The following is an 89440-nucleotide window of genomic DNA, read 5'->3' on the forward strand; positions in this document are numbered from 1 at the left end:
GGACCTGGTGGCGTTCAGCGAACGTTTCCCGCTGCGCTATTTCGACGTGGCGATTGCCGAACAGCACGCCGTGACGTTCGCCGCCGGCATGGCCTGCGAAGGCGCCAAACCGGTGGTGGCGATCTACTCGACGTTCTTGCAACGCGGTTACGACCAGTTGGTGCATGACGTCGCGGTGCAGAACCTCGACGTACTGTTCGCCATCGACCGCGCCGGTCTGGTGGGTGAAGACGGCCCGACTCACGCCGGCAGCTTCGATCTGTCTTACCTGCGCTGCATTCCGGGCATGGTCATCATGACCCCGAGCGATGAAAACGAATTGCGCAAAATGCTCACCACCGGCCACCTGTATAACGGCCCGGCGGCGGTGCGCTACCCGCGCGGCACCGGCCCGAACGCGACCATCGACAAGGATCTCGAGCCGATCGAAATCGGCAAGGGCATCGTCCGCCGCCAGGGCAGCAAAGTCGCTCTGCTGGTGTTCGGCGTGCAACTGACCGAAGCACTGAAAGTCGCCGAGAAGCTCGATGCGACTGTGGTTGACATGCGTTTCGTCAAGCCGCTGGATGAAGCGCTGGTACGCGAGATCGCCGGCAGCCACGAGTTGCTGGTGACCATCGAAGAGAACGCGATCATGGGCGGCGCCGGTGGCGCGGTCAGCGAGTTCCTGGCGCGCGAGAACATTCTCAAGTCGATGCTGCACCTGGGCTTGCCGGACATCTACGTCGAGCACGCCAAACCGGCGCAGATGCTGGCCGAGTGCGGGCTGGATGAAGCGGGAATCGAAGCGTCGATTCGCGAGCGTCTGGAACTGCTCAACAAGTAACACGCAATACCCATGTGGGAGCGGGCTTGCTCGCGAAGGCGCCGGTTCAGTCGATGATGAGTTGACTGATACACCGTCTTCGCGAGCAAGCCCGCTCCCACATTTGATTTGTGTACATCAGAAATACCCACGGGAACACCGATGAACCTCTCGCGCCTCGCCCTGCCCCTCCTCCTGCTGCCAGCCGCCAGCGCTCTCGCCGACACCTTCGAACGCGACGAAGCGCTGAAGCTGCCGGATACGCTGATCTCCGCCAACCGCCAAGTCCAAGCGCGCAACGACAGCAGCGCCGCCAACACCGTGTTCACCCGCGAAGACATCGACCGCCTGCAACCGGGCAGCGTTACCGACCTGCTGCAACGGGTACCGGGCGTGCAGGTGGCGCAGGCCGGTGGGCGCGGCAGTCTGCCGGGGATCTACATTCGCGGCACGCAATCGGCGCAGAGTCTGGTGCTGGTCGACGGTCAGCGCATCGGCAGTTCGACCTCCGGCGACAGCAACCTGCAGCACCTGAACATCGACCAGATCGAACGCGTGGAAGTGTTGCGCGGTTCGCGTTCGGTGATTTACGGCAGCGATGCGATTGGCGGGGTGATCCAGATCTTCACCCGGCGCGGCACCGAGCAAGGCCTGCAGCCGCGCTTGCACGTCGGCTTCGGCAGCAACCAGACCTGGGAACGCAGCCTCGGCCTGTCCGGTGGCGATGACAAGACCCGCTTCAACCTGGGCGCCAGCCTCGATGACACCGCCGGCCTCGACCGGACTCACGAGTCGTACCCCAGCGACAGCGATCACGATGCCTACCGCAATAAATCCGTCAGCCTGAGCCTCAGCCATGCGCTGACCGATGACATCGAAGTCGGCGCCAACCTGCTGGATAACCGCGGCAAAAGCGAGTTCGACAACCCGTTTGGCCGCTTTGATACGACCACTTTCGAGTCGGTGCAACAGCAGCCTTACAGCGACTTCAACGTCAGCAGTGTCAGCAGCTACGTCGATGCCCGGGTCAACGAAATCTGGAAAACCCGCGTCGAATTCGGTCACAGCGAGAATCGCGAAAAAACCTTCGACAAGCTCAGCGACGAGCGCACGGTGTTCAACACTTATCGCGATTCGGTGAACTGGCAGAACGACCTGACTCTGGATGCGCGCAACAGCCTGATCCTCGGCGGCGACTGGTACCAAGACCGGGTCAACAGCAGCACCGCATTCAACGAGGACAGCCGCTGGAACCGTGCCGCGTTCATCCAGCATCGCTATCAGGCCGACAGCTTCTCCACGGAACTGGGTCTGCGCCACGACGACAACCAGCAATTCGGTAGCCAGAACACCTGGAGCGGCACCTTCACCCTGCCGCTGAACCCGGACAACGACCTGTTGCTGAGCTACAGCGAAGGTTTCCGCGCGCCGACCTTCAACGACCTGTACTACCCGGACTTCAGCAACCCGGATCTGAAGCCGGAAACCTCGAAAAGCTACGAGCTGCAATGGCGCAGTCAGTTGAGCGATAGCAGCCGACTGGAGACGTCGATTTACCGTACGGATCTGCAAGACGCGATCATCTTCGGCAGCAACTCACGCCCGGAGAACGTGGCCTCGGCGCGGATCAATGGCTTTGAAGCGGCGCTGAAACAGGAGCTGTTCGGCTGGCAGAGCAGCCTCGGTGTGGCGTTTATCGATCCGCGTGATCGTGATAGTGGGCAAACCCTGGCGCGTCGTGCGCGGCGCACAGCCAGTTGGGATCTGGATCGCCAGTTCGACCGGTTGGGGCTGGGCGCCAGTTGGCAATTGGTCAGCAGCAGTTACGACGACAAGGACAACACCCACTCACTGGGCGGCTACGGCTTGATCGGATTGCGCAGCAGTTGGGCGCTGAATCGCGAGATCAAACTGGATTTGAAGGTCGATAACCTGCTGGACAAAGGCTACAGCCGTGCGCTGTACAGCTATGACGGCAGCCAGTATGGCTATCGCGAGGAAGGTCGGGCGTGGGTGTTTGGGGTGACCTGGACACCGGAGCTCTGATCCAGAATTTTCGCTGCTTCGACTGGCATCTTCGCGAGCAAGCCCGCTCCCACAGGGGGAACGCACTCCAACTGTGGGAGCGGGCTTGCTCGCGAAGAATTCACCTCGGTCTCAGCGCTCAGGCGCAATCAAATGGCAGAGTTTGGCGGTCGCTTCGATCATCTGGCCGCTTGGGCGCTCCAGGCCTTTGTCGCTGATCAGCAGCAACTGACCATGTGCCACCGCACTCACCTGCGGCCAGGCCTTCCACGCATCGAGCTGGCCCTGATCACCGGCCAGAATCACCTGCGGATTACGCTGCAGCACCGCCTCGATACTCACCTGTGGCGCCGGCACACTCAGATCGGCGAACACATTGCGTGCGCCGCAGACTTCAAGAGCATCGCTGATGATCTGCCCGCCACCGACGGTGTACAGGGGCTTGTCCCAGACTTGATAGAACACGTTCAGCGGCGTGTCCCGACGATAGCGCTGGCGCAGGTCATCGAGCTTCCTGCGTAAATCCGCCGCCAGTTTCGTCCCACGCTCAGGTCGCCCCAGTTGCGCGGCAATCGCTTCGATCTGTGCAGACAATTGTTCGAGATTGTGCGGTTCGGCGACGTAGGTCGGGATGTTCAGGCGTTTAAGCTGATCGCGTTGCGCCGGGCCGACACTGCCGGGCCACAGCAGCAGTAAATCCGGCTTGAGGCTGAGCAAGCGCTCCATGTCGAGTTGGCCATAACGCCCCACCGAGGGAACATCGGTAATGGCAGCCGGACGCTCGCCGGCATCGAGCACGCCAACCAGCAGATCGGCCGAGCCCAGCTCAACAACGATTTCAGACAGAGAAGGCGCGAGACTGACCACTCGCAGGTTCGCCAGCACCGGGCCGGCGCAGGCCAGCAGCAGAACCGCCAGCCACAGATGACGCATCAGCCGAGTTGACGCGGGATGCGATAGAGGTAGAACAGCACCGCCGTGGACAACGCCAGCAGCATCAGCGGTACGGCTTCAAGGCCGACAAACACCGCCAGCGCGCCGATCCATGCCGGCAATGCGGCCGCGAGAAATGCACTGCGACGCCGGGCCGCCAAGGCAATCCAGGCCGCCGGTTCGTCGGGGGTATCAAGGGCTTTTTGCGTGGCGATCAGCGCGTGCTTGTAGCGGCCGAAAAACTTCAGACTGACAAACATCGAGGCCACGCCGGCAATGAACAACGGCATGGCCAGCACCGGCAGAATGCCTTCGCCCTGGCCGAACAGGCCATTGAGGACAAACAGCGGTACCAGCGCCAGCGCCAGGTATTTCCACCAGTCGACCGCCAGGCGGCGTCGCACCTGACCGCGGGTCACGCGCGGTCGACCTCGCCCTGATGCTCGTTGCCCATCATGTGGTCGAGCTTGCTGGCCTTGGTCGCCAGGTACAGTTTGTTGTGCGGGTTGTGCCCGGTGTGCAGCGGCACGCGTTCGGCGACGACGATGCCCATGTCGGTCAGGGCTTTGACCTTGCGCGGGTTGTTGGTCATCAGGCGCAGCGACTTCACACCCAGATGATCGAGCATCGGCAGGCACATGGCGTAGTCGCGCTGATCGGCGGCGAAGCCCAGGCGCTCGTTGGCTTCAACGGTGTCGGCGCCGCCGTCCTGCAACTCGTAGGCGCGGATCTTGTTCAACAGACCGATGCCGCGACCTTCCTGACGCAGATACAGCAGCACGCCACGGCCTTCACGGGCAATGGCTTTAAGGGCGCCTTCCAGTTGCGAACCGCAGTCGCAGCGCTGGCTGAACAGGGCGTCACCGGTCAGGCACTCGGAGTGCAACCGGCCGAGAACCGGGGCACCGTCGGCGAAATCACCCAGGCTCAGCACAACGTGCTCGCGGCCGGTGGCCTCATCGAGAAAACCGTGCATGGTGAATTGCGCAAAAGGCGTTGGCAGCTTGGAAGCGGCGACAAAAACGACAGGCACCGGTGTGCTCCTGATCTAAAAAGTCTGAAGATTCGCAGGCCGGCATTGTAACAGCAGGTTCCTGCAGACGCTTAGGCTGAATTATCGGGCATAACGATCAAAAAGTTTGATGACACCCGGTTTGCGTGGATCCCCTGTGGGAGCGGGCTTGCTCGCGAAAGCGTCGTGTCAGTCGATCAATAGGCCGGCTGAAATACAGCATTCGCGAGCAAGCCCGCTCCCACAGGGGGGACGGTGCTGTCAGTTCGGCTCGAATGGATACGGTTGCTTCCACCGCTCGAAAATCGGCTTAAGCTCGCCACTTTTTACCAACTGCTCCATACGCCTGTCGAACAGCGCCATCAGGGTTCGGGCCTGCGGTGTGTTGGCGAAGCACAGGTACAGTGGCAATTCGGCGATATGCGTCTTGCGAAACTGCGTCGGATCCCTGGCCCGGCCAAGCACGTAATCGATTTCGGTCAAGGCATCGATGTAATAGTCGGCGCGGTTGTGGGTGAGCATCGACAGGATCCCGGTACGCCGGATGACTTCATTGTAGTTACGTACATTGGGCAGGTATTTTTGATAGTCGTAACCGCGAACCCAGGCCAGTCGATAGTTGCCAAGGGTGTCCAGGCTCGCCGGCGGATTGCTCGCAAGGCCCAGGGCGTAGATGTGGTCGGTGTCGAAATTCCAGCGCGGATACAGTAGCTCACTGTCCTCGTCATGATAGGAGCCGACACAGGCGTCGACTTCGCCGCGCTCCGCCAACCCGACCGAGCGGGTGTACGGTTCGCTGCGAATGTCGAGTTTCACCCCGGCCGGTTCGAACACCTTGCGCAGCACGTCCCAGCCCAGGCCATGACCGTCGGCGGCGGTGTAATCTTCCCAGTCCTCGCTGGCCAGGTGGATGACCGACGGCGCGTGCGCGACTTCCTGCGCACTGGCGACAGTGCCCAGCAAAGTCAGAAACACCAGCGCCAGCCAGCATCGAGCCATCCCTGGTCTCCTCACTGAACCCGGCCGCTGCGGATCAGGCGAAAATCCACACCAGCCCCTGCATCGCCAGCCAGGCGAACACGCCGGCCAGCACGTCGTCGAGCATGATGCCGACGCCACCGTGAACATGCCGGTCGATCCAGCGGATCGGCCATGGCTTGAGAATGTCGAAGAAGCGGAACACCAGAAAACCCGCCAGCAACCAGTACCAGCCTTCCGGCACCAGCCACAGGGTGATCCACATCCCGACCATTTCGTCCCAGACGATGCCTTCGTGGTCGTGTACCCGCAGATCATCGGCGACCTTGCCGCACAGCCAGAAGCCGAACAGCATGGTGATCCCGAGCATCAGCCAGTAACCCCAGTCGGGCAGCATCTGCCACAACGGGATAAAGGGTAGCGCAACTAACGAACCCCACGTGCCCGGCGCTTTCGGCAGGGTGCCGGAGCCGAAGCCGAACGCGAGAAAATGCCAGGGATTGCGCCAGACCGACGGCGGAACGAATTCGGCCGGAACCTGTTTCGGGTGATCTGTCACGGTGTCTCCTGAAAATGTTGATAACCCCGGATTTGCGGGGTGATGTCGTGTCCTTCGCGATCCAGCAGCGCCACGCCCTGACCCTGCACCACACGCCCGATCACATGGATCGGCCAGCCATCGGCCAGCAGCGCCGGCAACTCGACGGACGGTAGCGTGAAGGCCAGCACATAGTCATCGCCGCCGCTCAACGCCGCCCGTTCCGCGCCGCGCTGGCCGAGAAACGCCACTAAAGCATCGGACAACGGTACGCGCTCACGTTCAACTTCGAGTCGAACCTGCGAAGCCAGAGCGATATGCCCGCAGTCGGCGAGCAGGCCGTCGGAGATATCGAGAGCCGCAGTGGCCTTGCCACGCAGCGCCTGACCAAGAGCCAGTTGCGGCTGGGGCGACCAGTAATGATCGAGCAACGGTTGGGCGATCTGCGGATCGGCTTCACGCTGACCAAGCACCAGCGGCAACGCCCCGGCGGCGTTGCCCAGCTCGCCGCCAACGCAGAGCAGATCGCCCGGTTGCGCGCCGCTACGGGTCAACGCCTGCCCGGCCGGAACCCGACCGAACACCGTGACCGTCAGGCTCAACGGCCCGTGCGTGGTATCGCCGCCGACCAGCGCGACGCTGCAGCTCTGCGCCATGCGGTTCAAACCGTGGGCATAGGCTTGCAGCCAATCGGCAGTCACCGTCGGCACAGTCAGGGCAAGGGTAAAGGCAACGGGCGTCGCGCCCATGGCGGCCAGATCGCTGACCGCGACGGCCAGCGAGCGCTGACCGAGCAGAAACGGATCGCAGGGATCGGCGAAATGCACGCCGGCCACCAGCGTATCGGTGGAGATCGCCAGCTGTTCCCCGTAGGGAACCGCGAGCAAGGCGCAGTCGTCGCCGATCCCCAGGGCAACGCCCTCGCCGCCCTGCGCACAAGGCGCGGCGGCGAAGAAATTGCGGATCAGCTCAAACTCGCCCATGAGGTCTCAAGCGCGTATCAGCGCTTGAACGCCTTCACTTCAGCTTCACGCAGGCGCGGAGCCAACTTGTCGAGTACGCCGTTGACGAACTTGTGGCCGTCGGTCGAACCGAAGACTTTCGCCAGCTCGATACCTTCGTTGATCACCACGCGGTATGGCACGTCGACGCGCTTGAGCAGCTCCCAGGTGGACAGGCGCAGAACGGCCAGTTCAACCGGGTCCAGCTCTTCGATTTCGATGTCCAGGCACGGCTTGAGCGCGGTGTCGATTTCGGTGCGGCTCGCCGGAACCCCGTGGAGGATTTCGCGGAAATACGCGCCATCGACATCGGTGAAATCGTTATCAACGCGGAACTGCGCTTCGATCTCGTTCAGCGAAGCCTTGGCCATGTGCCATTGATACAGAGCCTGAGTGGCGAGCTGACGGGCTTCGCGACGCTTGGCGCTTTTCGATGGCTTGCCGGCATCCGCAGGTTTCGGATCGCGCGGGTTGAAACGATCGCTATCGTCGCTAATCACTTGGCCTCCAACTGCGCCAGCAGGCTGACCATTTCCAGAGCGGACAGGGCAGCTTCAGCACCTTTGTTGCCGGCCTTGGTGCCGGAACGTTCGATGGCTTGCTCGATGGAATCAACGGTCAGGACGCCGAACGCGACCGGTACGCCGAACTCCATGGACACCTGGGCCAGACCCTTGGTGCACTCGCCTGCCACGTATTCGAAGTGCGGAGTGCCGCCACGAATGACCGCGCCGAGGGCGATAATGGCTGCGAACTCGCCTTTCTGGGCGACTTTCTGCGCAACCAGCGGGATTTCGAAGGCGCCAGGCGCGCGGATGATGGTGATGTCGCTTTCGCTCACGCCGTGGCGAACCAGGGCATCAACTGCACCGCTGACCAGGCTTTCAACCACGAAGCTGTTGAAACGGCCCACTACCAGAGCGTAGCGGCCTTTAGGGGCGATGAAGGTACCTTCGATGGTCTTCAGGGTCATTCGTCAGATCTCTTAAAGAGCCGGGACGCGTTTCGTACGCATCCCTCAGTGATATTAGCTGTGGCGAGGGGATTTATCCCCGATGGACTGCGTAACAGTCCCAAAACAGGGGCCGCTGCGCAGCCCATCGGGGATGAATCCCCTCACCACAAGAATCCATGTCAACAATGCCGGAAACAACCGGGTCATTATTCGGAGGGCACGTATTCTACAACTTCCAGATCGAAACCGGATATCGCATTAAATTTCATCGGTGCCGACATCAGGCGCATTTTGCGTACGCCGAGGTCACGCAGGATCTGCGAACCGGCGCCGACAATGCTGTAGGTGGTCGGTTTTTTCACCGCCGCCTGCTCACCGGTTTCGCGGATGTGCGCCAGCAGTACATCGCCGTCCAGAGGGTGGCCGAGCAACAGCACCACACCGCTGCCGGCCTCGGCCACCGCAGCCATCGCGGCGCGCAGGCTCCAGCGGCCCGGTTGCTTGACCATCAGCAGGTCGCGCAGCGGATCCATGTTGTGCACACGAACCAGAGTCGGTTCCTCGGCGCAAACGGTGCCCAGCGTCAGGGCCATGTGCACGTCGCCTTCCACCGAATCACGATAGGTCACCAGATTGAATTGGCCCAGTTCGCTGTCCAGCGGCTGTTCGGCAATCCGCTGAACGGTACGTTCGTGGATCATCCGGTAGTGAATCAGGTCGGCGATGGTGCCGATCTTGATGTTGTGTTCGGCGGCGAACGCTTCCAGCTCGGCGCGACGGGACATGGTGCCGTCGTCGTTCATCACTTCGCAGATCACGCCGCTCGGCTCGAAACCGGCCATGCGCGCCAGGTCGCAGGCGGCTTCAGTGTGACCGGCGCGCGCCAGGGTGCCGCCGGCCTGAGCCATCAGCGGGAAGATGTGGCCCGGGCTGACGATGTCTTCAGCCTTGGCGTCTTTGGCCGCCGCCGCTTGCACGGTGCGCGCACGGTCGGCGGCGGAGATACCGGTGGTGACGCCTTCGGCGGCTTCGATCGATACGGTGAACTTGGTGCCGAAACCGGAACCGTTGCGTGGCGCCATCAACGGCAGCTTCAACAGCTCGCAGCGCTCGCGGCTCATCGGCATGCAGATCAGGCCACGGGCGTGCTTGGCCATGAAGTTGATGTGCTCGGCCTTGCAGCATTCGGCGGCCATGATCAGGTCGCCTTCGTTCTCGCGGTCTTCGTCATCCATGAGGATGACCATCTTGCCTTGGCGGATGTCTTCAACCAGTTCTTCGATGCTATTGAGCGCCACAAGGCACCCCCTTCAGTCAGGATTTGAGATAGCCGTTGGCGGCCAGAAAGCTTTCGGTAATGCCGCCAGCGCTTGGCTCAGCAGCCTTGTCGCCGAGGAGCAGACGCTCCAGGTAGCGCGCCAGCAAGTCGACTTCCAGATTTACCCGGCGGCCCGGCTTGTAGGACGCCATAATGGTTTCGCTCAGGGTGTGCGGAATGATCGTCAGCAGGAATTCGGCGCCATCGACCGCGTTCACGGTCAGGCTGGTGCCGTCAACGGTGATCGAACCTTTATGGGCTATGTACTTGGCCAGTTCTTTCGGCGCGCGAATGCGAAATTCCACGGCGCGGGCATTGTCGCTGCGCGACACCACTTCGCCGACACCGTCGACGTGACCGCTGACCAGATGCCCACCGAGACGGGTGGTCGGGGTCAGGGCTTTTTCCAGATTGACCGGGCTGCCGCTTTTCAGGTCATTCATGGCGGTGCAGTCGAGGGTTTCGCGGCTGACGTCGGCGGCAAAACCGTTGCCCGGCAGTTCAACCGCCGTCAGGCACACGCCGTTGACCGCGATGCTGTCGCCGAGTTTGACGTCGCTCAGGTCGAGCTTGCCGGTTTCGACATGCACCCGCACATCACCGCCCTTGGGGGTCAGTGCGCGGATACTGCCGATGGATTCGATGATGCCGGTAAACATGGGGTTCTCCTTGAGAACGAAGCCAGCGCTAAGGCGATGGCCGGGAATTATACGCTCGCTGAAACGACTGGCGCCGCAGTGACTCGCCAGTCATCGCCAACCGCGCGGATTTCAGTGATTTTGAGTTCGGGGGCGTCCTTCATATGGGCCAGCGGCCAGTCCAGCAGCGGCCGCGCCGTGGAGCCGAGGAACTTGCCGGCGATGAAGATCACGAACTCGTCGACCAGACCGAGTTGGGCAAACGCGCCAGCCAGACGCGGGCCGGCCTCGACCAGAACTTCGTTGACGCCACGGTTGGCCAGTTCGATCAGCAGTTGATGCAGATCGACCTGACCGTCGTCACCCGGCACGATCAAACATTCAGGGCCATTGGCATATTGCTCTTCGACCGCCATGCAGGTGGCGACCAGCGCCGGGCCGGCCTTGAAGAACGGCGCATCCAACGGCACCCGCAAGCGCCCGTCGATCAGCACCCGCAGCGGCGGACGGCTGATGGCCAGTGCGGTTTGCTCGGCATCCAGACCCAGTTCGTCGGCGCGCACGGTCAAACGTGCGCCGTCGGCCAGTACGGTATCGGCGCCGGTCAGCACCACGGCAGCCTGCGCGCGCAAACGCTGCACAGCGGAACGCGCGGCCGGGCCGGTGATCCACTGGCTCTCGCCGCTTTCCATCGCCGTGCGACCGTCCAGACTCATCGCCAGCTTGACCCGGACGAACGGCAAGCCGTGTTCCATGCGCTTGAGGAAACCTTGATTGAGCTGGCGCGCCTCGGTTTCCAGCACGCCGCTTTCGGTGGCGATGCCGGCATCAGCCAGACGCTGCAAGCCACGCCCGGCGACCTGTGGGTTCGGATCGCGCATCGCGGCGACCACCCGAGCAACCCCGGCAGTCACCAACGCATCGGCGCAAGGCGGCGTGCGGCCATGGTGGCTGCACGGCTCAAGGGTCACGTAAGCCGTGGCGCCCCGGGCCAGTTCACCGGCAGCGCGCAGGGCGTGGACCTCGGCGTGGGGTTCGCCGGCGCGCTCGTGAAAGCCTTCGCCGACAATCTGCCCGTCACGCACGATCACGCAGCCAACCCGTGGATTGGGATGGGTGGTGTAGTGGCCCTTGCGCGCCAGTTCCAGCGCGCGCGCCATGAAGTGGGCGTCGAGGATCGCCTGCTCGGCGGCGCGGGTCATTCTTTCACCGGTTCGCGGGCGAGGCGGTCGATCTCTTCGCGGAACTCGTTGAGGTCCTGGAAACGCCGGTAGACCGAAGCGAAACGGATGTAGGCCACTTCATCGAGCTTTTGCAGCTCGGCCATCACCAGTTCGCCGACCACGAGGGATTTGACCTCGCGCTCGCCGGTGGCGCGCAGCTTGTGTTTGATGTGGACCAGAGAGGATTCAAGGCGCTCGACGCTCACCGGACGTTTCTCCAGCGCGCGTTGCATGCCGGCGCGGAGTTTTTCTTCGTCGAACGGTTGGCGGCTGCCGTCGGTTTTGATCAGGCGCGGCAACACCAGTTCGGCCGTCTCGAATGTCGTGAAACGTTCGCCGCAGGCCAGGCATTCACGCCGGCGGCGCACCTGTTCGCCCTCGGCGACCAGACGCGAGTCGATGACCTTGGTGTCGTTGGCACCGCAGAAGGGACAGTGCATGGTGGCTGGCAACAAAAAAAGGGAGGGCCATGGTAGCGCATCCCCGTGGCAAGACAAGCCATAGGGTTTGCGGTATACAGACTGGCATGATCGTTTGATCCATGGATTTCATTTTGCTGGAGCTGCCAATGCCGCTACGACCGCTCGTTTTGCTCAGTCTTTTCGCCCTGCTGGTGGCCTGCGGCAGTGATAAACCCAAGCCGCAGCCGCCGACACCGGGCCCTGCGCCGCAACAGGCGCAGAAAAAAGCCAAAGAGGCCGCCGACCTCGGCCCGCTGCCGGCCCATCAACGGGAACTGAGCGGCACCCTGCAAGGCGTGCCGGCCGGGGCTGAAGTCGAGCTGGCGCTGCTGGTGATCGATGAAAAATCGCGCCCGCAACAACTGCTCGCCAGTTCCAGCCTGATCGGCAACAACCAGATCCTGCCGTTTCGCCTGCGTTTCAATCCGGAGTCCTTTCCGGCCGGCGCACGGGTTGAGCTGCGCGGTCGTGCCACGCAGTCGGGCCAGTTGATCCTGCACCTGCCGTCGCAAACCATCACCCAGCCGACCACTCAGGCAATGGGCCAGCTGCAATTTGTCAAAGCACCATGACGGCACCGCTCGACCTGCAACAGGCACTGGGGGAATTGCTCGGTGATGCGCGGCTCAAGGCCTGCGCATTACCGGATACCGATCTGCAGCTGTGGCTGATCGACGGTGACAACATGCACCGCGAGTTCAGCCCGGATGAAACCCGGCGCATCCTCCACGAACCGCCCTACTGGAGCTTCTGCTGGGCCAGCGGTCTGGCGGTGGCGCGCTATCTGGCCGAGTTCCCGGAATGGGTGCGCGGCAAGCGCGTGCTGGATTTCGGCGCCGGCTCGGGCATTGCCGGGATCGCCGCCGTGAAGGCCGGGGCGCTGGAAGTGGTGGCCTGCGACCTCGATCCGCTGGCGATTGCCGCGTGCCGGGCCAATGCTGAACTCAATGACGTGCAGATGAGCTATTCGACGGACTTCTTCGCCGAGGCTGATCGCTTCGATCTGATTCTGGTGGCGGACGTGCTCTACGACCGCGAGAACCTGCCGCTGCTCGACGCATTTCTCAGCCGTGGCCGCGAGGCGCTGGTAGCAGATTCGCGGGTTCGGGATTTTCGCCATCCGCTGTATGAGCGTATTGAAATGCTTGAGGCGATGACCTTGCCCGATCTGGCGGAGCCGGAAGAATTTCGGCATGTGAGCCTGTACCACGCGCGTCGCTAGTTAAAAGCTTCGTCGGATCGCCGCCCGGAGCAAGCCCGCTCCCACAGGGGTAACGCATTCCAAATGTGGGAGCGGGCTTGCTCGCGAAAGCGTCCTGCCGGGCGACACAACTCTAAAACCTGTCCCGCTTCCGGCCACACCCCACCAAGCCGTATAGTTGCCCCATCCACGCTTTTACGAGATCCCCCATGAGTCAGCAAACGCCGTACATCTTCGACGCCACGACTGCCGATTTCGACCAGTCGGTAATCGAAGCCTCCTTCAACAAACCGGTGCTGGTGGATTTCTGGGCCGAGTGGTGTGCGCCGTGCAAGGCGTTGATGCCGATGCTGCAAGGCATTGCCGAGAGCTATCAGGGTGAACTGCTGCTGGCCAAGGTCAACTGCGACATCGAACAGGACATCGTCGCCCGCTTCGGTATCCGCAGCCTGCCGACCGTGGTGCTGTTCAAGGACGGTCAGCCAGTGGACGGCTTTGCCGGTGCGCAGCCGGAATCCGCGGTGCGCGCCCTGCTCGAACCGCATGTGCAGATGCCGCCGCCGGCCGCTGCCGACCCGTTCGAACAGGCGCAAGCGCTGTTTGACGATGGCCGTTACGCCGATGCCGAAGCGGCGCTGGTGGTGATGCTCAACGAAGACAACAGCAACGCCAAGGCGCTGATCCTCTATGCCCGCTGCCTGACCGAGCGCGGCGAACTGGGCGAAGCGCAAACCGTGCTCGACGCGGTCAAGAGCGATGAACACAAGGCCGCGCTGGCCGGGGCCAAGGCGCAGATCAAGTTCCTCGGCCTGGCCCGCGATCTGCCGGATGCCGCCGACCTCAAGGCGCGCCTTGCACAAAATCCGCAGGACGACGAGGCGGTGTATCAACTGGCGATCCAGCAACTGGCGCGTCAGCAATACGAAGCGGCGCTGGAGGCCTTGCTCAAGCTGTTCATCCGCAACCGCAGCTACGGCGAAGGGTTGCCGCACAAGACCTTGCTGCAGGTGTTCGAACTGCTGGGCAATGATCACCCGCTGGTGACCGCTTACCGGCGCAAGGTGTTCGCTGCGCTTTATTAAGATCAAAAGATCGCAGCCTGCGGCAGCTCCTACATTTGATCGTGTTCACCCGTGTTTGCGGACGAACGCTGAAACTGCAGGAGCTGCCGCAGGCAGCGATCTTTTGCGTTTCACTCGATCCAGCTGTAAAGCGGCGTATCCCCGCCGCTCGCCACTTTCACCTGTGAACTGTGGCGCAGGCGCACCAGCAGGCGCTTGCCCGCCGCCGCGCTACCGGTCAACCCCTCAAGCTGCTCCAGCAAATCCGGCCCGCTGAGCTGCCCGGCCTTGCGCAACAGATCTTTCGCCACCTGCCACAACGCATCATCCTGGTTCAGTGGTTTCGCTGCCGGCGTGCTCAATGCCGTTTCAGGCTGATCGCCCTGCGGCTGCGCGCCAAGGGCTGCGCCGAGCTTCGCCCAATCGCTGTCATCCAGTTCCACCGTCAAATCCACCGGCATCGCGCCGACGGTTCCGCGTATCCGCAACATCTGCTTCGCTCCTGCACATTTCTGACCTGCATGCTCCCACGGGACTTGTGCATCGCCAAGCGCACGGGCAAACTCTGCGGGCTTTCGTTATAAGATTACATAACAAACTCTTCACTTTACTTCCCGGAGACCGCCATGCGTCGTCTGCTGCTCGCTTTGCCGTTTGCCCTGTTGCCGCTGGCCATCGCCCACGCCGCCGATGAGCACGATCATGACCACGAGCACGGCAGCCTCGGCGCCCACGAACATGGCGTCGGACGCTTGAACGCCGCACTCGACGGCCAGACCCTGGAGCTGGAACTGGAAAGCCCGGCGATGAACCTGGTGGGCTTCGAACATGCCGCCACCTCCGACGCCGACAAGGCCAAGGTCGCCGCCGCCCGCGCCAAACTGGAAAACCCGCTGGCGCTGTTCAGCCTGCCAGCCGCCGCTGGTTGCAAAGTCACCAGCCAGGAACTGGAAAGCCCGCTGTTCGGCGACAAACCGGCTGCCGACGAGCATGACGAAGATGCCAAGGGCGGTGAAGCGCATCACCACGATCACAGCGAAATCCACGCACACTACCAATTCAGTTGCGCTGCACCAGGTGCCTTGAAGACGCTGGATCTGGCGAACCTCTTCAATACCTTCCCGGCCACTCAGAAAATTCAGGTACAACTGATCGGCCCGAGCGGCCAGCAAGGTACCGAAGTGACGGCCAAGGCGGCTGCCTTGAATTTCTGATCACACCGATAATCCCCTGTGGGAGCGGGCTTGCTCGCGAATGCGGTGTGTCAGTCAACATAGATTTGGCTGATCCACCGCGTTCGCGAGCAAGCCCGCTCCCACAGGGTTATGTGTTCACTCCATGAAATTGGTGCCATGACCCAAGCACTCATCGAACTGTCCGACCTTGGCTTCAACTGGCCCGGTCACCCGCCTCTGCTGGACATCCCGGCGTTTCGCCTGGAGCCGGGCGAAACCCTGTTCCTCAAAGGTCCCAGCGGCAGTGGCAAGACCACCCTGCTCGGCCTGCTCGGTGGCGTGCAGAAACCCGGGCGCGGCAGCATTCGTCTGCTCGGCCAGGAGCTGACCGAACTCGGTGCCGGCGCCCGCGACCGCTTTCGTGTCGACCACACCGGCTACATCTTCCAGCAGTTCAACCTGCTGCCTTTTCTCTCGGTGCGTGAGAACGTCGAGTTGCCCTGCCACTTCTCCAAACTGCGTGCCGAGCGGGCGAAACAGCGTCACGGCAGCGTCGATCAAGCCGCCGCTACCCTGCTCGCTCACCTGGGTCTGAAGGATGAAAGCATCCTCGGTCGTCGCGCCGATTCGCTGTCGATCGGTCAGCAGCAACGGGTCGCCGCCGCCCGCGCGTTGATCGGCCAACCGGAACTGGTGATCGCCGACGAACCGACCTCGGCGCTGGATTACGACGCCCGGGAAAACTTCATTCGCCTGCTGTTCGCCGAATGCCGCGAAGCCGGATCGAGCCTGTTGTTCGTCAGCCACGACCAGAGCCTGGCGCCGCTGTTCGACCGTCACCTGTCCCTGGCCGAGCTCAATCGCGCCGCCACGTCTGCCGAGGTCTGAGATGTATCTGTTTCGTCTGGCCATGGCCAGCCTGGCCAACCGCCGCTTTACCGCCCTGCTCACCGCGTTCGCCATTGCTCTGTCGGTGTGCCTGTTACTTGCCGTCGAGCGCGTGCGCACCGAGGCCAAGGCCAGTTTCGCCAGCACCATCAGCGGCACCGACCTGATCGTCGGCGCCCGCTCCGGTTCGGTGAACCTGCTGCTGTACTCGGTGTTCCGCATCGGTAACGCGACCAACAACATCCGTTGGGACAGCTTCGAACACTTCGCCAGCAACCCGAAAGTGAAATGGGCGATCCCGATGTCCCTCGGCGACTCCCATCGCGGCTACCGGGTGATGGGCACCACTGAAGCGTATTTTGAGCATTACCAGTACGGGCGCCAGCAGCATCTGCAACTGGCTGACGGCCGGGCGTTTGCCACCGATCCGTTCGAAGTGGTGCTCGGCGCCGAAGTCGCCGAAGCGCTGCATTACAAGCTCGGCGACCAACTGGTGCTGGCCCACGGCGTGGCGGCGATCAGTCTGGTCAAGCACGATGACAAACCGTTCACCGTGGTCGGCATTCTCAAGCGTACCGGCACGCCGGTGGATCGCACGTTGCACATCAGCCTCGGCGGCATGGAGGCGATTCACATCGATTGGCACAACGGTGTGCCGGCCCGGGGCAACGGGCGGATCACGGCGGATCAGGCACGCAACATGGACCTGACGCCACAGGCGATCACCGCGTTCATGCTCGGCCTCAACAGCAAGATTTCCACCTTCGCCCTGCAACGCGAGATCAACGAATTCCGTGGCGAGCCGATGCTGGCGATCCTGCCGGGCGTGGCCTTGCAGGAGTTGTGGAGCCTTATGAGCACGGCGGAAAAAGCCTTGTTCGTGGTCTCGCTGTTCGTGGTGCTGACCGGGTTGATCGGCATGCTCACGGCGATTCTCACCAGCCTCAACGAGCGTCGCCGCGAGATGGCAATTCTGCGTTCGGTCGGCGCGAGGCCGTGGCACATCGCGAGTCTTCTGGTGCTGGAGGCCTTCGCCTTGGCACTGACCGGAGTGATCGCAGGACTGGCCTTGCTGTACATCGGCATCGCTGCCGCGCAGGGCTATGTACAGGCCAATTACGGTTTGTATCTGCCACTGGCGTGGCCGAGCGAGTATGAATGGACGCTGCTCGGTGGCATTCTGGCGGCCGCGCTGCTGATGGGCAGCGTGCCGGCCTGGCGCGCGTATCGCCAATCCCTGGCCGATGGCCTGTCGATCCGTTTATGAGGATATTCACCATGCCCCGCGCCGTGCTCGCGCTGCTGTTGCTGGTTGCCCTGCCTGTGTGGGCAGCGGCGCCGAAAGACCTGACCTGGTCGGAGATGATCCCACCGGACGCCGCGCCGGAAGTGCCGAACATGACGCCGTTGCACGACCTGTCGAAGATGAGTGATGCGCTGTCCGCCGAGTCGGCGCCAGCCGCCAAGCAGGACATGCCCAACGCGCCGGTGGTGCAGAGTCTCGACGGGCAGAACATCCGCCTGCCGGGCTACATCGTGCCGCTGGAAGTCAATGAAGAAGGACGCACCACCGACTTCCTGCTGGTGCCGTACTTCGGCGCTTGCATCCATGTACCGCCACCGCCGTCGAACCAGATCGTGCATGTGAAAAGCGAGCTGGGCGTGAAGCTCGACGAGCTGTATCAGCCGTACTGGGTCGAGGGACCGTTGCAGGTCAAGGCGTCCACCAGCGAACTGGCCGATGCCGGGTATCAGATGGCGGCGGACAAGATTTATGTGTATGAGCTGCCGGAGTGAATCCCGGTAGTTTTTGTATTGTTTGATCCGGCCTCTTCGCGAGCAAGCCCGCTCCCACAGGTGACCGCGTTCCAAAGTGGGAGCGGACTTGCTCGCGAAGGGGCCGGCCAAGGTTCCACAAAAAACCGCGGCATCACTGTTTCATTGAGCTGAGTCAAAAGACCGTATCAGTTGGCTTCATACCATAGGACATCAGAAACTTTTAACGTCCTTTTGGAGCCCCCATGAACAAGTCCTTGCTCAGCGCCTCGCTGTTTGCCCTCGCGCTCGCAGCCCCGCTCGCCCACGCCCACGAAGCCGGCGACATCATCGTTCGCGCCGGTGCGATCACCGTCAACCCGAAGGCCGACAGCTCCAATGTCAAGGTCGATCAGGGCCCGTTGAGCGGCACCAACCTGGGCGGCAAGGCGACCATGAGCAGCGACACCCAACTGGGTCTGAACTTCGCCTACATGCTGACCAACAACATCGGGATCGAGTTGCTGGCGGCCTCGCCGTTCGAGCATGACGTGAAAATCAAAGGCACCGCGCTGCCAGCCGCCAACGGCAAACTCGGCACCCTGAAACACCTGCCGCCCACCCTCAGCGTCGTGTACTACCCGCTGGATGCGAAATCGCCGTTCCAGCCCTACATCGGCGGCGGCATCAACTACACCTGGATCTACGACGAGCATGTCGGCAGCGAAGCCCAGTCCAACGGCTTCAGCAACTTCAAGGCGAAAAACTCCTGGGGGCTGGCCTGGCAGGTCGGCGCCGACTACATGCTGACCGACAACATCATGCTCAACGCCCAGGTGCGCTACATCGACATCGATACTCGAGCCACCGTCGAGAACAACGCCGTGGCGCCGGGCACCCGTGCCAAGGTCAATGTTGATGTCGATCCGTTTGTGTACATGGTGGGTCTGGGCTACAAGTTCTAAGCAACATTCGAACATTCGCGTGGTGGTGAATGCGGGCTAATGTGGCGAGGGAGCTTGCTCCCGCTGGGCTGCGAAGCAGCCCTGAACAAGACAAAAGCGGTGCTTCAGAAAAACCGCGTTGACTGAATTTGCGACTGCTTCGCAGTCGAGCGGGAGCAAGCTCCCTCGCCACAGGGATTGCACCGAGCGACAAATCGATACCCCGCCCACAAAAAAGGCGCCTGCAAAGGCGCCTTTTTTGTTTTTTCGATTTAGCGTCCCAGCAACCGCGCCAGCCCCACGCGCATCGGCGTCGGCTCTGGCAGCTTGAAGCGTTGCAGCAAACGCGTGTTGTTCGCCCGCGAATGACGGATGTCGCCGGAGCGCGCCGGGCCGTAGCTGACCGGGGGCAGCTCGCCAACCACTTCCTGCAGTGCTTGCAACATCTGCTTGAGGTTCATCGCCTGATTCCAGCCGACGTTCATCGCGCCCACTTCCACTTCAGGCTTGTCGATTGCCTGCACCAGCACATCGACCAGATCCTCGACATAGAGGAAATCGCGGGTTTGCTCGCCATCGCCGAACACGGTGATCGGCAGGCCTTTCTGCGCCCGCTCGCTGAAGATGCTGATGACCCCGGAGTACGGCGAGGACGGATCCTGGCGTGGGCCGAAGATGTTGAAGAAGCGGAAGATCACCGGCTCCAGGCCATGCTGGCGACGGTAGAAATCGAAGTAGTGCTCGCCGGCCAGTTTGTCCGAGGCATACGGGGTCAGCGGGGCTTTTGGTGTGTCTTCGTCGATCGACTCGCCTTCACCGTTGTTGCCATACACCGCTGCGCTCGACGCGTAGAGCACACGCTTGACCCCGGCCTGGCGCATGGCTTCGCAGACATTCAGGGTGCCAATGAAATTGCTCTGGTGGGTTTTCACCGGGTCGTCCACCGACGCCTGCACCGAAGCCACCGCGGCCAGGTGGGCGACGGCGCTGCAGCCGTGCATGGCCTGCGCGACCAGCGCGGCATCGGCGACGTCACCGACGATCAGTTCGACCTGCGGGTTGTCCAGCGGCAGGTTGGCACGTTTGCCGGTCGACAGATCATCGAGAATCCGCACTGAATGGCCGGTGGCGAGCAACGCATCCGTCAGGTGCGAGCCGATGAAACCGGCGCCGCCGGTGATTAAAACAGGGCCTTCAGCCATGACGATAAAACCTATCCAGTAAAGCCGGGAGTGCGGCGCGCCAGGCGCGGGGCTTGATCCCGAAAGTGTGCAGAATTTTCTTGCAGGCGAGTACCGCGTGCTGCGGTTCCTCGGCGGCGTCCGGCCGCGCGGCGTGGGCCTGAGCGGTCGGTGCTTCGATTGCCAACTGATGCAGGCTGCGCGCTTCGGTCAGAATCGCCTGCCCGAGTGCCAGCGGCGTGGTCGCTTCGTGGCCGGCGTAATGGTAAGTGCCCCACAGCGGCGCCGCGCAATCGAGTTGCTTGAGCACCGAAATGATCACCCGTGCGGCGTCATCGACCGGAGTCGGATTGCCCCGACGGTCATCGGCCATGAGCAATTCTTCCGGTTGTTCGGCGCGGGCGAGGAAGCGCCCGAGGGTGCCTTCAGGGCTGTCATCGAGCAGCCAGCCGAAGCGCAGCAACACGTGTTGTGGGCAAGTGGCGCGGACACTTTGCTCGATGCGCCACAGTGCCTGACCGCGCAGGCCCAGCGGCACCGGCTCGTCTTTTTCGCTGTAGGCGGTCGCCCGCGAACCGTCGAACACCCGATAGCTGGAAGGCTGCACGAGGATGATGTTGTGGTGCTGGCAAAGCTCGGCCAGCCGCTCGATGGCGCGTTCCTGCCCGGCCAGTCGGATTTCGCTGACGGTCTCGGCCTGGAACCAGTCGAAATAGTAGGCGAGGTTGATCAACGCATCCGGACGGGTATCGTCGAGCAGTTGCGTCAGGCTCGCGGCATCCCAGCCGTCTTCTGGCGGGCGGGGGGCGAGGAAACCGATGTCTTCCTCCGCACCGAGGCGAATCAGCGCCTGCCCAAGGGCATTTCCGCCGCCCAGTAACATAAGGCGCATTCGCATAGAGTCAGCAGGCCCAGTCTGATTGGAACGATGGCTTTAGCGACGGTGCTTGTGACACCCGTCGTCGATAATTGCCGGAATCGTTGCATTTTGCGGGTTTAGTGCGCAACCGTCACCCGTAAAGTATAGATCGCCGGGAATTGTGCTGAATCAACGGGCCCCATCGCGAGCAGGCTCACTCCTACAGTTGACCGCATTCCCCTGTGGGAGCGGGCTTGCTCGCGAAGAGGCCCGGCTAAACGCTGAAGATCCCAGCGGTACTTGCATCTTGCCGCCCCCACCCGCATAACTTGAGCCATGAATCTGCCCATCCCCAAGGACGCCGCCCTGGCAGGCTTTCACCCCGCCGTCAGCGCCTGGTTCAGCAGCACCTTCCCGACGGTCACCGCCGCTCAGGCCCGCGCATGGCCGTTGATCCGCCAGCGCCGCTCGACGCTGATTGCTGCGCCCACCGGCTCCGGTAAAACCCTTACCGCGTTTCTCGCCGTGCTCGACGACCTCGTCCACCGTGGCCTGGAAAATCCCGAAGGCCTGCCCGACGAAACCCTGGTGGTTTACGTTTCGCCGCTCAAGGCGCTGTCCAACGACATCCGCATCAACCTGCAAACTCCGCTGGCCGGAATCACCGAGCAGCTGCGCCAGATGGGCCTGCCCGAATTGCAGATCACCACGGCAGTGCGCACCGGCGACACCCCGCAAAAAGACCGCGCCGCCATGCGCAAAAGTGCGCCGCACATCTTGGTGACCACCCCGGAATCGCTGTACGTGCTGCTCGGCTCCGAGTCCGGACGCAAAATGCTCGGCAGCACACGCACGGTGATCATCGACGAGATTCACGCCATCGCGGCCGGCAAACGCGGCAGCCACCTGGCGCTGAGCCTCGAACGCCTGCAGGCGCTGTGTGCCGACCCCTTGACCCGCATCGGCTTGTCCGCTACGCAAAAGCCGATCGATGCCGTGGCACGGTTTCTGGTCGGCACCGATCGCCCCTGCGAGATCATCGACATCGGCCACGCCCGGCCACGGGATCTGGGCATCGAAGTGCCGCCGGTGCCGTTGTCGGCAGTGATGGCCAACGATGTCTGGGAACTGGTCTACGACCGCCTCGCCGAACTGGCCCGCGAGCACCGCACCACGCTGATTTTCGTCAATACCCGACGCCTGGCCGAACGCCTTAGCCGCCACCTCAGCGAGCGCCTCGGCAAGCACGCGGTGGCCGCGCACCACGGCAGCCTGGCCAAGGAATTTCGCCTCGACGCCGAACAGCGGCTCAAGCGCGGCGAACTGCAAGTGCTGATCGCCACGGCCTCACTGGAATTGGGCATCGATATCGGTGAAGTCGATCTGGTCTGTCAGATCGCCTCGCCGCGTTCGATTGCCGGGTTTCTGCAAAGAGTCGGGCGCTCCGGGCACCAGGTCGGCGGTACACCCAAGGGCCGCTTGTTCGCCACTACTCGCGACGACCTGATCGAATGCACCGCCCTGCTCGACTGCGTGCGCCGTGGCGAACTCGACACCCTGCACATTCCCCAAGCGCCACTGGATGTACTGGCGCAGCAGATCATCGCCGAAGTCAGTTGCCGGGAATGGGCGGAAGATGCGCTGCTGGCACTGTTCCGCAAAGCCTCGCCCTACCGCGATCTCGACGAAAAACACTATCAGGCGCTGCTGGCGATGCTCGCTGAAGGCTATAACGGTCGTCAGGGCATCCGCAGCGCTTACCTGCACCGCGACGCCGTCAGCCGCACTCTGCGCGGCCGTCGCGGCGCGCAACTGACCGCCGTGACCAGCGGCGGCACTATCCCCGACAACGCCGACTACAGCGTGCTGCTGGAACCGCAGGGCCTGAGCATCGGCAGCGTCAACGAAGACTTTGCCGTGGAGAGCATCGCGGGTGATGTGTTCCAGCTCGGCAACACCTCCTACCGAATCCTGCGGGTGGAAACCGGCAAGGTGCGGGTCGAAGATGCCCAAGGCCAGCCGCCGACCATTCCGTTCTGGCTCGGCGAAGCCCCGGGGCGCAGCGATGAATTGTCTGCGGCGGTGGCGCGGCTGCAAGCGACTCTCGACCTGTTGCTCGGCGCCAGCCCCGGCGATCTGCAACCGGCACTCGACTGGCTGACCGCAACCCTCGGCCTGAACCGCGCCAGCGCCGAACAACTGGTGGACTATCTCGCCCGCGCTCGCCTGACCCTCGGCGCCCTGCCCTCGCAGGACACGCTGTTGATGGAACGGTTTTTCGACGAGTCCGGCGGCACCCAGTTGATCATCCATTCACCCTTCGGCAGCCGCATCAACCGCGCCTGGGGCCTGGCCCTGCGCAAGCGTTTCTGCCGCACCTTCAACTTCGAACTGCAGGCTGCCGCCAGTGAGGATGCGATCGTGTTGTCGCTGTCCACCAGTCACAGTTTCGAACTGGATGATGTCTGGCGCTACCTGCACAGCAACAGCGCCGAGCACATCCTGATTCAGGCAATTCTCGACGCGCCGTTGTTCGGCGTGCGCTGGCGCTGGAATGCCGGGGTCGCGCTGGCGTTGCCGCGTTTTACCGGGGGGCGCAAAGTCGCGCCGCAGTTGCAGCGGATGAAAAGCGAAGACCTGATTGCCAGCGTGTTCCCCGATCAGATTGCCTGCCTGGAAAACCTCGCCGGCGAGCGGGAAGTCCCTGAACATCCGCTGGTGGAACAAACCCTCGACGACTGCCTGCACGAGGCCATGGACAGCGACGGCTGGCTCAACCTGCTGCGGCGCATGGAGCGCGGCGAGGTGCGATTGATCAGCCGCGATCTGCCGGCGCCGTCACCGCTGGCGGCAGAAATTCTCAGCGCGCGGCCGTACAGCTTTCTCGACGATGCGCCGCTGGAAGAACGCCGCACCCAAGCGGTGATCAACCGGCGCTGGAGCGATCCGCAGTCCACCGACGATCTCGGTGCGCTGGACGCCGACGCCATCAACGCGGTGCGCGAGGAAGCGTGGCCGACGCCGGCCAACGTCGATGAAATGCACGAGGCGCTGATGAGCCTGGCGTGCGTCGACGAGGCTGAAGTTGAGGCCAACGAGGATTGGCGTGGATGGCTGGATAGATTGACTGCCAGTGGTCGAGCCTGCCGCCTGATGATCAATCCTCAACATTCGTTGTGGTTGGCGCGTGAACGCCTGACGTGCCTGTTGGCGCTTTATCCACATGCCACGCTGCAACCGCAGCAGCAAGCCTTGCCCGGTTTCAACGAGCCGTGGACGTTCGAGCAAGCGTTGGTCGAAGTGATCCGAGCACGGCTCGGTGCGTTCGGCCCGCTGCCGCTACCGGCGATTGTCGAACCGCTGGCCTTGCCCACTGCACAAGTCGCACAAGCCATCGCGCAACTGGAGCGCGAAGGCTATGTGTTGCGCGGGCATTTCACCCCGGGCATAGCGGTTGAAGAGTGGTGCGAGCGGCATCTGCTGGCGCGCATTCATCGCTACACCGTCAAGCGTTTGCGTAGGGAAATCGAGCCGGTGGCGTTGCAGGATTTCATGCGTTTTCTGTTCGACTGGCAGCACCTGTCCCCCCCTACGCGCGGTCAGGGCAGCGCGGTGTTGCCGGCGATTGTCGGCCAGTTCGAAGGTTACCCGGCAGCGGCTTCGGCGTGGGACAGCGACATTCTCCCGGCACGCCTGAAGGACTATTCGCCTAGCTGGCTGGATGACCTGTGCCGCAACGGCAAACTGGTGTGGACGCGGCTCAGTGCCCGGCAGAAAGTCAGCGGCACGGCGTTGCGCAGTACGCCGATTGTGCTGTTGCCGCGCAGTCAGGTCGGGTTGTGGAGTGCGCTGGCCGAACAGACGCCGGTCAGTGAACTGTCGCCAAAAACGCAAAAGGTCCATGAGGCGCTGAGTCAGCACGGCGCACTGTTTTTCGATGAATTGATTCACGAGGCGCATCTGCTGCGCACCGAGCTGGAAATCGCCTTGCAGGAACTGGTTGGCGCCGGCCTGGTGAATGCCGACAGCTTCGCCGGTTTGCGCGCGTTGATTACCCCGGCGAGCAAGCGCCAGCAACGCAGCAGTCGTCGCGGACGTGGAGCGTTTATCGGCGGCATGGACGATGCCGGGCGCTGGGCGTTGTTGCGGCGCGGGGCAGCTGTGGACAACAGCGAGACGCTGGAACACGTTGCGATGACGTTGCTGCGCCGCTACGGCGTGGTGTTCTGGCGTCTGCTGGAGCGCGAGGCGGATTGGCTGCCGAGCTGGCGCGAATTGCTGCGCACATTTCATCGGCTGGAGGCCCGTGGCGAGATTCGCGGCGGGCGGTTTGTCAGTGGGCTGGCGGGGGAACAGTTTGCCTTGCCGGAGGCGATTCCGTTGCTGCGGGAGGTTCGGCGGCGGGCGCATGACGGCAATTTGATCGCGGTGTGCGGGGTGGATCCGTTGAACCTGGCGGGGACGTTGTTACCGGGGGCGAAAGTGCCGGCGTTGGTGAGTAATCGGTTGGTGTATCGGGATGGGGTGCCGGTTGCTGCCGAGATTGCTGGCAAGCAGGTTTTCTGGACTGAGCTGGATCAGGTGGCCATGGAGCAGGTGCGCGGCAAGCTGATCCGGCATTGATGTGAACTGGACTGACGCCTTCGCGAGCAAGCCCGCTCCCACACTGGATGTGTGAACACCGTAGATACCCTGTGGGAGCGGGCTTGCTCGCGAAGAGGCCGGCAATCCCGCTGCGAAATCGGCAATCAAGTACTCGACTTCTGCGGCACCTCGCTCGCCACAAGCGCCCCCTCACCCTGCCGTTTGGGCAACAAAACCTGCTGTGGATAAGTCTGCGCGAAATGCACCTCAGGGCTGTTATCCACAAGCTTTTTCAAACGCTGGTTGAACGCCCGGCTCACTGCATATTGCCCGCCCGACACGGTACGGAATTGTGCGGTCAGCACCACACCGTTCAAGTCCATCCGGTCCACCCCGAACACATCCAGCGGCCCTTGCAGGTTGTACTTGAGGAACGGGTCTTCGCGGATCGAATCGCCAGTCTCGCGGATCAGCTCGATGGCCTTGTCGACATCGGTGTCGTAGGTGAACTGCACCGAGAAAAACGCGTAGGCAAACTGGCGTGATTGATTGGTCACTGCCTTGATCTGGCCGAACGGCACCGAATGCACAAACCCCTTGCCGTCACGCAGGCGCAGCGTGCGAATGGTCAGGCCTTCTACGGTGCCGGCGTGCCCGGAGTCGAGCACCACCCAATCGCCGATCGACAGGGTGTCCTCGATGATGATGAACAGCCCGGTGATCACGTCCTGCACCAGTTGCTGCGAACCGAAACCGATCGCCAGACCGACCACCCCGGCACCGGCCAACAGTGGCGCAACGTTGATGCCGAGGTTGGCCATGGTGGTGATCGCGCAGATCACCACCAGGATGATTTTGATCGCGTTACGCAGCAGCGGCAGGATGGTTTTCACCCGAGTGCTGGGCTGGCGCGATGAGCGTTTGCTGACCGGTGGTTTCAGTGCTTCCTGAATCGCCGTGTCGAGCACCACCCACAACAGCCACGTGACCAGGAAGATAAGGCCGATGCTGCTCAACGCGTTGCTGATCGCCCGGCCGATCGTGCTGCTCTGGGCGAAATCGAGCAGTGAAACGCCCCAGATCCGCCCGAGAATATCGATGAAGGCAATCGCAATGACAATCCGCAGCAACGCGTGCAACAGGCTGAGAAAGCGTTCCTTGTAGGCGCTGCTGCGCTGGATCGCTTCGGCCTTTCGCGACTTGAACAGGTGCTGGAGGATGGTGCTGAGGAACACCGTGCCGATCAGCAGCACCGTGGTGAACAGCGCACAGCGCAGGGCCTTCTGATTGTCCTCACCGATGCCGATCAGATTGACTGCCGAGACCAGCACCATCAGCACGATCGGCCAGTACCAGAGCCCGGAAAAAATCCGCAGCGACTCCTGCAGCGACGGCTGTTTCAGACGTTGCGCCAGCGGTCGATTACGAATCAGATGCGCCACTGGCCGACGCAGGCGAATCACCAGCAGACCAAAGATGATCGAGGCGATCAGCCCGGTGAACACCGCAACGCTACTGGTGATGTTGCCACCCAACTGACGGGCGATCTGTGGACTGGTCAACGCATCACTGAGGGCGGCGAGAAAGCCGATCAGGAACAGCGGTTTCGGACAGTAGTCGCGGATGATCCGTGCGGCCGGTCGTTTGTGCCCGACGTTGAACATCACCACCACGCACAACAGCATCGAGGTGGAGAAAATCCCGCTGCTGGTGGCATACGCCAGACACAACGCCAGCGCCCGACCCACCGAGGCTTGCAGAAAGTGGCTGACGTACAGCGTCAGCGGCAGGCAGATCAGCGCCGGCACGGTGTACGGCAGCAGGTAACCCGCCAGATCCTGACTGCGTTGGCGGGTACGCAGCCAACGGCCCTGACTCAGCCGCTTGGCCAGCAGGCTGCCGAGTACCGTGAGCAACGCAAAGGCGCCAAGCCACACGCCGGACAGCATCAGGAAATCTCCGGCGACGCTCCAGCCGGATCGGTTCGACGGTTGGTTGACCAGTTTGTCGACTTCGTCCGCCGCCCGATCGGCACGCAGACGCCAGGCGTCGACCAGATGCTCGTTGAGATCGAGTTTGTCTTGTACATCGTCGATGCTCGAACTGATTGCACCGAGCAGACCGCCCTGCACGATGGGCTCGGGTTTGGCCGCCTCTTCAGCAGCGGCCGGAACGCCCGGCAGCGTGGCGGCTTCGAGTTCGCTGGTGCCGAGAAACAGCAGCGCACCCAGCACAATGGCGATCCTGAACTTGATCAAAACTCCGTTCTCCGTTGGCTGAACCTGTAAGGAACTGATCGGTAATTGTCTGGCAAGTTCAAGAGCACCCTCACCCCAGCCCTCTCCCCGAGGGAGAGGGAGCCGACCGAATTGTGCTCTCGAGCTAAATCGACTTGAAATATCCAGCCGAACTCAATATTGAGTGCAACCGAGATCAGCTCCCTTTCCCCTCGCCCCTTTGGGGGAGAGGGTTGGGGTGAGGGGGAGCGCTTTTGACCTTTGCGTCCAAGGCAAATATCAAATGCCCAACCCCGTATTTTTCCGCACAACCCAAACCCCGACACTGCGCTCCATTCAACCTCTACCGGAGTGCAGTCATGCCCATCGCCTTGCTCGCGCTGACCCTCAGCGCATTCGCCATCGGGACGACCGAGTTCGTCATCGTCGGCCTGTTACCCACCATCGGCGCCGATCTCGGCGTCAGCCTGCCGTCCGCCGGGCTGCTGGTCAGTCTGTATGCACTGGGCGTTGCCATTGGCGCCCCGGTGCTGACCGCCCTCACCGGCAAAGTCCCGCGCAAACTGTTGCTGCTATCGCTGATGGTGCTCTTCACCCTCGGCAACCTGCTGGCGTGGCTGGCGCCGAGTTATGAATCGCTGGTGCTGGCGCGGATCGTCACGGGTCTGGCACATGGGGTGTTCTTCTCTATCGGCTCGACCATCGCCACCAGTCTGGTGCCCAAGGAAAAAGCCGCCAGCGCGATCGCGATCATGTTCACCGGCCTCACCGTGGCCTTGGTCACAGGCGTGCCGCTGGGCACGTTCATCGGTCAGCATTTCGGCTGGCGCGAAACCTTCCTCGCCGTCTCGGCGCTGGGTGTGATCGCCTTCATCGGCAGCCTGCTGTATGTGCCGAACAACATCGCCCACAGCAAACCGGCGTCCTTGCTGCAGCAACTGCAAGTGCTGAAACAACCGCGTCTGCTGCTGGTGTACGCGATGACCGCGATCGGTTACGGCGGCTCGTTCATCGCCTTCACTTTCCTCGCGCCGATCCTGCAGGACCTCTCCGGTTTCAGCGCCGGCACCGTCAGCCTGGTGTTGCTGGTGTACGGCGTGTCGGTGGCGGTCGGCAACATCTGGGGCGGCAAACTGGCGGACAAACGCGGGCCGATCAGCGCCCTGAAAATCATCTTCGCCCTGCTCGCCGCCGTGTTGTTCGTGCTGACCTTCACCGCCGGAAATCCATGGCTGGCGTTGGCGACGGTTCTAGTGTGGGGCGCGGTGGCGTTCGGCAACGTGCCGGGGCTGCAGGTGTATGTGGTGCGTCAGGCTGAACACCACACGCCACAGGCGGTGGATGTGGCATCGGGGCTGAACATTGCTGCGTTCAACCTGGGGATTGCCGGTGGTGCGTGGGGCGGCGGGTTGATTGTCGAGCATTTGGGCCTGATTCACACAGCATGGATCGGTGGCCTGGTGGTGTTGCTGGCGTTGGCGCTGACCGCGTGGAGCGGGCGACTGGATCGCCTCGGCCCGGTCTATGCCGAACCGGCTCAAGACCGAGTATTCACGGGTCATTGAGTAACCCTGTGGGAGGGGGCTTGCTCCCGAAGGCGGAGGGTCAGTCAGCATCAATGGCGACTGATACACCGCTTTCGGGAGCAAGCCCCCTCCCACATTGGTTGCATGGTGTTCTTGAGAATGTACCGTCCGTAAAGCCACCGAAACTTTCCCGAACCGCCCGCAGTCATCAGCAGACACAGGCTGTACGAGGACTGACAACGGGAGGGCGGCATGGCAACGATTCACATCGGTATTTCCGGCTGGCGCTACGTTCCGTGGCGCGGGGATTTCTATCCGAAAGGACTGGCGCAGAAGCGCGAACTGCAATTCGCTTCGCGGGCGGTCAACAGCATCGAAATCAATGGATCGTTCTACGCGCTGCAACGACCCGAACGTTACGCGCAGTGGTACAACGAAACACCGGACGACTTCGTATTCAGCGTCAAGGCGCCACGCTTCATCACCCACGTCCGGCGCTTGCGCGAGATCGAAAAGCCGCTGGCGAATTTCTTCGCCTCCGGGGTGTTGGAGCTCAAGGAAAAGCTCGGGCCGATCCTCTGGCAGTTTCCGCCGAACTTCAAATTCGACCCCGAGCGCTTCGAACACTTCCTCTCATTGTTGCCCCACGATACCGAGGCCGCTGCCGCCCTCGCCCGCCAGCACGACTCGCATCTGCACGGCCACGCCAGCCTCAAAGCCTGGCGCAAAAAACCGCTGCGCCATGCGGTGGAGATCCGCAACGACACCTTCATCGATCCCGACTTTGTGCGGCTGTTGAAACGCTACAACACCGCTCTGGTGATCGCCGACACCGCCGGCAAATGGCCGTACCGTGAAGACCTCACCAGTGATTTTGTCTACCTGCGTCTGCACGGTGCCGAGGAGCTTTATGCCAGCGGTTACACCGACGCCGCGTTGAACAACTGGGCCAAACGCATCGACGCCTGGCATCACGGCCGGCAACCCGGCGATGCGCACCTGATCGCGCCGCGCCTCAAGCCTCGGGCACGTAAATCCCGCGAAGTGTTCTGCTACTTCGACAACGACATCAAAGTCCGCGCGCCCTACGACGCGCGCAGTTTGCTTCACCGATTCGAGCTGGATAAAACGCTCGCCACCAACCCCGGCGAACCGGCTGCCGAAGGGGTGCTGGCATGAGTATTCCAGAGCCGGTCGGGGTCACCGACGAGCAGACCAGCGTTGAAGTGTCGGTGCGTCGTTTCACCGTGCTGACGGTCAACACACACAAAGGCTTCACCGCCCTCAATCGACGTTTCATCCTCCCGGAGTTGCGCGAAGCGGTGCGCAGCGTGGCCGCCGACGTGGTGTTCCTGCAGGAAGTTCACGGCACCCACGAACATCATCCCAAGCGCTACAGCAACTGGCCGACGATGCCGCAGTACGAGTTCCTCGCCGACAGCCTCTGGCCGCAGTTCGCCTACGGGCGCAACGCGGTGTACCCGGAGGGCGATCACGGCAACGCATTGCTGTCGAAATTCCAGATCATCCGCCACGACAACCTCGACGTGTCGATCAGCGGCCACGAGAACCGTGGCCTGCTGCATTGCGTGCTGCGCATGCCGGGCGATGGCGTCGAAGTGCATGCGATCTGCGTACATCTGGGCCTGCGCGAAAGCCATCGCAATGCGCAATTGAAACTGCTCGGCGAGCGTTTGGCGGAGCTGCCGGATAACGCGCCGGTGATCGTCGCCGGTGACTTCAACGACTGGCGCCAGCGCGCCGACGCGTTGCTTGAACCCTGCGGCCTGCGCGAGGTGTTCGCCGAGCATCACGGCAAACCGGCGCGCAGCTTTCCGGCGCGTCTGCCGACGCTGCGGCTCGATCGTATTTATGTACGCAACCTCAAGGCCAGCCAACCGAAAGTCCTGGCCAACCGACCCTGGTCACACCTTTCCGACCACGTCCCGTTATCGGTGGAGATCGAACTATGAGCAGCGCACCGCTGGAGAAATCCGCCGTGGAACCGATCAGCATCAACCCGCCGGTACGCGAGCCCGGACATGTCGATGTCGAGTACGGCTGGCAGGGCAACAACCGCGTCGAGTTGCTGGAGAACGGCGAGGAATATTTCCCCCGGGTATTCGACGCCATGCGCGCGGCGAAGAGTGAAATTCTGCTGGAGACCTTCATCGTTTTCGAAGACAAGGTCGGCGCAGAGTTGCAGCAGATTTTGATCGACGCCGCGCGGCGTGGCGTGCGCACCACCGTCAGCCTTGACGGTTTTGGTTGTGGTGAATTGACCACCGCTTATCTCGCGGCACTGAGCGACGCCGGCGTGCACCTGCAGATATTTGACCCGGCGCCCAAACACTTGGGTTTTCGCACCAACTGGTTCCGCCGTCTGCACCGCAAGATCGTGGTGGTCGACGGACTGATCGCGTTCATTGGCGGGATCAACTTCTCCGGCGATCACCTGGCCGATTTCGGCCCCGAAGCAAAGCAGGATTACGCGGTGCAGGTTCAAGGGCCGGCGGTCGCTGACATCCATCATTTCGCCCTGCTGCAAAGTGGTCGTCCGGGACGCGCACGGTTCTGGTGGCAGCGCCGGCGTCAGCGCCGGGCGGACATGGCTTTCAACGATCACGACGGTCAGGTACGCCTGGTGTTTCGTGATAACGATCAGCACCACACCGACATCGAAGATGTGTACTTGCACGCATTGCGCCGGGCCAAACGCCGGGTGGTGATCGCCAACGCCTACTTCTTCCCCGGCTACCGCCTGCTGCGCGAGATCCGCAATGCCGCGCGCCGTGGCGTGGAGGTGCGACTGATCCTGCAAGGCCAGCCGGACATGCTGGTGGCGAAACTGGCCGCGCGCATGACCTACGACTACCTGCTCAAGGCCGGCGTGCAGATCCACGAATATTGCCAGCGCCCGCTACACGGTAAAGTCGCATTGGTGGATGAGGAATGGAGCACCGTCGGCTCGAGCAATCTCGACCCGTTGAGCCTGTCACTGAATCTGGAAGCCAACGTGCTGATCCGTGATCGCGCGTTCAATCAGCATCTGTTCCAGCGCCTCGAAGACCTGAGCCAGAACCACTGCAAGGCGATGGATGCCAGCATGTCCCCGCGCGGGCGGATCTGGCACATGACCGTGGGATTTCTGGTGTTCCACTTCCTGCGGCATTTTCCGGCGATGGCCGGTTGGCTGCCGGCGCATAAACCGCGGCTCAAGCCGTTTCGAGGGCGCACGTCATGAGCCACTCCCACGCACACTCGGCGCCAGCGACTCACTCTCGATGGAGTCGCTGGAAACGTCCGCTGACGCTGCTGTTTTTCCTTGCGTTGATCGTGTTGCTGACGATGTTCGCCACGCGTATCGAATGGGCGGAAGTCCTGCAAACCCTGGCCGACTTCAAGGTGCGCACGCTGATCATCGCCGCCAGCCTGACCTTGTTGAGCTTTCTCACGTACGCCAGTTTCGACCTGATCGGCCGCACCTACATTCGCCAGGACCTGACCTGGAAACAGATCCTTCCGGTGGGGATCATCAGCTATGCGTTCAACCTCAATCTCAGCGCCTGGGTCGGCGGGATTGCCATGCGCTATCGGCTGTATTCGCGCCTGGGGGTGAGCAAAAGCAACATCGCCAAGATTCTCGGCCTGAGCCTGGCCACCAACTGGTTCGGCTACATGACGATTGCCGGCGTGGTGTTCAGCAGCGGCCTGGTGAGCATGCCGCCGGGCTGGAAAATCAGCAGTGGCGCATTGCAGGGCATCGGTGTGTTGCTGTTGCTGGTGAGTGCCGGTTACCTCGCCGCTTGCCAGTTTTCCAAGCGCCGCGAGTGGTCGATCCGCGGGGTGGAAATCAACCTGCCATCCCTACGCATGGCCGCCCTGCAATTGCTGCTCGGTGCGCTGAACTGGTCGTTGATGGCGGCGGTGATTTTCACTCTGCTGCCGAGCAAACTGGATTACCCGTTGGTGCTCGGCGTGCTGCTGATCAGCGCGATTGCCGGGGTCATCACCCACATTCCGGCGGGGCTCGGGGTGCTGGAAGCGGTGTTCGTCGCGCTGCTGCAGCACGAGGCTTCGCGGGGCAGTCTGGTGGCGGGGTTACTGGCGTATCGGGCGATTTATTTTCTGCTGCCGTTGTTGATTACGGTGGTGATGTATCTGCTGGTCGAGGCCAAGGCCAAGGCGTTGCGAATCGAGAAGACGCCCTCCTGAGTTTTTGGTTATGGCTGATGGCCCCTTCGCGAGCAAGCCCGCTTGTGTCTGAGTAAGGGGATAAACTCTGGGGTGAGAGGGTGGATGGCAAGCTGTGAGTCCGCGGTGCTTAAAGCACGAGTGGGAGCAAAGCTGCCATCCACCTTTCTACTCTGGCCCCTAAGCCCGAACAGTTGGACGAGCGCCACTCGAATCACAAGCGTGGGCAAAGCCAGAGCACTCTCACTTCTGAGTGTAAGAGGGTTTTGCCATGATTTCCTGGGTCGGCATCGATATCTCCAAATCCAATCTCGTCGTCTGGGTTCAACCACAGAAAGACGGCTTTGAAGTTCCCAATACGGTTGAAGGCTTTGATGTGCTGATCGCACGTTTAGCTCAGTACACGGTTGGCCGTGTATTGCTGGAAGCCACAGGCGGCTATGAACGCAAGGTCATGGCGGCATTGCAGCAGGCAAGTTTCAGCGTGTTGAGGATCAATCCTCGCCGGGCCAGAGCCTTTGCCGTAGCAATGGGCAAGAACGCCAAAACCGATCCCATCGACGCGGCGGTTCTCGCCGACTTTGCCGAAGCGTTGCATGCGTCTCGCGAAAAGCCCATCTCGCCTGAGCGTGAAGCCCTGCGCGAGTTGATTCAATTACGCGAGCACTTCGTCCAGCAGCGTGATGACAACAAGCGCCGGCTGCAACAGGCCCAGTTGCCCGCGGCCATAGAGGCGATCAAGGATCATATTCGCTACCTGCAGACTCAGATCAAACAGTTTGGCAAAGCCATTGATCGAAGCATGCGTGAGCTGGATGCGGAAAAAGCCGATCGGCTTATCTCCGTCAAAGGCATCGGCACTGTGGCGACCGCCAGCTTGATGGTTTATCTACCCGAACTCGGCGAGCTGGATCGCAGGGAGATCGCCGCCTTGGCGGGAATCGCCCCCTATAACGACGACAGCGGTAATCACAGCGGGAAACGTCAGATTTACGGAGGGAGAGCACGCGTCAGACGTGCGCTTTACATGTCGTGCTGGGTCGTTATCCGCCATCAAGCCGATTTCAAGGCCCGCTATGAATCACTAAGAGAACGAGGCAAGAGCGCGAAAGTCGCGCTCATCGCCTGCATGCGAATACTGCTGATCAGATTGAATGCCATGCTGCGAGACGGCACAGAGTGGCGGTGACGAACGGTCGCAGTAAGACAGTTGCTCCCACAGGTAGAAAGCATTCCAAATGTGGGAGCGGGCTTGCTCGCGAAGGCGTCCGAAGAGACACCACAAATCATGTGGACTGAATAATGCTCAACCGCTCCCCGACCACCATCTCGGTAATCCAGTCCACCAGAATCGAGGTGTAAGCCTGCTGCGAAACCGGCTCGCTCAAGGCATGGTCGGCGCCGTCGATGATCCGGTGCGTCAGCGAATGCGTCTGCTGACAGGCGGCGCGGTAACTCATGATCGTCGCGTGGGGCACGTAGTCATCGGTTTCCGATTCCACCAGCAACACATCCCCGGTGAACTGCGAACAGGCGTGCAGCGCACGGTTGCTGTCTGCACGGACCAACGTCGCCCGATAGTCGCGCAGATCGGCCTTGTCCAGTTCACGCTTGGGCGTGTGCCATTGCTCGTCGCGATACAGCGCCGGTACCCGCAGCGCCAGCCAGCGCACCGGACGCAACGAGGTGAGGATCGAAGCGAGGTAACCGCCGTAGCTTGTGCCAACCACCGCAATCGCCGAGGTATCGAGCGCCGGATGCGCCAGCAGACGGTCGTAGGCTGCGAGCAGGTCACGAAGGTTGTCTTCGCGCGTCACCCGGGTCAGCGGAATGCCGGTGCCGCCGGTGTGGCCGCGCAGGTCGAAGGTCAGGCATACACAACCGAGACCGGCGATGCCCTTGGCGCGCTCAAGGTCACGTTCCTGGCTACCGCCCCAACCGTGCACAAACAACACGCCGGGGACTTTCGATTTTGGACTGAGAAACGTCCCGCTCATCTGTTCGTCATCAATGTCGATCTGAATGCTTTCGCTTCTAGCCGTCATAAGATTTGACCGTTACGTATTTGAGAAGGAAGTCGCTGTTCTCCGCTGGCCCGCGATAGATTTCGATGGCGTCCGCCGGCAGGCTTACATCGCTATAGGTTTCTACGGTCGACACGCGGATCGCGGGCATCTGCGGATCATTGACGAAGCTTTGCAACGCGGCCAATTCAGCGCTGCTGGCACCGCCCATGCGCCAGGATTGTTCGAGCACCCCGCTGCGGGGTTTGCCATTGCTGTCCAGCCCTTGGGCAATGTCGTAGTTGCGACGTGAGGCGTAGAAACCCGGGTATGCCTCGTCTGCCGCCCGATCGAAAACCTGTGCCTGCTGGATGGCCAGTCGCACATCGTCCGGCAAGTCCAGCGCCAGCAGATTTTCGTAGCCGCCCTGCACTACCAGCAGATTCGAACCACCATAGACATCTTCGCCATGGGCATCCTTGGTCAAGTATTGATCACCGCAGTAGCTCAGCACTTTGTCGCCGATGAATGACTGGCCGACGCTGTGGGTGAAGACCTTGCTCAAGTCCTGTTCGAGCACCACGCCATCGCGAAACAGCTCGGCAGCCTCCGCACGGGCGAGCACTTCATCGAACGCGTCGAGGCTGTTGATTACTTCTTGGCCACGACCGGCGCATGCGTGAATCGGCTTCAGGCGGATCGGCCCGCCGTACAGCAGATGCTCGGCGGCGGGCCGCGCATCTTCCACGGCAAACACCGTCAAGCCGTCGAGCACCACGTCGCGCACGCGCTCGGAGAATTGCGGCGCCCAGCCCTGTGGCGCGTGAGCCAGATGACTGCGCAAGCCGTGACTGATGGCTTTGGTGCAAATGAAATCGTGTTCGACGTACCCGCCCCACAAATCGCCGGGGCCCTTGATCCCCAGATTGCGCGCGCTGGCCGCGCCGACAATGGTCTGGGTCGGCAGCCAATACAAATCGCGACCGCGATGCTTCTGCGGGTCAAAACTTCCGCCGAAGCTGAGCCCCAGAATCTGCGCCAGCCAGCGGGCCAGAGCCTTGTTGGTCTGCACTTCATGTTGCGGCGCCCCGGCACGAACCGAATGGGCAACGACCACTTTCCTGCTCGACATCGGGGTCATGCTTCCCCCTTCAAGCCACTTGATGAATGTAATGAGAGAAGTGCAGAGATCAGGCCAATCGCCTGGCGCCGGGAATGCCCAATGATTCAATCGCTTGGAACAAGCATGGTGGCATCAGGCCTGTTTCAATCTGCACGACTGCCAGCGAATCCGCGGCAATTTGCACGAAACGGGTCGCCAGCTACTGCTGACTGACTTCCTTCCAGATGGCATCGAACATGACACAACGTTTTAGCATAGCCTGACGCCCGGTTTGAATCGCAAGCCGCTTGGCCTCAGGAGTCTGGTGAGTCAGTCGCTGCAGAATTCCCAACATGGTAATCGCATGATCCTCATCCTCTTCGATGTGCAAGCGAAAGAACTCCAGGCCTTCCTCACTGATGTTCAGTCCCTCCAGCGCCAGCAGAATCGGTCGGTAAATCAGCGGCACAATGGCTTCGGCTCCCAAGCAGAGCGCCGCGAGGCCCTCGACAGGATTTTCACTGCGGCAAAGCTGCATGATGCATTGGGTGAAATCCACGGTCTGAGGTAAAGGCAATTCAGCCAAGGGATGGGTGCCCAGGATCCGTAGCGACCTTTGAAACAGCTCGGCATGTGTAAGCTTGTTGTCACCATCAATGCCCATTTCCTCCTGCATGTTTTCCATCAGCAATTTGATGTCGTCAAGGGATTCGAGGCGATTGATGATCGCACACAGAAAGCGGGTAAAGTTTCGCGAGTAGTAATGATGCTGGATCAGAAAGTAACGCATCCCCTGCAGAGAAACATGACCGTCTTGCATTGCCAGCAACAGTTCATGATTAACCAATCCATCTAACGCATCAGCGTCCAGCCATTCGTCCCATAATGTGCCTCCGGTTATGAATTTAATGACCTTCGCCCTACCGCCGCCATTCAACTCTTTGTCTTTATCCAACTTTAAATTCCTTTTAATTCTTTATCAGCCATCCAACTGATCGAAACTTTCCAGTTATTCCGAAACCCCGAAAAACTTACAAAACCGTATTCATTGTGCGTCGCTGTAAATGACCGGGCGCTCAAACCTGGCCAGAAAGTAAGCACATAGAGAGGCGAAAATGATGCACAGACCGCCTGACGCAAGAATCACAGCGCTGCTCGAAAAATGCAGTAACAGCCATCCACTCAGAAGGCTCGCCGGCGGAATCGCGAGGTAGGAAATGAGCCGTGTAACTCCTACCGTTCGCCCAAGAATGGTTTGCGGAACCACTTGCTGGCGATAGGTGAAAAAAGCGATGACCACCACGGATTGGCAACCGGTAGAAAGCGCCCACAGTGCCGAAAGTGACCACGGATCGTTGGCCATCGCCCCCATCAGCGTGAACACTCCGGCCAGCAAACAGCTTCGACGGATAAGAATGCCGGCCGGATATCTCTTCACCAGAAACGCACCCATAGCCGATCCGGCGACGGCACCCGCACCAATGAGCCCGTAGTAATAGCCGACATCACTCAATGGCACGGCCAGTAGCGTTGTGTAGACATAGACAAGGCTGGCACCGATCAAGGCAAAACCGAAATTGCAGAAAAAGAACAGCATGACAAAAGAACACAGTTCTCGCTGCTGGATGACATACAGCAGTCCGGCTTTGATTTCCGTGAATACCCGCGTGGTGGCAGGCGCAGGCTTACCCTGCTCTTTCAGCAAGAAGCAAAGCGGCAGGGATAGCGCAAATCCGACAATGCTGCCAATCAGCAACTGCTCCTTGCTACTGAAGGCCAGCAAGGCTGCAACGCCGATTGGTGCAACGATGCGAATGATGTTGTCACTGGCATTGACGATTGCATTGAACCGGTGGAGCTTGGGCCCTTCGATCAGTGCGGGCGCAATACTCTGGAAGACCGGGTGGTGGGTGGCGCCGACGCTTGCCAACAGAAAGCTCAGCAGTAACAGGGTGGTACTCAAGCTGTTCCCGGACAGCGTATTCACGGCAGCATATATAAGGCAGCCGGTGACGATGTTGATCAGATCACCACCGATCAGAAAACGCCGTTTGCTGTAGCGATCACTCCATACACCGGCGAAGGGCGTGACCAGTATGTAGGGCGCCATCGCGGCGAAAAAAGCCAGCGACGTCCAGACTGGGGAGCCTGTCTGCTCATAAACATAAAGCGGGATCAGAAACGCGATGGCCCATGAACAGATGGACGTGATGGCATAGGACGCCAGGAGTTTGAACATTTAGACGGTCTCCGCCTGCCGCGACCGTTGCGCGTTCGCGAGATGTCCACACACCGTGCAGTCCGGATTCTGTTGCCAGACTTCAGCAACGCTGACGTCCAGGTCGTCGAATGTGAATTCCTTGAGCTTGTTGGTCAATTGTGGCGGTTGGCAGCCGGTGATGATCTTGACCGTTTCGCTAACCATCATCCCAGCGGTGACGGCCACCAAAGTCACAAGAGCCGGGCCGGGATGCTCATAAGAGATGTCGTACTGTTTGGCCATGGTCGAAACGCTGTTCACCAGGCTGCTCTTGTTACGCGCCGACGTCAGCCAGCAAGCACCGCAGCCCGAGGAGCCAGGCACCACCGAATAAAACACCGAGCGGCGTACATCAAGTCCGCCTGAAATGAAGGGTACGCCCTGTTCAACACAGGCCTCATTCAGCCAGTCGGCCATGTAGTTCGCGGGTTTATCAGCGACACAAATCACAATATCGTGACCGCGTACGATGCCGGCGACGTCTTGCGCCGACTGAAGGCGGGTTTCGTGAGCAGTAATGTCGAGGTGACTGTTGAATTCAAGCAACCTGCGCCTGGCCGTTGCAACCTTCGGCATGCCAACGTCGGTTTCCTTGTAAAGGATCTGCCGGTTCAAATTGCTCATCTCGATCGTGTCAAAATCGAGGATCGTCAAGTGGTGGACGCCCAGCGCCACCAGGTCGAACAGGATATGGGTGCCCAGACCACCGCAGCCCAGTACGCAGACCCTGGCCGCGCGCAGTTTTTCCTGCGGGGTGAACTTGTTCTCGCCCACAGCCGCCATCGACCCGAAAAAGTCGATGTTGCGGGAAAATCTGATGCGATCATGATCCGAAAGTGAAGTCGTTTCAAAGGCATCCGGACTTTCGACCAGCCGGTATTTGATCAGATCTTGCGCAACGCTATGGATTTCGTCCTGACCCACCCCGGGATAACGGTCTGCCACCTGGGTAATCAACTCCTCATAGGGTGTACGGCCATCAAGTGCCTTGATGAACTCCCAGACAGCACCGTGTAGGTCGGGGATTTTTGCGTATTGACCGTTAAAACGCAGAACTACCTGACCATCAAGTTTGAACGGAATAATCGTCGGTTTAAGACAAAGCTTCATATTCGAGCCTCGATCGCTATTAAAACAAGTTAGTAAAAGAACCAGGGCCGCGAAGGCCCCGGTTCTTACTGATCAGATCAGCCGATCTGAGAATCGCCAGCGGAAGATGCTTTTTCGAAAGTCATAATGATTTCCTCAAAAGTTGAAGGGCCGGTGGTCCAAGCTGTTTTTCCACCGGGGTGAAGGTGTGCACACCCCAAAACTAGAACAAGTTTTTAGTGGTTGCGAACCGAGCTTGTTTCTTAATATTACTCACACCAAACACACTTCCTACACTCTTGCCAAGTGTCGCAATTACCTCTTACGGAAACATACAAAAACAATGTAGGAATTATCTTCAATATTTAAACAATGAAGATTCACAGCGGGAGAATTGAAAATAAATTCGCCTTCCAGACAATAAACATCAGTGATTAATCAGAAACACACTCTCCACCCGGGACAACGCTTGCGACCACACCTCATCAGCGATTTCCACAGACCGAAAAAATCTCACGCGTGAGCCATTGATGGCATTTTGAATTGGTTGTAGTGTGGCTCACGCGTGAGATGTTCATAACGGAGTCATTGCCATGAAAAGTCGCTCCCCCACCGTTGCATCAGAGAGCCCACAGGGAGAGCGCTCGAAACCGTCCGCGAAAAAGCCGTCGAGCTTCTACATGAAGCAGATGCGCGCGGGCCTGGCTGCCGCCGGTTATGTAAAACACGAAACTTGGGTGCTTCCGGAAAACCGAAGCTTGCTCAAGCAGATGGAGCAACAGCTACGCCAACCGATTCTGGCTGGCTCATTCATGTCGGAGAATTACATGAGCGCAGGCAACAACTGGAACATCGATAGCCTCTTCAACGCCCTCAAGGCACTGGACGAGGTGGCTTCGCAGGAGATCACGCTGTCTCTGATCCAGAGCTCCGAACCCAGCATCAGGCTGGAAATGAACGAATTCGGCGGTCTGCCGATTCACATCGCCTTGGCTGGTCAGCAGATCATCGTCGACACCGTGCTGGTGGATATCGATTCGATCACTGACGTGCACGCCTTCAACGACGCCGTGCTGCGCAGCCGGGAAATGTTCCCGCTGTCGTCGATCGGCATCGAGTCGATGCCCAACGGGCAGACCGTTTACAACATGTTTGGCGCCCTCAGCGCCGACTCGAGCCTGACCAACGTCGTCACCGAGGTGAAAACCCTGGTCGACAACGTGCAGCGCGCGAGCGAAGCCTTCGAACACTTCTTCAAGTAATCAACAGGGAATATCCAATGACTCAGTCCATCTGGAGCAAGTTGTTCACCGCTCTGCGCGGCGGCGCCAATGAAGTCGGCGAAGCGATCGTCGACCAACAGGCCCTGCGCATCCTCGATCAGGAAATCCGCGACGCCGACACCGCGCTGTCGAACGCCCGCCGTGAGCTGGTCACCATCATGGCCAAGCACAAGCTGGCCGCTGATCGCGTGAGCGAGTACGACGCCAAGATCAAGGATCTGGAAGCCAAGGCGGTTTCCGCACTGAACGCCGGCCGCGAAGACCTGGCCATGGAAGTGGCCGAAGCGATTTCGACCCTGACCAACGACCTGACCGCCGAGAAAGCCCAGAGCGACGAGTTCGGCACCTACGCCGAAAACATGCGCAAGGACATCAGCAAGGCCGAGTCGCGGATCAAGAGCCTGCGCCAGCAAGTGGACATGGCCAAGGCCCGTGAAAGCGTGCAAAAGGCGCAGGTCAGCGCGTCCATCGCCAGCGGCGGTGCCAACGGCAAGCTGGAAACCGCTGTCGGCACGCTGAACCGTCTGCAGGCCAAGCAGCAGCAACGCGCTGCCGAGCTGAGTGCCGCCGATGAACTGGCTGACGCTTCTACCGGCAATGACCTGGAACGCAAACTGCGCGACGCCGGCATCACGCCGAACGAAGGCAGCGCCAATGCGATCCTTGAGCGTCTGAAGCAAAAGTCAGCTCAGTAAAACCGCCCTCCTGTAGGAGCTGCCGCAGGCTGCGATCTTTTGATCTGGATTCAAGATCAAAAGATCGCAGCCTGCGGCAGCTCCTACAGTTTTTCGCACCCACAACATTTGCATTTTGCCTGCTCGTTCGTCGCCCGGCCCGGTACACTGGCGGCGCTTTTTACGACGAACACCTCCACCCGCCTCAAGGAATGTACCCATGGGATGGTTCAAAGACTTGCTGGGCACCAGCAACTGGCAGACCGCTGCGCCAACGCCAACCGTTGCCAGTGGCCCACTCGGGATGGCACAAGGCAAAGGCGTGCGATTCGATTCGACCCTGGCCTTGCTGCTTGATGGCAGCACCTCGGTACAGGTTCCGGCTGCAGAGGCAATCTGGAGCGCCGGCTGGATCGACCTCGGCCAATCCAACAAGCTGCATCGCTACTACCTCAATAACGAAGACTTCTGGCTGCAGATCCACGTCACCGGTGACGACCAGATCGAGTCGGTCACCCTGTTCAACTACCTCAGCTACGTGACCGTCAACAGTGACGCCGAGCTGCAGCGCCTGGCCGGCCCCGCAAGCCCGATCGGCCTGCCGATCTACATCCACGACGGCGTCCAGTACAGCCGCGAATGGGGCACCGAGCAGGGCCAGACCGAACTCGTACCGATGACCGAACACGTGGTCAACCCGGACGAGAGCTACACCATCGAACACCACTCCATGCTTTACGCGCGCGAGACCGGCCTGACCGATCGCCGCGAATTGCTGCTGTTCTCCGTCGAACAGGACGAGGAAGGCACCGTCAGCCTGAGCACCTCGCTGGGCATTTCGCTGTACACGACTGATTTGAGCACCATTTAAATAAGGAAGTTTTCCATGCTGGAAGTGCTGGCCGTTTCCCTGAACAAGACCGCACTGGTCGGTTTCGTCGTCTACCTGATCGGCGCCGTGTTGCTGTTCATGCTGTTCCAGTTCGTCTACACCCGTATCACGCCACACAAAGAGTTCGAGCTGATTCGCTCCGGCAACATCGCTGCCGCCATCGCTCTGGCGGGCGCGATCATCGGCTTCGCGATTCCGGCCAGCAATGTCATCGCGTTTTCGGTCAACGTCCTCGATTTTGTGCTGTGGGCGGTGATTGCTGCCGTGGTGCAATTGCTGGCATTCCTCGCCACGGGGCTGGTGCTCAAGGGCACGTCGCAGCGTATCGCCAACGGTGAAATCGCCTCGGGAATCTACGTGGCCGCGGTGGCTATCAGCGTCGGCATGCTCAACGCCGCGTGCATGACCCCGTCCAACTGATCGGCAGGAAGCCTTCGATGAAACGCAGCAAGTACGTTCAACTGTCCCTCGCCGCTTCGGTGGCGCTGGCGATTTCCGGCGAGGTTACCGCGCAGGAGCAGCAACGCTTCCAATCTGTCGAGGAGTGCGTCGGCGCCGAAGTGGCCGCCGACGTCTGCTCCAACGCCTACGTCGCGGCATTGACCGAACATCGACGTATTGCGCCGGCCTACGATGACAAGGCCAAGTGCGACGCCGACTTCGCCGCCGACTGGTGCCAGAAAAACTCCGATGGCCGCTTCGTGCCGAAGCTCGGCGGCTTCAAGGTGCCGCAGAACGGCGAGGCGCCACAGGACCTGAATGCGCTTGCCAATGCGCAGATGCCTGCCGGTGAAGCCGCCGCCGCGCAGAACTCACAAAGTACATCTCACTCGTCCGGCGGCGGCAACGGTTGGCTGACGGGCTGGCTGATCGGCAATGCGATGAGCAACAACGCCAATCGCACGGTCTATCGCGATCGCGATACGCGCCAGACCTACAACACCTCGACGCAGTACCGCAAAATCGAATCGGCACCGGCTATCCGCACCGACACCCGCTACGACAGCACCCGGAGCAAACCGGTCAACGTCGCTTCGTCGACGTCCCGCGGCGGCTTCGGCAGCCAGTCTTCCGCGCGCAGCGGTTGGGGCGGCTGGGGCAGTTCGAGCAGCTGACCATGAAGAAGATCCACTGCGCCGAGCGCCCCGACTGGAAACAGACTGCCGAAAGCCTCGGCTTTCTGTTCCACACCATCGACGACGAGCCGTACTGGGACGAAAGCGCCTACTACCAGTTCACGCTCGCGCAGATTGAAAACGATCTGGAGGATCCGACTACCGAACTGCACGAGATGTGCATGGACCTGGTCGACCGCGTGGTGCACAGCGAAGAACTGCTGGATCGCCTGAGCATCCCGGCGCCGTACTACGACATGATCCGCACGTCCTGGCTGGAAGGTCATCCGCATCTGTATGGGCGTATGGACTTTTCCTACAACGGCAACGGCCCGGCCAAGCTGCTGGAGCTCAACTACGACACGCCGACCAGCCTCTATGAGGCGGCGGCGTTTCAGTGGGGCTGGCTGGAGCAGTGCATCGAGCGCGGGATGCTGCCGCGCCATGCCGACCAGTTCAACAGCATCGATACCAAGCTGCACCAGGCGTTTGCCGAGTTGCAGCTCAAGCGGCCGTTCTACTTTGCTTCGATGAAAGACTCGGTCGAAGACAAGGGCACCACCGACTACCTGCGCCTGATCGCGGAAAAGGTCGGGATCGAATCCAGGCACATCGACATCGAAGACATCGGCCTGACCGCCGAAGGTCGCTTCGTCGATCTGCAGGATCGCTGGATTCCGCACCTGTTCAAGCTGCATGCCTGGGAATTCATTTTCCACGAGCCATTCGGTGCAGCCATTGCCGAAAGCGATACGCAGTTTTTCGAACCGGCGTGGAAGTCGATCCTGTCGAACAAAGGCGCGCTGCCGCTGCTGTGGGAATTGCACAAGGGCCATCCGAATCTGCTGGCAGCGCATCTTGATCCGAACCCGGCCAGTGCGGTGCCCAAGGGCTGGGTACGCAAACCGTACTTTTCCCGCGAAGGCGCGAATATCGAGCTGCAAACGGCAGAAGGTCTGATCGTCAAAGAAGACGGGCCCTACACCGATGCGCCATTCATCTTGCAGGAATTTGCGCCATTGCCGAAGTTCGACGACAGCTACACGCTGATCGGCTCGTGGGTGATTGGTGATCAGGCGGCGGGGATCGGCGTGCGGGAAGACAACAGTCTGATCACCAAGGATTCCAGCCGGTTTCTACCACACCTGATCCTCGACTGAAACACACACCCGCATTTGTGGGAGCGGGCTTGCTCGCGAATGCGGACTGCCATTCAACAAATGCTTTGACTGACCCGACGCCTTCGCGAGCAAGCCCGCACCCACAGGAGATCAATGGTAATCGCGGACCTTGCGCCACAAAAAAGGCCCGTCGTTTTGAACGACGGGCCTTTTTATTCAGCGCGGATGCAGCAACGAATCAGAACGGAATGTCGTCATCGAAGCTGTCGAAATCCGGAGCCGGTTGCGGTGCCGCCTGCTGTGGAGCCGGGGCTGGACGCTGTTGCGGAGCCGACTGCTGCGGGCGTGGAGCCTGTTGACGTGGCGCCTGCTGCTGGTAGTTGTTGCCACCGCCTTGTTGATCGCCCTGTTGAGGACGGCCGCCGAGCAGTTGCATGGTGCCTTGCATGTCGACCACGATTTCGGTGGTGTAACGCTTGATACCGTCTTTTTCCCACTCGCGGGTCTGCAGCTTGCCTTCGATGTACACCTGCGAACCCTTACGCAGGTATTCGCCGGCGATTTCGGCAACCTTGCCGAACATCGAAACACGGTGCCATTCGGTCTTCTCGACCTTTTGACCGGTTTGCTTGTCGGTCCACTGTTCGCTGGTTGCCAGACTCAGGTTGGTCACGGCGTTACCGTTAGGCAGGTAGCGAACTTCGGGATCCTGGCCGCAAGTGCCGACCAATATGACTTTGTTAACCCCACGGGCCATAACGTTCTCCTAGGCTTCGCAAGCAGCCCCGGCCGGGTTGTTCACCAGGCGTTCGAGGGTGTCGCGATCCACTAATTCTTTGTCCAGTTTGATGTAAACAGCCGCTTCATCAGCAACTATCACTGCATCTGTTACCCCTACGAGGGCCTTGAGGCGCTCGACCAGACCCGCTTCGCGGATCGCCTCGGGCGACAACGGCAAGCGCAGGCTCGTCACGTAGGGTGGTTCGCGCATGGTAACAGCAAAGGCTAGCCAGATGGCAGCCAGACCCGCACATCCAAGGAACACAACCGACAGACCGCCATGCTGAAACAGCCAGCCGCCGAGTATCCCGCCAAGTGCCGAACCGAGGAACTGGCTGGTGGAATACACGCCCATCGCCGTGCCCTTCCCGCCCGCCGGTGAAACCTTGCTGATCAGCGACGGCAACGAAGCTTCCAGCAGATTGAACGCGGTGAAGAACACCACCGTACCGATCACCAGAGCCCGCAAGCTGTCACCGAACTGCCAGAAGAATAGCTCAGTGAGCATCAGCGTCAGGACGGCGCCGAGCAAAATTCGTTTCATTTTGCGTTTCTTCTCGCCGTAGATGATGAACGGGATCATGGCGAAGAACGAAATCAGCAGTGCGGTCAGGTAAACCCACCAGTGCTGCTCCTTGGGCAAACCGGCCTTTTCCACAAGGGCCAACGGCAGGGCGACGAAGCTCGACATCAGCATCGCGTGCAGCACGAAAATGCCCAGATCCAGGCGCAGCAGATCCGGGTGTTTGAGTGTCGGCATCAGGGCCTGACGCGCCACGCCGGATTCTCGATGGCTCAACGGCCCGGTGGATTTCGGCACCATGAACATCACGATGACGATCCCGAACAGGGCCATACCGCCAGTGGCGAGGAACAGCCCGGACAGGCCAAACGCGCGGGTCAGCAACGGCCCGACCACCATGGCCACGGCGAACGACAGACCGATGGTCATGCCGATCATGGCCATGGCTTTGGTACGGTGTTGTTCACGGGTCAGGTCGGAAAGCAGTGCCATGACCGCAGCGGAAATCGCCCCGGCGCCTTGCAGGATGCGTCCGGCAATCACGCCCCAGATCGAATCGGCCTGAGCCGCCAGCACACTGCCGAGAGCGAAGACCACCAGCCCGAGGAAAATCACCGGACGCCGGCCGATGCGGTCGGAAATGATCCCGAACGGAATCTGGAAAATCGCCTGGGTCAGGCCGTAAGCGCCAATCGCCAGCCCGATCAGGGCCGGGGTCGCTCCCGCCAGGTCCATGCCGTAGGTCGCCAGTACCGGCAACACCATGAACATGCCAAGCATACGGAAGGCGAACACCAGGGCCAGACCGGTCGCTGCGCGGGTCTCGCTGCCACTCATGCGTTCGCTGTGGGGATCGTGCATGGAAAAACCTCGTGTGAACCGGCGGCGATTCTACCAGTCCCATCGAAAGACGGGGTATATCGCGACGCTATGACGCGTATAGATGAAACTCTCTTCATGCAAGGTAAAAAACCCTTCGTTTGATAGTGTGCATCCATCCAGTATTTGCCCGTATACTCCTACGTTTTCGACGCCCGCCGAGCGAGGCCACTTTGGACAAGATCCTGATACGTGGGGCCCGTACCCACAACCTGAAGAACATCGACCTGACCCTGCCACGGGACAAACTGATCGTCATCACCGGCCTGTCCGGATCCGGCAAGTCGTCCCTGGCCTTCGACACGTTGTACGCCGAAGGTCAGCGCCGCTATGTAGAATCCCTGTCGGCCTACGCCCGACAGTTCCTGTCGATGATGGAAAAGCCCGACGTCGACACCATTGAAGGCTTGTCGCCGGCCATCTCCATCGAACAGAAGTCGACCTCGCACAACCCGCGCTCCACTGTCGGCACCATCACCGAAATCTATGACTACCTGCGCCTGCTGTATGCACGCGTCGGTACGCCGCGTTGCCCGGATCACGATATTCCACTTGAGGCGCAGACCGTCAGCCAGATGGTCGATCTGGTGCTGGCACAACCGGAAGGCAGCAAGCTGATGTTGCTGGCGCCGGTTATTCGCGAACGCAAAGGCGAGCACTTGTCAGTGTTCGAAGAGCTGCGCGCCCAAGGCTTCGTCCGCGCCCGGGTCAACGGGCGGATCTGCGAACTCGATGAACTGCCGAAACTGGATAAACAGAAGAAGCATTCGATCGATGTCATCGTCGACCGCTTCAAGGTTCGCGCCGATCTGCAGCAACGTCTGGCCGAATCTTTCGAGACCGCGTTGAAACTGGCGGACGGCATTGCCATGGTCGCGCCGATGGATGATGAGCCGGGTGAAGAGATGATCTTCTCCGCGCGCTTCGCCTGCCCGATCTGCGGCCATGCCATCAGCGAGCTTGAGCCGAAGCTGTTCTCCTTCAACAACCCGGCCGGCGCCTGCCCGACCTGCGATGGCCTGGGCGTGAAGCAGTTCTTCGACATCAAGCGCCTGGTCAATGGTGAACTGACTCTTGCCGAGGGCGCGATTCGCGGCTGGGACAGGCGTAACGTCTATTACTTCCAGATGCTCGGCTCACTTGCCTCGCACTACAAGTTCAGTCTTGAGAAGCCGTTCAACGAGCTGACCGCCGAACAGCAGAAGCAGATCCTGCATGGCAGCGGCTCACAGAATGTCGACTTCAAGTACCTCAATGACCGCGGCGACATCGTCAAACGTTCGCACCCGTTCGAAGGTATCGTGCCGAACCTTGAGCGTCGCTACCGCGAAACCGAATCGGCCAGCGTGCGCGAAGAGCTGGCCAAGTTCCTCAGCACCCAGGCTTGCCCGGATTGCCGCGGCACTCGTCTGCGTCGCGAGGCGCGGCACGTGTGGGTTGGCGAGAAAACCCTGCCGGCAGTGACCAACCTGCCGATCGGCGATGCCTGCGTGTACTTCGGCGAACTGAAGATGACCGGGCGGCGTGGCGAAATCGCCGACAAGATCCTCAAGGAAATCCGCGAGCGTCTGCAATTCCTGGTCAACGTCGGCCTCGACTATCTGTCGCTGGATCGCAGCGCCGACACCCTGTCCGGTGGCGAAGCGCAGCGCATTCGTCTGGCGAGCCAGATCGGCGCCGGCCTGGTCGGGGTGCTTTACATCCTCGACGAGCCGTCCATTGGCCTGCATCAGCGCGATAACGACCGTTTGCTCGGCACCCTCAAGCACCTGCGCGATATCGGCAACACTGTGATCGTGGTCGAGCACGACGAAGACGCGATCCGTCTGGCCGACTATGTGGTGGATATCGGGCCGGGCGCCGGCGTGCACGGCGGGCAGATCGTGGCTGAAGGTACGCCGGCCGAAGTCATGGCGCACCCGGACTCACTGACCGGTAAATACCTGTCGGGGCGGGTGAAGATCGAAGTGCCGGCCAAACGCACACCACGCAACAAGAAGCTGACGCTGTCGCTCAAAGGTGCGCGCGGCAACAACCTGCGCAACGTCGATCTGGAAATCCCGATCGGCCTGCTGACCTGCGTGACCGGTGTTTCCGGCTCCGGCAAGTCGACGCTGATCAACAACACGCTGTTCCCGTTGAGCGCTACTGCACTCAATGGTGCGACCACGCTGGAAGCGGCCGCACATGACAGCATCAAGGGACTGGAGCATCTCGACAAGGTCGTCGATATCGATCAGAGCCCGATCGGCCGTACGCCGCGCTCCAACCCGGCGACCTACACAGGGCTGTTCACACCGATCCGCGAACTGTTTGCCGGCGTACCCGAGTCACGTTCCCGTGGTTACGGCCCGGGCCGTTTCTCGTTCAACGTCAAGGGCGGTCGTTGCGAGGCGTGCCAGGGCGACGGCCTTATCAAGGTCGAAATGCACTTCCTGCCGGACATCTACGTGCCGTGCGATGTGTGCAAGAGCAAGCGCTACAACCGCGAAACCCTTGAGATCAAATACAAGGGCAAGAGCATCCATGAAACCCTTGAGATGACCATTGAGGAAGCCCGGGAGTTCTTCGACGCGGTTCCGGCGCTGGCGCGCAAGCTGCAGACGTTGATGGATGTGGGCCTGTCGTATATCAAGCTCGGGCAATCGGCAACCACGCTGTCCGGTGGTGAAGCGCAGCGGGTCAAACTGTCACGCGAGCTGTCCAAGCGCGACACCGGCAAAACTCTGTATATCCTCGATGAGCCGACCACCGGCCTGCACTTCGCGGATATTCAGCAACTGCTCGACGTGCTGCATCGCCTGCGCGACCACGGCAACACGGTGGTGGTGATCGAGCACAATCTGGACGTGATCAAGACTGCCGACTGGCTGGTGGATCTGGGGCCGGAGGGCGGCTCCAAGGGTGGGCAGATCATCGCCACCGGCACTCCGGAGGAAGTAGCCGAGATGAAGCAGTCTCACACCGGTCACTACCTCAAACCGTTGCTGATTCGCGATCGTGCTTAATCGCCGGGCATGAAAAAGCCCCTGTCACTTCATCAGTGACAGGGGCTTTTTTATATCTTCTGCAATCAGGACGTGTGGGACTGCAGGTAGTTTTCGAGACCGATCAGCTTGATCAGGCCTAACTGCTTCTCTAGCCAGTAGGTGTGATCTTCTTCGGTATCGTTGAGCTGAACCCGCAGGATCTCGCGGCTGACGTAATCCTTGTGCTGCTCGCACAGCTCAATGCCTTTGCACAGTGCGGCGCGGACTTTGTACTCGAGACGCAGATCGGCTTCGAGCATCTCCGGCACGGTGGTGCCGACATCCAGATCATCCGGACGCATGCGCGGAGTGCCTTCAAGCATCAGGATCCGACGCATCAGCGCATCGGCGTGGCCGGCTTCTTCTTCCATCTCGTGGTTGATTCGTTCGTAGAGCTTGGTGAAACCCCAGTCCTCATACATCCGCGAGTGAACAAAATATTGGTCACGCGCGGCCAGTTCGCCGGTCAGCAACGTGTTGAGGTAATCGATTACGTCTGGGTGGCCTTGCATCGCCCTACATCTCCCTGCTTGAAAGTCTGTAGTTTGAACCAAGCTGACCAGAAGGTCACCCCGTTTCGCGCAATAAAAGCGAAGATATTCTGAGAAAAGCGGCCTAAATAACGCAAAAACCGCCCTAATGAGGGCGGTTCTGCTTCTCGTTTAGACTTCGTTAAGCTGTACGTCGAGCAGCTTTGCGATTGCTTCTCCATACGCCGGATCGGCCTTGTAGAAATGCTGCAACTGACGATCAACCACATCAGGTGAAACACCGCTCATGGCGCCAGCGATATTGCTGACCAGCAAAGCTTTCTGCTCGTCGCTCATCAGACGGAACAGCGCACCGGCGTGGCTGTAGTAATCGGTGTCTTCGCGATGATCGTAACGGTCAGCAGCACCGCTCAAAGCCAGTGCAGGCTCGGCGTAGCGCGGCGCTTGCTTCGGCGATTCGATGTAGCTGTTCGGTTCGTAGTTAGGTGCTGCACCACCATTGCTGCCGAAAGCCATCGAACCGTCGCGCTGGTAAGTGTTCACCGGGCTGCGTGGAGCGTTCACCGGCAATTGCTGGTGGTTGGTGCCAACACGGTAGCGGTGCGCATCCGCATAGGCGAAAACCCGGCCTTGCAGCATGCGATCCGGCGACAGACCAACACCCGGCACCATGTTGCTCGGACCGAATGCAGCTTGCTCAACCTCAGCAAAGTAGTTCAGCGGGTTGCGGTTCAGCTCCAGCTCACCGACTTCGATCAGCGGGAACTCCTTCTGCGACCAGGTCTTGGTCACATCGAACGGATTTTCGTAATGCGCTGCGGCTTGCGCCTCGGTCATGATCTGAATGCACACACGCCATTTCGGGAAGTCGCCACGCTCAATCGCCTCGAACAGATCACGCTGAGCGTAATCCGGATCGGTACCCGCCAGGCGCGCAGCATCGGCCGGTGCCAGGTTCTTGATGCCTTGCTTGGTTTTGTAGTGCCACTTCACCCAGTGACGCTCACCTTTGGCATTGATCAGACTGTAGGTGTGGCTGCCGAAGCCGTGCATGTGACGGTAGCCATCGGGAATACCGCGATCCGAAAACAGAATGGTCACCTGGTGCAGTGCTTCCGGCGAATGCGACCAGAAGTCCCACATCATCTGCGCGCTTTTCAGGTTGCTCTGCGGGAGGCGTTTCTGGGTGTGGATAAAGTCGGGAAACTTCAGCGGATCACGGATGAAGAACACAGGAGTGTTGTTACCAACGATGTCCCAGTTGCCTTCCTCGGTGTAGAACTTCAGAGCGAAACCACGTGGATCACGTTCGGTGTCAGCCGAGCCACGTTCGCCGCCAACGGTGGAGAAGCGCAGGAACGTCGGGGTTTGCTTGCCGACGGCCTCAAACAGTTTGGCGCTGGTGTACTCGGTGATATCGCGGGTCACGGTGAACGTACCGTAAGCACCCGAGCCTTTGGCGTGCACACGGCGCTCAGGAATGTTTTCACGGTTGAAATGGGCAAGCTTCTCGATCAGATGAAAATCGTCGAGCAACAGCGGCCCACGAGGGCCGGCGGAGCGAGAATTCTGGTTATCGGCGACAGGTGCGCCACTGGCGGTCGTAAGCGTTTTGATCTGGCTCATACGGTCTTCTTCCTCTGTCAGTCTTGAAACTGTCGGCTAATCGGCTTGCTGGGAAGTATTGATCATCGATGTTACATCTACAAATTCATTAACTTGTAGTCACCGATAGATAATTACTAATTATGCTTCCCGGCACATAGTGACAACAGAACAATGTCAGAAGCTTGTACGAACAGCGCATTTCTTGCGGGCACAAAAAACCGGGCACTAGGCCCGGTTTTTCGTTTCAGACTGACGTCTTACTCGGCGGATACAGCTTCGCCAGCAGTAGCACGATCAACCAACTCGACGTACGCCATAGGCGCGTTGTCGCCAGCGCGGAAACCGCACTTGAGGATGCGCAGGTAGCCACCCTCACGGGTAGCGTAACGCTTGCCCAGGTCGTTGAAGAGCTTACCAACGATAGCTTTCGAACGAGTACGGTCGAAAGCCAGACGGCGGTTAGCCAGGCTGTCTGTCTTGGCCAGAGTGATCAGCGGCTCGGCAACGCGGCGCAGTTCTTTGGCTTTTGGCAGAGTAGTCTTGATCAGCTCGTGCTCGAACAACGACACCGCCATGTTCTGGAACATGGCCTTGCGGTGCGAGCTGGTGCGGCTCAGGTGACGCCCACTTTTACGATGACGCATGGTTCATTCCTTACCAAACACTACGTTCGGTGATTACGACGATCAGGCAGTCGCCTTGTCGTCCTTCTTAAGACTTGCAGGCGGCCAGTTGTCGAGGCGCATGCCGAGGGACAGACCGCGGGAGGCCAGAACGTCCTTGATTTCAGTCAAGGATTTCTTGCCCAGGTTCGGAGTCTTCAACAGCTCTACTTCGGTACGCTGAATCAGGTCGCCGATGTAGTAGATGTTTTCCGCCTTAAGGCAGTTAGCCGAACGTACAGTCAGTTCCAGATCGTCAACCGGGCGAAGCAGGATCGGATCGATCTCGTCTTCCTGCTCGACAACCACTGGCTCACTGTCACCTTTGAGGTCGACGAACGCAGCCAACTGCTGTTGCAGGATGGTTGCAGCGCGGCGGATAGCCTCTTCAGGATCCAGAGTACCGTTGGTTTCCAGATCAATAACCAGCTTGTCCAGGTTGGTACGCTGCTCGACACGGGCGTTTTCCACCACGTATGCGATACGGCGAACCGGGCTGAACGAAGAGTCGAGCTGCAAGCGACCAATGCTGCGGCTTTCGTCTTCATCGCTCTGACGCGAGTCGGCTGGCTCATAACCACGACCACGAGCTACGGTGAGCTTCATGTTCAGGGCGCCGTTAGACGCCAGGTTAGCGATTACGTGATCGGGGTTAACGATCTCGACATCATGATCCAGCTGAATATCGGCAGCGGTAACCACCCCCGAACCCTTCTTCGACAAGGTCAGCGTAACTTCGTCACGACCGTGCAGCTTGATGGCCAGACCTTTAAGGTTCAACAGGATTTCAATTACGTCTTCCTGTACACCTTCGATGGCGCTGTACTCGTGGAGCACACCGTCAATCTCGGCCTCGACTACTGCGCAGCCGGGCATTGAGGACAACAGGATGCGGCGCAGCGCGTTGCCCAGGGTGTGGCCAAAACCACGCTCGAGAGGCTCGAGAGTGATCTTGGCGCGGGTTGGACTGACAACCTGCACATCAATGTGGCGGGGTGTCAGGAACTCATTTACCGAAATCTGCATGGATGCACCTATTTTCTAGCCCTTACTTGGAGTAGAGCTCGACAATCAGGCTTTCGTTGATGTCGGCGGACAGATCACTGCGAGCAGGAACGTTCTTGAAAACGCCCGACTTCTTCTCAGTGTCTACTTCTACCCATTCTACGCGGCCACGTTGGGCACACAGATCGAGAGCTTGGACAATGCGAAGTTGGTTTTTTGCTTTCTCGCGAACTGCGACCACGTCACCAGCACGAACCTGATACGACGGAACGTTTACGGTCTGACCGTTAACGCTGATCGACTTGTGCGATACCAGCTGACGGGATTCGGCACGAGTCGAACCAAAGCCCATACGGTATACAACGTTGTCCAGACGGCATTCGAGCAGTTGCAGCAGGTTTTCACCGGTTGCACCTTTCTTGCCAGCAGCTTCTTTGTAGTAGCCGCTGAACTGACGCTCGAGAACGCCGTAGATACGACGGACCTTCTGCTTTTCACGCAGTTGGGTGCCGTAGTCGGACTGGCGACCGCGGCGTTGGCCGTGGATACCAGGTGCTGCTTCAATGTTGCACTTCGATTCGATCGCGCGCACGCCGCTCTTCAGGAAGAGATCGGTGCCTTCGCGACGAGCGAGTTTGCATTTTGGACCAATGTAACGAGCCATTCTTTACAATCTCCTGGATTACACGCGGCGCTTCTTCGGCGGACGGCACCCGTTGTGCGGGATTGGCGTCACGTCGGTGATGCTGGCGATCTTGTAGCCACAGCCGTTCAAAGCGCGGACTGCGGATTCACGACCTGGACCTGGACCCTTGACGTTAACGTCGAGGTTTTTCAGGCCGTATTCCAGCGCAGCTTGACCAGCACGCTCAGCAGCTACTTGAGCAGCGAACGGGGTGGACTTGCGGGAACCGCGGAAACCCGAACCACCGGAGGTAGCCCAGGAAAGAGCGTTACCTTGACGGTCGGTAATGGTCACGATGGTGTTGTTAAAAGAAGCATGGATGTGGGCGATGCCATCAACCACTGTCTTTTTAACTTTTTTACGAGGACGAGCAGCAGGTTTTGCCATGATTAAATTCCTGTCGATTCGCTGGGGCGATTACTTGCGGATCGGCTTACGCGGACCTTTACGGGTACGCGCGTTGGTCTTGGTACGCTGACCGCGTACTGGAAGACCGCGACGATGACGCAGACCGCGATAGCAACCGAGGTCCATCAAGCGCTTGATTTTCATGTTGATTTCGCGACGCAGGTCACCTTCAGTGGTGAACTTCGCCACTTCGCCACGCAGCTGTTCAATTTGCTCGTCGCTCAGATCTTTGATCTTTGCTGCTGGGTTTACCCCAGTGTCTGCACAGATTTTCTGCGCAGTAGTGCGACCGACACCATAGATGTAGGTCAGCGAGATAACAGTATGCTTGTTATCTGGAATGTTAACGCCTGCAATACGGGCCATTCAGTGGGACTCCAATTGACAGCTACCTACGCCCCGGAAGCCAAGAAATAGGGCGCGAGATAATATCGCTGTAATAACAAATAATCAACCCGGCAGCGCACTAGCTGCCGGGCTTGAAGCACAATCACACTCAGCCTTGGCGCTGTTTGTGACGCGGTTCCGCGCTGCAAATTACTCGAACAACACCTTCGCGGCGAATAATCTTGCAGTTACGGCACAGCTTTTTCACCGATGCACGAACTTTCATCACCAACTCCTCGAACCTTATGGGTACTCAGCGCAACATGCCGCTGCCGTAACCCTTCAGGTTGGCTTTCTTCATCAGGGATTCGTACTGGTGCGAAACGAGGTGCGATTGTACTTGGGACATGAAGTCCATCACAACCACGACCACGATCAGCAACGAGGTCCCGCCAAGGTAGAACGGAACGTTGGCTGCAACCACCAGGAACTGGGGCAACAGGCACACGGCCGTCATGTAAAGAGCACCGAACATGGTCAAGCGAGTCAAAACGCCATCAATATAGCGTGCAGACTGCTCACCTGGACGGATGCCCGGAATAAAGGCACCGGACTTCTTCAGGTTTTCCGCTACGTCTTTCGGATTGAACATCAACGCCGTATAGAAGAAGCAGAAGAAAATAATCCCTGCACTAAACAGCAGAATATTCAACGGCTGACCAGGAGCGATCGACTGCGAGATGTCCTGCAACCAGCCCATACCTTCAGACTGACCAAACCAGGCACCCAACGAAGCCGGGAACAGCAAAATGCTGCTCGCGAAAATAGCCGGAATAACACCGGCCATGTTCACCTTCAGCGGCAAGTGGCTTGTCTGCGCAGCAAAAACCTTGCGGCCCTGCTGACGCTTGGCGTAGTGAACAGCGATACGACGCTGGCCACGCTCAATGAACACCACGAAACCGATAATCGCTACTGCCAGCAAACCGATGGCAACCAAGGCGAAAATATTGATATCACCCTGACGCGCAGACTCGAAAGACTGCCCGATTGCTCTCGGAAGACCGGCGACGATACCCGAAAAAATCAACATCGAGATACCGTTGCCTACACCACGCTCAGTAATCTGCTCACCCAGCCACATCATGAACATCGCGCCAGCCACAAAAGTGGATACCGCGACGAAATGGAAGCCAAAGTCACCAGTGAACGCAACGCCCTGCCCCGCCAAACCAATGGACATGCCAATAGCCTGAACGAGAGCGAGGACGACGGTGCCGTAGCGGGTGTACTGGCTGATCTTGCGACGGCCAGCTTCACCTTCCTTCTTCAACTGCTCCAGCTGCGGGCTGACGGCGGTCATCAGTTGCATGATGATCGATGCCGAAATGTACGGCATGATCCCCAATGCAAAGATGCTCATCCGTTCCAGCGCGCCGCCGGAGAACATGTTGAACAAGCTAAGAATGGTCCCCTCATTCTGTCGAAACAGGTCTGCGAGTCGGTCCGGGTTGATACCTGGAACCGGGATGTGTGCGCCTATTCGGTAGACGATAATCGCCAGGAACAGAAAACGCAGACGAGCCCAGAGTTCAGACATACCGCCTTTGCCGAGCGCAGAGAGAGCACCTTGCTTAGCCATTTATTCCTCGAACTTGCCGCCAGCTGCTTCGATAGCCGCACGCGCACCTTTGGTGGCGCCGATTCCCTTGCCGATAGTGACAGCGCGAGTCACTTCACCGGACAGCATGATTTTCACACGCTGTACGTTGACGTTGATCACGTTGGCATCTTTCAGGGACTGCACGGTGACGATGTCGCCTTCCACTTTAGCCAGCTCGGACAGACGCACTTCTGCGCGGTCCATGGCTTTCAGGGAAACGAAACCGAACTTCGGCAGGCGACGATGCAGCGGCTGTTGACCGCCTTCAAAGCCTGGAGCAATAGTGCCACCGGAGCGGGAGGTTTGACCTTTGTGACCACGGCCACCAGTCTTACCCAAACCGCTACCGATACCACGGCCCGGACGATGCTTTTCGCGACGGGAACCCGGCGCTGGACTCAGATCATTGAGTTTCATCGATTAACCCTCGACACGCAGCATGTAGTAAGCCTTGTTGATCATCCCGCGATTCTCGGGAGTATCCTGGACTTCTACAGTGTGACCGATGCGACGCAGACCCAGACCCTTAACACACAGTTTGTGGTTAGGGATGCGGCCGGTCATGCTTTTGATCAGCGTAACTTTAACGGTAGCCATGATCAGAAGATCTCCTTGACAGTCAGGCCACGCTTGGCAGCGATGGACTCAGGAGATTGCATGGCTTTCAGACCTTTGAAAGTGGCGTGAACCACGTTTACCGGGTTAGTCGAGCCGTAGCACTTGGCCAGAACGTTCTGAACGCCAGCAACTTCGAGGACAGCACGCATAGCGCCGCCAGCGATGATACCGGTACCTTCAGAAGCAGGCTGCATGTATACCTTCGAAGCGCCGTGAGCGGACTTCATTGCGTACTGCAGGGTAGTGCCGTTCAGGTCAACTTGAATCATGTTGCGGCGAGCAGCTTCCATTGCCTTCTGGATCGCAGCAGGCACTTCACGCGACTTGCCACGGCCGAAGCCAACACGCCCTTTACCATCACCAACCACGGTCAACGCGGTGAAAGTGAAAATACGGCCGCCTTTAACGGTTTTGGCTACGCGGTTAACTTGAACCAGCTTCTCAATGTAGCCTTCGTCGCGCTTTTGGTCGTTATTTGACATAACTTAGAACTCCAGCCCAGCTTCACGAGCAGCATCAGCCAGCGCTTTAACGCGGCCATGGTACTTGAAGCCAGAGCGGTCGAAAGCCACTTGCGAGACGCCAGCGGCCTTAGCACGCGTAGCGACCAGCTGGCCAACCTTTGTGGCCGCGTCGATGTTGCCAGTGGCGCCATCACGCAGTTCTTTATCCAAAGTCGAGGCGCTTGCCAGGACTTTGTTGCCGTCGGCCGAGATGACCTGGGCGTAGATGTGCTGCGACGAGCGGAACACGCAGAGACGCACGACTTCGAGTTCGTGCATTTTCAGGCGTGCTTTGCGAGCGCGACGCAGTCGAGTAACTTTTTTGTCGGTCATTTGCTATGCCCTACTTCTTCTTGGCTTCTTTACGACGGACGACTTCGTCCGCGTAGCGCACACCTTTGCCTTTGTACGGCTCTGGTGGACGGAAGTCGCGGATCTCAGCGGCCACTTGACCTACCAGCTGTTTATCGATGCCCTTGATCAGGATATCGGTCTGGCTAGGAGTCTCAGCGGTGATGCCTTGCGGCAGTTCGTAATCCACTGGGTGCGAGAAGCCAAGAGCCAGGTTCAGCACCTGACCTTTTGCTTGCGCCTTGTAACCAACACCGACCAGCTGGAGCTTACGCTCGAAGCCTTGGCTTACGCCTTGGACCATGTTGTTTACCAACGCACGCGTGGTACCGGCCATTGCGCGAGTCTGTTGATCGCCATTGCGAGCAGCGAAACGCAGCTCACCAGCTTCTTCAACGATCTCAACGGACGAATGGATGTTCAGTTCAAGAGTACCCTTGGCACCCTTCACCGAAAGCTGTTGGCCTGCGAATTTTACTTCGACACCGGCTGGCAGCTTAACGGGGTTCTTAGCGACGCGAGACATGCTTATCCCCCCTTAGAACACAGTGCAAAGAACTTCGCCGCCGACACCGGCAGCGCGCGCAGCACGATCCGTCATCACACCTTTGTTGGTGGAGACGATAGACACGCCAAGACCGCCACGAACTTTCGGCAGATCTTCAACGGACTTGTACTGACGCAGGCCTGGACGACTAACGCGCTTCACTTCCTCGATGACCGGACGGCCTTCGAAGTATTTCAGCGAGATGGACAACGACGGCTTAGCGTCGGTGGTGATCTGAAAATCCGCGATGTAACCTTCGTCCTTCAGGACTTTTGCTACAGCCACCTTCAACGTGGAAGACGGCATGCTTACGACAGACTTTTCAGCCATCTGGGCATTACGGATTCGAGTTAGCATGTCCGCTAACGGGTCCTGCATACTCATGGGCTAGACGCTCCTAATACAGAAAAATTAGCCTTGCGGCTACTACATGTCGCCGAGAAACTCCGGGCATGAAAAACACGGGCTCAGGCGAGCCGGTCATTCTAGACACACCCCAGAAATGAATCAAGCCCCAAAAGGGGCTTGATTCAGATTCAAGGCCACCGATGGTCAGGTTCTTGCGACCCCGACCATCAAGGCTTTGACAGCGATTACCAGCTGGCTTTAACCAGACCTGGAACGTCACCACGCATTGCCGCTTCACGCAGTTTGTTACGGCCCAGGCCGAACTTGCGGTAAACGCCGTGCGGGCGACCAGTCAGGCGGCAACGGTTACGCATGCGCGAAGCGCTTGCGTCACGTGGTTGCTTCTGCAGAGCTACGGTAGCTTCCCAACGCGCTTCTGGACTTGCGTTCAGATCAACGATGATAGCTTTCAGCGCTGCACGCTTGGTGGCGTACTTGGCAACAGTAAGCTGACGCTTCAGCTCACGGTTTTTCATGCTCTTCTTGGCCATTTTCCTACTCCAATCAGTTGCGGAACGGGAATTTGAAAGCACGCAGCAGAGCGCGGCCTTCATCATCGTTCTTGGCAGTGGTGGTCAGGGTAATGTCCAGACCGCGGAGAGCATCGATCTTGTCGTAGTCGATTTCCGGGAAAATGATCTGCTCTTTCACGCCCATGCTGTAGTTGCCACGACCATCAAAGGACTTGGCATTCAGGCCGCGGAAGTCGCGAACCCGAGGCAGGGAGATCGACAGCAGACGATCCAGGAACTCGTACATACGCTCACGGCGCAGAGTCACTTTGACGCCGATCGGCCATCCTTCACGGACTTTAAAGCCAGCGATGGATTTACGAGCGTAGGTCACAACGACTTTTTGGCCGGTGATCTTTTCCAGGTCAGCAACAGCGTGCTCGATGACTTTTTTGTCGCCGATCGCTTCGCCCAGACCCATGTTCAGGGTGATTTTGGTAACGCGCGGAACTTCCATCACGTTCGAAAGCTTAAGTTCTTCCTTAAGTTTCGGAGCGATTTCCTTCCGGTAAATCTCTTTTAGTCGTGCCATGGTCTTCTACCTAGCAGTGTTCAAGCATCAACCGCTTTTTGGGTCGACTTGAAGACACGAATTTTCTTACCGTCTTCTACTTTGAAACCAACGCGGTCAGCCTTGTTGGTTTCGCCGTTGAAGATGGCGACGTTGGAAGCGTGCAGTGGCGCTTCTTTCTCGACGATACCGCCCTGTACGCCCGACATCGGGTTAGGCTTGGTATGACGCTTGACCAGGTTCAGACCACCAACAACCAGACGGTTGTCAGCAAGAACCTTCAGCACCTTACCGCGCTTACCTTTGTCTTTGCCGGCGATCACGATGATCTCGTCGTCACGACGAATCTTTTGCATGTCGGATCTCCTTACAGCACTTCTGGGGCGAGCGAGACGATCTTCATGAACTTCTCAGTACGAAGTTCACGGGTCACTGGCCCAAAGATACGGGTGCCGATCGGCTCTTGCTTGTTGTTCAGAAGAACAGCAGCGTTGCCATCAAAGCGGATAATGGAGCCATCAGCACGACGTACGCCGTGACGAGTGCGGACTACAACAGCAGTCATCACTTGGCCTTTTTTCACTTTACCGCGAGGAATTGCTTCCTTCACGGTAACTTTGATGATGTCACCGATACCAGCGTAACGACGATGGGAGCCACCCAGCACCTTGATGCACATAACGCGGCGAGCGCCGCTGTTATCGGCCACATCGAGCATGGATTGAGTCTGAATCATATAATTTCTCCGACCCCTAGCCCTTAGACTTCCACAGCGCGTTCGAGAACATCAACCAGCGCCCAAGACTTGGTCTTGGCCATCGGACGAGTTTCACGAATAGTGACTTTGTCGCCGATGTGGCACTGATTGGTTTCGTCGTGCGCGTGCAGCTTAGTCGAACGCTTAACGTATTTACCGTAGATCGGGTGCTTAACGCGACGCTCGATCAGAACGGTGATGGTTTTGTCCATCTTGTCGCTGACAACACGGCCAGTCAGCGTACGGACAGTTTTTTCGGCTTCAGCCATGATCACTTACCTGCCTGCTGGTTGAGCACAGTCTTCACGCGAGCGATGTCACGCTTAACTTGCGAGAGCAGATGAGACTGCCCCAACTGGCCAGTTGCTTTCTGCATGCGCAGATTGAACTGGTCGCGCAGCAAGCCGAGCAGTTGCTCGTTCAGCTGCTGTGCGGATTTTTCACGAAGTTCATTCGCTTTCATCACATCACCGTCCGTTTAACAAAGGAGGTGGCGAGCGGCAGCTTTGCAGCAGCCAGGGCGAAAGCCTCACGCGCCAGCTCTTCAGAAACACCCTCGATTTCATACAGGACTTTGCCTGGCTGAATCTGGGCAACCCAGTACTCCACGTTACCCTTACCTTTACCCATACGAACCTCGAGAGGTTTTTTGGAGATCGGCTTGTCCGGGAATACACGGATCCAGATCTTGCCGCCACGTTTTACGTGACGGGTCAGAGCACGACGTGCTGACTCGATCTGACGAGCGGTGAGACGACCACGAGCAACAGACTTCAGCGCGAACTCGCCGAAGCTGACTTTGCTACCGCGCAGTGCCAGACCACGGTTGTGGCCGGTCATCTGCTTGCGGAACTTCGTACGCTTTGGTTGCAACATTTGGCGTACCCCTTACTTAGCAGCTTTTTTACGAGGCGCTGGTGCTTGTGGCTTCAGCTCTTCTTGGCGACCACCAATTACTTCGCCTTTGAAGATCCAAACCTTTACACCGATCACACCGTAAGTGGTGTGAGCTTCGTAGTTGGCATAGTCGATGTCGGCACGCAGGGTGTGCAGTGGCACACGACCTTCGCGATACCATTCAGTACGTGCGATTTCAGCACCGCCGAGACGACCGCTCACTTGGATTTTGATGCCTTTGGCACCAATGCGCATGGCGTTCTGTACTGCGCGCTTCATCGCGCGACGGAACATTACACGACGCTCCAGCTGCTGAGCTACGCTCTGCGCAACCAGCATACCGTCGAGCTCCGGCTTGCGGATCTCTTCGATATTGATGTGCACAGGCACACCCATTTGCTTGGTCAGGTCCTGACGCAGTTTCTCAACATCTTCACCTTTCTTCCCGATAACGATACCTGGACGAGCGGTGTGGATGGTGATGCGTGCAGTTTGGGCCGGACGATGGATATCGATACGGCTTACGGACGCGCTTTTTAGTTTGTCTTGGAGATACTCACGCACTTTCAGATCTGCGAACAAGTAGTCCGCATAAGTCCGACCGTCTGCGTACCAGACGGAGGTGTGCTCCTTGACGATTCCCAGGCGAATGCCAATGGGATGTACTTTCTGACCCATCTCTTCGACTCCGTTACTTGTCAGCAACCTTGACAGTGATATGGCAAGACCGCTTGACGATGCGATCAGCACGGCCTTTGGCACGTGGCATGATGCGCTTCAGCGAACGCCCTTCGTTGACGAAAACGGTGCTGACCTTCAGGTCATCAACGTCTGCGCCTTCGTTATGCTCGGCGTTGGCTACGGCCGACTCCAGCACTTTCTTCATGATCTCGGCGGCTTTCTTACTGCTGAAAGCCAACAGGTTGAGCGCTTCGCCCACCTTCTTCCCGCGGATCTGGTCGGCGACCAAGCGGGCTTTCTGGGCGGAGATTCGAGCGCCCGACAACTTAGCGGCTACTTCCATTTCCTTACCCCTTAACGCTTGGCTTTCTTGTCAGCCACGTGCCCACGATAAGTGCGGGTACCGGCGAACTCGCCCAGTTTATGGCCAACCATGTCTTCGTTCACGAGAACTGGGACGTGCTGACGGCCGTTGTGTACTGCGATGGTCAGACCGACCATTTGTGGCAGGATCATCGAACGACGCGACCAAGTCTTAATTGGTTTGCGATCGTTCTTTTCCGCCGCCACTTCGATCTTCTTCAGTAGGTGAAGATCAATAAAAGGACCTTTTTTCAGAGAACGTGGCACTGTCGTATCCCTCTATTTACTTGCGACGACGGACGATCATTTTGTCGGTACGCTTATTACCACGAGTCTTCGCGCCCTTAGTCGGGAAGCCCCATGGCGATACCGGATGACGACCACCAGAGGTACGACCTTCACCACCACCATGTGGGTGGTCAACCGGGTTCATGGCAACACCACGAACGGTTGGGCGAACGCCACGCCAGCGTTTGGCACCAGCTTTACCCAGCGAACGCAGGCTATGCTCGGAGTTCGAGACTTCGCCCAGAGTCGCACGGCATTCAGCCAGGACTTTACGCATTTCACCGGAACGCAGACGCAGGGTAACGTACACGCCTTCACGAGCGATCAGCTGAGCCGAAGCACCAGCGGAACGAGCGATCTGTGCGCCTTTACCTGGCTTCAGTTCGATGCCGTGTACGGTAGAACCGACTGGAATGTTGCGCAGTTGCAGAGCGTTGCCTGGCTTGATTGGAGCCAGAGCGCCTGCGATCAGCTGGTCGCCAGCACTCACGCCTTTAGGGGCGATGATGTAGCGACGCTCGCCGTCTGCGTAGCAGAGCAGTGCGATGTGAGCAGTACGGTTTGGATCGTATTCGATACGCTCGACAGTGGCGACGATGCCATCTTTGTCGTTGCGACGGAAATCGACCATACGGTAATGCTGCTTATGACCACCACCGATGTGACGAGTGGTAATACGGCCATTGTTGTTACGACCACCAGTCTTCGATTTTTTCTCGAGCAGCGGTGCGTGAGGAGCGCCTTTATGCAGCTCCTGGTTGACCACCTTGACCACAAAACGGCGGCCAGGGGAAGTCGGTTTGCATTTAACGATTGCCATGATGCACCCCTTCCTTACTCAGCACTGCTGCTGAAATCGAGATCTTGGCCTGGCTGAAGGGAGATAACTGCCTTCTTCCAGTCATTACGCTTGCCCAGACCGCGAGCAGTGCGCTTGCTCTTACCCAGAACGTTCAGGGTAGTGACGCGCTCTACTTTCACGCTGAACAGGCTTTCGACGGCCTTCTTGATTTCCAGCTTGGTTGCATCAGTAGCAACCTTGAAAACGAACTGGCCTTTCTTGTCTGCCAGAACCGTAGCCTTCTCGGAAACGTGCGGGCCAAGCAGAACTTTAAATACGCGTTCCTGGTTCATCCCAGCAGCTCCTCGAATTTCTTCACGGCCGACACGGTGATCAACACCTTGTCGTATGCGATCAGACTAACTGGATCGGAACCTTGCACATCACGTACATCTACGTGTGGCAGGTTACGAGCAGCCAGGTACAGGTTCTGATCAACAGCGTCCGACACGATGAGAACATCGGTCAGGCTCATGTTGTTCAGCTTGCCCAGCAGATCTTTGGTTTTCGGAGTTTCAACAGCGAAATCCTGAACCACGACCAGACGATCAGTACGCACCAGCTCAGCAAGGATGGAACGCATTGCTGCGCGATACATCTTCTTGTTCAGCTTCTGGGAGTGATCCTGTGGACGAGCTGCGAAAGTGGTACCGCCGCCACGCCAGATTGGGCTACGGATAGTACCGGCACGAGCACGGCCAGTACCTTTCTGACGCCATGGGCGCTTGCCGCCACCACGAACGTCGGAACGGGTCTTTTGCTGCTTGCTACCTTGACGGCCGCCGGCCATGTAGGCCACGACTGCTTGGTGAACCAGCGTCTCGTTGAACTCGCCGCCAAATGTCAGTTCGGAAACTTCGATCGCTTGAGCGTCATTTACATTTAATTGCATGTCAGCTTCCCCTTAACCGCGAGCCTTGGCTGCTGGACGTACAACCAGGTTGCCGCCAGTAGCGCCAGGAACAGCGCCCTTGACCAACAACAGATTGCGTTCAGCGTCCACGCGCACTACTTCCAGGGACTGCACGGTCACGCGCTCAGCGCCCATATGACCGGACATTTTTTTGCCCTTGAATACACGACCAGGAGTCTGGCACTGGCCGATAGAGCCTGGGACGCGGTGGGATACGGAGTTACCGTGGGTGTTATCTTGCCCGCGGAAATTCCAACGCTTGATCGTACCCTGGAAGCCTTTACCCTTGGACTGACCGGTTACATCAACCAGTTGACCAGCGGCGAAGATTTCAGCGTTGATCAGATCGCCAGCCTGGTACTCGCCTTCTTCAAGACGGAATTCCATGGTGGTGCGACCAGCGGCTACGTTCGCCTTGGCGAAGTGACCAGCTTGAGCTGCTGTTACACGCGAAGCACGACGCTCGCCGACAGTGACTTGCACTGCACGATAGCCATCGGTCTCTTCAGTTTTGAACTGGGTGACGCGATTCGGCTCGATCTCAATGACCGTGACCGGAATGGAGACACCTTCTTCGGTGAAAATACGGGTCATACCGCATTTACGACCGACTACACCAATAGTCATGTTGTAAACCTCATGAGTGTACGGGGCTTTCACCCGCTATGGCCGCCCATTTCAGAGCGTTACACGACCAAGACCGAGTCTTAGCCGAGGCTGATCTGCACTTCCACACCGGCCGCAAGATCAAGCTTCATAAGAGCATCAACGGTTTTATCCGTTGGCTGGACGATGTCCAGAACGCGCTTATGAGTGCGGATTTCGTACTGGTCACGTGCGTCTTTGTTGACGTGCGGAGAAACCAGAACGGTGAACCGCTCTTTACGGGTAGGCAGTGGAATTGGACCACGCACTTGAGCACCAGTACGTTTCGCGGTTTCCACGATTTCCTGGGTTGATTGGTCGATCAGGCGATGGTCGAAAGCCTTCAACCTGATACGGATTTGCTGATTTTGCATTGGATTTCAGACTCCGGCTGCTATTCCCACCGGGCGCAATACGCCCGTTAAAAGGAGGCGCAATTCTATAGACGCCCCAGATAGGTGTCAACCCAATAAAAAAGCCCCCGCTGAGCGGGGGCTTTTTCACTTCATCAAGCAGACTCTATAAAAGAGAATTACTCGATGATTTTTGCTACGACGCCAGCGCCGACGGTACGACCGCCTTCACGGATAGCGAAACGCAGACCGTCTTCCATCGCGATGGTTTTGATCAGGGTAACAGTCATCTGAATGTTGTCACCTGGCATTACCATTTCAACGCCTTCTGGCAGCTCGCAGTTACCAGTCACGTCAGTAGTACGGAAGTAGAACTGTGGACGGTAGCCTTTGAAGAACGGAGTGTGACGACCGCCTTCTTCCTTGCTCAGAACGTAAACTTCTGCGGTGAACTTGGTGTGCGGCTTAACCGAACCTGGCTTAACCAGAACCTGACCACGCTCAACGTCGTCACGCTTGGTACCACGCAGCAGAACGCCGCAGTTCTCGCCAGCACGACCTTCGTCGAGCAGCTTGCGGAACATCTCAACACCGGTGCAGGTGGTGGTGGTGGTGTCACGCAGACCAACGATTTCCAGTGCATCTTGAACGCGAACGATACCGCGCTCGATACGACCAGTCACAACAGTACCGCGACCCGAGATCGAGAATACGTCTTCGATTGGCATCAGGAATGGCTTGTCGATCATACGAACTGGTTCTGGGATGTAGGTATCCAGAGTTTCAACCAGTTTACGAACGGCAGTGGTGCCCATTTCGTTGTCGTCTTTGCCTTCCAGCGCCATACGAGCCGAACCGATGATGATCGGAGTGTCGTCGCCTGGGAAGTCATAGGTGGACAGCAGGTCGCGAACTTCCATCTCAACCAGTTCCAGCAGCTCAGCGTCGTCTACCAGGTCAGCCTTGTTCAGGAAAACCACGATGTACGGAACGCCTACCTGACGGGACAGCAGGATGTGCTCACGGGTTTGTGGCATCGGACCATCAGCGGCCGAGCAAACCAGGATCGCGCCGTCCATCTGAGCAGCACCGGTGATCATGTTCTTCACGTAGTCAGCGTGACCTGGGCAGTCAACGTGAGCGTAGTGACGAATAGTCGAGTTGTACTCAACGTGAGCGGTGTTGATGGTGATACCGCGAGCTTTTTCTTCTGGAGCGCTGTCGATCTTGTCGAATTCAACTACGGCCGAACCGAAAACTTCGGAGCAGACGCGAGTCAGAGCAGCGGTCAGAGTGGTTTTACCGTGGTCAACGTGACCGATGGTGCCAACGTTGACGTGCGGTAGGGAACGATCAAATTTTTCTTTAGCCACGACAATTAACTCCTAGCCTAAAGGGGCTGAATCAGCCTTGTTTTTTGGTTACGGATTCGACGATGTGCGACGGAGCCGTATCGTATTTTTTGAATTCCATAGAGTAGCTTGCGCGACCCTGGGACATGGAACGAACGTCGGTCGCATAACCGAACATCTCACCCAGTGGAACCTCGGCACGGATAACCTTGCCGGACACTGTGTCTTCCATACCCTGGATCATGCCGCGACGACGGTTAAGGTCGCCCATTACATCACCCATATAGTCTTCAGGCGTAACAACCTCTACCGCCATGATCGGCTCGAGCAACTCACCACCGCCCTTCTGGGCCAGTTGCTTGGTCGCCATGGAAGCAGCCACTTTAAACGCCATCTCGTTGGAGTCGACGTCGTGGTAAGAACCATCGAACACGGTAGCCTTCAGGCCGATCAGCGGATAGCCGGCAACAACGCCGTTCTTCATCTGCTCTTCGATACCCTTCTGGATAGCCGGGATGTATTCCTTAGGAACCACACCACCTACAACTTCGTTCACGAATTGCAGACCTTCCTGACCTTCATCAGCAGGAGCAAAACGGATCCAGCAGTGACCGAACTGGCCGCGACCACCGGACTGACGAACGAACTTGCCTTCGATTTCACAGTTCTTCGTGATGCGCTCACGATACGAAACCTGAGGCTTGCCGATGTTGGCTTCGACGTTGAACTCACGGCGCATCCGGTCAACCAGGATGTCCAGGTGCAACTCGCCCATGCCGGAGATGATCGTTTGACCAGTCTCTTCATCAGTTTTAACGCGGAAAGACGGGTCTTCCTGAGCCAGCTTGCCCAGTGCGATACCCATTTTTTCCTGGTCATCCTTGGTCTTAGGCTCTACGGCAACCGAAATAACCGGCTCCGGGAAGTCCATGCGAACCAGGATGATTGGCTTGTCAGCGTTGCAGAGGGTTTCACCAGTGGTGACGTCCTTCATGCCGATCAGGGCCGCGATGTCGCCAGCGCGTACTTCCTTGATCTCTTCACGGGCGTTTGCGTGCATTTGCACCATACGACCCACGCGCTCTTTCTTGCCTTTAACCGAGTTGATCACGCCGTCGCCGGAGTTCAACACGCCCGAGTAAACACGGACGAAGGTCAAGGTACCCACGAATGGGTCGGTAGCGATTTTGAACGCCAGTGCCGCGAACGGCTCGTCGTCACTTGCGTGACGCTCCATTTCCTCTTCCTCGTTATCAGGGTTCGAGCCCTTGATAGCTGGAATGTCGGTTGGAGCAGGCAGGAAGTCGATAACGGCGTCGAGAACCAGGGGAACGCCCTTGTTCTTGAACGACGAACCGCACACAGCCAGAACGATTTCGCCAGCGATAGTGCGCTGACGCAGAGCGGCCTTGATCTCTTCGATCGACAGCTCTTCGCCTTCCAGGTACTTGTTCATCAGCTCTTCACTGGCTTCGGCCGCAGCCTCAACCATGTTGCTGCGCCACTCAGTAGCCAGCTCGAGCATGTCCGCAGGGATTTCCTTGCGAACAGGAACCATACCCTTGTCGGAGTCGTTCCAGTAAACAGCCTGCATGTTGATCAGGTCGATCTGGCCCTGGAAGTTGTCTTCCGAACCGATAGCGAGCTGAATCGGCACCGGAGTGTGACCCAGACGCTGCTTGATCTGACCGATCACGCGCAGGAAGTTGGCACCGGCACGGTCCATCTTGTTTACGTAAACAAGACGTGGAACGCCGTATTTGTTGGCCTGACGCCATACGGTTTCCGACTGCGGCTCAACACCCGAAGTACCGCAGAATACAACGACAGCGCCGTCGAGTACGCGCAGGGAACGTTCGACTTCAATGGTGAAGTCTACGTGGCCCGGGGTATCGATGACGTTGAAGCGGTGTTCGTGAGGATACTGCTTCTCGGAACCTTTCCAGAAGGCGGTAATGGCAGCAGAAGTAATGGTAATACCACGCTCCTGCTCCTGAACCATCCAGTCTGTGGTCGCGGCGCCGTCATGCACCTCGCCCATTTTGTGACTTTTGCCAGTGTAAAAAAGGACGCGCTCGGTGGTGGTGGTTTTACCAGCATCCACGTGAGCGACGATACCGATGTTACGGTAGCGACTAATCGGAGTAGTACGAGCCATAAAGCCCTCGCAAAATTAGTGAAGCTAAAATTAGAAGCGGTAGTGCGAGAAAGCTTTGTTGGCTTCGGCCATACGGTGCACGTCTTCACGCTTCTTAACAGCAGCACCTTTACCTTCAGCAGCATCCAGCAGTTCGCCAGCCAAGCGCAGAGCCATAGACTTCTCGCCACGCTTACGGGCGAAGTCTACCAACCAGCGCATTGCCAGAGCGTTACGGCGGGAAGGACGAACCTCGACCGGAACCTGGTAAGTAGCACCACCAACGCGGCGCGACTTCACTTCGACCAGCGGAGCGATGGCGTCGAGTGCTTTTTCGAAGAGTTCCAGGGGATCGGTGCCGGCCTTACGAGCCTTCACGGTTTCCAGGGCACCATAAACGATACGCTCGGCAACGGCTTTCTTGCCGCTTTCCATAACGTGGTTCATGAATTTGGCGAGGATCTGGCTTCCGTATTTCGGATCGTCCAGAATCTCACGCTTTGCTGCTACGCGACGTCTTGGCATGATAAGCCCTCAAGCGGTCTTCAGGTTAGTTCGGGACAGATCCATTGGATGCAAGCCCGACCTTACTCTTATCGACTCAATAAAATGAAAATCTGCAAAACGACCGATTACTTCGGACGCTTGGTACCGTACTTCGAACGACCCTGGTTACGGCCTTTAACGCCGGAAGTATCCAAGGAGCCGCGAACGGTGTGGTAACGAACACCTGGCAAGTCTTTTACACGACCGCCGCGGATCAGTACCACGCTGTGCTCTTGCAGGTTGTGGCCTTCACCACCGATGTACGAGGAAACCTCGAAACCGTTGGTCAGACGCACACGGCATACTTTACGCAGTGCCGAGTTAGGTTTTTTCGGCGTAGTGGTGTACACACGGGTGCACACGCCACGACGTTGCGGGCAGTTCTGCAGCGCAGGCACGTCGGATTTCTCGACGATACGCTTACGCGGCTGACGTACCAGCTGGTTGATAGTTGCCATCTACTAGCTCCACTGTTGTCTTGCGACGCTATTGTCTTGCAAGAAAAGCAAAATGACAGGAACGGATTCCCGCCAAATTTAGGGGATCAAGAGTCTAAAGAGGATCTTGTCCCCAGTCAAGGCAAGGCCCCGACCTCCCCGCCCGTCGAACCTTGACAATTTGTCTCGATTCGACGAACGGAGCGATCAGGGCCTCAGCTTAGTTACCGCAGAACTCAGTTACCGCTCGAGTTCAACGCTTCGGTCAGTGCTGCTTCCACTTCACTGGCGCTTACGCGCAACGGCTTGTCTGCATCACGACGACGCTTGCGCTCGCTGTGATATGCCAGACCGGTACCGGCCGGGATCAGACGACCCACAACCACGTTTTCTTTCAGGCCGCGCAGATAGTCGCGCTTGCCGGTGACTGCCGCTTCGGTCAGTACGCGAGTGGTTTCCTGGAAGGAAGCCGCCGAGATGAACGATTCGGTGGACAACGACGCCTTGGTGATACCCAGCAGAACGCGAGTGAACTTGGAGACAAACTTGTCTTCTGCGCTCAGACGTTCGTTCTCTACCAGTACGTGAGTCAGTTCCATCTGGTCGCCCTTGATGAAGCTGGAATCGCCGGATTCGGAGATCTCAACTTTACGCAGCATCTGACGCAGGATGGTCTCGATGTGCTTGTCGTTGATCTTCACGCCTTGCAGACGGTAAACGTCCTGGATCTCGTTCACGATGTACTTGGCCAGCGCGCTCACACCCAGCAGACGCAGGATGTCGTGCGGATCGCTTGGACCGTCGGAGATAACTTCGCCGCGGTTTACCTGTTCGCCTTCGAACACGTTCAGGTGACGCCACTTCGGAATCAGCTCTTCGTACGGATCGCTACCGTCGTTCGGGGTAATGACCAGACGGCGCTTGCCTTTGGTCTCTTTACCGAACGCGATGGTGCCGCTGACTTCAGCCAGAATCGACGCTTCTTTCGGACGACGAGCTTCGAACAAGTCGGCAACACGCGGCAGACCACCGGTGATGTCACGGGTCTTCGAAGTTTCTTGCGGGATACGAGCGATAACATCACCGATCGCGATCTTCGCACCGTCCGCAACACCGACCAGAGCGTTGGCTGGCAGGAAGTACTGAGCGATAACGTCAGTGCCTGGCAGCAACAGATCCTTGCCGTTGTCGTCGACCATCTTCACTGCAGGACGGATTTCCTTACCGGCAGCTGGACGATCTTTCGCGTCGAGTACTTCAATGTTGGTCATACCGGTCAATTCGTCAGTCTGACGCTTGATCGTGATGCCTTCTTCCATGCCCACGTAGGTCACGGTACCTTTCATTTCGGTAACGATCGGGTGAGTGTGCGGATCCCACTTGGCCACGATTGCGCCAGCGTCGACCTTGTCACCTTCTTTAACCGAAATCACAGCACCGTACGGCAGCTTGTAACGCTCACGCTCACGACCGAAGTCATCAGCGATGGCCAGCTCACCGGAACGGGACACAGCAACCAGGTGGCCATCCACACGCTCAACGTGCTTCAGGTTGTGCAGACGGACAGTACCGCCATTCTTCACCTGAACGCTGTCGGCTGCGGAAGTACGGCTTGCCGCACCACCGATGTGGAACGTACGCATCGTCAGCTGGGTACCCGGCTCACCGATGGACTGGGCAGCGATGACGCCGACCGCTTCACCGATGTTCACCTGGTGACCACGAGCCAGATCACGGCCGTAGCACTTGGCGCAAATACCGTAGCGGGTTTCGCAGCTGATCGGCGAACGCACGATCACTTCGTCGATGCTGTTCAGCTCGATGAACTCGACCCACTTCTCGTCTACCAGGGTACCGGCAGGAACGATGACGTCCTCGGTGCCTGGCTTGAATACGTCACGGGCAATAACACGACCCAGTACGCGCTCACCCAACGGCTCTACAACGTCACCGCCTTCAATGTGCGGAGTCATCAGCAGACCGTGTTCGGTGCCGCAATCGATCTCGGTTACAACCAGATCCTGCGCCACGTCTACCAGACGACGAGTCAGGTAACCGGAGTTCGCAGTTTTCAACGCGGTATCCGCCAGACCTTTACGAGCACCGTGAGTCGAGATGAAGTACTGAAGTACGCTCAGACCTTCACGGAAGTTCGCAGTAATCGGCGTTTCAATGATGGAACCGTCCGGCTTGGCCATCAGACCACGCATACCGGCCAGCTGACGAATCTGTGCTGCGGAACCCCGCGCACCCGAGTCGGCCATCATGTACATCGAGTTGAAGGACTCTTGATCGACTTCATCGCCGTGACGGTCGATGACTTTCTCTTTCGAGAGGTTGGCCATCATCGCCTTGGAAACTTCGTCGTTCGCCTTCGACCAAAGGTCGATCACTTTGTTGTACTTCTCGCCCTGGGTTACCAGGCCGGAGGCGTACTGGCTCTCGATCTCTTTCACTTCGTCGGTGGCTGCACCGATGATGCGGGCTTTTTCGTCCGGGATAACGAAGTCGTTAACACCGATGGAAACGCCGGAGATGGTCGAGTAAGCGAAACCGGTGTACATCAACTGGTCAGCGAAGATCACGGTCTCTTTCAGACCAACCACGCGGTAGCACTGGTTGATCAGCTTGGAGATCGCCTTTTTCTTCATTGGCAGGTTGACGACATCGTACGACAGACCTTTCGGCACAACCTGGAACAGCAGCGCACGGCCGACAGTGGTGTCGACGATACGAGTGTTGCTCACGCTGTTGCCGTCACGGTCGTTGACGGTTTCGTTGATACGAACCTTGACCTTGGCGTGCAGTGCGGCTTCGCCGGCACGGAACACACGGTCAACTTCCTGCAGATCCGCGAATACACGACCTTCGCCCTTGGCGTTGATCGCTTCACGAGTCATGTAGTACAGACCCAATACAACGTCCTGCGACGGAACGATGATTGGCTCACCGTTGGCTGGCGACAGAATGTTGTTGGTCGACATCATCAACGCACGCGCTTCGAGCTGGGCTTCCAGCGTCAGCGGTACGTGCACGGCCATTTGGTCGCCGTCGAAGTCGGCGTTGTACGCGGCGCAGACCAGCGGGTGCAGCTGGATAGCCTTACCTTCGATCAGTACCGGTTCAAACGCCTGGATACCCAGACGGTGAAGGGTCGGTGCACGGTTGAGAAGAACCGGGTGTTCGCGAATCACTTCAGCGAGAACGTCCCAAACCTCTGGCAGCTCGCGCTCGACCATTTTCTTGGCCGCTTTGATGGTGGTCGCGAGACCACGCATTTCCAGCTTGCCGAAAATGAACGGTTTGAACAGCTCGAGAGCCATCTTCTTCGGCAGACCGCACTGGTGCAGACGCAGGGTCGGACCTACGGTAATTACCGAACGACCGGAGTAGTCAACACGCTTACCGAGCAAGTTCTGACGGAAACGACCCTGCTTACCCTTGATCATGTCAGCCAGGGATTTCAGAGGACGCTTGTTCGAACCGGTGATAGCGCGGCCACGACGACCGTTGTCGAGCAGTGCATCGACAGCTTCCTGCAACATACGCTTTTCGTTGCGCACGATGATGTCCGGAGCGGACAGATCCAGCAGACGCTTCAAACGGTTGTTACGGTTGATCACTCGACGATACAGATCGTTGAGGTCGGAAGTCGCGAAACGACCGCCATCCAGCGGGACCAGTGGACGCAGATCTGGCGGCAGAACCGGCAGAACGGTCAGCACCATCCACTCTGGCAGGTTGCCGGAACCCTGGAAGGCTTCCATCAACTTCAGACGCTTGGACAGCTTCTTGATCTTGGTTTCCGAGTTGGTTTGCGGAATTTCTTCGCGCAGACGACCAATCTCGTGCTCCAGGTCGATAGCGTGCAGCAGTTCACGGACAGCTTCTGCACCCATGCGGGCGTCGAAGTCATCACCAAACTCTTCCAGCGCTTCAAAGTACTGCTCGTCGTTCAGCAGCTGACCTTTTTCAAGGGTGGTCATGCCTGGATCGATAACGACGTAGCTCTCGAAGTAGAGAACGCGTTCGATATCACGCAGGGTCATATCCATCAGCAAGCCGATACGGGACGGCAGCGATTTCAGGAACCAGATATGGGCAACCGGCGAAGCCAGTTCGATGTGCGCCATGCGCTCACGACGAACCTTGGCCAGTGCAACTTCAACACCGCACTTCTCGCAGATCACACCACGGTGCTTCAAGCGCTTGTACTTACCGCACAGGCACTCGTAATCCTTTACCGGGCCAAAGATCTTGGCGCAGAACAGACCGTCACGCTCAGGTTTGAACGTACGGTAGTTGATGGTTTCCGGCTTTTTAACTTCACCGAACGACCACGAGCGGATCATCTCAGGCGAGGCCAATCCGATACGGATGGCGTCGAACTCTTCGACTTGACCCTGGTTTTTCAGCAAATTCAGTAGGTCTTTCAAGGCCTTTCCTCCTGGCGGAGCAGAGAGCGGGCAATCCTGCCCCGCTCTCGATCGCGTCACGTGTTATTCGGTTTCCAGATCGATATCGATGCCGAGGGAACGAATTTCCTTGATCAACACGTTGAAGGACTCGGGCATGCCCGGCTCCATACGGTGATCGCCATCCACGATGTTTTTGTACATCTTGGTACGGCCGTTCACATCGTCCGACTTCACTGTGAGCATTTCTTGCAGAGTGTATGCAGCACCGTATGCTTCCAGTGCCCAGACCTCCATCTCCCCGAAACGCTGACCACCGAACTGCGCCTTACCACCCAGCGGCTGCTGGGTAACCAGGCTGTACGAACCGGTAGAACGCGCGTGCATCTTGTCGTCTACCAAGTGGTTCAGCTTCAGCATGTACATGTAGCCAACGGTAACTGGACGCTCGAACTTGTTGCCGGTACGGCCGTCAGTCAGCTGCATCTGGCCGCTTTCCGGCAGGTCTGCCAGTTTCAGCATGGCCTTGATTTCGCTTTCCTTGGCGCCGTCGAACACTGGAGTGGCCATTGGAACGCCGCCACGCAGGTTTTTCGCCAGATCCAGGATTTCCTGATCGGAGAAGCTGTCCAGATCTTCGTTACGACCGCCGATCTGGTTGTAGATCTCGTCCAGGAAGGTACGCAGTTCAGCGACTTTACGCTGCTCTTCGACCATCCGGTTGATCTTCTCGCCCAGACCTTTGGCCGCGAGGCCCAGGTGGGTTTCAAGGATCTGACCAACGTTCATACGCGAAGGTACGCCCAACGGGTTGAGGACGACGTCGACCGGGGTGCCATTGGCATCGTGCGGCATGTCTTCAACCGGCATGATCACGGAGACCACACCTTTGTTACCGTGACGACCGGCCATCTTGTCGCCCGGCTGAATGCGACGACGGATTGCCAGGTAAACCTTGACGATTTTCAGCACGCCTGGAGCCAGGTCATCGCCCTGCTGCAGTTTGCGCTTCTTGTCTTCGAACTTGTCGTCCAGCAGACGGCGGCGATCAACGATGTAGGCCTGAGCCTTCTCGAGCTGCTCGTTCAGAGCATCTTCAGCCATGCGCAGTTTGAACCACTGACCATGCTCAAGACCGTCGAGAACTTCGTCGGTGATGTCCTGACCTTTCTTCAGACCGGCGCCGCCTTCAGCCTTGTGGCCTACCAGAGCGGAGCGCAGACGTTCGAAGGTCGCGCCTTCAACGATACGGAACTCTTCGTTCAGATCCTTGCGGATCTCGTCCAGCTGGGACTTCTCGATCGACAGAGCACGAGCATCACGCTCAACGCCGTCGCGGGTGAAGACCTGTACGTCGATTACAGTACCTTTGGTACCGGTAGGTACACGCAGAGAGGTATCTTTAACGTCGCTGGCTTTTTCACCGAAGATCGCACGCAGCAGTTTTTCTTCCGGAGTCAGTTGGGTCTCGCCTTTCGGAGTGACCTTGCCCACCAGGATGTCGCCTGCGCCTACTTCAGCACCTACGTAAACGATACCGGCTTCGTCCAGCTTGTTCAGTGCAGCTTCACCCACGTTCGGGATGTCCGCAGTGATTTCCTCTGGGCCAAGCTTGGTGTCACGGGCCACACAGGTCAGTTCCTGAATGTGGATCGTGGTGAAGCGGTCTTCCTGAACCACACGCTCGGACAGGCAGATGGAGTCTTCGAAGTTGAAGCCGTTCCATGCCATGAACGCGATGCGCATGTTCTGACCCAGCGCCAGTTCACCCATGTCGGTGGACGGGCCGTCGGCCATGATGTCGCTACGCTGAACGCGATCACCCTTGCTCACCAGCGGACGCTGGTTGATGCAGGTGTTCTGGTTCGAGCGGGTGTATTTGGTCAGGTTGTAGATGTCGACACCAGCTTCACCGGTTTCAACTTCGTCATCAGCAACACGAACCACGATACGGCTGGCATCAACGGAGTCGATCACGCCGCCACGACGAGCCACGACGCAAACGCCGGAGTCGCGAGCCACGTTACGCTCCATGCCCGTACCTACCAGCGGCTTGTCAGCGCGCAGGGTTGGTACAGCTTGACGCTGCATGTTCGAACCCATCAACGCACGGTTGGCGTCGTCGTGCTCGAGGAACGGAATCAACGACGCTGCAACCGAAACTACCTGCTTCGGCGAAACGTCCATCAGGGTGACGTCTTCCGGCGCCTTGACGGTGAATTCGTTGAGGTGACGTACGGCTACCAGTTCGTCGATCAGGACTTTCTGCTCGTTCATGGTCGCCGAAGCCTGCGCGATCACGTGATCGGCTTCTTCAATGGCGGACAGGAACACGATCTCGTCGGTGACCACACCTTCTTTCACCACACGGTACGGGCTTTCCAGAAAGCCATACTGGTTGGTGCGGGCGTAAGCGGCCAGGGAGTTGATCAGACCGATGTTCGGACCTTCCGGCGTTTCAATCGGGCAGACACGACCGTAGTGAGTCGGGTGTACGTCACGGACCTCAAAGCCTGCGCGCTCACGAGTCAGACCGCCAGGGCCGAGTGCAGAGACACGACGCTTGTGGGTGATCTCGGACAGCGGGTTGTTCTGGTCCATGAACTGCGAGAGCTGGCTGGAACCGAAGAACTCTTTCACCGCCGCCGCCACTGGCTTGGCGTTGATCAGGTCTTGCGGCATCAGGCCTTCGCTTTCGGCCATCGACAGACGCTCTTTGACCGCACGCTCGACACGTACCAGGCCAACGCGGAACTGGTTTTCAGCCATTTCGCCTACGCAGCGAACACGACGGTTACCCAGGTGGTCGATGTCATCGACGATGCCTTTACCGTTACGGATGTCGACCAGAGTCTTCAGTACCGCGACGATATCTTCCTTGCACAGCACGCCCGAACCTTCGATCTCGGTACGACCGATACGACGGTTGAACTTCATCCGGCCGACCGCAGACAGGTCATAGCGCTCAGGGCTGAAGAACAGGTTGTTGAACAGGGTCTCGGCAGCGTCTTTGGTCGGCGGCTCGCCTGGACGCATCATGCGATAGATCTCGACCAGCGCTTCCAATTGGTTGCTGGTGGAGTCGATCTTCAGCGTGTCGGAGATGAACGGACCACAGTCGATGTCGTTGGTGTACAGAGTTTCGATGCGAACAACGCCGGCCTTGGCGATTTTCGCCAGGACTTCAGTCGACAGCTCGGTGTTGCACTCTGCCAGGATTTCGCCGGTAGCCGGATGCACGATGACCTTGGCGGTGGTGCGACCCAGGACGTAGTCCAGAGGCACGTCCAGCTCTTTGATCCCGGCTTTTTCCAGCTGGTTGATGTGGCGGGCAGTGATACGACGGCCCTGCTCGACAATCACCTTGCCTTTATCGTCCTGAATATCGAGGACAGCTACTTCACCGCGCAGACGCTGAGGCACCAGTTCCAGGCTCAGGCCTTCGCCTTTAACGTGGAATACGTTGGTGGTGTAGAAAGCGTCCAGCACTTCTTCGGTGGTGTAGCCGAGTGCGCGCAGCAGTACCGAGGCCGGCAGCTTGCGACGACGGTCGATACGCACGAATACGCAGTCTTTCGGGTCGAACTCGAAGTCCAGCCACGAACCGCGGTAAGGGATGATGCGCGCGGAGTACAGCAGTTTACCGGAACTGTGCGTCTTGCCGCGGTCGTGGTCGAAGAACACGCCCGGGGAACGGTGCAGCTGGGAAACGATAACACGCTCGGTACCGTTGATTACGAAGGTACCGTTCTCAGTCATCAATGGGATTTCGCCCATGTAGACTTCTTGCTCTTTGATGTCCTTGATCGCTTTGTTCGACGATTCTTTGTCGAAAATGATCAGGCGCACTTTTACCCGCAAAGGTACGGCGAAAGTTACACCGCGCAATACGCATTCTTTGACATCAAATGCCGGTTCGCCCAGGCGATAACCGACGTACTCCAGCGCAGCATTGCCGGAGTAGCTGATGATCGGGAAAACGGATTTGAAGGCCGCATGCAGGCCCACGTCGCGGAACTGATCTTTAGTCGCTCCCGCTTGCAAGAATTCACGATACGAATCCAGCTGGATGGCCAGGAGGTACGGCACATCCATGACGTCCGGCAACTTGCTAAAGTCCTTGCGGATACGTTTTTTCTCAGTATATGAGTAAGCCATCAGCGTTCCCCAGCTTGGTCACCTGCTTGTTTGGCCCCTCCCGACGGGAGCAGCCAGAAAATCGTGCAAACCCCATGGTTTGCGCCACCGCATCGGGTGGTTACAGCGCCTTTATCAGCACCGACCCAGTCGGCTGCCAATAACGGAAAAAGGCCGGTGGCAAGAGCCACCAGCCATCAGCCTGTCGCTTGACGCTCGGGCTGGAGGAGCAAAGTCGATACTTATTTCAGCTCGACTTTAGCGCCTGCTTCTTCCAGCTTCTTCTTAGCGTCTTCAGCAGCTTCTTTCGAAACGCCTTCAGCTACAACCTGAGGAGCGCCGTCTACTTTCTCTTTGGCTTCTTTCAGGCCCAGACCGGTCAGTTCACGAACTGCCTTGATCACGTTAACCTTCTTCTCGCCAGCTTCCAGCAGAACAACGTTGAACTCGGTTTGCTCTTCAACAGCAGCAGCAGCTACAGCTGGGCCAGCCGAAGCGGCAGCAGCGGTAACACCGAAGGTTTCTTCCATCGCTTTGATCAGCTCAACGATTTCCACTACGGATTTCTGGCCGATTGCTTCGATGATTTGTTCGTTAGTCAGAGACATGACTCAATTCCTGAATTGGGGGACGGCCTACGCGACCATCGAAATAAACAAAAAACGCGAGAAGTTGACGAGCCTTAGGCTGCGGCAGCTTCTTTCTGGTCGCGAATTGCCGCCAGAGTACGAGCCAATTTGCTGGTAGCGCCTTGAATCACGCTCATCAGCTGAGAAATTGCTTCGTCACGGGTCGGCAGAGTTGCCAGTACGTCGATCTGATTAGCTGCGAGGAACTTGCCCTCGAACGCAGCTGCCTTGATCTCGAACTTGTCCTGACCCTTGGCAAACTCTTTGAAGATACGGGCAGCAGCGCCCGGATGTTCGTTCGAGAATGCAATCAGGGTCGGGCCGGTGAACACGTCGTTGAGGACACTGTATTCAGTGTCAGCAACTGCGCGCTTGAGCAGGGTGTTACGTACAACACGTACGTAAACGCCAGCTTCACGAGCCTCTTTACGGAGTCCGGTCATTGCGCCTACTGTTACGCCACGGGCATCAACCACGACAGCGGACAGAGCGACTTTGGCAGCCTCGTTGACTTCAGCGACGATGGCCTTCTTGTCTTCGAGATTAATTGCCACGGGTTTAACTCCTGCTTGTTACCGTTTCACTCGGTCGAAACCGAATGTCGTTTTGGTGTCTGATTCGGTAAGGAACCGGGAGCACCATCTGCGTAGGCTTGTGGTTTAAGGCTTGCGCCGCCTACGGTCTTGGATAGCCCCCGCCAGGCAGGGACCCCAATCTTTCAATTGGCGCGAATAATCGCGCCAACCTTTGTCTTACGCGTCCAGCGAGCTCTGGTCGATAACCAGACCTGGGCCCATAGTAGTGCTCAGGGTAACGCGCTTGACGTAGATACCTTTCGAAGAAGCTGGCTTGATACGCTTCAGATCAGCGATCAGAGCTTCAACGTTTTCCTTCAGCTTGACGGCATCGAAGCCGATCTTGCCAACGGAAGTGTGAATGATGCCGTTTTTGTCGGTGCGATAACGGACCTGACCAGCCTTGGCGTTTTTAACCGCGGTAGCTACGTCTGGAGTTACGGTGCCGACTTTCGGGTTAGGCATCAGGCCACGTGGACCGAGGATCTGACCCAGTTGACCTACAACGCGCATGGCATCCGGGGATGCGATCACTACGTCATAGTTCAGGTCGCCGCCTTTCATTTCGGCAGCCAGGTCGTCCATACCTACACGGTCAGCGCCGGCAGCCAGAGCGGCCTCAGCAGCTGGACCCTGGGTGAACACAGCAACGCGAACGGTCTTGCCAGTGCCGTGTGGCAGCACAGTGGCGCTACGAACAACCTGGTCGGATTTACGCGGATCTACACCCAGGTTCACAGCAACGTCGAACGACTCGCTGAACTTGACAGTCGACAGCTCAGCCAGCAGAGCAGCAGCGTCTACAATGTTGTAGGCCTTGCCTGCTTCGATTTTGCCGGCGATAGCCTTTTGACGCTTGGTCAGCTTAGCCATTACACACCCTCCACGTTAAGGCCCATGCTACGAGCAGAACCGGCGATAGTACGCACGGCTGCATCCATATCAGCTGCAGTCAGATCCGCGTTTTTGGTTTTCGCGATTTCTTCCAGCTGAGCACGGGTAACAGTGCCAACCTTAACGGTGTTCGGACGAGCGGAACCGCTGGTCAGACCGGCCGCCTTCTTCAGCAGAACCGAAGCAGGGGTGGATTTGGTTTCGAAAGTAAAGCTACGGTCGCTGTAGACAGTGATGATCACTGGAGTCGGCAGACCTGCTTCAAGACCCTGAGTACGGGCGTTGAAAGCCTTGCAGAATTCCATGATGTTCACGCCGTGCTGACCCAGAGCAGGACCAACAGGTGGGCTTGGGTTAGCCTGAGCGGCCTTCACTTGCAGCTTGATGTAAGCGGTAATCTTCTTGGCCATGAGGCACTCCAATTACGGGTTCGAACGCCTCGAAAGGCTCCCCGGTTACTTGCGCGTTTATCCCAGTGACGACAAAACCCCACAGCCTAGGGCTGCGGGGTTGGGATGCTTGTTCAGTTAGACCTTTTCGACCTGACTGAACTCCAACTCTACCGGGGTAGAGCGTCCGAAAATAAGCACTGCCACCTGGACACGGCTCTTTTCGTAGTTAACTTCTTCGACAGTGCCGTTAAAGTCAGCGAATGGACCGTCAGTAACACGAACCACCTCACCCGGCTCAAACAGAGTCTTCGGCTTCGGCTTGTCGCTACCATCAGCCACTCGACGCAGAATGGCTTCCGCCTCTTTGTCGGTGATTGGAGCAGGCTTGTCGGCGGTACCGCCAATGAAGCCCATCACCCGAGGAGTATCCTTGACCAAGTGCCAAGTACCCTCGTTCATATCCATCTGTACCAGCACATAGCCTGGGAAGAACTTACGTTCGCTTTTGCGCTTCTGGCCATTACGCATTTCAACCACTTCTTCAGTGGGAACCAGAATTTCGCCGAAGCCATCTTCCATGCCAGCCAGCTTTACGCGCTCAATCAGCGAGCGCATGACATGCTTCTCGTAACCCGAGTAAGCATGCACAACGTACCAACGCTTAGCCACGGGACACCCTTAGCCGACAATCAAGGAAACAAGCCAGCCGAGCAGGGAATCAACACCCCACAACAGCAACGCCATAACGATAACCACAGCAACAACAATCAACGTTGTCTGCGTGGTTTCCTGGCGAGTTGGCCATACGACTTTACGAATCTCGGTGCGAGCTTCCTTAACCAGTACAAAGAACGACTTACCCTTTGCAGTCTGCAGGCCTACAAAGGCAGCTACAGCAGCAATCACGAGCAAAGCGAGTACACGGTACAGGATCGGCGAAGCAGCGTAATACTGATTGCCAACAACGCCGACAATCACCAAAGCGGCTACCACAAGCCACTTGAGCAGATCGAAGCGAGAGCCTTGAGCTTCAGCCTTAGGAGTCATCTATGAAGATCCTGTGAAAAGAAAGCCAGACACACCGAGTGAATCTGGCAGGTCAGGAGGGAATCGAACCCCCAACCTACGGTTTTGGAGACCGTCGCTCTGCCAATTGAGCTACTGACCTAAAACAAAATCAGGCCGACCATTATGCCGGCCCGAAAAATACATTACAACCGCTTATTCGATGATTTTGGCTACGACGCCAGCGCCGACGGTACGACCGCCTTCACGGATAGCGAAACGCAGACCGTCTTCCATCGCGATGGTTTTGATCAGGGTAACAGTCATCTGAATGTTGTCACCTGGCATTACCATTTCAACGCCTTCTGGCAGCTCGCAGTTACCAGTCACGTCAGTAGTACGGAAGTAGAACTGTGGACGGTAGCCTTTGAAGAACGGAGTGTGACGACCGCCTTCTTCCTTGCTCAGAACGTAAACTTCTGCGGTGAACTTGGTGTGCGGCTTAACCGAACCTGGCTTAACCAGAACCTGACCACGCTCAACGTCGTCACGCTTGGTACCACGCAGCAGAACGCCGCAGTTCTCGCCAGCACGACCTTCGTCGAGCAGCTTGCGGAACATCTCAACACCGGTGCAGGTGGTGGTGGTGGTGTCACGCAGACCAACGATTTCCAGTGCATCTTGAACGCGAACGATACCGCGCTCGATACGACCAGTCACAACAGTACCGCGACCCGAGATCGAGAATACGTCTTCGATTGGCATCAGGAATGGCTTGTCGATCATACGAACTGGTTCTGGGATGTAGGTATCCAGAGTTTCAACCAGTTTACGAACGGCAGTGGTGCCCATTTCGTTGTCGTCTTTGCCTTCCAGCGCCATACGAGCCGAACCGATGATGATCGGAGTGTCGTCGCCTGGGAAGTCATAAGTGGACAGCAGGTCGCGAACTTCCATCTCAACCAGTTCCAGCAGCTCAGCGTCGTCTACCAGGTCAGCCTTGTTCAGGAAAACCACGATGTACGGAACGCCTACCTGACGGGACAGCAGGATGTGCTCACGGGTTTGTGGCATCGGACCATCAGCGGCCGAGCAAACCAGGATCGCGCCGTCCATCTGGGCAGCACCGGTGATCATGTTCTTCACGTAGTCAGCGTGACCTGGGCAGTCAACGTGAGCGTAGTGACGAATAGTCGAGTTGTACTCAACGTGAGCGGTGTTGATGGTGATACCGCGAGCTTTTTCTTCTGGAGCGCTGTCGATCTTGTCGAATTCAACTACGGCCGAACCGAAAACTTCGGAGCAGACGCGAGTCAGAGCAGCGGTCAGAGTGGTTTTACCGTGGTCAACGTGACCAATGGTCCCTACGTTGACGTGGGGCAGGGAACGATCAAATTTTTCCTTAGCCATCGATAACACCCTCAACAGAAGAATTAGACGAACGATATCTACCATTAAAACAAAGGCAGATATTTTCATATCTGCCTTGTTATATGGAGCTCTTGAGCGGATTTGAACCGCTGACCTCACCCTTACCAAGGGTGTGCTCTACCAACTGAGCTACAAGAGCGAAACACTTTGCACAACCTGCAAACTTGGAGCGGGTAGCGGGAATCGAACCCGCATCATCAGCTTGGAAGGCTGAGGTTCTACCACTAAACTATACCCGCGGAGCTTGCAGCTCACGCTAAAAATGGTGGAGGGGGAAGGATTCGAACCTTCGAAGTCGTAGACGTCAGATTTACAGTCTGATCCCTTTGGCCGCTCGGGAACCCCTCCTAAGCGAGCCGGCATTCTATACTATGCCGACCTTCTGTCAAGCATTTTCTCATTAAAAACCTGAGGTTAGCTGCGTTGACACCGTTCCACTTTGACAACCTGTTTAGGTGTTCGCTGTGGAGCGGGCGCCATTCTATGCAAACTATTCCAGCGGTGCAACCCCCTCACACAGCATTATTTTATGTTTTAACTCATTGAATTCCTTGGAAAGGTTCTGCAACTGCACATCCCCCAATAAACGCTGGCTCTCGGGCGCAATGCGCAACCAATAACCAGGTTCGGGAAGATCCTTTTGTGATGCCTGAACCTTCACACTCATGGCCGCTAGACGCATCTGTAGCTCGGAAATGCTGCCTTCTTGAGGCAAACCACCCAAAAACAGACACTCCTGTCCGGCACGGCGCGCGCCCTGCCCTCCTCCAGAGTCACCAGTCGCCTCACTCAATAAGCGAATATCTTGCTGGCCCCCGCGGTACATATTGAGGGGCGTGACATCTTTTGCACGCAAAGGCGCTTCCTGCTGATGCCAGACGTAATAGAAAACATTGAGAACAACGAGCAGCAGGAACAACCAACGCATACAAACCTCAAGTCAAAGGACACGCCATCGCCAACCCTACAAATACCAGGTCAGGGACGACCCGTGCATCGGGCACGACGTCCGCCACCAATCCAGCATCGCCACCGGTAATAAAGACAGCAAAGCGCTCCCCCCAATAGGATCGAGCCATTTCCATCTGGGTCAGAACGAAACCTCTCAACATTAAAGAGCACCCTCGCTCCACCGCCTCGACTGTACTGCGCCCCGGAGCATGGCTCGTCAGCGCTTTTTCGGCAGCCAAATCCCCATAACGGATTTTCCGGGTATGTGTACGTAATTGGTTACGCATCAAGGGCATCCCTGGGCAAATGAATCCTCCAAGGTGCTCTCCTTCGGCATTAATAAAATCGGCCGTCACAGCAGTGCCGAAATCCAGAATCAGGCAGGCGCCTGCAGCCAAATGAAAACCACCAAGCATCGCCAACCAGCGATCCAGCCCCAAGCGTTCATAGTCGTCATAGCCATTCCTGACGCCAGACATTTCACTGGCCGATTTGGCGCACACGACCGAGACGCCGAACGTCTGCTCGAGAATTCGGGTGAGCGCAGCAGTTTCTTCGCTGGTTCTTACGCTGACCAACCGACATTTACGCAACGACAGGCTGTCAAATGCGCACAAGCTATCCACCAGAGCCTGATCCGAGTCGACAACACCTTCAGCGAAAAGACCGCCAGCAGCCGTATTCAATACACGCCACTTGATAAAGCTATTCCCACAGTCGAGCTCAAGAATCATCACGCAACCTCAGGCTGAGCTCACCACCACTAAATACCCTTTCCACACCGTCCACCTTCAAGCGCAGCGCACCCTGGCTATCAATGCCAAGCACTACGCCTTCTATATGACTAACGCCCGCAACCAAAGAAACCGGGCGACCTTGCCACATGTGATCCTTTTCCCACTCCTCCTGGAACGCAGAGAATCCATGGACCTGATGACGTTGGATGTAGCCCCGCAGTTGCTCGCTCAGCTCAGCCACCAAGATGTTGCGATCGCAGTTTTTGCCCGTCTCGAGCCGAATCGACGTCCATTGCTGGTCAACTTCCTCAGCAACCTGCATGTTCACATTAATGCCTATACCAAGCACCACATGGCAAACATCTGCCGGATCCCCTACTAACTCAAGAAGGATACCGGCGATTTTCTTGTTTCCGACTAGCACATCGTTTGGCCACTTCAATCCAGCGCTCGACACTCCCTGCTTTCGCAGGGCATGCATAACCGCTAAACCAACCACTAGACTCAAGCCCTCAAGCTGGCGCATGCCACCCTCGATGCGTAAGACCAGGCTGTAATACAGATTTTCAGCGAAAGGGCTTATCCACTTACGCCCCCGCCGACCACGACCGGAAATCTGTCGCTCCGCCAATACCAGAAACGGCGCTGCTCGACCTTGACCGATCGCGCGCAGCGCCTCTGCATTGGTGGAATCAATGGAATCAAAGACTGACATCGGCCAAACCAGCGTCAAGGCACCAATCTTGAGGGGGTCGAGCAGCGTCAAGGGCGCGGCCAGTTGATAGCCTCTGCCCCGGACTTTGTTAATGGATAATCCGAGTTCAGCCTCAAGATGCTGAAGCTGTTTCCACACCGCACTTCGACTGATTCCCAGGGCAACCCCCAGAGCCTCGCCGGAATGGAATCGACCATCCTTTAATAGATTCAACAACGTCAGCATGCAGGTCTCGCCTCACAATGAGGCCCGAATAATAGCCATGAGCCGGGCGATTGCATAGAAATCAAGCACACCACTTTCCTGCGGGCAAAACAAAACCCCAACTGCTTTCGCAATTGGGGTTTCGGAATTTAATCTTGACGATGACCTACTCTCACATGGGGAAACCCCACACTACCATCGGCGATGCATCGTTTCACTTCTGAGTTCGGGATGGGATCAGGTGGTTCCAACGCTCTATGGTCGTCAAGAAATTCGGGTACTGACTCGTGACCGGTTGGCCTCGCTTCAGCAAATCGGGTATGTGATACAGGTGTTTGTGAGCAGCGCGAACTTTCGGTTCATTGCGTCTTCACACACCGCAATCTGGTCTCTTTCGAGCATTCAGATTGCTTGGGTGTTATATGGTCAAGCCTCACGGGCAATTAGTATTGGTTAGCTCAACGCCTCACAGCGCTTACACACCCAACCTATCAACGTCGTAGTCTTCGACGGCCCTTCAGGGAACTCAAGGTTCCAGTGAGATCTCATCTTGAGGCAAGTTTCCCGCTTAGATGCTTTCAGCGGTTATCTTTCCCGAACATAGCTACCCGGCAATGCCACTGGCGTGACAACCGGAACACCAGAGGTTCGTCCACTCCGGTCCTCTCGTACTAGGAGCAGCCCCTCTCAAATCTCAAACGTCCACGGCAGATAGGGACCGAACTGTCTCACGACGTTCTAAACCCAGCTCGCGTACCACTTTAAATGGCGAACAGCCATACCCTTGGGACCGGCTTCAGCCCCAGGATGTGATGAGCCGACATCGAGGTGCCAAACACCGCCGTCGATATGAACTCTTGGGCGGTATCAGCCTGTTATCCCCGGAGTACCTTTTATCCGTTGAGCGATGGCCCTTCCATACAGAACCACCGGATCACTAAGACCTACTTTCGTACCTGCTCGACGTGTCTGTCTCGCAGTCAAGCGCGCTTTTGCCTTTATACTCTACGACCGATTTCCGACCGGTCTGAGCGCACCTTCGTACTCCTCCGTTACTCTTTAGGAGGAGACCGCCCCAGTCAAACTACCCACCATACACTGTCCTCGATCCGGATAACGGACCTGAGTTAGAACCTCAAAGTTGCCAGGGTGGTATTTCAAGGATGGCTCCACGCGAACTGGCGTCCACGCTTCAAAGCCTCCCACCTATCCTACACAAGCAAATTCAAAGTCCAGTGCAAAGCTATAGTAAAGGTTCACGGGGTCTTTCCGTCTAGCCGCGGATACACTGCATCTTCACAGCGATTTCAATTTCACTGAGTCTCGGGTGGAGACAGCGCCGCCATCGTTACGCCATTCGTGCAGGTCGGAACTTACCCGACAAGGAATTTCGCTACCTTAGGACCGTTATAGTTACGGCCGCCGTTTACCGGGGCTTCGATCAAGAGCTTCGCGTTAGCTAACCCCATCAATTAACCTTCCGGCACCGGGCAGGCGTCACACCCTATACGTCCACTTTCGTGTTTGCAGAGTGCTGTGTTTTTAATAAACAGTCGCAGCGGCCTGGTATCTTCGACCGGCATGAGCTTACGGAGCAAGTCCTTCACCCTCACCGGCGCACCTTCTCCCGAAGTTACGGTGCCATTTTGCCTAGTTCCTTCACCCGAGTTCTCTCAAGCGCCTTGGTATTCTCTACCCAACCACCTGTGTCGGTTTGGGGTACGGTTCCTGGTTATCTGAAGCTTAGAAGCTTTTCTTGGAAGCATGGCATCAACCACTTCGTCACCCAAAGGGTAACTCGTCATCAGCTCTCGGCCTTAAGATCCCGGATTTACCTAAGATCTCAGCCTACCACCTTAAACTTGGACAACCAACGCCAAGCTGGCCTAGCCTTCTCCGTCCCTCCATCGCAATAACCAGAAGTACAGGAATATTAACCTGTTTTCCATCGACTACGCTTTTCAGCCTCGCCTTAGGGACCGACTAACCCTGCGTCGATTAACGTTGCGCAGGAAACCTTGGTCTTTCGGCGTGGGTGTTTTTCACACCCATTGTCGTTACTCATGTCAGCATTCGCACTTCTGATACCTCCAGCAAGCTTCTCAACTCACCTTCACAGGCTTACAGAACGCTCCTCTACCGCATCACTTGCGTGATACCCGTAGCTTCGGTGTATGGTTTGAGCCCCGTTACATCTTCCGCGCAGGCCGACTCGACTAGTGAGCTATTACGCTTTCTTTAAAGGGTGGCTGCTTCTAAGCCAACCTCCTAGCTGTCTAAGCCTTCCCACATCGTTTCCCACTTAACCATAACTTTGGGACCTTAGCTGACGGTCTGGGTTGTTTCCCTTTTCACGACGGACGTTAGCACCCGCCGTGTGTCTCCCATGCTCGGCACTTGTAGGTATTCGGAGTTTGCATCGGTTTGGTAAGTCGGGATGACCCCCTAGCCGAAACAGTGCTCTACCCCCTACAGTGATACATGAGGCGCTACCTAAATAGCTTTCGAGGAGAACCAGCTATCTCCGAGCTTGATTAGCCTTTCACTCCGATCCACAGGTCATCCGCTAACTTTTCAACGGTAGTCGGTTCGGTCCTCCAGTCA

General features: G+C 58.3%; 93 protein-coding genes, 4 tRNA genes and 2 rRNA genes (2 of these 99 only partly in view). 24 read left to right on the plus strand and 75 right to left on the minus strand.

Features of this window, described 5'->3' with window-relative positions:
* Both dxs and AC1RBR_RS23800 read left to right on the plus strand, forming a co-directional pair.
* Window positions 1-826: the final stretch of a 1-deoxy-D-xylulose-5-phosphate synthase gene (gene dxs / locus AC1RBR_RS23795; protein ID WP_095139130.1), read on the plus strand. The gene continues 1073 nt to the left of window position 1, outside the view; only the last 826 of its 1899 coding nucleotides appear in the window; its start codon lies beyond the left edge, outside the window; it ends in the stop codon at window positions 824-826.
* Between the two features lie 141 nt (window positions 827-967).
* Window positions 968-2851 carry a TonB-dependent receptor domain-containing protein gene (locus AC1RBR_RS23800; protein ID WP_492566865.1) on the plus strand — a complete coding sequence of 628 codons (1884 nt, stop codon included), beginning with the start codon at window positions 968-970 and terminating at the stop codon, window positions 2849-2851.
* Window positions 2852-2962: 111 nt separating this feature from the next.
* Here the strand turns inward: AC1RBR_RS23800 and AC1RBR_RS23805 are convergent, their stop codons facing one another.
* The 12 genes from AC1RBR_RS23805 to nrdR all read right to left on the minus strand — a co-directional run bounded on the left by AC1RBR_RS23805 (window position 2963) and on the right by nrdR (window position 11866).
* Window positions 2963-3763, minus strand: a complete 801-nt coding sequence (locus AC1RBR_RS23805) for a cobalamin-binding protein (protein ID WP_492566867.1) — start codon at window positions 3761-3763, stop codon at window positions 2963-2965.
* A complete protein-coding gene (locus AC1RBR_RS23810) occupies window positions 3763-4182 on the minus strand; it encodes a hypothetical protein (protein ID WP_047602513.1) in 420 nt (139 codons plus the stop codon). The genes AC1RBR_RS23805 and AC1RBR_RS23810 overlap by 1 nt, the downstream gene beginning before the upstream one ends.
* Window positions 4179-4796, minus strand: coding sequence for a GTP cyclohydrolase II (gene ribA, locus AC1RBR_RS23815; protein ID WP_492566869.1), 618 nt, complete (start codon window positions 4794-4796; stop codon window positions 4179-4181). Before ribA ends, AC1RBR_RS23810 begins: the two co-directional genes overlap by 4 nt.
* Before the next feature lie 240 nt (window positions 4797-5036).
* Window positions 5037-5774 carry a substrate-binding periplasmic protein gene (locus AC1RBR_RS23820; RefSeq protein WP_095139123.1) on the minus strand — a complete coding sequence of 246 codons (738 nt, stop codon included), beginning with the start codon at window positions 5772-5774 and terminating at the stop codon, window positions 5037-5039.
* A 34-nt stretch (window positions 5775-5808) separates the two neighbouring features.
* The gene (locus AC1RBR_RS23825) at window positions 5809-6312 is read right to left on the minus strand and encodes a phosphatidylglycerophosphatase A family protein (protein ID WP_007910933.1); all 504 of its coding nucleotides are present in this window, start codon (window positions 6310-6312) and stop codon (window positions 5809-5811) included.
* On the minus strand, window positions 6309-7274 hold the full coding sequence (gene thiL / locus AC1RBR_RS23830) for a thiamine-phosphate kinase (RefSeq protein ID WP_492566871.1): 966 nt from the start codon (window positions 7272-7274) through the stop codon (window positions 6309-6311). The genes AC1RBR_RS23825 and thiL overlap by 4 nt, the downstream gene beginning before the upstream one ends.
* Before the next feature lie 17 nt (window positions 7275-7291).
* A complete protein-coding gene (gene nusB, locus AC1RBR_RS23835) occupies window positions 7292-7792 on the minus strand; it encodes a transcription antitermination factor NusB (RefSeq protein WP_492566873.1) in 501 nt (166 codons plus the stop codon).
* Complete coding sequence (ribH, locus tag AC1RBR_RS23840; RefSeq protein WP_003228649.1) at window positions 7789-8265, minus strand: 6,7-dimethyl-8-ribityllumazine synthase; 477 nt, start codon at window positions 8263-8265, stop codon at window positions 7789-7791. Before ribH ends, nusB begins: the two co-directional genes overlap by 4 nt.
* Before the next feature lie 188 nt (window positions 8266-8453).
* A complete protein-coding gene (gene ribBA, locus AC1RBR_RS23845; protein ID WP_003228650.1) occupies window positions 8454-9545 on the minus strand; it encodes a bifunctional 3,4-dihydroxy-2-butanone-4-phosphate synthase/GTP cyclohydrolase II in 1092 nt (363 codons plus the stop codon).
* Between the two features lie 16 nt (window positions 9546-9561).
* Window positions 9562-10224, minus strand: a complete 663-nt coding sequence (locus AC1RBR_RS23850; RefSeq protein ID WP_095139117.1) for a riboflavin synthase — start codon at window positions 10222-10224, stop codon at window positions 9562-9564.
* Between the two features lie 47 nt (window positions 10225-10271).
* Window positions 10272-11405, minus strand: a complete 1134-nt coding sequence (gene ribD / locus AC1RBR_RS23855; RefSeq protein ID WP_492566876.1) for a bifunctional diaminohydroxyphosphoribosylaminopyrimidine deaminase/5-amino-6-(5-phosphoribosylamino)uracil reductase RibD — start codon at window positions 11403-11405, stop codon at window positions 10272-10274.
* On the minus strand, window positions 11402-11866 hold the full coding sequence (nrdR, locus tag AC1RBR_RS23860; RefSeq protein WP_003228656.1) for a transcriptional regulator NrdR: 465 nt from the start codon (window positions 11864-11866) through the stop codon (window positions 11402-11404). The genes ribD and nrdR overlap by 4 nt, the downstream gene beginning before the upstream one ends.
* Before the next feature lie 128 nt (window positions 11867-11994).
* Here nrdR and AC1RBR_RS23865 point away from each other — a divergent pair, with 128 nt between their 5' ends.
* From AC1RBR_RS23865 to trxA, 3 genes are all read left to right on the plus strand, one after another.
* Complete coding sequence (locus AC1RBR_RS23865) at window positions 11995-12459, plus strand: hypothetical protein (RefSeq protein WP_492566878.1); 465 nt, start codon at window positions 11995-11997, stop codon at window positions 12457-12459.
* Window positions 12456-13109, plus strand: coding sequence for a class I SAM-dependent methyltransferase (locus tag AC1RBR_RS23870; protein ID WP_095139114.1), 654 nt, complete (start codon window positions 12456-12458; stop codon window positions 13107-13109). The genes AC1RBR_RS23865 and AC1RBR_RS23870 overlap by 4 nt, the downstream gene beginning before the upstream one ends.
* A 188-nt stretch (window positions 13110-13297) precedes the next feature.
* A complete protein-coding gene (gene trxA / locus AC1RBR_RS23875; protein WP_115986868.1) occupies window positions 13298-14170 on the plus strand; it encodes a thioredoxin in 873 nt (290 codons plus the stop codon).
* A 110-nt stretch (window positions 14171-14280) separates the two neighbouring features.
* Here trxA and AC1RBR_RS23880 read toward each other — a convergent pair whose 3' ends face one another.
* Window positions 14281-14640, minus strand: coding sequence for a hypothetical protein (locus AC1RBR_RS23880; RefSeq protein ID WP_492566880.1), 360 nt, complete (start codon window positions 14638-14640; stop codon window positions 14281-14283).
* A gap of 135 nt (window positions 14641-14775) precedes the next feature.
* On the opposite strand from AC1RBR_RS23880, the gene AC1RBR_RS23885 reads away from it, so the two are divergent.
* From AC1RBR_RS23885 to AC1RBR_RS23905, 5 genes are all read left to right on the plus strand, one after another.
* Window positions 14776-15363, plus strand: coding sequence for a DUF2796 domain-containing protein (locus tag AC1RBR_RS23885; RefSeq protein WP_492566881.1), 588 nt, complete (start codon window positions 14776-14778; stop codon window positions 15361-15363).
* A 138-nt stretch (window positions 15364-15501) separates the two neighbouring features.
* Window positions 15502-16212: an ABC transporter ATP-binding protein gene (locus AC1RBR_RS23890; RefSeq protein ID WP_007966120.1), complete on the plus strand. Its 711-nt coding sequence runs from the start codon at window positions 15502-15504 to the stop codon at window positions 16210-16212.
* 1 nt (window position 16213) lies between these two features.
* Window positions 16214-17479, plus strand: coding sequence for an ABC transporter permease (locus AC1RBR_RS23895; protein WP_007966122.1), 1266 nt, complete (start codon window positions 16214-16216; stop codon window positions 17477-17479).
* A gap of 11 nt (window positions 17480-17490) precedes the next feature.
* Entirely contained in the window at window positions 17491-18009 is a 519-nt protein-coding gene (locus AC1RBR_RS23900; protein ID WP_204895774.1) for a DUF3299 domain-containing protein, read from the plus strand.
* A gap of 224 nt (window positions 18010-18233) precedes the next feature.
* The gene (locus AC1RBR_RS23905) at window positions 18234-18932 is read left to right on the plus strand and encodes an OmpW/AlkL family protein (RefSeq protein ID WP_027612943.1); all 699 of its coding nucleotides are present in this window, start codon (window positions 18234-18236) and stop codon (window positions 18930-18932) included.
* 251 nt (window positions 18933-19183) lie between these two features.
* Here the strand turns inward: AC1RBR_RS23905 and AC1RBR_RS23910 are convergent, their stop codons facing one another.
* A complete protein-coding gene (locus AC1RBR_RS23910; protein ID WP_492566883.1) occupies window positions 19184-20113 on the minus strand; it encodes an NAD-dependent epimerase/dehydratase family protein in 930 nt (309 codons plus the stop codon).
* Window positions 20106-20990, minus strand: a complete 885-nt coding sequence (locus tag AC1RBR_RS23915; protein WP_492566885.1) for a sugar nucleotide-binding protein — start codon at window positions 20988-20990, stop codon at window positions 20106-20108. Before AC1RBR_RS23915 ends, AC1RBR_RS23910 begins: the two co-directional genes overlap by 8 nt.
* Before the next feature lie 297 nt (window positions 20991-21287).
* On the opposite strand from AC1RBR_RS23915, the gene AC1RBR_RS23920 reads away from it, so the two are divergent.
* Complete coding sequence (locus tag AC1RBR_RS23920; protein WP_492566886.1) at window positions 21288-25574, plus strand: DEAD/DEAH box helicase; 4287 nt, start codon at window positions 21288-21290, stop codon at window positions 25572-25574.
* A gap of 125 nt (window positions 25575-25699) precedes the next feature.
* On the opposite strand, the gene AC1RBR_RS23925 is transcribed toward AC1RBR_RS23920, so the two are convergent.
* A complete protein-coding gene (locus AC1RBR_RS23925; RefSeq protein ID WP_492566888.1) occupies window positions 25700-27793 on the minus strand; it encodes a mechanosensitive ion channel family protein in 2094 nt (697 codons plus the stop codon).
* A gap of 338 nt (window positions 27794-28131) precedes the next feature.
* Here AC1RBR_RS23925 and AC1RBR_RS23930 point away from each other — a divergent pair, with 338 nt between their 5' ends.
* The 6 genes from AC1RBR_RS23930 (at window position 28132) to AC1RBR_RS23955 (ending at window position 34681) form a co-directional block, all read left to right on the plus strand.
* On the plus strand, window positions 28132-29337 hold the full coding sequence (locus tag AC1RBR_RS23930) for an MFS transporter (protein ID WP_492566889.1): 1206 nt from the start codon (window positions 28132-28134) through the stop codon (window positions 29335-29337).
* A 213-nt stretch (window positions 29338-29550) separates the two neighbouring features.
* Window positions 29551-30477: a DUF72 domain-containing protein gene (locus AC1RBR_RS23935; RefSeq protein ID WP_492566891.1), complete on the plus strand. Its 927-nt coding sequence runs from the start codon at window positions 29551-29553 to the stop codon at window positions 30475-30477.
* Window positions 30474-31271 carry an endonuclease/exonuclease/phosphatase family protein gene (locus AC1RBR_RS23940; RefSeq protein WP_492566893.1) on the plus strand — a complete coding sequence of 266 codons (798 nt, stop codon included), beginning with the start codon at window positions 30474-30476 and terminating at the stop codon, window positions 31269-31271. The genes AC1RBR_RS23935 and AC1RBR_RS23940 overlap by 4 nt, the downstream gene beginning before the upstream one ends.
* Window positions 31268-32542, plus strand: a complete 1275-nt coding sequence (gene clsB, locus AC1RBR_RS23945; protein ID WP_492566894.1) for a cardiolipin synthase ClsB — start codon at window positions 31268-31270, stop codon at window positions 32540-32542. The genes AC1RBR_RS23940 and clsB overlap by 4 nt, the downstream gene beginning before the upstream one ends.
* Window positions 32539-33513 (plus strand): lysylphosphatidylglycerol synthase domain-containing protein, encoded by a 975-nt coding sequence (locus tag AC1RBR_RS23950; protein WP_095139078.1) that lies wholly within the window; start codon window positions 32539-32541, stop codon window positions 33511-33513. The genes clsB and AC1RBR_RS23950 overlap by 4 nt, the downstream gene beginning before the upstream one ends.
* A gap of 250 nt (window positions 33514-33763) precedes the next feature.
* Entirely contained in the window at window positions 33764-34681 is a 918-nt protein-coding gene (locus AC1RBR_RS23955) for an IS110 family RNA-guided transposase (protein WP_480403306.1), read from the plus strand.
* Window positions 34682-34778: 97 nt separating this feature from the next.
* On the opposite strand, the gene AC1RBR_RS23960 is transcribed toward AC1RBR_RS23955, so the two are convergent.
* From AC1RBR_RS23960 to AC1RBR_RS23980, 5 genes are all read right to left on the minus strand, one after another.
* Window positions 34779-35537, minus strand: coding sequence for an alpha/beta hydrolase family protein (locus AC1RBR_RS23960; protein ID WP_027614239.1), 759 nt, complete (start codon window positions 35535-35537; stop codon window positions 34779-34781).
* Window positions 35527-36636 carry a DUF3182 family protein gene (locus tag AC1RBR_RS23965; RefSeq protein ID WP_492566895.1) on the minus strand — a complete coding sequence of 370 codons (1110 nt, stop codon included), beginning with the start codon at window positions 36634-36636 and terminating at the stop codon, window positions 35527-35529. Before AC1RBR_RS23965 ends, AC1RBR_RS23960 begins: the two co-directional genes overlap by 11 nt.
* A 181-nt stretch (window positions 36637-36817) precedes the next feature.
* Window positions 36818-37552, minus strand: coding sequence for an iron-containing redox enzyme family protein (locus tag AC1RBR_RS23970; protein WP_492566897.1), 735 nt, complete (start codon window positions 37550-37552; stop codon window positions 36818-36820).
* Window positions 37553-37642: 90 nt separating this feature from the next.
* Window positions 37643-38836: an MFS transporter gene (locus tag AC1RBR_RS23975; RefSeq protein ID WP_492566899.1), complete on the minus strand. Its 1194-nt coding sequence runs from the start codon at window positions 38834-38836 to the stop codon at window positions 37643-37645.
* Complete coding sequence (locus AC1RBR_RS23980) at window positions 38837-39967, minus strand: HesA/MoeB/ThiF family protein (RefSeq protein WP_492566900.1); 1131 nt, start codon at window positions 39965-39967, stop codon at window positions 38837-38839.
* Between the two features lie 572 nt (window positions 39968-40539).
* On the opposite strand from AC1RBR_RS23980, the gene AC1RBR_RS23985 reads away from it, so the two are divergent.
* The 6 genes from AC1RBR_RS23985 to AC1RBR_RS24010 all read left to right on the plus strand — a co-directional run bounded on the left by AC1RBR_RS23985 (window position 40540) and on the right by AC1RBR_RS24010 (window position 45070).
* Window positions 40540-41208 (plus strand): YjfI family protein, encoded by a 669-nt coding sequence (locus AC1RBR_RS23985; RefSeq protein ID WP_115986885.1) that lies wholly within the window; start codon window positions 40540-40542, stop codon window positions 41206-41208.
* Window positions 41209-41225: 17 nt separating this feature from the next.
* Complete coding sequence (locus tag AC1RBR_RS23990; protein ID WP_007966153.1) at window positions 41226-41924, plus strand: PspA/IM30 family protein; 699 nt, start codon at window positions 41226-41228, stop codon at window positions 41922-41924.
* Between the two features lie 199 nt (window positions 41925-42123).
* A complete protein-coding gene (locus tag AC1RBR_RS23995) occupies window positions 42124-42774 on the plus strand; it encodes a DUF2491 family protein (protein ID WP_492566902.1) in 651 nt (216 codons plus the stop codon).
* A gap of 15 nt (window positions 42775-42789) precedes the next feature.
* Window positions 42790-43215 (plus strand): DUF350 domain-containing protein, encoded by a 426-nt coding sequence (locus tag AC1RBR_RS24000; RefSeq protein ID WP_027614247.1) that lies wholly within the window; start codon window positions 42790-42792, stop codon window positions 43213-43215.
* Window positions 43216-43232: 17 nt separating this feature from the next.
* Complete coding sequence (locus tag AC1RBR_RS24005; RefSeq protein ID WP_492566904.1) at window positions 43233-43910, plus strand: DUF1190 domain-containing protein; 678 nt, start codon at window positions 43233-43235, stop codon at window positions 43908-43910.
* Between the two features lie 2 nt (window positions 43911-43912).
* Complete coding sequence (locus tag AC1RBR_RS24010) at window positions 43913-45070, plus strand: glutathionylspermidine synthase family protein (protein WP_492566906.1); 1158 nt, start codon at window positions 43913-43915, stop codon at window positions 45068-45070.
* 199 nt (window positions 45071-45269) lie between these two features.
* Here the strand turns inward: AC1RBR_RS24010 and AC1RBR_RS24015 are convergent, their stop codons facing one another.
* Complete coding sequence (locus AC1RBR_RS24015; RefSeq protein WP_007966163.1) at window positions 45270-45788, minus strand: single-stranded DNA-binding protein; 519 nt, start codon at window positions 45786-45788, stop codon at window positions 45270-45272.
* A 9-nt stretch (window positions 45789-45797) separates the two neighbouring features.
* On the minus strand, window positions 45798-47195 hold the full coding sequence (locus tag AC1RBR_RS24020) for an MFS transporter (RefSeq protein WP_492566907.1): 1398 nt from the start codon (window positions 47193-47195) through the stop codon (window positions 45798-45800).
* A gap of 191 nt (window positions 47196-47386) precedes the next feature.
* Here AC1RBR_RS24020 and uvrA point away from each other — a divergent pair, with 191 nt between their 5' ends.
* A complete protein-coding gene (gene uvrA / locus AC1RBR_RS24025; protein ID WP_492566909.1) occupies window positions 47387-50221 on the plus strand; it encodes an excinuclease ABC subunit UvrA in 2835 nt (944 codons plus the stop codon).
* A 65-nt stretch (window positions 50222-50286) separates the two neighbouring features.
* Here the strand turns inward: uvrA and bfr are convergent, their stop codons facing one another.
* The 52 genes from bfr to AC1RBR_RS24285 form a co-directional block, all read right to left on the minus strand.
* Window positions 50287-50754 carry a bacterioferritin gene (bfr, locus tag AC1RBR_RS24030; RefSeq protein ID WP_007918444.1) on the minus strand — a complete coding sequence of 156 codons (468 nt, stop codon included), beginning with the start codon at window positions 50752-50754 and terminating at the stop codon, window positions 50287-50289.
* 150 nt (window positions 50755-50904) lie between these two features.
* Entirely contained in the window at window positions 50905-52359 is a 1455-nt protein-coding gene (locus AC1RBR_RS24035) for a catalase (protein WP_492566911.1), read from the minus strand.
* A gap of 239 nt (window positions 52360-52598) precedes the next feature.
* Window positions 52599-52985 (minus strand): 50S ribosomal protein L17, encoded by a 387-nt coding sequence (rplQ, locus tag AC1RBR_RS24040; RefSeq protein WP_003176402.1) that lies wholly within the window; start codon window positions 52983-52985, stop codon window positions 52599-52601.
* 42 nt (window positions 52986-53027) lie between these two features.
* Complete coding sequence (locus AC1RBR_RS24045; protein WP_003186012.1) at window positions 53028-54029, minus strand: DNA-directed RNA polymerase subunit alpha; 1002 nt, start codon at window positions 54027-54029, stop codon at window positions 53028-53030.
* Window positions 54030-54051: 22 nt separating this feature from the next.
* Window positions 54052-54672, minus strand: coding sequence for a 30S ribosomal protein S4 (gene rpsD / locus AC1RBR_RS24050; protein WP_003176404.1), 621 nt, complete (start codon window positions 54670-54672; stop codon window positions 54052-54054).
* 18 nt (window positions 54673-54690) lie between these two features.
* A complete protein-coding gene (gene rpsK, locus AC1RBR_RS24055) occupies window positions 54691-55080 on the minus strand; it encodes a 30S ribosomal protein S11 (RefSeq protein ID WP_002555466.1) in 390 nt (129 codons plus the stop codon).
* 30 nt (window positions 55081-55110) lie between these two features.
* The gene (gene rpsM, locus AC1RBR_RS24060) at window positions 55111-55467 is read right to left on the minus strand and encodes a 30S ribosomal protein S13 (protein WP_008374135.1); all 357 of its coding nucleotides are present in this window, start codon (window positions 55465-55467) and stop codon (window positions 55111-55113) included.
* Window positions 55468-55597: 130 nt separating this feature from the next.
* A complete protein-coding gene (gene rpmJ, locus AC1RBR_RS24065) occupies window positions 55598-55714 on the minus strand; it encodes a 50S ribosomal protein L36 (RefSeq protein WP_002555468.1) in 117 nt (38 codons plus the stop codon).
* Between the two features lie 27 nt (window positions 55715-55741).
* Window positions 55742-57070, minus strand: coding sequence for a preprotein translocase subunit SecY (secY, locus tag AC1RBR_RS24070; RefSeq protein ID WP_003228718.1), 1329 nt, complete (start codon window positions 57068-57070; stop codon window positions 55742-55744).
* Window positions 57071-57508, minus strand: coding sequence for a 50S ribosomal protein L15 (gene rplO, locus AC1RBR_RS24075; RefSeq protein WP_003228720.1), 438 nt, complete (start codon window positions 57506-57508; stop codon window positions 57071-57073). It abuts the gene before it with no gap.
* Between the two features lie 3 nt (window positions 57509-57511).
* On the minus strand, window positions 57512-57688 hold the full coding sequence (gene rpmD, locus AC1RBR_RS24080) for a 50S ribosomal protein L30 (RefSeq protein ID WP_003176408.1): 177 nt from the start codon (window positions 57686-57688) through the stop codon (window positions 57512-57514).
* Between the two features lie 2 nt (window positions 57689-57690).
* On the minus strand, window positions 57691-58191 hold the full coding sequence (gene rpsE, locus AC1RBR_RS24085; RefSeq protein WP_003176409.1) for a 30S ribosomal protein S5: 501 nt from the start codon (window positions 58189-58191) through the stop codon (window positions 57691-57693).
* A 3-nt stretch (window positions 58192-58194) separates the two neighbouring features.
* Window positions 58195-58545, minus strand: a complete 351-nt coding sequence (rplR, locus tag AC1RBR_RS24090) for a 50S ribosomal protein L18 (RefSeq protein WP_003186037.1) — start codon at window positions 58543-58545, stop codon at window positions 58195-58197.
* Between the two features lie 10 nt (window positions 58546-58555).
* Window positions 58556-59089 (minus strand): 50S ribosomal protein L6, encoded by a 534-nt coding sequence (rplF, locus tag AC1RBR_RS24095; RefSeq protein ID WP_007966176.1) that lies wholly within the window; start codon window positions 59087-59089, stop codon window positions 58556-58558.
* Between the two features lie 12 nt (window positions 59090-59101).
* Window positions 59102-59494 (minus strand): 30S ribosomal protein S8, encoded by a 393-nt coding sequence (gene rpsH, locus AC1RBR_RS24100; protein ID WP_007966178.1) that lies wholly within the window; start codon window positions 59492-59494, stop codon window positions 59102-59104.
* 209 nt (window positions 59495-59703) lie between these two features.
* Window positions 59704-60009, minus strand: coding sequence for a 30S ribosomal protein S14 (rpsN, locus tag AC1RBR_RS24105; RefSeq protein ID WP_003228726.1), 306 nt, complete (start codon window positions 60007-60009; stop codon window positions 59704-59706).
* Window positions 60010-60022: 13 nt separating this feature from the next.
* The gene (rplE, locus tag AC1RBR_RS24110) at window positions 60023-60562 is read right to left on the minus strand and encodes a 50S ribosomal protein L5 (RefSeq protein ID WP_003210069.1); all 540 of its coding nucleotides are present in this window, start codon (window positions 60560-60562) and stop codon (window positions 60023-60025) included.
* Between the two features lie 20 nt (window positions 60563-60582).
* The gene (rplX, locus tag AC1RBR_RS24115) at window positions 60583-60897 is read right to left on the minus strand and encodes a 50S ribosomal protein L24 (RefSeq protein WP_003186046.1); all 315 of its coding nucleotides are present in this window, start codon (window positions 60895-60897) and stop codon (window positions 60583-60585) included.
* 11 nt (window positions 60898-60908) lie between these two features.
* A complete protein-coding gene (gene rplN / locus AC1RBR_RS24120; protein ID WP_002555479.1) occupies window positions 60909-61277 on the minus strand; it encodes a 50S ribosomal protein L14 in 369 nt (122 codons plus the stop codon).
* 23 nt (window positions 61278-61300) lie between these two features.
* Complete coding sequence (gene rpsQ / locus AC1RBR_RS24125; RefSeq protein WP_003194644.1) at window positions 61301-61567, minus strand: 30S ribosomal protein S17; 267 nt, start codon at window positions 61565-61567, stop codon at window positions 61301-61303.
* A gap of 2 nt (window positions 61568-61569) precedes the next feature.
* Complete coding sequence (gene rpmC, locus AC1RBR_RS24130) at window positions 61570-61761, minus strand: 50S ribosomal protein L29 (RefSeq protein WP_002555481.1); 192 nt, start codon at window positions 61759-61761, stop codon at window positions 61570-61572.
* Window positions 61761-62174, minus strand: coding sequence for a 50S ribosomal protein L16 (gene rplP / locus AC1RBR_RS24135; protein WP_003228729.1), 414 nt, complete (start codon window positions 62172-62174; stop codon window positions 61761-61763). The genes rpmC and rplP overlap by 1 nt, the downstream gene beginning before the upstream one ends.
* Window positions 62175-62186: 12 nt before the next feature.
* Entirely contained in the window at window positions 62187-62873 is a 687-nt protein-coding gene (rpsC, locus tag AC1RBR_RS24140; RefSeq protein WP_003176422.1) for a 30S ribosomal protein S3, read from the minus strand.
* 13 nt (window positions 62874-62886) lie between these two features.
* Entirely contained in the window at window positions 62887-63219 is a 333-nt protein-coding gene (gene rplV / locus AC1RBR_RS24145; protein ID WP_003103908.1) for a 50S ribosomal protein L22, read from the minus strand.
* Window positions 63220-63230: 11 nt separating this feature from the next.
* Window positions 63231-63506 carry a 30S ribosomal protein S19 gene (gene rpsS / locus AC1RBR_RS24150; RefSeq protein ID WP_003228731.1) on the minus strand — a complete coding sequence of 92 codons (276 nt, stop codon included), beginning with the start codon at window positions 63504-63506 and terminating at the stop codon, window positions 63231-63233.
* Between the two features lie 16 nt (window positions 63507-63522).
* The gene (gene rplB, locus AC1RBR_RS24155) at window positions 63523-64347 is read right to left on the minus strand and encodes a 50S ribosomal protein L2 (protein ID WP_003228734.1); all 825 of its coding nucleotides are present in this window, start codon (window positions 64345-64347) and stop codon (window positions 63523-63525) included.
* 14 nt (window positions 64348-64361) lie between these two features.
* Window positions 64362-64661 (minus strand): 50S ribosomal protein L23, encoded by a 300-nt coding sequence (gene rplW / locus AC1RBR_RS24160; RefSeq protein ID WP_002555488.1) that lies wholly within the window; start codon window positions 64659-64661, stop codon window positions 64362-64364.
* Window positions 64658-65260 (minus strand): 50S ribosomal protein L4, encoded by a 603-nt coding sequence (rplD, locus tag AC1RBR_RS24165; protein WP_003228735.1) that lies wholly within the window; start codon window positions 65258-65260, stop codon window positions 64658-64660. Before rplD ends, rplW begins: the two co-directional genes overlap by 4 nt.
* 12 nt (window positions 65261-65272) lie before the next feature.
* Entirely contained in the window at window positions 65273-65908 is a 636-nt protein-coding gene (gene rplC / locus AC1RBR_RS24170; RefSeq protein WP_003228738.1) for a 50S ribosomal protein L3, read from the minus strand.
* An 80-nt stretch (window positions 65909-65988) separates the two neighbouring features.
* Window positions 65989-66300 (minus strand): 30S ribosomal protein S10, encoded by a 312-nt coding sequence (rpsJ, locus tag AC1RBR_RS24175; protein WP_003186070.1) that lies wholly within the window; start codon window positions 66298-66300, stop codon window positions 65989-65991.
* A gap of 158 nt (window positions 66301-66458) precedes the next feature.
* Entirely contained in the window at window positions 66459-67652 is a 1194-nt protein-coding gene (gene tuf / locus AC1RBR_RS24180; protein WP_024014521.1) for an elongation factor Tu, read from the minus strand.
* A gap of 31 nt (window positions 67653-67683) precedes the next feature.
* A complete protein-coding gene (gene fusA / locus AC1RBR_RS24185) occupies window positions 67684-69789 on the minus strand; it encodes an elongation factor G (RefSeq protein WP_007962223.1) in 2106 nt (701 codons plus the stop codon).
* A 30-nt stretch (window positions 69790-69819) separates the two neighbouring features.
* Window positions 69820-70293: a 30S ribosomal protein S7 gene (gene rpsG / locus AC1RBR_RS24190; protein WP_003228745.1), complete on the minus strand. Its 474-nt coding sequence runs from the start codon at window positions 70291-70293 to the stop codon at window positions 69820-69822.
* 107 nt (window positions 70294-70400) lie between these two features.
* The gene (gene rpsL, locus AC1RBR_RS24195; RefSeq protein ID WP_003186084.1) at window positions 70401-70772 is read right to left on the minus strand and encodes a 30S ribosomal protein S12; all 372 of its coding nucleotides are present in this window, start codon (window positions 70770-70772) and stop codon (window positions 70401-70403) included.
* A gap of 215 nt (window positions 70773-70987) precedes the next feature.
* Window positions 70988-75187 (minus strand): DNA-directed RNA polymerase subunit beta', encoded by a 4200-nt coding sequence (gene rpoC / locus AC1RBR_RS24200; protein WP_027614261.1) that lies wholly within the window; start codon window positions 75185-75187, stop codon window positions 70988-70990.
* A gap of 63 nt (window positions 75188-75250) precedes the next feature.
* Entirely contained in the window at window positions 75251-79324 is a 4074-nt protein-coding gene (rpoB, locus tag AC1RBR_RS24205) for a DNA-directed RNA polymerase subunit beta (protein WP_027614262.1), read from the minus strand.
* A 221-nt stretch (window positions 79325-79545) separates the two neighbouring features.
* Window positions 79546-79911 carry a 50S ribosomal protein L7/L12 gene (rplL, locus tag AC1RBR_RS24210; protein ID WP_007962228.1) on the minus strand — a complete coding sequence of 122 codons (366 nt, stop codon included), beginning with the start codon at window positions 79909-79911 and terminating at the stop codon, window positions 79546-79548.
* Between the two features lie 74 nt (window positions 79912-79985).
* Entirely contained in the window at window positions 79986-80486 is a 501-nt protein-coding gene (gene rplJ / locus AC1RBR_RS24215; RefSeq protein ID WP_003228752.1) for a 50S ribosomal protein L10, read from the minus strand.
* Window positions 80487-80684: 198 nt separating this feature from the next.
* Complete coding sequence (gene rplA / locus AC1RBR_RS24220; protein WP_003228754.1) at window positions 80685-81380, minus strand: 50S ribosomal protein L1; 696 nt, start codon at window positions 81378-81380, stop codon at window positions 80685-80687.
* A complete protein-coding gene (rplK, locus tag AC1RBR_RS24225; protein WP_003228756.1) occupies window positions 81380-81811 on the minus strand; it encodes a 50S ribosomal protein L11 in 432 nt (143 codons plus the stop codon). Before rplK ends, rplA begins: the two co-directional genes overlap by 1 nt.
* A gap of 117 nt (window positions 81812-81928) precedes the next feature.
* Window positions 81929-82462 carry a transcription termination/antitermination protein NusG gene (nusG, locus tag AC1RBR_RS24230; protein ID WP_025113545.1) on the minus strand — a complete coding sequence of 178 codons (534 nt, stop codon included), beginning with the start codon at window positions 82460-82462 and terminating at the stop codon, window positions 81929-81931.
* A gap of 9 nt (window positions 82463-82471) precedes the next feature.
* Window positions 82472-82840, minus strand: a complete 369-nt coding sequence (gene secE, locus AC1RBR_RS24235) for a preprotein translocase subunit SecE (RefSeq protein WP_095140135.1) — start codon at window positions 82838-82840, stop codon at window positions 82472-82474.
* Window positions 82841-82885: 45 nt separating this feature from the next.
* Window positions 82886-82961, minus strand: a tRNA-Trp gene (locus AC1RBR_RS24240).
* A gap of 53 nt (window positions 82962-83014) precedes the next feature.
* The gene (tuf, locus tag AC1RBR_RS24245) at window positions 83015-84208 is read right to left on the minus strand and encodes an elongation factor Tu (RefSeq protein ID WP_024014521.1); all 1194 of its coding nucleotides are present in this window, start codon (window positions 84206-84208) and stop codon (window positions 83015-83017) included.
* 84 nt (window positions 84209-84292) lie between these two features.
* Window positions 84293-84368 (minus strand) — tRNA-Thr (locus AC1RBR_RS24250).
* A 26-nt stretch (window positions 84369-84394) separates the two neighbouring features.
* A tRNA-Gly gene (locus tag AC1RBR_RS24255) sits at window positions 84395-84468 on the minus strand.
* A gap of 24 nt (window positions 84469-84492) precedes the next feature.
* Window positions 84493-84577 (minus strand) — tRNA-Tyr (locus AC1RBR_RS24260).
* A gap of 142 nt (window positions 84578-84719) precedes the next feature.
* The gene (locus AC1RBR_RS24265) at window positions 84720-85157 is read right to left on the minus strand and encodes a hypothetical protein (protein ID WP_492566915.1); all 438 of its coding nucleotides are present in this window, start codon (window positions 85155-85157) and stop codon (window positions 84720-84722) included.
* Between the two features lie 7 nt (window positions 85158-85164).
* Entirely contained in the window at window positions 85165-85914 is a 750-nt protein-coding gene (locus AC1RBR_RS24270) for a pantothenate kinase (RefSeq protein WP_115987912.1), read from the minus strand.
* The gene (gene birA / locus AC1RBR_RS24275) at window positions 85904-86857 is read right to left on the minus strand and encodes a bifunctional biotin--[acetyl-CoA-carboxylase] ligase/biotin operon repressor BirA (RefSeq protein ID WP_492566917.1); all 954 of its coding nucleotides are present in this window, start codon (window positions 86855-86857) and stop codon (window positions 85904-85906) included. The genes AC1RBR_RS24270 and birA overlap by 11 nt, the downstream gene beginning before the upstream one ends.
* A 132-nt stretch (window positions 86858-86989) precedes the next feature.
* Window positions 86990-87105: ribosomal RNA gene (gene rrf / locus AC1RBR_RS24280) — 5S ribosomal RNA — on the minus strand.
* Between the two features lie 153 nt (window positions 87106-87258).
* Window positions 87259-89440, minus strand: a 23S ribosomal RNA gene (locus tag AC1RBR_RS24285) (it continues 710 nt past the right edge of the window).

This window comes from Pseudomonas sp. GW823-FHT01D03, from assembly GCF_058798255.1.

Excerpts from the sequence above, each read along its gene's own strand:
- AC1RBR_RS23800 (WP_492566865.1), top strand. The coding sequence starts at position 968 with ATGAACCTCTCGCGCCTCGCCCTGCCCCTCCTCCTGCTGCCAGCCGCC.
- AC1RBR_RS23805 (WP_492566867.1), bottom strand. The coding sequence starts at position 3,763 with ATGCGTCATCTGTGGCTGGCGGTTCTGCTGCTGGCCTGCGCCGGCCCG.
- AC1RBR_RS23820 (WP_095139123.1), bottom strand. The coding sequence starts at position 5,774 with ATGGCTCGATGCTGGCTGGCGCTGGTGTTTCTGACTTTGCTGGGCACT.
- thiL (WP_492566871.1), bottom strand. The coding sequence starts at position 7,274 with ATGGGCGAGTTTGAGCTGATCCGCAATTTCTTCGCCGCCGCGCCTTGT.
- ribH (WP_003228649.1), bottom strand. The coding sequence starts at position 8,265 with ATGACCCTGAAGACCATCGAAGGTACCTTCATCGCCCCTAAAGGCCGC.
- AC1RBR_RS23850 (WP_095139117.1), bottom strand. The coding sequence starts at position 10,224 with ATGTTTACCGGCATCATCGAATCCATCGGCAGTATCCGCGCACTGACC.
- ribD (WP_492566876.1), bottom strand. The coding sequence starts at position 11,405 with ATGACCCGCGCCGCCGAGCAGGCGATCCTCGACGCCCACTTCATGGCG.
- nrdR (WP_003228656.1), bottom strand. The coding sequence starts at position 11,866 with ATGCACTGTCCCTTCTGCGGTGCCAACGACACCAAGGTCATCGACTCG.
- AC1RBR_RS23865 (WP_492566878.1), top strand. The coding sequence starts at position 11,995 with ATGCCGCTACGACCGCTCGTTTTGCTCAGTCTTTTCGCCCTGCTGGTG.
- AC1RBR_RS23870 (WP_095139114.1), top strand. The coding sequence starts at position 12,456 with ATGACGGCACCGCTCGACCTGCAACAGGCACTGGGGGAATTGCTCGGT.
- trxA (WP_115986868.1), top strand. The coding sequence starts at position 13,298 with ATGAGTCAGCAAACGCCGTACATCTTCGACGCCACGACTGCCGATTTC.
- AC1RBR_RS23880 (WP_492566880.1), bottom strand. The coding sequence starts at position 14,640 with ATGTTGCGGATACGCGGAACCGTCGGCGCGATGCCGGTGGATTTGACG.
- AC1RBR_RS23885 (WP_492566881.1), top strand. The coding sequence starts at position 14,776 with ATGCGTCGTCTGCTGCTCGCTTTGCCGTTTGCCCTGTTGCCGCTGGCC.
- AC1RBR_RS23890 (WP_007966120.1), top strand. The coding sequence starts at position 15,502 with ATGACCCAAGCACTCATCGAACTGTCCGACCTTGGCTTCAACTGGCCC.
- AC1RBR_RS23895 (WP_007966122.1), top strand. The coding sequence starts at position 16,214 with ATGTATCTGTTTCGTCTGGCCATGGCCAGCCTGGCCAACCGCCGCTTT.
- AC1RBR_RS23900 (WP_204895774.1), top strand. The coding sequence starts at position 17,491 with ATGCCCCGCGCCGTGCTCGCGCTGCTGTTGCTGGTTGCCCTGCCTGTG.
- AC1RBR_RS23905 (WP_027612943.1), top strand. The coding sequence starts at position 18,234 with ATGAACAAGTCCTTGCTCAGCGCCTCGCTGTTTGCCCTCGCGCTCGCA.
- AC1RBR_RS23910 (WP_492566883.1), bottom strand. The coding sequence starts at position 20,113 with ATGGCTGAAGGCCCTGTTTTAATCACCGGCGGCGCCGGTTTCATCGGC.
- AC1RBR_RS23915 (WP_492566885.1), bottom strand. The coding sequence starts at position 20,990 with ATGCGAATGCGCCTTATGTTACTGGGCGGCGGAAATGCCCTTGGGCAG.
- AC1RBR_RS23920 (WP_492566886.1), top strand. The coding sequence starts at position 21,288 with ATGAATCTGCCCATCCCCAAGGACGCCGCCCTGGCAGGCTTTCACCCC.
- AC1RBR_RS23930 (WP_492566889.1), top strand. The coding sequence starts at position 28,132 with ATGCCCATCGCCTTGCTCGCGCTGACCCTCAGCGCATTCGCCATCGGG.
- AC1RBR_RS23935 (WP_492566891.1), top strand. The coding sequence starts at position 29,551 with ATGGCAACGATTCACATCGGTATTTCCGGCTGGCGCTACGTTCCGTGG.
- AC1RBR_RS23940 (WP_492566893.1), top strand. The coding sequence starts at position 30,474 with ATGAGTATTCCAGAGCCGGTCGGGGTCACCGACGAGCAGACCAGCGTT.
- clsB (WP_492566894.1), top strand. The coding sequence starts at position 31,268 with ATGAGCAGCGCACCGCTGGAGAAATCCGCCGTGGAACCGATCAGCATC.
- AC1RBR_RS23950 (WP_095139078.1), top strand. The coding sequence starts at position 32,539 with ATGAGCCACTCCCACGCACACTCGGCGCCAGCGACTCACTCTCGATGG.
- AC1RBR_RS23955 (WP_480403306.1), top strand. The coding sequence starts at position 33,764 with ATGATTTCCTGGGTCGGCATCGATATCTCCAAATCCAATCTCGTCGTC.
- AC1RBR_RS23960 (WP_027614239.1), bottom strand. The coding sequence starts at position 35,537 with ATGACGGCTAGAAGCGAAAGCATTCAGATCGACATTGATGACGAACAG.
- AC1RBR_RS23965 (WP_492566895.1), bottom strand. The coding sequence starts at position 36,636 with ATGACCCCGATGTCGAGCAGGAAAGTGGTCGTTGCCCATTCGGTTCGT.
- AC1RBR_RS23975 (WP_492566899.1), bottom strand. The coding sequence starts at position 38,836 with ATGTTCAAACTCCTGGCGTCCTATGCCATCACGTCCATCTGTTCATGG.
- AC1RBR_RS23980 (WP_492566900.1), bottom strand. The coding sequence starts at position 39,967 with ATGAAGCTTTGTCTTAAACCGACGATTATTCCGTTCAAACTTGATGGT.
- AC1RBR_RS23985 (WP_115986885.1), top strand. The coding sequence starts at position 40,540 with ATGAAAAGTCGCTCCCCCACCGTTGCATCAGAGAGCCCACAGGGAGAG.
- AC1RBR_RS23990 (WP_007966153.1), top strand. The coding sequence starts at position 41,226 with ATGACTCAGTCCATCTGGAGCAAGTTGTTCACCGCTCTGCGCGGCGGC.
- AC1RBR_RS23995 (WP_492566902.1), top strand. The coding sequence starts at position 42,124 with ATGGGATGGTTCAAAGACTTGCTGGGCACCAGCAACTGGCAGACCGCT.
- AC1RBR_RS24000 (WP_027614247.1), top strand. The coding sequence starts at position 42,790 with ATGCTGGAAGTGCTGGCCGTTTCCCTGAACAAGACCGCACTGGTCGGT.
- AC1RBR_RS24005 (WP_492566904.1), top strand. The coding sequence starts at position 43,233 with ATGAAACGCAGCAAGTACGTTCAACTGTCCCTCGCCGCTTCGGTGGCG.
- AC1RBR_RS24010 (WP_492566906.1), top strand. The coding sequence starts at position 43,913 with ATGAAGAAGATCCACTGCGCCGAGCGCCCCGACTGGAAACAGACTGCC.
- AC1RBR_RS24015 (WP_007966163.1), bottom strand. The coding sequence starts at position 45,788 with ATGGCCCGTGGGGTTAACAAAGTCATATTGGTCGGCACTTGCGGCCAG.
- AC1RBR_RS24020 (WP_492566907.1), bottom strand. The coding sequence starts at position 47,195 with ATGCACGATCCCCACAGCGAACGCATGAGTGGCAGCGAGACCCGCGCA.
- bfr (WP_007918444.1), bottom strand. The coding sequence starts at position 50,754 with ATGCAAGGCCACCCAGACGTAATCGATTACCTCAACACGTTGCTGACC.
- AC1RBR_RS24035 (WP_492566911.1), bottom strand. The coding sequence starts at position 52,359 with ATGAGCCAGATCAAAACGCTTACGACCGCCAGTGGCGCACCTGTCGCC.
- rplQ (WP_003176402.1), bottom strand. The coding sequence starts at position 52,985 with ATGCGTCATCGTAAAAGTGGGCGTCACCTGAGCCGCACCAGCTCGCAC.
- AC1RBR_RS24045 (WP_003186012.1), bottom strand. The coding sequence starts at position 54,029 with ATGCAGATTTCGGTAAATGAGTTCCTGACACCCCGCCACATTGATGTG.
- rpsD (WP_003176404.1), bottom strand. The coding sequence starts at position 54,672 with ATGGCTCGTTACATTGGTCCAAAATGCAAACTCGCTCGTCGCGAAGGC.
- rpsK (WP_002555466.1), bottom strand. The coding sequence starts at position 55,080 with ATGGCAAAACCTGCTGCTCGTCCTCGTAAAAAAGTTAAAAAGACAGTG.
- rpsM (WP_008374135.1), bottom strand. The coding sequence starts at position 55,467 with ATGGCCCGTATTGCAGGCGTTAACATTCCAGATAACAAGCATACTGTT.
- rpmJ (WP_002555468.1), bottom strand. The coding sequence starts at position 55,714 with ATGAAAGTTCGTGCATCGGTGAAAAAGCTGTGCCGTAACTGCAAGATT.
- secY (WP_003228718.1), bottom strand. The coding sequence starts at position 57,070 with ATGGCTAAGCAAGGTGCTCTCTCTGCGCTCGGCAAAGGCGGTATGTCT.
- rplO (WP_003228720.1), bottom strand. The coding sequence starts at position 57,508 with ATGAAACTCAATGATCTGAGTCCAGCGCCGGGTTCCCGTCGCGAAAAG.
- rpmD (WP_003176408.1), bottom strand. The coding sequence starts at position 57,688 with ATGGCTACCGTTAAAGTTACGCTGATCAAAAGCATGACCGGCCGCATC.
- rpsE (WP_003176409.1), bottom strand. The coding sequence starts at position 58,191 with ATGTCAAATAACGACCAAAAGCGCGACGAAGGCTACATTGAGAAGCTG.
- rplR (WP_003186037.1), bottom strand. The coding sequence starts at position 58,545 with ATGACCGACAAAAAAGTTACTCGACTGCGTCGCGCTCGCAAAGCACGC.
- rplF (WP_007966176.1), bottom strand. The coding sequence starts at position 59,089 with ATGTCTCGCGTCGCTAAGAACCCCGTTAAGCTGCCAGCCGGTGTCGAA.
- rpsH (WP_007966178.1), bottom strand. The coding sequence starts at position 59,494 with ATGAGTATGCAGGACCCGTTAGCGGACATGCTAACTCGAATCCGTAAT.
- rpsN (WP_003228726.1), bottom strand. The coding sequence starts at position 60,009 with ATGGCCAAGAAGAGCATGAAAAACCGTGAGCTGAAGCGTCAGCTTACT.
- rplE (WP_003210069.1), bottom strand. The coding sequence starts at position 60,562 with ATGGCACGACTAAAAGAGATTTACCGGAAGGAAATCGCTCCGAAACTT.
- rplX (WP_003186046.1), bottom strand. The coding sequence starts at position 60,897 with ATGCAAAAGATTCGTCGTGACGACGAGATCATCGTGATCGCCGGCAAA.
- rplN (WP_002555479.1), bottom strand. The coding sequence starts at position 61,277 with ATGATTCAGACTCAATCCATGCTCGATGTGGCCGATAACAGCGGCGCT.
- rpsQ (WP_003194644.1), bottom strand. The coding sequence starts at position 61,567 with ATGGCTGAAGCCGAAAAAACTGTCCGTACGCTGACTGGCCGTGTTGTC.
- rpmC (WP_002555481.1), bottom strand. The coding sequence starts at position 61,761 with ATGAAAGCGAATGAACTTCGTGAAAAATCCGCACAGCAGCTGAACGAG.
- rplP (WP_003228729.1), bottom strand. The coding sequence starts at position 62,174 with ATGTTGCAACCAAAGCGTACGAAGTTCCGCAAGCAGATGACCGGCCAC.
- rpsC (WP_003176422.1), bottom strand. The coding sequence starts at position 62,873 with ATGGGTCAGAAAGTACATCCCATTGGCATTCGCCTGGGAATCGTCAAG.
- rplV (WP_003103908.1), bottom strand. The coding sequence starts at position 63,219 with ATGGAAGTAGCCGCTAAGTTGTCGGGCGCTCGAATCTCCGCCCAGAAA.
- rplB (WP_003228734.1), bottom strand. The coding sequence starts at position 64,347 with ATGGCAATCGTTAAATGCAAACCGACTTCCCCTGGCCGCCGTTTTGTG.
- rplW (WP_002555488.1), bottom strand. The coding sequence starts at position 64,661 with ATGAACCAGGAACGCGTATTTAAAGTTCTGCTTGGCCCGCACGTTTCC.
- rplD (WP_003228735.1), bottom strand. The coding sequence starts at position 65,260 with ATGCAATTAAATGTAAATGACGCTCAAGCGATCGAAGTTTCCGAACTG.
- rplC (WP_003228738.1), bottom strand. The coding sequence starts at position 65,908 with ATGACTATTGGTGTAGTCGGTCGTAAATGCGGTATGACCCGTATTTTC.
- rpsJ (WP_003186070.1), bottom strand. The coding sequence starts at position 66,300 with ATGCAAAATCAGCAAATCCGTATCAGGTTGAAGGCTTTCGACCATCGC.
- fusA (WP_007962223.1), bottom strand. The coding sequence starts at position 69,789 with ATGGCTCGTACTACTCCGATTAGTCGCTACCGTAACATCGGTATCGTC.
- rpsG (WP_003228745.1), bottom strand. The coding sequence starts at position 70,293 with ATGCCAAGACGTCGCGTAGCAGCAAAGCGTGAGATTCTGGACGATCCG.
- rpsL (WP_003186084.1), bottom strand. The coding sequence starts at position 70,772 with ATGGCAACTATCAACCAGCTGGTACGTCAGCCGCGTAAGCGTATCGTC.
- rpoB (WP_027614262.1), bottom strand. The coding sequence starts at position 79,324 with ATGGCTTACTCATATACTGAGAAAAAACGTATCCGCAAGGACTTTAGC.
- rplL (WP_007962228.1), bottom strand. The coding sequence starts at position 79,911 with ATGTCTCTGACTAACGAACAAATCATCGAAGCAATCGGCCAGAAATCC.
- rplA (WP_003228754.1), bottom strand. The coding sequence starts at position 81,380 with ATGGCTAAGCTGACCAAGCGTCAAAAGGCTATCGCCGGCAAAATCGAA.
- rplK (WP_003228756.1), bottom strand. The coding sequence starts at position 81,811 with ATGGCCAAGAAGATTACCGCTTACATCAAGCTGCAAGTGAAGGCCGCT.
- secE (WP_095140135.1), bottom strand. The coding sequence starts at position 82,840 with ATGACTCCTAAGGCTGAAGCTCAAGGCTCTCGCTTCGATCTGCTCAAG.
- tuf (WP_024014521.1), bottom strand. The coding sequence starts at position 84,208 with ATGGCTAAGGAAAAATTTGATCGTTCCCTGCCCCACGTCAACGTAGGG.
- AC1RBR_RS24265 (WP_492566915.1), bottom strand. The coding sequence starts at position 85,157 with ATGCGTTGGTTGTTCCTGCTGCTCGTTGTTCTCAATGTTTTCTATTAC.
- AC1RBR_RS24270 (WP_115987912.1), bottom strand. The coding sequence starts at position 85,914 with ATGATTCTTGAGCTCGACTGTGGGAATAGCTTTATCAAGTGGCGTGTA.
- birA (WP_492566917.1), bottom strand. The coding sequence starts at position 86,857 with ATGCTGACGTTGTTGAATCTATTAAAGGATGGTCGATTCCATTCCGGC.